Raw genomic sequence first — 111809 nt, forward strand, 5'->3', positions numbered from 1 at the left:
TGCGGCGAAGGCAGCCGCCAAGCCGGCCGCCAAAAAGCCAGCCGTCAAGGCCAAGGCTCCTGCCAAAGCCACTGCGAAAAAGAAAGCCGCACCGGCCAAGCCGGTTGCAAAGAAGGCCACGACTGAAAAGAAAGTAGCCTCTGCGAAGACCAATTGATCGTCAAGGAAACGCAGTCATGACCCAATCTCTGGCCGATATGCGGCGCGACTACACCCGTGATGGCCTGGCCGAAGCCCAGGCACCGGGTGAGCCGTTCGCCTTGTTCCACCAGTGGTTCGGCGAAGCCGTGAAAACCGAGCAGGCACCGGTTGAGGCGAACGCCATGACCCTGGCCACTGTCGATGAGCAAGGGCGTCCCCATTGCCGGGTGCTGTTGCTAAAGGGGCTCGACGAGCGTGGTTTCACCTTTTTCACCAACTACGACAGTGCCAAAGGCCAGCAACTGCTGGCCAATCCATACGCTGCCATGACGTTTTTCTGGCCGGCGCTGGAACGCCAGGTGCGTATCGAGGGGCGGGTGGAAAAGGTTACGGCCAAGGAGTCTGACGACTATTACCAGGTGCGTCCGCTGGGGAGTCGCCTGGGGGCCTGGGCTTCGCCGCAGAGCCGAGTGATTGCCGGTCGTGAGGAACTCGAAGGCCTGGTCAAGGCTACCGAGGCGCGATTCTCCGATACTCAGCCCCACTGTCCCGAGCATTGGGGGGGGTACCGCCTGCTGCCTGAGCGTATCGAGTTCTGGCAGGGGCGCGCCAGCCGGCTGCATGATCGTTTGAACTATCGATGGGTAGAGGGGCAGTGGCTGCGTGAGCGCCTGGCGCCTTAACCTGTGTAAGCGGCGGCCTGGCGTTCAAGCCAGGCTGCCAATTCCTTCCGCTTGATCTTCTGTCCCCGCGCCTGCTCCAGGCAATCAAGCATGTAGGCCCGTTTGACCGGGTCCTCGCCCGCCAGTGACAAGGCCAGGTCGCGGTCCATCCAGCGGCGCATGCGCACATACAGCCACCAATGGAAGTACAGGCCTGTAACAGTCACCACAACGACGATGAAGTAATCCATGGCTATCCTTGGTTTTCGATAGTCGAGCCCGCAATGGGGTGTGCAGGCTGTACTGCAGCTGAATAAAAGCAAATTTGTAACGTCTGTGTCGTGACAGTCATCAACGCGCGGGGTCTAATGGACACCTGACTTATGGAGAGTTTCCCATGCGTAAATCCGTTTTGCTGGTGGCGAGTTTCACCACCATGTCGCTGCTGCTCGGCGGTTGTGCTTCCAGTCTGACCGGCGACAGCTATTCCCGAGATGAGGCCCGTCGCGTACAGACCGTGCGTATGGGCACCATCGAGTCCCTGCGTCCGGTGAAAATCGAAGGCACCAAGACCCCGATCGGTGGTGGTGCAGGTGCCGTGGTCGGCGGCGTGGCGGGTAGCGCCATTGGTGGCGGTCGCGGCAGCATCGTCGCCGCCGTGATCGGTGCCGTGGCCGGTGGCCTGGCAGGCTCCGCCGCCGAAGAAGGCCTGACCCGCACCCAGGGTGTGGAAATCACCGTTCGTGAAGACGATGGCAGCATGCGTGCCTATGTGCAGCAAGTGCAGCAGAACGAAATCTTCCGTGTGGGTGAGCGCGTGCGCATCATGACCGTCGATGGCACTAGCCGTGTGACGCACTGATCGTTCTGTGGCAATGAAAAACCCCGACTCGGTTTACGCCGGTCGGGGTTTTTTAGTGCCGTAGTGTTCAGTTGATGGGCTTGCGACTGGCCATCGCAGTCATTGCGTAACCGATCAGGGCCGCGAACAGGGAGCCGGTCAGGATGCCCATGCGGTCCATGCCGGCGAACTCGCTGTCCCCAGGTACGAAGGCCAGGGAGCCGACGAACAAGCTCATGGTGAAGCCGATGCCACACAGGGTCGCAACACCCAGCACCTGCCCCCAGTTTGCGCCTGCAGGCAGCGCAGCCAGGCGCAGCTTGACCGCAAGCCAAGTCAGGCCGAACACGCCGACCGTCTTGCCCAACAACAGGCCGACGGCGATACCCATGGGAACCGGATGTGTGAAGCTGTCCAGGTTCATGCCCGCGAGAGAGACACCGGCATTGGCAAAGGCGAACAGAGGCAGGATGGCATAGGCGACCCAGGGATGCAGGGCGTGCTCCAGTCGCAGCAGTGGCGAGGAGGCGGCGTGGCGAGTGCGCAGTGGAATGCACAGGGCCAGGGCCACACCGGCCAGGGTCGCGTGGACGCCGCTCTTGAGCACGCAGACCCAGAGGATCAGGCCCACCAGCAGGTAGGGTGTCAGCTTGATCACGCCCAGCCGGTTCATCGCCAGCAGGGTCAGCAGGCAAGCACCCGCCAGCATCAGCGAAACGTTCGACAGGGTACCGGAGTAGAACAGGGCGATGATGACGATGGCGCCCAGGTCGTCGATGATCGCCAGGGTCATCAGGAACAGTTTCAGCGACACCGGTACCCGCTTGCCGAGCAGCGCCAGCACGCCCAGGGCGAACGCGATATCGGTGGCGGTGGGAATGGCCCAGCCGGCGATGGCAGCCGGGTTGTCCCGATTGATCAGCCAATAGATCAGCGCGGGCACCACCATGCCGCCAATGGCTGCGGTGGCCGGGAGGATCACCTGGGAAGGTTTGGACAACTGTCCCTCGATGACTTCGCGCTTGACCTCCAGACCGATCAGCAGGAAGAACAGCGCCATCAGGCCATCGTTGATCCATAGCAGCAGAGGCTTGGCGATCTGCAGGGCGCCGACCTGCACGGCGACCGGCACGTCGAGCAGGCCGCCATACAGATACGAAAGGGGAGAATTGTTGATGATCAGGGCAAGGACCGCCGCGGCGATCAGTAGCAGGCCACCGGCGGCCTCCAGCTGGAGAAAACGGGTAATGAGGGTACGCACGGCCTGACGGGTCTCCATGAACGGGCTCGGATGAAAAAGACGTACACCCTAGCGTGGGGGCGTGGGGTATTGGAACAAAAACGCCCTGCGCTTTTGTTATAGGTTTTTACGGCTCGATCTGCGAAGCCTAAAGGGCTTTTGCCGGACACGGTGATGGAAAAAGTCTGGCGGTGTGAGGGTTCTTTCTGATCTTTGAACTCAGTTGAGGGCTGTGCTGCAGCCCTCGTTTCCATTTGAGTCAGGCATCGAGACCGAGCATGTCCCGTGCCACGGCTTCGGCGATACGAATGCCATCGACGCCTGCGGAAAGGATGCCGCCGGCATAGCCTGCGCCTTCACCTGCCGGGAACAACCCCTTCAGGTTGAGGCTTTGGTAGTCCGCACCTCGCGTGATACGCACCGGCGAGGACGTGCGTGTCTCGATGCCGGTCAGCACGGCGTCGTGCAGGTTGTAGCCCTTGATCTGGCGATCGAACGCCGGCAGCGCTTCGCGGATGGCCTCGATGGCGAAGTCCGGCAGGCTCGGCGCCAGGTCGCCCAGGGTCACACCTGGCTTGTAGGAAGGTTCAACGCTGCCCAGTTCAGTAGAGGGACGGCCGGCGACGAAATCGCCTACCAACTGCGCAGGCGCCTGATAATTGCTGCCGCCCATCACGTAGGCATGGGACTCCAGGCGTTCCTGCAGTTCGATACCCGCCAGCGGGCCGCCCGGGTAATCGCGCTCCGGATCGATGCCGACAACGATGCCGGAGTTGGCGTTGCGCTCGTTACGCGAGTACTGGCTCATGCCGTTGGTGACCACTCGGCCCGGCTCGCTGGTGGCGGCGACCACGGTGCCGCCCGGGCACATGCAGAAGCTGTAGACCGAGCGGCCGTTCTTGGCATGGTGCACCAGCTTGTAGTCGGCAGCGCCCAGCTTCGGGTGCCCGGCATATTTACCCAGGCGCGCCTTGTCGATCAGTGACTGCGGGTGTTCGATGCGGAAGCCGACCGAGAACGGCTTGGCTTCCATGTAGATGCCTTTGGCATGGAGCATGCGGAAGGTATCGCGAGCACTGTGGCCCAAGGCCAGGACCACATGGCGCGAGTGCAGCTGTTCGCCGCTCTCCAAGACCACGCCGGTCAGTTGACCGTCATCGATCAGCAGGTCGGTGACCTTTTGCTCGAAGCGGACTTCCGCGCCCAGGGCAATCATGTCCTGACGCATCTGCTCGACCATGCCGGTCAGTCGGAAGGTGCCGATGTGCGGTTTGTTGATGTAGAGGATTTCTTCTGGCGCACCGGCCTTGACGAATTCTTCCAGGACCTTGCGGCCATGGTGGTTCGGATCCTTGATCTGGCTGTACAGCTTGCCGTCGGAGAAGGTGCCGGCGCCGCCTTCACCGAACTGGACGTTGGACTCGGGGTTGAGCACGCTCTTGCGCCACAGGCCCCAGGTATCCTTGGTGCGCTGGCGTACTTCCTTGCCACGCTCCAGGATGATCGGGCGAAAGCCCATCTGCGCCAGCAAAAGGCCTGCGAAGATGCCGCAAGGGCCGAAGCCGACCACGATCGGCCGTTCCTGCAGGTCGGTAGGTGCATGACCGACGAACTTGTAGCTGACATCGGGGGCAACGCCGATGTTGCGATCGTCAGCGAACTTGCGCAGCAGTTGCGCTTCGTTGCTCGCTTCCAGGTCGATGGTGTAGATGAACAGCATTTCGCTGTTCTTCTTGCGGGCATCGTAGCTGCGCTTGAACAGGGTGAAGCTGAGCAGTTGTTCATCGGTGATGCCCAGGCGCTCGACGATCGCGTCACGCAGGGCTTCATCGGAGTGGTCCAGGGGCAGCTTCAGTTCGGTGATTCGTAGCATGGCAGGGTCCAGTATCCCGGCCATGGGGCGGCCGGCGGCTTTACACAAACCGCCAAGTATAAGCTGTTAGCCTTCCTGACTGGAGGATAAAAGCGCCCCGGTGATCAGTTGTCGCGGGCACCGCCGTAGTAGCCGCAGCCTTGCAGTGTCTGGCCATCGATACGCAGCTCGGCGCGCAGATGGCGAACAGCTCCGGTGGCGCCATCGATGCAGCGTTGCGGGGCGACCCACAGCTCGATGCGTTGGCCATTGGCTTCGCTGGACAGGCTCAAGCCACCGCCAGGCATCTGCTCTTCCAGGTAAGGTAGAGGCAGTGGGTCCTTGCCGACACGCTCCAGCACCATGCCCTTGCCGCTGGCCTTGATCGCCCAGTCCGGCTCGTGGCCGTCGGCGCGCAGGGTCAGTTGCTTGAAGTTGGGGTCTTCGCAGGCCTGTGTGGAAGGTTCGAGGCGATACAGGCGTTGCACTTCCAGGCGGCCGTCGTTGTTGGCCTGCTTGGTGCCGGTCAGGCTGCCGCGCACATCGGCGAACAGCTTGTCGCCTGCGTCGTCGGCCAGATTGGCAGCCTCCTGCAGAATGCCGGTGCCGGCAGCATCGCTGACCACGAAACGGCGGGCTTCATTGCAGGGTTTGAACAGCAACTGGCCGCCCCCGGCGCTCAGCTCGCCCTGCATGCGGGTGGTGCCGATATTCGGATCGACCGGCTTGTCCGCCATGAGCTGACAGCCGGCGAACAGCGGCAGCAGGGTGACGAGCAGCAGGGGAGGGGTCAGACGCATGGGGCGGGCTCCGAAAACGTTGCAAAAGAGCTGGCCACGTTACTCAGGCTGGACGTCTATCACAAGCGTGGGGTTGATTGTGCCGGCTCGTTCGTGGGTAAAACGGGAGGGCATGCCCGGTGGATGAGGCGCCTGCCTTTCAGGCATGAAAAAAGGGCCCGAAGGCCCTTTTTCAATCGTAGGTCGATCAGCCGCCCAGATAGGCGTCGCGCACCTTCGGGTCGACCAGCAGCGCTTCACCGGTACCCTGCATCACTACCTTGCCGTTCTCCAGCACATAGGCGCGGTCGGCGATCTTCAACGCCTGGTTGGCGTTCTGCTCGACCAGGAACACCGTCACGCCGTCACGGCGCAGTTGTTCGATGATGTCGAAGATCTGCTGGATGATGATCGGCGCCAGGCCCAGCGAAGGCTCATCGAGCAGCAGCAGCTTGGGCTTGCTCATCAGCGCCCGGCCGATGGCCAGCATTTGCTGCTCGCCACCGGACATGGTGCCGCCTCGCTGTACGTAGCGTTCCTTCAGGCGCGGGAACAGCTGCAGAACCTTGTCCAACTGCTCCTGGTAATCGCCCTTGTTGGTGAAGAAACCGCCCATTGCCAGGTTCTCCTCCACGGTCAGGCGGGCGAACACACGGCGGCCTTCCGGGACCACCGCGATGCTCTTGCGCATGATGTGCGAGGAGGGCTGGCCGACCAGTTCCTCACCCAGGTACTTGATGCTGCCGCTGTGGGCCTGGGGCGAGCCGCAGAGGGTCATCAGCAGGGTGGATTTGCCGGCGCCGTTGGCGCCGATCAAGGTGACGATCTCGCCCTGGTTGATCTCCACGTTGACGCTGTGCAGCGCCTGGATCTTGCCGTAGAAGGTGGAAACGTTCTCGAACTTCAGCATTTACGCCTCCCCCAGGTAGGCCTTGATCACATCAGGGTTGCCGCGAATTTCTTCCGGCGTGCCATCGGCCAGGGGCGTGCCCTGGTTGATCACCACGATGTGGTCGGAAATGCTCATCACCAGTTTCATGTCGTGCTCGATCAGCAGCACGGTCACGTTATGGGATTCGCGCAGGTAGGCGATCAGGGCCTTGAGGTCCTCGGTCTCCTTGGGGTTCAGGCCGGCGGCTGGTTCGTCGAGCATGATGATCCGTGGCTGGGTCATCATGCAGCGGGCGATCTCCAGGCGGCGTTGCTGGCCGTAGGCCAGGGTGCCGGCGGTACGGTTGGCGAACTCGGTCAGGTTGACCTTCTCCAGCCAGTACTGTGCGCGCTCCATGGCCTCCTTCTCGCTGCGGCGGAAGCTCGGGGTCTTGAACAGGCCTGCGAAGAAGTTGGTGTTCAGGTGGCGGTGCTGGGCGATCAGCAGGTTTTCCAGGGCTGTCATTTCCTTGAACAGACGCACGTTCTGGAAGGTCCGTACCACGCCTTTGCGAGCGATCTCATGGCCGGCCAGGCCCTGGATCGGCTGGCCGTCGAGCAGGATGGTGCCACCGCTGGGCTTGTAGAAGCCGGTCAGGCAGTTGAAGACGGTGGTCTTGCCGGCGCCGTTCGGGCCGATCAGCGCCACCACTTGTTTCTCCTTGACGGTCAGGCCCACGCCGTTGACCGCCAACAAGCCGCCGAAGCGCATGCTCAGGCCGCTGACTTGCAGAATTTCGCGGCTCATCGACGCAGCTCCATATGGGGACGTTGCATAGGCAGAAGGCCTTGCGGACGCCAGATCATCATCAACACCATCAGGGCACCGAACATCAACATCCGGTACTCGCTGAACTCACGCATCAGCTCCGGCAGCAGGATCATCACGATGGCCGCGAGGATCACGCCCAGCTGCGAACCCATGCCGCCCAGCACGACGATGGCGAGGATGATCGCCGACTCGATGAAGGTGAACGACTCCGGTGTCACCAGACCCTGACGGGCGGCGAAGAAGCTTCCGGCGAAACCTGCGAAGCACGCGCCGAGGGTGAAGGCCGACAGCTTGATCACGGTCGGGTTCAGGCCCAGTGCACGGCAGGCGATCTCGTCCTCGCGCAACGCTTCCCAGGCGCGGCCGATCGGCATGCGCAGCAGGCGGTTGATGACGAACAGCGCCAGCAACGCCAGCAGCAGGGCCACCAGGTAGAGGAAGATGACCTTGTTGATCGAGTTGTACGGCAGGCCGAAGAACTCATGGAAGGTCTGCATTCCCTCGGCGGCGCGGCGTTCGAAGGTCAGGCCGAAGAACTCCGGCTTGGGGATGTTGCTGATGCCGTTGGGGCCGCCGGTCCAGTCGGTGAGGTTACGCAGGAACAGGCGGATGATCTCGCCGAAGCCGAGGGTCACGATCGCCAGGTAGTCACCGCGTAGGCGCAGCACCGGGAAACCGAGCAGGAAGCCGAACGTGGCGGCCATCAAGCCGGCGATCGGCAAGCATACCCAGAAGCTCCAGCCCAGATAGTGCGAGAGCATGGCGTAGCTGTAGGCGCCGACGGCGTAGAAGCCGACATAACCCAGGTCGAGCAGTCCAGCCAAGCCGACCACGATGTTCAGGCCAAGGCCCAGCAACACGTAGATCAGGATCAGTGTGGCGATGTCGACCGCGCCGCGCGAGCCGAAGAACGGCCATACGAGCGCCGCGACGATCAAACCCATGATCACATAGCGCTGGGTTTTGGGCAGGGTCAGGTAGTTGCTGACGGCCGGAGGGATCAGTTTGCGATCCGAGCGGCGGCCCATCACCGAGTTCCATTGCTTGTCGAACAACACGCGCAGGAACATCAGTACCGAGCACACGGCGATGATGCTGATGGTGAACGAGCCCTGGCTGTGCACGGCCAGGCTGATGCCGTCGATGCTCAGTTTCAGGCCCAGTACCGGGAAGGCCACCGCCCATACCAGCAAGGCGCTGAAGAACGCCTGTTTGAGATTTCTGTTCATACTTTTTCAACCTCCGGACGGCCCAGGATGCCGGTCGGCCGGAACAGCAGGACAAGAACCAACAAGCCGAACGCCACGACGTCCTTGTACTGGTCGCCGAAGATATCGGCACCAAACGCTTCGGCCACGCCCAGCACTAGCCCGCCGAGCATGGCGCCCGGGATGCTGCCGATGCCGCCCAGTACCGCCGCGGTGAAGGCTTTGAGGCCCACCAAGAAGCCGGCGTTGGGGTTGATAACTCCGTACTGCATGCTCAGCAGCACGGCCGCCACCGCCGCCAGCGCGGCGCCGATGACGAAGGTCAGGGCGATGATGTTGTTGGTGTTGATGCCCAGCAGGTTGGCCATCTTGATGTCCTCGGCGCAGGCACGGCAGGCGCGCCCCAGACGGGAACGGGAGATGAACAGGGTCAGGCAGGTCATGGCCACCAATGTGACCACGAACACCAGGATCTGCATGTAGGACACCAGGACTTCCTCCGCACCGCCCGGCCCGAACGAGAAAGCGCCCGGAATCAGGTTGGGGATGGATTTGTCCTTGGAGTCCTGGGAAAGCAGGACAGTGTTTTGCAGGAAGATCGACATACCGATGGCAGAGATCAGCGGGATCAGGCGGTTGCTGTTGCGCAGCGGCCGGTAGGCGACCCGTTCGATGCTATAGCCATAGGCACTGGTGACGAAGATCGTCGCGACGAAAGCGACGGTCATCAGGATCGGCAGCGAATGGATACCCATCATGGCCAGGCCCGCAAGGGCGATGAAGGCCACGTAGGAACCGATCATGTACACCTCGCCGTGGGCGAAGTTGATCATGCCAATGATGCCGTACACCATCGTGTAGCCGATGGCGATCAAGGCATAGGTGCTGCCGATGGTCAATCCATTAACCAGTTGTTGGAAGAAATGGTAGATCTCAGGCATTACAGCGCTCCTAAAAACCTGATTTGCATTCGCTGGCGGGTGGTGAACCCGTCCCGCATCGTGGGCTTGGCAACGATGACAGGCACGGCCAGGGAACCGCGGGTGACGGTTTTAAGATTTTCAGGTGAAACCCCCTCCCGGATCGCGGGAATCGGGCCCATGAACCTCGTAAAACAAAGCCCACTGCTCACACAGTGGGCTTTCGGTTAGCTAGTCACGCTGTTACTGGGGGGAGACTTCGGTCTTCGGCTTGCCGAAGTGCCATTCGTAAACCACGAACTTGAAGTCCTTCAGGTCGCCCTTGTCGTCGAACGACAGGTCGCCGGTTGGGGTCTTGAAGGTGCCTTTGTGGATTTCGGCCGCGACTTTCTCGGCGTCGTCGCTGGTGCCGGCGGCCTTGATGCCGTCAGCGATCACCTGGACGGCGGAGTAAGCCGGGAACACGAACGGGCCGCTCGGATCCTGGTTCTTGGCCTTGATGCCGTCGACGATGGCCTTGTTCGCAGGGTCGGCGTCGAAGGACTTGGGCAGGGTGACCAGCAGGCCTTCGGAGGCATTCTGGGCAATCTGCGAGATGGAATCGTTGCCGACGCCTTCTGGACCCATGAACTTGGCTTTCAGGCCTTTTTCCTGGGCTTGGCGCAGGATCAGGCCCAGTTCTGGGTGATAGCCACCGTAGTAGACGAAGTCGACGTTGTTCTGCTTGAGCTTCTGGATGATCGAGGAGAAGTCCTTGTCACCAGCGTTCAGGCCTTCGAAGACAGCGACCTTGACGTTCTTGCCTTCCAGGGTCTGCTTGACCGCGGTGGCGATGCCTTCGCCGTACTGCTGCTTGTCGTGCAGGACCGCGACGACCTTTGGTTTGACGTGGTCGGCAATGTAGTTGCCGGCGGCAGGGCCCTGGGCGCTGTCCAGGCCGATGGTGCGGAAGATCAGCTTGTAGCCACGGGCGGTGATTTCCGGGCTGGTGGCAGCCGGGGTGATCATGATCACGCCTTCGTCTTCGTAGATATCCGACGCAGGCTGAGTGGAGCTGGAGCACAGGTGGCCGACCACGAACTTGACGCCATCGTTGACCACTTTGTTGGCGACCGCAACGGCCTGTTTAGGGTCGCACGCGTCGTCGTATTCCTTGGCCTCGAGCATCTTGCCGTCGATACCGCCTTTGGCGTTGATGTCCTCGATGGCTTTTTTCGCGCCGATGAACTGCATGTCGCCATACTGGGTGACCGGACCGGTCTTAGGGCCGGCGATACCAATCTTGATGGTGTCGGCGGCAAACGAATGGCTGGCAACCCCGGCCAGAACCATTGCGGCGAACAGCTTGGAAATCTTGATCATAGTGCTCCACTCATTCTGTTGTAATTCTTATAGTCCTGGCGGCCAGGGCTACAGATCGGGCGGCTCCGGCATGGCCACGCCATGTCGCAAGCCTACCTTCCCCCGGAACATGTCCCGGAACTGTACCGGTACAGTGTAGAGCGCCCTTCGAGCGCTTGAAAAGCGGGCGAAAAGCGCGACTTTCTCCGGGTGTCGCCTGATCGAAACAAAGATACAGAAAAGCGCCATTACTTTGCCTGCATCCTTGGCCCCACCCCACAACTTCGGGACTGATCGACCAATTTACGTATTTGAAACCGGGTTTTTCTGCAAAAATGCCGGCCTTTTCAAATGCCACATTTCTGCCGGTAGGAACCCATGACTGATCAAGCAAGCACCCTCTATGCCAAATTGCTCGGCGAGACGGCAATCATCGAGTGGAAAGCATTGGAGCGTTTCTGGGCCAAAGGTGACCTGATTTGGGTCGACCCCAGCCTGGACCTGATCGCTGTTGCCGAGGCGATGGCCGAGAATCGCAGCGAGATCTTTGCCAAGTGGCGCAATGATGGCACTGTGGCGCCCGTCACCGCAGAGCAGGCGCTGGACCTGCAAAGCCGCGATCCAGAGATCTGGGCGGTGGTCGTTTCGCCGTTTATCGTGATCCAGGTAAAGAAACCGGAATAAGCACGGGCGTTTTTAGTGCGCGAAAACGCACAGCGCGCCACAAGGGTGCGCATTGACGCTCACGTAAGGTGGAAACAAGTAACAACGGCGCCGTGGTTCGGCGTGGCGGTAACAGTTTACGGCATGCGTAATGCACATCCCGCTTCAGCCTTGGCCAGCGCCAGTTGAATCCCTGGAGCTGGCCAAGCCTGCGATGGGCCGCGACGCGGCCCCAAGCGGTCCGTTAGTAATCTACCCGCCCGGTATGGTTGTTCAAAGAGATGACCCGAGTCTTGCCAATCCGGTGGCGGAAGATCTCGCGCAGGTATTTCACTGCTTTCTTCACGCACTCGCGTGACAGGCGGATGTCGTTGATCGAGACGAAGCGGCTCTTGTCGTTGATCAACTCGCGGTACTTCTTCTCGTACATCGGTTTGATCGCGTACCAGTTGGTGTCGAGGATCTTGGCCGGGTTTTCGAACTCGTTGAGCAGGTCGTCGATGCGTTCTTCGGCGAAGTGCTCGCTGGTGATGAATTCGAGGATGGCGTTGTCCAGCGTGTCGTCGAAGCGGTACGGGGTACGCGCGAAGCAGCGCTTGATGAAGGCCACGATCAGTGTCAGGAAGTCGTCCGACAGGCACGGACTCTTGGCGATCAGGGTGGTCAGCGACAGATTCGCCGAGGCGCCGATGACCAGCGCGTAGCGCTTGAGCGTGGTATTGGGGAACAGGCTGTTGAGGTGGGTCTTGAGCCGGTTCAGGTCCATGTACGACAGCTTGTAGTCCTTGGGCAGCGACACGATCGACACCACCGAGGAGCAGTTCTTGAAGAAGTGCAGGTCATGCAGGGCCGCGGCGTCATAGCCGGAGGCTTGGTATTGCTCGAGCGCCGCGCGGTAGCGACGCGATTCGATCGGCAGCAGGCTGATCCCTTCGATGGCTTGGGTCTGCTTGTTGAAGTGCGGCAGGTCGATGGAGCGGAAGAACAGATCGTCGATGTCCAGCCGCGGGCTTTCTTTCTCGAACACCTTGAACTTGTCCGAAGCCGGCGCAGGGCGCTCCGGCACCACCGACTCGGCATAGGCGATGGCGACCGGGCCTGCCAGGCTCATGAACAGGTCGTTGGCGTCCAGGCGAATGGTTTCGCCAATGTCGATGCCGGCGCGACGGAAGTAGTTCTGGTCGTAGTCGGTGGTCACGGCCTGGGCCGTAAGGATGTTGAAGATCTGCTGGGAGATGTACTGGTTGGCGTGCTTCTCCATGGCGTTGACGTCGATGTTCTGGATCGTGCCGTCGTCGCTTTCCTCGGCGTAGCGCATGATGTCGTTGGAGATGAGCATCATGGCATTCCAGGGGCGGATGCGCCCCATGACGCTGGCTTCGCTGCTGTCTTCGTTATCGAAGTTGTACGAGAAGTCCCATTCTTCCGACAGGTACTTGCACAACAGGCGCCCGGCATTGATGTGCAATGCCTCGGACATCTCGCTGCGGTGGTCGGAGATATTCGGCAGCACGCAGATGCCGCTGGTGAAGATCGGTTCGAAGACGAACGAGTGACCGCTCTTGCCGTCGTTCTCGTCGGCTGGCTTGGTATCGAAGGTCTTGTTCATGTACGAGTACTGCTGGGCCAGGCCGAATTCCGAGGCCATGCCCGAGCCGGTACCGCCGCCGGCGCTGAAGATGTAGAAATACAGGCGCGACTGGTTGGCTTTGATGCCGCAGGAGTCGATCAGGTACGAGTGGATCAGTTTCCAGTCGGCGCTGGAGAAACGCTGGGTGTCCTTGTTGAGGATGATCTTGGCCAGGTACTGGCCTAGGATCGGCGCGTTACCGGCCCCGCCGGCGTGGACCTCGGACAGATCCATGATTTTCATCTTGCTGTAGTCACGCAAGAATCCACCGCGCTCGCCTTGGCGGGAGAAGCGGATGCGCCCGGCAATGTCCTTGTCCAAGTCACCGAGCATCACCAGCGGCTCCACCAGAAACACCGGCTTCATGGCCTTGTTCTGTACCAGACGCAGGTTCTGGCGGATCCAGCGCGCTGGGCTGTAGCCAGTTTCGCCTTTGTGCCGATCCTCGTTGTTGAACTCGTTGAGGAAGAATGTCCGGGCGTTGTAGACCAGCTCGGCCACGTCAAGGGCGATGTTCGAGCCACAGCGGCCCAGGCCGATCAAGCACACCGAAGGGAACTGCTGCTCCAGGCGCAGCTGGTTCTCATCCTCGGCATGCAGGTTCTGCGGAAACACCAGATCGCGCAGGCCATCGAGATTATCGAGGATGCGTTGGATGTCCGGTTCGGTGTAGTACAGGTATTGCTGCGTGGGCACACTGCGCAACGGCGCGAGGTCCCGGGCGGCACCCGTGGGCAGGGGGGAGGGGATCGACGACTCGGGCACCGCATTGGCAGAAGTAGTTGTTAGGGTCATAGTGCGCCATTTGCCTTGGGTGGTGGGCCGTCGGACAAGTTATGTCATCTAGCCATCACGGGTGGGATTACGCGACTGTATCGTCTGTTTGTCATGCTTCTTTAATCGTCTGCTTGGAGTAGTTCATGAGTACTGCATTGCCTTCGCTGGGGTTCGCCGGAATCGGACTGATGGGATTGCCGATGTGCCAGCGCTTGCTAGCGGCGGGTTACCCGTTGACGGTCTGGAACCGCAACCGGCAAAAGTGCGCCGAACTGGTGGCGGCCGGTGCGCGCCAAGCCGCCAGCCCCGCCGAGTTGTGCCGCGACACGGATATCGTGCTGCTGTGTCTGGCCGATACGGCTGTGGTGCGGGAGGTGGTATTCGGCGAGCAAGGTATTGCCCAGGGCGGACGTGCCGGCCAGCTATTGGTGGATTTCTCCAGCCTGGAGCCGACCGCTACCCGTGAGATGGCGGCCGAGCTTGCCGCGCTGTGCGGCATGGCCTGGCTGGATGCGCCGGTCTCCGGCGGTACTCCGGGCGCCGAGGCCGGCACGCTGGCGATCATGGTGGGAGGCGAGGCGCAGGATCTGGAGCGCGTGCGCCCAGTGTTGTTGACCCTGGGGCAGCGGGTCACGCACATGGGCGGTGTGGGGGCAGGCCAGGTGACCAAGGCCTGCAACCAGATGATCGTGGCGTGCAACGCGCTGGTCATCGCCGAGGTTGTCGCGCTGGCCGAGCAATCGGGCGTTGACGCTCGCCTGATCGCCGAGGCCCTGGCCGGGGGCTTTGCCGACTCCAAGCCACTGCAGATCCTGGCGCCTCAAATGGCTGAGAGTCGGTTCGAGCCGATCAAGTGGCATGTGCGCACGCTACTCAAGGACCTGGATACCGCAGTGAAATTCTCGCGCGAGCAGGGTTCGGCGACACCGGTCAGTGGCCTGGCTGCGCAACTGATGCGCTTGCACGGTAGCCAGGGGTATCTGCAAAAAGATCCGGCGACACTGGTAGAGCTGTATCGCAACAAGGACTGAACGTTGGCGCTTGGCCGTCGAGGCGCTCGAGGATCGGCTGAAGTTCGGCCAGGGGCACCGGGCGGCTGAGCAGGTAGCCCTGCAGGAAATCACAACCGTGGGCGGCGAGGAAGGCATGCTGCTCGGTGGTCTCGACGCCCTCGGTGACGACCTGCAGGTGCAGGGTGTGGGCCATGATGATGATCGCCTGGACAATCTCGCGATCCTTCTGGCTCCCCGGCACGTCCTGGATAAACGACCGATCGATCTTGAGTACGTCCAGCGGCAGGCGCCTGAGGTAGGCCAGTGATGAATATCCAGTGCCGAAATCATCGATCGACAGGGCTACGCCTTGGGCGCGGATGCGCTTGAGCAGGCTGACGACCCGCTGGATATCGCCCATCAAGGCATTCTCGGTAACTTCCAGCTCCAGTTGACGAGCGGACACGCCGGCCTGGAACAGCGCCCTTTCCACTTCATTGGGCAACTCCTCGCGGCCAAGGGTCACCGCCGAGCAATTGACCGTGACCTTGAGGTTGCTATAGCCGTGGTGATTGAGCTGCGCCAGGTCATGACACGCCCGGCGCAGTACCCACAAGTCCAGGTCGGCGATCAAACCGTTGGTTTCGGCGATACCGATGAAACGGTCCGGGCTGAGCAGGCCGTGCTGGGGGTGCTGCCAGCGCACCAGGGCTTCGAGCTTTGCGACCTGGCCATTGTGCAGGTCGAAGATCGGCTGGTAGTGAACGCACAGTCCTCGCTCTTCGAGCAGGGCCACGCGCAGCTCTTCTTCCAGTTGCAACTCCAGTGTCGCGCGCGTCTTCAGGCTGCTGTTGAAGAAGTTCAGGCTGTTGCGCCCGCAACCCTTGGATTGGTACAGCGCCAGATCGGCATTCTTGAGCAGCTCTTCGGCCGTGCGTCCGTCATCAGGGAAGATGCTGATGCCGATGCTGGTGGTCATGACCATGCGCCGGCCGCCTAGGTCGATCGGGTCCTTCATTCTCTGCATGATGCGCTGGGCCAGGTGGCGTGCTTCGTCGCGGTTGTTGAGGCTGGTGACGATGCAGAACTCGTCTCCGCCAAAACGGGCTACCAGATCCTGGTTACGGGTTGCGGCCTTGATGTGGCCGGCGATGACCTTGAGCAGCTCGTCGCCTGCGGCGTGGCCAAGGCTGTCGTTGATCCGTTTGAAATGATCGATGTCCAGGAACATCACCGCCAGCCGGTTTTCGCTGTTGGCGTGTTCACACAGGCGTTCGGCGAAGACTTGGTTGAAACCGCGGCGGTTGACCAGGTTGGTAAGGGCATCGTAATGGGCGGCCTGCTGCAGGGAGGCGCGCGCCTGGTCCAATTGGCTGAGCAGGACATTGACCCGACGCAGGTCGTGCTCTTTGCTCTGCAGTTTTCTGTCGGACAAGGCGGCGCTGATGCTGCTACCGCTGATCAGAAGGGTAATCAAGGCGACGGTCAGGCCCAATTGCAGACTGTTGTCGGCCGAAGGCAGACGCAAGGCAGTGTCGACGGGAACCACCAGCGTCATGGCAGCCATGTTGATGAAATGCGTGCCGATCAGGCCGCCTGCTATCAGCAGGCTGGCGGCGTACTTGCTGGCCAGATGCAGGGTGCCGCTGCCTCGGCTGAAAAAACGTCCCATCGACAGCACCAGCAGGCTGGCGCCGAGGGTGACGGCCAGCGCCAGGAACGTCAGGACGGGTTCGTAGAATTGGTTGGCGTTGATCTTAAGGCCCGCCATCCCCGCGAAATGCATGAGCACGATGCCCAGCCCGGTCAGCAGGGCGCTTTGCACGTAATGGCCCAGACGCATTTCGTCCCGATCGAGACTGTTCATCGCGAACCAGGCGGTGAGCAGGGCGATCAGCAGTGACAAGCCGGTCATCGGCACGTCGTAGCGAATATCGACCGGTGCCTGCAAGGCCAGTGTGCTGATGAAGTGCAGCGCCCAAATGCCGGCGGCCAGACAACAGGCGCCCAGCACACGCCATTGCCGTCGGGCCATGGGGTCTTCGCTCTGGCTCTGGCGTTCGGCCATGTCCAGCGTCGCGAAACAGGCAATGCAGGCCACCCCATAGGCCAGCAGAACCAGCAGGGGGTCATGGCGGCAGTCCAGGAAGATCTGGCCGGTAGTTGGCAGCTTGGCGAACAATTGCAGTCCCAACCACTCCATTGCATGCCTCTTCGTCGAGTTCGCACTCGTCCCCAAAAAAGCCGGTGGAGACCGTTCTGCAGCAGTATAGAAATGAGTGGTTAAGCCTTCCTGATTAATGGCACTTTGATTTCAACCATTTGGATATTGGCTTAATAGCGCGCGGATTTAAGCTTGGCGGTGAGCGCCAGCGCCTACAAGTCGTCGAAACACGGTAGGCGCTGGCGAAGCCTGCGCGAGGATGCAGCTCAGCCCGCGACCAGGACGCGGATCGCCTCCAGGCGCAGGGCGGCTTTTTCCAGCATGGCCAGGCCTTCTTCGCGCTGCTTGCGCAGGGCGTCGATTTCGCTGTCGCGTACGCTCGGGTTGACGGCCTTGAGCGCGGTCAGGCGGGCCAGTTCTTCGTCAGCTTCGGCGGCCAGGCGGCGCTGCGCCTCGGCCACGCGCTCTACATGGCTAGGCATGACCTTGGCTTCGCCGCTGGCGATGCGCTTGGCCAGTACATCGCGCTGGGCTTGGACGAACTTGTTGGCGCTGGCCTTGGGCACGCTTTCCAACTGGTCATTGAGGGTTTCGAAAGCCACACGAGGGCTCAGGTCGTTGCCGTTGGCATCGAGCAGGCAGCGCAGGGCCGCCGAAGGCAGGTAACGACCCAGCTGCAGGCTGCGAGGGGCGACCACTTCACTGACATAGAGCAGCTCGAGCAGCACGGTGCCAGGCTTGAGCGCCTTGTTCTTGATCAGCGCCACCGCGGTGTTGCCCATGGAACCGGACAGCACCAGATCCATGCCGCCCTGGACCATCGGGTGTTCCCAGGTCAGGAACTGCATGTCCTCGCGCGAGAGCGCCTGGTTGCGGTCATAGGTTATGGTCACGCCTTCGTCGTCGCCCAGCGGGAAGCTGGCGTCGAGCATCTTCTCGCTCGGCTTGAGGATCAGCGCGTTTTCCGAGTGGTCTTCGCTGTCGATGCCAAAGGCGTCGAACAGGGTTTCCATATAGATCGGCAGGGCGAACTGGTCGTCCTGTTCGAGAATCGCCTCCACCAGCGCCTGACCTTCGCCCGCACCACCGGAGTTGAGCTCCAGTAGCCGGTCGCGGCCGCTGTGCAGCTCGGCTTCCAGACGCTCGCGCTCTGCACGGGCTTCATCTACCAGCGCCTCCCAGGCCTTGCTATCGCCCCCTTCGAGCAGCTGCAGCAGGCGCGGGCCGAACTGGTGCTGCAAGGCGTTACCCGTCGGGCAGGTGGCCAGGAAGGCGTTAAGGCCCCGGTGGTACCACTGGAACAGGCGCTCCTGCGGGCTGTCCTGCAGGTAGGGGATGTGCAGCTCGATGGTGTGTTTCTGGCCGATACGGTCCAGGCGGCCGATGCGCTGCTCGAGCAGATCGGGGTGGGCCGGCAGATCGAACATGACCAGGTGGTGGGCGAACTGGAAGTTGCGGCCTTCGCTGCCGATTTCCGAGCAGATCAGCACCTGGGCGCCAAACTCTTCGTCGGCGAAGTAGGCAGCGGCGCGGTCGCGCTCCAGGATACTCATACCCTCGTGGAACACCGTGGCCGGAATGCCGGAGCGCACGCGCAGGGCGTCTTCCAGGTCCATGGCGGTCTCGGCGTGGGCGCAGATCACCAACACTTTGGTGCGCTTGAGCATCTTGAGGGTGTCGATCAGCCAGTCGACCCGCGGATCGAAGCGCCACCAACGCTCGTCGTCGCTGGTTTCGCCCTGGGCCTGGAAGGCCACTTCCGGATAGAGCTCGGCACGTTCGCCGCTCGGCAGATCGTGGTATTGCGCCGGATTGGCCAATGGGTAGGGGTGCAGCTGGCGCTCCGGGAAGCCCTGGATCGCCGCGCGAGTGTTACGGAACAGCACGCGGCCGGTACCGTGGCGATCGAGCAGCTCGCGGATCAGGCGTGCGCTGGCCTGGCTGTCGCCGTCGGTGACAGCGGCCAGCAGCGCTTCGCCCTCGGCACCGAGGAAGCCTTCGATGGTGGCGTGGGCCTTGGGTGACAGACGGCCTTCGTCGAGCAGTTCCTGAACGGCTTCGGCAACCGGGCGATAGTGCTCGCTCTCGGCGCGGAAGGCGGCCAGGTCATGGAAACGGTTGGAGTCGAGCAGGCGCAGGCGGGCGAAGTGGCTGTCCTGGCCCAATTGCTCGGGAGTGGCGGTGAGCAGCAGCACGCCCGGGATGACCTGGGCCAGTTGCTCGACCAAGGCGTACTCGGGGCTTGCCTGTTCTTCGTGCCAGACCAGGTGGTGCGCTTCGTCGACGACCATCAGGTCCCAGCCAGCGGCGAACAGAGCGTCCTGGGCCTTCTCGTCTTCGACCAGCCACTCCAGCGCCACCAGCGCGAGCTGGGCGTCTTCGAACGGGTTGCTGGCGTCGCTTTCGATGAAGCGCTCCGCATCGAACAGCGCCACTTGCAGGTTGAAGCGCCGACGCATTTCCACCAGCCACTGATGCTGCAGGTTTTCCGGCACCAGGATCAGCACGCGGCTGGCGCGCCCGCAGAGCAGCTGGCGATGGATCACCAGGCCTGCTTCGATGGTCTTGCCCAGGCCTACTTCGTCGGCCAGCAGTACCCGTGGCGCAATGCGGTCAGCCACTTCACGGGCGATGTGCAACTGGTGCGCGATCGGCTGGGCGCGGCAGCCGCCCAGACCCCACAGGGTCGAGAGCATCTGTTTGCTGGTGTGCTGCAAGGTGTTGTAGCGCAGGGAGAACCACGACAGCGGGTCGATCTGCCCGGCGAACAGGCGGTCGCTGGCCAGACGGAACTGGATGAAGTTGGACAGCTGGGTCTCCGGCAGGACTCGCGCTTGGTTCTGACCGTCGAGGCCGTGGTAGACCAGAAGGCCATCGGCGTCCTCGACCTCGCGCACGGTCAGCTTCCAACCCTCGAAATGAGTGATCTGGTCGCCAGGCGAGAAGCGCACGCGGGTCAGCGGCGCATTGCGCAGGGAATACTGGCGGGTGTCGCCAGTGGCCGGGTAGAGCACGGTCAGCAGGCGGCCATCCTGCGCCAGGATGGTCCCCAGGCCGAGCTCGGCTTCGCTGTCACTGATCCAGCGTTGCCCCGGTTGATACTGCTGCGCCATACTGCCTGAACTCCCGCGATGAAAAGCCGGCTATGTTAACGGATAGGGCCGGTTAGACCAAAGAGTCTAGCTGTTCATCGACGAATACCGTTGCACAACGAGGGCCCCACGCCACCATGCTTGCCAAGCACCGCTGGTTGTATGCCTCCCTGGCCCTGAGCAGTTTGTTGCTGGCTGCCTGTGACCAGAAAAACTTCGAGACCTTGCCGCCGATTCCCGCCGAGCAGCTGGAAGTGCTGGGCGTGCAGACCCCGATCAAGAGCGTGCATTTCCGTGACCGTGACGGCGAAGGCCTGCTGGTGCTCAGCCGAACCGACGGCCAGGCCACCGACGCCGAAACCGAGCAGGAAGTCGACAAGGTGGTGCTCAAGGCCACCCTCTATGGGCGTAGCGCGCAGGCGGATGCGTTCAAGTCCCGCTGGCAGATCGAACAGGAGACCAGTTGCCCGGGGTTGGATCTGGACGTGGACTTCTACACCGATGTCAGTGATGTCAGCGACCTGAACAAAGATGGCGTCGCCGAACTGACCGTGGCCAGCCATGCCTTCTGTGGTGGCGGTATCGATCCCCATGACATCGCCATCGAGATGCGCGAAGGGCAGGCGGTCTACAGCATTACCGGCCAGTCACTGATCACGCCGGCCGGTGAGGAACCAGTCGGCGGCGAGCGCGAGGACAGCGCCTCGCTCAAGAGTGCGCCGCAGGTGTTGCGCGATCATATGGATGCGGTGTGGCAGCAGGTCTACAAGCGGCCCTGGAGCGAAACCAGTCCATCGGCCGATGAGCCGACCGAAGATGACGTCGAGGTCCAATGAAGGCGGTGTCCTATACTCCGGGCACCTGACCATGAAGGGGCTTGCGAGCGGTCGCTCAAGGCGGCCGGGCGTTGGCCGATACAAGGGTAACAGGAGACGATTTCCATGCTGCCGCCCATCATTCCGCTCAGCGCCGCACCGGTGACTTCGCAACAGGATCCGGTCAAACAGACCCCGCCCATTCCGCCGGTGGTCCCCGCGCAGCCCAGCTCGAGCGACGGCACCATCAATCTGCGTCACCAGCGCGACCCGCAGGAGCAGGCCCTGTTGTTGCGCGAAGAGCAACGCCGGCAACAACAGCAGCGTCAGCAAAAAGGTCAGGACGAGCCGTTCAGCGCCGTGCCGGATGATGAGCTTAACGCCGACAACACTGTACCGGTATCGCCGCTGGGCGAGCGACCGCGCCAGGGGCTGCTGGTGGATATCGAAGTCTGAGCTGGTCAGCATCGGCGTCAGGCTTCATCATGCAAGCCTCTGCTGTCAGTCGAGCCTGCCATGAGCCAAGACAACCTGATCGATTTCGATGCCGAGCGCAGCAAGCGCATCCATGACCTCAAGGAAAAGCGCCTGAACGAAGTGCGCCAGGCCTTCGAACAGGCCATGCCGTTGGGCAAATCCAAGAAGAAGCCCAAGGGCAAGCCGAAAAAACGCTGAAATTTGACGCATGTCAAATCTGTACACGCCTCGCGTGCCCGCCCCCGGGCACCATTGACGCCCGTCAATTTTTTCCACTCCCGCATTCGTTACCTTGCATCCATCGGACAACGGCAAACGAACGGGAGGCCGACATGTTCTTCGACAACGTGGTTATCGCCGGTGTGGTAACGGTCGGGTTGATGTTGGTGTTCTTCGCCGGTCTGGGCATTTTCATCTGGAAGGACTCGAGCAAGCGCAAGTCGCGCTGATCCTTCCCGATTCACGAGCACGCAAGGCATTTAGGGCGACTTCGGTCGCCCATTTTTTTGCCTGTGTTTTCGCTATCCGCGTAACTGCTGATGCAGATGGAGCGGGAGTGGATCCAGAATGATGCTTAGCTAGCTAATTAAACGATTCCGCTTTATCCTTGCGCCGTTGTCTATCTTTCATCCATTACCGCTGCGCAAGGCCCGATTCCGTGCCCATCACCCTCACGGCCCTTTTTGCTCCCACCCCCCTCGCTGTCAAGTTCGCCATCAAGACCTTGCTCGGTGGGGGGCTGGCGCTGTGGCTGGCCATGCGTTGCGGCCTGGAGCAGCCTTCCTGGGCGTTGATGACGGCTTTCATCGTGGCCCAGCCGCTGTCTGGCATGGTGGTGCAGAAGGGCCTGGCCCGGTTGGCCGGGACCCTGGTAGGCACGTTCATGTCGGTGGTGTTCATGGGGCTGTTCGCCCAGACACCGTGGTTGTTCCTGCTCACTTTGGCGTTGTGGTTGGCGCTGTGTACGGCGGCGTCCACCCAGTTACGTAGCGCCTGGGCTTACGCCTTCGTGCTGGCCGGCTATACCGTTGCGATCATCGCCTTGCCGGCGATCAACCATCCGCTGCAAGTGTTCGACCAGGCGGTGGCACGCTGCACGGAGATCTGCCTGGGGATCGTCTGCGCCACCGCCACCAGCGCCTTGCTCTGGCCGCTGCGGGTCGAACAGCAGCTCGCAGGCCAGGCACGCCAGGCCTGGCAGAACGGCCTGCAGGCGTGCAGTGCCATGCTCGGTGGCGAAGACGAAGCGCGTAAGGGGCTGTTGGAAATTCTGGGACGAATCGTTGCCATCGATGCCCAGCGCGAACACGCCTGGTTCGAAGGACACCGCGGCCGTCAGCGCGCCCGGGCCATTCGTGGATTGAGCCAGAAATTGATGATGCTGCTGCGTATTTCGCGATCGGTGCGGCGCCAATGGAGCCAGCTTGACGAGACCGAGGCCGGTCGGCTGGCGCCATGGCTGGAAGAGGTTCGCGCACAGTTGATCGCGCCTGAACCCGCGAACCTGCTGCTGTTGCGCCAGCGCCTCTGGGATGCAGCCCATGACGGGCAGATCAGCTCTGCCGAGCATTACTGCCTGGCGCGCCTGACTCTGTTGCTGGATTTTGCCATGGCTGCGACCCAGGCTTTGCAGGACGTGGAGCAGGGCAGGGCTCCCAAAGAAGTGTCCCAGAGCCTGGCCGCTCACCGGGATTTGCCGTTGGCGCTGTTGTTTGGGTCGCGCAGCGCCTTGGCGTTCCTGGCCATGAGCAGTTTCTGGCTGGCCACTGCATGGCCGGCGGCACCGGGTGGATTGGTGCTCACTTGTGTGGTCTGCAGTTTGTTCGCCAGCCGTGAGAACGGTGCGCAGATCGGGCTGAGTTTCCTGCGCGGGATTCTCCTGGCAATCCCAGTGGCGTTTCTGGTGGGACAGATCCTCCTGCCACAGTGGAGCAGCTTCGCGATGCTATGCCTCGGGATGGGCGTGCCGCTGTTCTTCGGTGCTTTGGGCATGGCGCACCCGCGCACAGGCGCCACGGCGACCTCTTATTGCCTGCATTTCATCGTGCTGGTGGCGCCACTGAACACCATGCATTTCGATGTGGCTGCCATGCTCAACAGCGCCCAGGCCATGTTGATCGGTGTGGGGGCGGCGGTGTTGGCGTTTCGGCTGCTGGTGCTGCGTCATCCGGCCTGGCTCGGTCGGCGTCTGCGCAAGGCGACTCAGGGCGATCTGGTGCGCCTGACCCGCCGTGACCTGCGGGGAGCCGATAGCTGGTTCGGCGGGCGCATGGCCGACCGTCTGATGCAGCTGGCGCGACACGCCAGCGAGCTGCCGGAGGCTGAGCGCAAGCGTTGGGACGATGGGTTGCACGGCCTGGATATCGGCGATGAGCTGGTGCATCTGCGCATGTGCCTTGCCGTCGCTCAGGCGCCGTTGGCTGCAGCCGAGCGTCATTACTTGCAACAGTTGGAAGCAGTGCTCGCCAGCGGCCCGGCGCCGGGCCGTGGTCAGCGCCTGGACGCGGCCAGCGAGCAATTCATCGAGGCCCTGCGTCGCCAGCCGCCAAGCGACCCGCTACACCTGGCAATTGGCGCGGTGCTGCAACTGCAAAGAAGCTGGGGCAACTGGTGCCGCCGGCAGGAGGAAATCCATGGGCTTGCGTGAGTGGGCGCTGGGCGGCGTGTTGCTCAGCCCGTTTCTGGTCTATGTGCTGATGGCCCTGGCGCTTACCGGATTGCTGCGTCTGGTGGTGCAGGCCACGCCTTTGGGGCGCTGGATCTGGCACGAAGCATTGTTCGATGCCGCATTGTTCGTTTGTGTTCTGTCCCTGGTGGTGCACCTGCTAGGGCCTTTGTAAGGAGTGAAGTCCATGCGTACAGCCGTACGTACCCTGGTCACCCTGTGTGTGGTGGCGCTGGCGGTGTTCGCCGGTTACCAGCTCTGGCAGTACTACATGCTCACCCCCTGGACGCGGGACGCACGGGTCCGCGCGGACGTGGTGGTCATCGCCCCGGACGTCTCCGGATGGGTACGCGAGCTGAAGGTCCATGATAATCAGCAGGTCAAGGCCGGCGATGTGCTAATGAACATCGACCGCGAGCGCTTCCAGGCCGCCTACGACCAAGCCAGCGCTGTGGCCGAAACCCGTGCCCAGCAATTGCGCCTGCGTGAGCGCGAGGCGGCCCGGCGCACTGCGCTCGGCCCAGAGGCCATCAGCGCTGAGCTGCGCGAGAACGCCCAGATCAACGCGGCGATCGCCCGTGGTGAACTGCACGAAGCCCAGGCACAGCTGCAGGTGGCCAAGATAAACCTGGACCGCAGCGAAGTGCGTGCGCCGCGCAGCGGGCACATCACCAACCTGCGTCTGGCCCAGGGCAACTACGTCAACACCGGGCAATCGGTGATGGCCTTGGTGGACGATTCGACTTTTTATATCCAGGCCTATTTCGAGGAGACCAAGCTGCCGCGCATTCGCGTGGGCGACCCGGTCAAAGTCTGGTTGATGGGCGCAGGTGAGTCGATCGATGGGCACGTGGAAAGCATCAGCCGCGGCATCACCGACAGCAACAGCAATCCCGACAGCCAGTTGCTGCCGGAGGTCGAGCCGACCTTCAACTGGGTGCGCCTGGCCCAACGGATCCCGGTGCGCATTCGTCTTGACCAGATCCCGGAGGGCATGAACCTGAGCGCGGGCATGACGGCCAGCGTGCAGGTTCATGAGCAGGCGCAGCGCTGAGCGCCGGCTTAGAGGAACATGCCGCCGGATACTTCCAGCCGTTGGCCGGTAATCCAGCCGTTGCCGTCTTCGAGCAGCAGGGCGATTGCCGCGCCGATGTCATCGGGCAGACCGACCCGGCCCAGGGCTGTGTTACCGGCAATGAAGTCATTGACCTGCTGGTTGTCGCGAACCACGCCACCGCCGAAGTCTGTCTCGATCGCCCCAGGGGCCAGGATGTTCACACGAATGCCCCGGGCTCCTAGCTCCTTGGCCTGGTAGCGGGTCAGCACCTCCATCGCACCTTTCATGGCCGCGTAGGCGGCATAGCCAGGCAGGGCGAAGCGGGTCAGGCCGGTGGAGATATTGACGATGCGCCCGCCATCGACCATCAGCGGCAACAGGCGCTGGGTCAGGAAGTACGGCCCTTTGAGCTGGATGTTGAGCAACTGGTCGAACTGGGCCTCGCTGGTCTCGGTGAACGGCACGTTCAGCCCGATGCCGGCATTGTTTACAAGATAGTCGAAACGCTCCCGGCCAAAGTGCTGTCGCAGGGTCTGGCCTACACGCTCGGCGAAGGTCGCGAAATTGGCGTTGTCACTCACATCCAATTGCAGCATGGCGGCTTTCACTCCGGCCTGTTCCAGGCGGCGTGCGAGCGCTTGGGCTTTGTCGGCCTTGCTGTGGAAGGTGCCGATGATGTCGATGCCTCGCGCGGCCAAGTGTTCTGCGGTGTTCTTGCCCAGGCCTCGGCTGGCGCCGGTGATCAAAGCGAGTTTGCGGGTCATGTCGGTTACCTCGTTGATGGCTGTGGGTAACAGACTATTGGTCTGCACAGGGGTGATAAATCCGGTATTTATGGAAATACTGTTCGAATGTTTTGGACAATGAGCGACGTTTCAATGAACAAGCTGGAGCTGCTGCGCACTTTCGTCAGGGTCAGTGAACTGTCCAGTTTCACCCTGGCCGGCGACAGCCTGGGGTTGCCGCGATCAACAGTGTCTGAGCAGATTCGGGCGCTAGAGCATCTGCTGGGCACCCGGCTGTTCAACCGCACCACCCGACGTGTGCAGGCCACTCAGGACGGCATGCTGTTGTATGAGCGCAGCAAGAATCTGCTGTCGGGCATGGAAGAAATCGAGGGGCTGTTTCGTGCTGACGATGTTGATCTGACGGGGCGTTTGCGCATCGATTTGCCGACCATGATGGCCAGGCAAGTGATCATTCCGGCGCTGCCTGGGTTCCTGGATCGCTACCCGCGTCTGGAGGTCGAGATCAGTTGCACGGACCGGCGGGTTGATCTACTGCGCGAAGGCTTCGACTGTGTGCTGCGAATTGGTGTGCTGAACGACCTGGACGTGGTGGCGCGACCGGTTGGCCAATTGAGCATGCGCAACTGCGTAAGCCCAGGGTACCTGGCGCGTTACGGTGAGCCGCGCAGCCTCGAGGATCTGGCTGAGCATCGCCTGGTTCATTACGTCGGCACCCTGGGCGCGCGCAGCCCAGGGTTCGAATACGAGCGCAACGGACAAGTGCATGTCCAGGCCATGACGGGTGCCGTGACCGTGAACAACGCCGAAGCCTACTCGGCGGCCTGTCTGGCAGGCCTGGGGCTGATCCAGGTGCCCGCTGTGGGCGTCGCCAACCATCTGCGCAGTGGTGCGCTGGTCTGTGTGCTGGAAGGGTTTCAGGCCCAAGCCATGCCGGTGTCGTTGCTGTACGCCCGGCAGCGGCATGTACCGCGCCGAGTCCAGGTGTTCATGAACTGGCTGGCCCAGGTGCTGGCGTCCCAGGTCGATCCACAGGCAGACGAAAACTGAACAGCGTCCCCGTCTGCGGGTTGGACACGACGTCCATACGCCCACCGTGGGCCAGAGCAATCTGGTTGGCGATGTACAGCCCAAGGCCCAGCCCTTGTTGCGGCCTGTTGGAGAGCGGCCGGGAAAACGGCTGGAACAATTGCGCCAGGGTATGCGCCGGGATCGGCTCGCCCAAGTTGTGCACGCTGAGCACGAAAGTGCCGTCACGTACGGCGGCGGTGATGGTCACCGGCCCATCGGGGGCGCCGTGGGTCAGGGCATTGGCAATCAGATTGGAAAGTAGCTGCATCACTCGTTCCCGGTCGCAATAGAGTCCGCCCAGATCGCCGATGTTCAGCACCATCTGGCGCTGCGGATGGACACGCTGCAATTCCGAGGCGACGTGGCTGAGCGCGCCATGCAGATCGTGGCAGGGCTGCACGTTAAGTGTGATGCCGGCACCGAGGCGACCACGGGCAAAGTCCAGCACATCACGCACCAACTGCGAGGCACGTTTGCCGGAGGTTAGGATGTGTCGTGCGATGACACGGTTACGCTCATCCTGCAGGCGCTGGATGAGCAGTTCGGCACCGGCGGTGATGGCGAACAGCGGATTGCGCAGATCATGACCGAGGACGGCGATGAACTGCTCGCGCACTTCGGCCATGGCCCGTTCCTTCTGAAGGGCGCGCTCGGTGCGCTGGGCGCTTTGTTCGCTTTCTATCTGGATCGCCAGCAGCCGGGCAAAGGACTCCATCATGGGCTGGATTGCGCTGCCTTTGAGCGGTGCGGGCTGTGAGTCGAAGGCGATGATGGTGCCGAAGAAACTGCCATCGGTGCGCAGCACCGGCACCGAGATGTAGCTTTCGAAGCGGTAGATCCGCGGTGCGTGATGCTGGCAGTACTGCTCGTCCAGGCTGGCTTGGTCGATCACGATGGTCTGCTGGCTGCTGCGGGTTTCCTGGCACAGGGTAGTGGTCACGTCCAGTTCATCACCAGGTCGCAGGCCCATGCCCAGGTTGTCCAGCACGGCGCAGGCGACCCAATTGTTCTCGGTGACCCGTGCTACGGCAGCAAAACGCAGGCCTGTGGTCTCGCAGATCACTTGCAGGATGGCCGGAACGGCGTTGATGCGGCCAATGATGGCGATGTCGGCACTGAGGTCGATGGCCATGACGGTCCGATGTCCGTGGCGGTAGGAAGATCAGTCTAGCGGGCCGATGGTGGGAGCATGGAAAAACTTGGCGAACGGTCTGCCACTTGCGCTAGGCTGGCCGTGCGCGTCGCCCGAGAAGAGGCGACCGCTCCCGCCCGGCGTGCGTCCTTTCGACATCAATTGCGAGGTACGTATGACCATCACATCCCTGGATATCTGCAATGCCGCCGACCAGCTCATCGGCTTCGTCGGCTACCACGGCAAGCGCGGCACCCATATCGTGCGCTTTAGCGAAGACGCCTTCGGCATGGATGTGGCCGATGAAAGCATCACACCCTGCAGCGAATTCGTCTGGCGCCCTGTGCAAGGCGCCCGCATGGCCCTGTGCCGCGAGCGCCTGGCACTGTTGTTGGCCCAGCATGTGGATGATCGGCTTAATATCGGCGAGCCGCTGCGCCTCTACCTGCGTCGTGGGGATCTTCCGGAGATCATCGCCGAGCGCCGGTTGCGTTGAATGCAAGGCTCAGAGCGCGCCACGCTGGTCGCTGCGCGCCTTGAGCAAACACTCGAAATGCTGGCGATCCAGCGGGCGGCTCAGGTAGTAGCCCTGGACTTCGTCACAGCGATCCTTGGCCAGCAGCTTGAGCTGTTGCTCGGTTTCCACTCCTTCGGCGGTCACCTCCAGGCCCATGGCCCGGCCCAGGTTGATGATTGCCTGAACCACGGCGCGATCGTTGCCGCTCGGGTTGCCTAGGCCTGCGATGAATCGCTTGTCGATCTTGATGCTGTCGAACGGGTAAGTCCGCAAGTAGCCCAGGGAAGAATAGCCGGTGCCGAAATCGTCCATGTTCAGGCGTACGCCGAGCTCCTTGAGGGCGAGCATGGTGCCTAGGGCGCCCTCGATGTCGTTGAGCATGACGTTTTCGGTGATTTCCAGCTCCAGGCGCTGGGCCGGAAAACCCGTGTCCAATAGGATTTCGCGTACATCCGCCACTACGTTGCTACGGGAAAACTGCGCCGGCGAAAGATTGACCGAAACCAGCAGGTCCTGGGGCCAGTCTCGGGCGCTTTGGCAGGCCTCGCGCAGTACCCATCGGCCGAGGGCGACAATGAGATCGCTTTGTTCGGCTAGAGGAATGAAGGTATCCGGGCCGAGCAGACCTTCCTGGGGATGCTGCCAGCGCAGGAGCGCTTCGACCGAAACGATCTGAAGGTCCCGCAGGCGATACCGGGGTTGATAGTGAAGCACGAATTCTTCGTGTTTCAGGGCGCGGCGAAGGTCGTTCTCCAATTGGCGGCGATACTGGATCTGCTGATTCATCTGCGCATCGAAGTAACGCCAAGTGTGCTTGCCTTCGCCTTTGGCCTGGTAAAGGGCGATGTCGGCGCAGCGTATCAGCTCCCCGGCATCGTAGCCTTGGGCGCGGCTCTGGGCGATGCCGAGGCTGGCGCCGATGTGCAGTGCTTGGTCTTCGAATAGGATGGGCTGCTGCAGCAGATCGATCAGTCGGGCACAGAAGCGATCGACTTCGCTGTGATTGTCCAGTCCACTGAGTACCAATACGAACTCGTCTCCGCCCAGGCGTGCTACCAGGTCACCTTCGCGGGTGGTATCGCGCAGGCGCGTGGCGACTTCCAGCAGCACGGCATCGCCAGCGGCATGGCCAAGGGCGTCGTTGATCGGCTTGAAGTTGTCCAGATCCAACAACAGCAAAGTCAGTGGCGGCGCGTCGCTGCCACGCAGCAGCGCCTGTTCCAGGTGGCGGGCGAGCTTGTTGCGATTGGCAAGGCCGGTGAGGGCATCGTGCATCGAAAGGTGCTGGATACGCGCATGGGCGTCCACTTCGTCGGTGATATCGCTGGCGGTACCGCGAAAACCGTTGTGCTTGCCCTCGAACAGGATCGGCCGAGCCGAGATCCGGCAATAACGGTTCTGGCCGTTGTGATCCCGGTAGGCGCAACGCAGGTTGGCCAGCTGCTGCGGGTCGGCCTGCGCCTGGCTGTCCAGCCAGGAGGAGAGGGGAGTGGTGTCGCAAGACAGTAGTTGGTTCAGCGGCTGGCCCAGCCAATCTTCGACGGCGTAGCCGGTGACTCGCACGAAGCGTTGGGACAGGTAGGTCAGGCGCTGTTGGCGATCGGTTTCCCAGATCCAATCGGACGCTGCCTCAGCGACGGCGCGAAAACGCTGCTCGCTGGCCTCCAAGGCCTGGTTGCTCTGCTGCAGGCGTTGCAGGCTCAGCTCGACGGCACGCGAGCCCTGCAACACCTGGCGAAACAGGTAGAGCATCACCAGCCCCAGTACCAGCAATGCCCCAGACAGAGGCGGGAGTACCGCCCAAAGCAATTGCCTGCCCGGTTGCGGGCTGCTCCAAGCCAGGCTGTAGCCGGTGTCGCCCAGCGTGATGCGAGGATGGCTGCGGGCATCGATCGCGTCCTTTTCCAGGTGCAGGTCGGTCAGGCCGGCGCCTTTACCGAGCTGGGAGAGCTTCGGTCCGGTCAGTTCATCGACGAACAGCATCACCGGTGCGTCGTCCACCTCGCTTGGCTCGACGTCTTTGTCCGGGCGTACGGCGGCGGCGCTGAGCACGGCCGGTGAACCGTCGAGCAACACAAACTGGGTCACCTGTTCCCGAGCAGGGGTCGCCGCGCGGGCCTCGGTGATAATCGCCGCCAAAGGTCCATCGATGAGGTCGCTGGCCGGCGAGTCGGTCGGATTTCCTCTGAGCAGGGCATAAGTGGTGCGCTGGTCGTCCACCACGAAGACGCCTTCGTAACCACTGGCGGTGTACAGTGAATCGCCGATGTTCTTCTCTTCGTAAGCCCAATGCCAATCGACCTGGCCGGCCAAGTGCTGGTAGGCGGCATCCCACACCGCATAACTGGACAGGAACTGACGCGAAGCCTGCAGTCGTTGTTCCAAGGCCTGGGTAGCCTGGAACGTGCTGCGTTCCTGCTCCTGTCGATCGAGAATTCGGGCAATGTTAAACAGTGCGCCTAGAGTGACCAGAGCGGCGAGTATAAACAGCAGGGAAAAACCAATGATCAGGCGACGAACCTGCAAGCGCGGAGCAGGGGTGCTGGGCGAAGAGTCGACATGCCTGTCCATGCGCGAGAGCTCCTTGATGAACTGCATCCCTGGTGCGCGGCGGCCTGGGGCAGGTTCAGTCAGGATAGGCCAGCTTGCGCGTGGCAGCGCCGTCCTGGGAGAAATTCACTTGGTCACGTTTTTCGCGCTTGGCTGCACTGTTCGGGAGACTTGGGGTCGGCTGTAAGGGGCCCAGCCCGCTACTGTTGTGTGTGGGGCACGTTTATCGCATAAGCCGCATTAATGTTGTTCAGCATCAATTCATCGATGAAAAATGGCCTCGCAGGCTATTTCACGGTTAAGCCAATCACTGTGGAGTACCATGAACGCCTTGCTTTTGGTCGGAGTGCTACTGCTCATGTTGCCCCTTGACTCTAACGCTGGTGGGGCGGCGCCCCATCGGGATGGGCGTTTTCATAACCAGGCCATCCTGCCTCAGGACGGCGCTCTGAAAAAACTGCGTATTGGCTTGAAGTACCTGTTCCTGCGCAAGCCCCCCGGAACACGCCCGACCGCATCCATCAGCCTGCAGCCGATGACCCGTCAACAAGTGCTTGATGCGCCGGACCACAGCCTCTGGCGCCTAGGGCATTCGACGGTACTGCTCAAGCTGCGCGGACGCTTCTTTATTACTGACCCGGTGTTCGCCGAGCGCGCCTCGCCCGTGCAATGGGCTGGGCCGCTACGTTTCCATGCTCCGCCCCTGAGCCTGGAGGAGCTGCCGCCGTTGACCGCAGTGATTCTTTCCCATGACCACTTCGATCACCTCGATGAACAGACGATTCGCCAGCTGGCGCCACGTACCGGGTTGTTTCTGACACCGCTTGGCGTGGGAGATCTCTTGATCAGTTGGGGGGTGCCTGCAGCCAAGGTGCGTCAGCTGGATTGGTGGGAGGAAATCGAGGTTGAAGGCATTCGCTTGGCGGCAACCCCGGCGCAGCACTTTTCAGGACGTGGTCTGTTCGACAGCAATCGCAGGTTGTGGGCGTCCTGGGTGGTAATGGATGAAGCGTTGCGTCTGTTCTTCAGTGGAGATACCGGCTATTTCGACGGCTTCCGTCGGATTGGCGAGCGCTACGGGCCGTTCGATCTGACGTTGATTGAAACCGGTGCCTACAACCTGGCCTGGCCCAACGTGCACATGCAGCCGGAGCAGAGCTTACAGGCCCACCTTGACCTGCGCGGGCGCTGGTTGCTGCCAATTCATAATGGAACCTTTGACTTGTCCATCCATGGATGGCAGGAGCCATTCGAGCGCATTGTTGCCCTGGCCTCGCAAGCGCAGGTGCGTTTGTCCACGCCACAAATGGGTGAGCGGGTCAGCCTGGATTCCCCGCATGAGGGACAGAACTGGTGGCAGCCGCGGCCGGTTCGTGAGCGGGGCAGGATGATCGAACGAGATGTTGTGACACGCTAAGGACATTGTTTTGAAGTTTTTGTGAAATAACTGTTGACGGGGTTTCGAATCCCCTTATAATGCGCCCCACTTCCGACGTAGTCGAAACGCAAAACTCCTTGATAATCAACGAGTTGAACGCTTCAGGTAGTATCGGAAGGGCTTCGGTCTTCTGATCGGCAGCGGTGAAAAAGGCAGTTGACAGCAGGTTTTGACGCTGTATGATTCGCCTCCCGCTACGAGAGATCGCAGCGAGTTAAGCGGTTGAAGTTGAACGGGTTTCTCGGAAAAAAACTTCAAAATAAACGCTTGACAGACTTAGAGGAAAGCGTAGAATGCGCGGCCTCGGTTGAGCAAAGCGCTTAACCAAATCGCTCTTTAACAATCGAATCAAGCAATTCGTGTGGGTGCTTGTGCTTCCAGGGTCTGCCGGCACGTATCTGCTGGGTGGGCCTGGGCCTGCGCGCCAAGCTGGGCCTGGCGTTCAACGAAATGGTCCGCAGCGGCGAGCTGTCGGCACCGATCGTCATCGGCCGCGACCACCTGGACTCCGGCTCGGTCTCCAGCCCGAACCGCGAAACCGAAGCCATGCGTGACGGCTCCGACGCCGTCTCCGACTGGCCACTGCTCAACGCCTTGCTCAACACCGCAGGCGGCGCCACCTGGGTTTCGCTGCACCACGGCGGTGGCGTGGGCATGGGCTTCTCCCAGCACTCGGGCATGGTCATCGTCTGTGACGGTACCGACGAAGCGGCCGCGCGTATCGCTCGCGTGCTGACCAACGACCCAGGGACTGGCGTGATGCGTCACGCCGATGCCGGCTACCAGATCGCCATCGACTGCGCCAAGGAACAGGGCCTGGACCTGCCGATGATCACGGGCTGATCGACGTTCCTTTGGTAATTGCCGAACAACGTTGATACTGAAAACAAGAAGGGGCCTGCGGGCCCCATGCGAATTGGAGTAGCGAAGTGACCGAACTGACTCTCAAGCCCGGCACCCTGACCCTGGCCCAACTACGGGCCATCCATGCAGCGCCCGTGCGCCTGCAACTGGATGCCAGCGCCGACCAGGCCATCGACGCCAGCGTTGCCTGCGTCGAGCAGATCATTGCCGAAGACCGCACCGCCTACGGCATCAACACCGGTTTCGGCCTGCTGGCTTCGACCCGCATCGCCAGCCATGACCTGGAAAACCTGCAGCGCTCGCTGGTGCTGTCCCACGCCGCCGGTATCGGCGCGCCGTTGGACGACGACCTGGTGCGTCTGATCATGGTCCTGAAGATCAACAGCCTCAGCCGCGGCTTCTCCGGCATCCGTCGCAAGGTCATCAACGCGCTGATCGCCTTGGTCAACGCCGAAGTCTATCCACACATCCCGCTCAAGGGCTCGGTCGGCGCCTCTGGCGACCTGGCACCGCTGGCGCACATGTCGCTGGTCCTGCTGGGTGAGGGCAAGGCACGTTACAAAGGTCAGTGGTTGCCTGCCACCGAGGCTCTGGCCGTCGCCGGCCTGGAGCCGCTGACCCTGGCTGCCAAAGAGGGCCTGGCCCTGCTCAACGGCACTCAGGCGTCCACCGCCTACGCCCTGCGCGGCCTGTTCCATGCCGAAGACCTGTACGCCGCAGCCATCGCCTGTGGCAGCCTGACCGTCGAAGCGGCCCTGGGCTCGCGTTCGCCGTTCGACGCACGTATTCACGAAGTCCGTGGCCAGCGCGGCCAGATCGACACCGCGGCCTGCTTCCGTGACCTGCTGGGCGACTCCAGCGAAGTGTCCCGCTCCCACGAAAACTGCGGCAAGGTCCAGGATCCGTACTCCCTGCGTTGCCAGCCGCAAGTCATGGGCGCCTGCCTGACCCAACTGCGCCAGGCCGCCGAAGTGCTGGCGATCGAGTCCAACGCTGTGTCGGACAACCCGCTGGTCTTCGCTGCCCAGGGTGACGTCATTTCCGGTGGCAACTTCCACGCAGAACCTGTGGCCATGGCCGCCGACAACATCGCCCTGGCCATTGCGGAGATCGGCGCGCTGAGTGAACGCCGCATCTCGCTGATGATGGACAAGCACATGTCCCAGCTGCCGCCGTTCCTGGTGGAAAACGGCGGCGTCAACTCCGGCTTCATGATCGCTCAGGTCACCGCGGCCGCCCTGGCCAGCGAGAACAAGGCCCTGTCGCACCCGCACAGCGTCGACAGCCTGCCGACCTCCGCCAACCAGGAAGACCATGTGTCCATGGCGCCGGCCGCCGGCAAGCGTCTGTGGGAAATGGCCGAAAACACCCGTGGCGTCCTCGCCATCGAGTGGCTGGGCGCCTGCCAGGGCCTGGACCTGCGTGAAGGCCTGAAGACCTCCGCCAAGCTGGAGCAGGCCCGTCTGGCCCTGCGCCGTGAAGTCCCGCACTACGACCGTGACCGCTTCTTCGCGCCGGACATCGAAGCCGCTGCCGAGCTGCTGGCCAAGGGTTGCCTGACCGGCCTGCTGCCAGCTGGCGTACTGCCCAGCCTGTAATACCCTCGGGGCCGCTCGCGGCCCATCGCAGGCTTCGCCAGCGCCCGCAGGATCGCAACTGCCTGGAGGCGCTGGCGAAGCCTGCGATGGGAGGCGAAGCGGCCTTTGTAGCCATCACCGGCAGAACAATAATAAGGGTGCGAAATGCAAGAAGGTCTCAAGCGCGGGCTAACGGCTCGGCACATTCGTTTCATGGCGCTCGGTTCCGCGATCGGTACCGGGCTGTTCTACGGTTCGGCATCGGCTATCCAGATGGCCGGCCCGGCAGTGCTGCTGGCCTACTTGATCGGTGGCGCGGCGGTCTTCATGGTCATGCGGGCCCTCGGCGAGATGGCCGTGCACAATCCGGTGGCCGGCTCCTTCGGTCACTACGCCAGTACCTACCTCGGCCCCATGGCGGGCTTCATCCTCGGCTGGACCTACGCCTTCGAGATGGTCATCGTAGCCATTGCCGATGTCACCGCGTTCGGGATCTACATGGGCTTCTGGTTCCCGGAAGTGGCCCGCTGGATCTGGGTGCTGGGCATCGTCTTCATCATCGGCGGCCTTAACCTGTGCAACGTCAAGGTTTTCGGTGAGATGGAGTTCTGGCTATCGCTGCTCAAGGTCGGCGCCATCGTGGCGATGATCCTGGCAGGTTTCGGCATCATGATCTTCGGCATGGGCCAGGCCAGCACTGGTGCCACTGTCGGTGTGAGCAACCTGTTCAGCCACGGCGGCTTCATGCCCAACGGCATCAGCGGTCTGATCGCCTGTTTCGCGGTGGTGATGTTCGCCTTTGGCGGCATCGAGATCATTGGCGTCACCGCCGGTGAGGCGAAAGATCCTCAACGCGTCATTCCCAAGGCGATCAACGCTGTACCGCTGCGTATCCTGCTCTTCTACGTGCTGACCCTGTTCGTACTGATGTGCCTTTACCCGTGGCCGCAGATCGGCAGCCAAGGCAGCCCGTTCGTGCAGATCTTCAGCAACCTGGGCATCGGCTCGGCGGCCGCAGTGCTGAACATCGTGGTGATTTCGGCGGCCGTCTCGGCCATCAACAGCGACATCTTCGGCGCTGGCCGCATGATGTATGGCCTGGCCCAGCAAGGCCATGCGCCTCGCAGCTTCGGCAAGCTGTCCAAGCACGGCGTGCCGTGGATGACCGTGCTGGTGATGGGCGCTGCGTTGCTGACCGGCGTGGTGCTCAACTACGTGATCCCAGAGAACGTGTTCCTGCTGATCGCCTCGATCGCCACCTTCGCCACCGTGTGGGTATGGCTGATGATCCTGATGAGTCAGGTGGCCATGCGCCGCAGCATGACACGCGAGCAGATCGCCGAGCTGAAATTCCCGGTACCGTTCTGGCCTTATGGGCCGGCAATGGCCATTGCCTTCATGTTGTTCATCTTTGGTGTGCTCGGTTACTTCCCGGACACTCAGGCCGCGTTGATCGTCGGCGTGATCTGGGTGGTGTTCCTGGTGGCCTCCTACCTGCTGTGGTGCAAGCCACGGGCAGGGCAGGGCCAACGGGTTCGCGAGCCGGCCGAGCTGCACCGCTAGTCACGGAGAACGCTTATGAGAACCCTCTGGCAGCACTGCCACGTGGCGACAATGGCCCAGGGCCTTTACTCGATCATCGAGGACGCCGCGATCGTCACCAACGCCGGGTTGATCGAGTGGATCGGCCCGCGTGGCGAGGTGCCCGTGGTCGATGCCGAGCGCACGGTGGACTTGGGCGGCGCCTGGGTCACCCCGGGCCTGATCGATTGCCATACCCATGCGGTGTTCGGCGGCAATCGCAGCGGTGAGTTCGAGCAGCGCCTGCAGGGCGTCAGCTATGCCGAGATCGCGGCCAACGGCGGCGGTATCGCCAGCACCGTACGGGCGACCCGCGCGGCCAGCGAAGACGAGCTGCTGGCCAGTGCTCGTCAGCGGGTCAAGGCGTTGATGCGCGATGGCGTGACCACCTTGGAGATAAAATCCGGCTACGGCCTGGACCTGGCCAACGAGCGCAAGATGCTCAGGGTCGCTCGGCGTCTGGGTGAGGAGCTGCCATTGACCGTGCGCAGCACCTGCCTTGCCGCCCACGCCCTGCCGCCAGAATATGCTGGCAGGGCGGATGACTACGTTGCGCATATCTGCGACGAAATGCTCCCGGCCCTGGCCGAAGAGGGCCTGGTGGACGCCGTCGATGCCTTCTGCGAACACCTGGCGTTCTCGCCGGCCCAGGTCGAAAAAGTCTTCATCAAGGCACGTGAACTGGGCCTGCCGGTCAAGCTGCATGCCGAGCAGTTGTCGTCGCTGCACGGCTCGAGCCTGGCGGCACGCTACCAGGCGCTGTCGGCCGACCACCTGGAGTTCATGACCGAGGAAGACGCCATCGCTATGGCCGAGGCCGGCACTGTCGCCGTGCTGTTGCCGGGCGCGTTCTACTTCCTGCGCGAAACCCAGTTGCCGCCGATGGATGCCTTGCGCCGCCATGGCGTGAAGATCGCCCTTGCCAGCGACCTCAATCCGGGCACCTCGCCCGGGCTGTCGTTGCGCTTGATGCTGAACATGGGTTGCACCTGCTTCCGTATGACGCCTGAAGAAGCCCTGGCGGGCGTGACCGTGCATGCGGCCACGGCCTTGGGGTTAGGCGAAAGCCATGGCTCGCTTGAGGTGGGCAAGGTCGCGGATTTCATCGCCTGGCAGATCGAGCGCCCGGCGGATCTGAGCTATTGGCTCGGCGGCGACCTGCCCAAGCGGGTGGTGCGCCTGGGTCATGAGATATCCAACTGAGTGAGGGCACATGGACAAGGTATTGAGTTTTCACCAGGGCCAGCTGCCGCTGCTGATCAGCATGCCTCACGCAGGCCTTGGCCTGACCGACGCCGTGCGTGACGGCTTGGTCGAGCAGGCGCGCAGCCTGCCAGACACCGACTGGCACATCCCACGTCTGTACGATTTCGCCAGGGACCTGGGTGCCAGCGTGGTGGCCGCCCAGTATTCGCGGTTCGTCATCGACCTGAACCGCCCGGATGACGACAAACCGTTGTACGCCGGCGCCACCACAGGCCTGTACCCGGCGACGCTGTTCGAGGGTGAGCCGTTGTTCAAGGCGGGCCAGGAACCCTCAGCCGATGAGCGCAAAGGCTACCTGGAGCACATCTGGCGTCCTTACCACGATACGATCCGCCAGGAGCTCGCGCGCCTGCGCGAGATTCACGGCTATGCCCTGTTGTGGGATGCCCACTCGATCCGCTCGGTCATCCCACACCTGTTCGACGGTAAGCTGCCGGACTTCAACCTGGGGACCTTCAGCGGCGCCAGCTGTGACCCGGTCCTGGCCGAGCGTCTGCTGGGTGTCTGCGCGCAGGCCCAGGGCTATACCTGCGTGCTCAACGGGCGCTTCAAGGGTGGGCACATCACCCGTCATTACGGCGATCCGGCGAACCACATCCATGCGGTGCAACTGGAGCTGGCGCAGAGCACCTATATGGAAGAGGTCGAGCCGTTCAAGTACCGCGAGGACCTGGCCCAGCCGACCCAAGTGGTGCTCAAGCAGTTGCTCGAGGCCGTCCTGGCCTGGGGCAGGGAGCGCTACGGGCGGTAAGTCCGCTGTCCTGTTCGCCGGTCTACCCGCTTCCACAGGTTCATCACCAGAGCCGTGGAAGCGGGGATTCCCGCGAACGGCCCTGCACACATCCACCTGTTTCACCGTGACACATGCTCAAAGCGCAATTCAGGTTTATGATGCCAGGCGGCAGATTAAATCCTCACACGGAGTGCGCAATGCAGACCCTGTACCCGCAGATCAAACCCTACGCCCGGCACGATCTGGCCGTGGAAGCACCGCATGTGCTGTATGTAGACGAAAGCGGATCGCCAGAAGGTCTGCCGGTGGTATTCATCCACGGTGGCCCCGGCGCGGGCTGCGATGCCCAGAGCCGTTGCTACTTCGACCCTACCCTCTACCGCATCATCACCTTCGACCAGCGCGGCTGTGGCCGATCGACTCCGCATGCGAGCCTGGAAAACAACACCACCTGGCACCTGGTCGAGGACCTGGAGCGCATCCGTGAGCACCTGGGCATCGACAAGTGGGTGCTGTTCGGCGGCTCTTGGGGCTCCACCCTGGCCCTGGCCTATGCCCAGACCCACCCCGAGCGGGTCCATGGCCTGATCCTGCGCGGCATCTTCCTGTGCCGCCCGCAGGAGATCCAATGGTTCTACCAGGAAGGCGCCAGCCGCCTGTTCCCCGATTATTGGCAGGACTACATCGCGCCGATTCCGCCGGAGGAGCGGGGCGACTTGGTCAAGGCCTTCCACAAGCGCCTGACCGGCAACGACCAGATTGCCCAGATGCACGCGGCCAAGGCCTGGTCGACCTGGGAAGGCCGGACCGCGACCCTGCGTCCCAACCCTCTGGTGGTCGATCGCTTCTCCGAGCCGCAGCGCGCGCTGTCCATCGCGCGTATCGAGTGCCACTACTTCATGAACAACGCCTTCCTCGAGCCGGACCAGTTGATCCGCGACTTGCCGAAGATCGCCCATTTGCCGGCAGTGATCGTCCATGGTCGCTATGATGTGATCTGCCCGCTGGATAACGCCTGGGCGTTGCACCAAGCCTGGCCCAACAGCGAGCTGAAGGTGATCCGCGACGCAGGCCACGCCGCCTCCGAGCCGGGGATCACCGACGCCTTGGTGCGCGCTGCCGACCAGATGGCCCGGCGCCTGCTCGACCTGCCTCTGGAAGAAGCATGAAAGGGCTGCTGCAGCGCGTACGCGGTGCGCGCGTCGAAGTAGAGGGCCAGATCGTCGGCTCGATCGATCAGGGCCTGCTGGTGCTGGTGGCCGTCGAGCCGGGGGATACCCGTGAGCACGCCGACAAGCTTCTGCACAAGCTGCTCAACTACCGGGTATTCAGCGACCCCCAGGGCAAGATGAACCTGTCCCTTAAGGACATCGGCGGCGGCCTGCTGCTGGTGTCCCAGTTCACCCTGGCCGCCGACACTCGCAATGGCATGCGTCCCAGCTTCTCCACCGCTGCGCCGCCTGCGCTCGGCGTCGAGATATTCGACTACCTTCTTGAGCGGGCCCGCGCCGCCCATGGCGATGTCGCCAGCGGCCGATTCGGGGCGGACATGCAGGTGCATTTGGTCAATGATGGCCCCGTAACATTTATGTTACAAATATGAGGTTAAAAAACCCCTTGTTTGAAGGAAAACAAGTGGGTTTGTACGATAAATAGTTGTTTCAGCCTGATGCGTTGTAACGCGCCCTGCTGGATAATCGCGCGCTGCGTGAGCCTACGTTCGTAGGCTCGTTTCACTCTGACTCGAGCACTGTCTGGAACCGTTTGGGGAATCATTAGGCCCTTACGGGGTCCGAACAGTGCTCGCCAACCCGGCATTGGTCGCTGGCCGTTGGTTTCATGATCTGTTTTCGGCGAGGGTTGCTCGTGATTGTTAGTCCCTGTATTGCACAAAGAATCCCCGGAAATCGGCTTCGCAAGGCCCTGGCGGCAGGCGTCGCGCTGGTTGGCCTGATGAGCGCTGGCCAGCTTTGGGCATTCAATCTTGACGATGTTGCAGCCAAGGCAAAGGATCTCGCCGGTCAGAAGTACGAAGCACCGAAGAGCAACCTGCCAGCGGTCTTCCGTGACATGAAGTTCGGGGACTACCAGAAAATCCGTTTCATCCAGGAAAAGGCCGAGTGGGCCAAGGACAAGACGCCGTTCAAACTGTCCTTCTACCATCAGGGCATGCACTTCGACACGCCGGTGAAGATCAACCAGGTCACCGCCACCAAGGTCGAAGAAATCAAGTACGACCCGAGCCGCTTCGAGTTCGGCGACGTCCCGCACGACCCCAAGACCGTCGAAAACCTCGGCTATGCCGGTTTCCGCGTGCTCTATCCGATCAACAAGGCCGACAAGCAGGACGAGATCATGACCCTGCTTGGCGCCAGCTATTTCCGCGTCGTCGGCAAGGGCCACGTGTATGGCCTGTCCGCCCGTGGCCTGGCCATCGACACCGCGCTGCCGTCGGGCGAGGAATTCCCGCGCTTCACCGAGTTCTGGGTCGAAAAGCCAAAGCCGACCGACAAGCACCTGGTGATCTACGCCCTGCTGGATTCGCCACGCTCCACCGGCGCCTACAAGCTGACCCTGCGTCCAGGCAGCGATACCCTCCTGGACGTCAAGTCCAAGGTCTTCCTGCGTGACCATGTCAGCCGCCTGGGCGTTGCCCCGCTGACCAGCATGTTCCTGTTCGGCGCCAACCAGCCGTCCAAGGTCCTCAATTACCGCCCGGCCCTGCACGACTCCGAGGGCCTGTCGATCCACGCGGGCAACGGCGAATGGCTGTGGCGCCCGCTTAACAATCCCAAGCATTTGGCCGTGAGCAGCTTCAGCGTGGAGAACCCCCGTGGTTTCGGCCTGCTGCAGCGCCAACGTGAGTTCAGCGCCTACGAAGACCTCGACGACAACTACCAGAAGCGTCCAAGCGCCTGGGTCGAGCCGCGTGGCGACTGGGGCAAGGGCACCGTCGACCTGGTCGAGATTCCGACCGCCGACGAGACCAACGACAACATCGTGGCCTTCTGGAGCCCAGAAAAGCTGCCTGAGCCTGGCAAGCCGATGGAGTTCGAGTACCGCCTGCGCTGGACCATCAACGAGTCCCAACTGCACTCGCCAGAGCTGGGCTGGGTCAAGAAGACCATGCGCTCCACTGGTGATGTGAAACAGTCCAATTTGATCCGCGAAGCCGATGGCAGCGTGGCTTTCCTGGTCGACTTCGAGGGGCCGACCCTGGCCGCCCTGCCGGAAGACACCGCCCTGCGCAGCCAGGTCAGCGTCGGCGACAACGCCGAGGTGGTCGAGAACAACCTGCGCTATAACCCTGAAACCAAGGGCTGGCGCCTGACCCTGCGACTGAAGGTCAAGGATCCGAGCAAGTCCACCGAGATGCGCGCCGCACTGGTGCGTGACGTTCCGGTGGAACCGGCCAAACCGGCCAAGGAAGGCAAGCAGGACAAGGCCGCAGCCAAGCACGCCAAGGCCGAGAAAGCCGCCAAGGCTGAACAACCTGCCGCCGATGCGGCACCCACCAACGGGGCACCGGCCACCACCGAAAAAGTGATGACCGAGACCTGGAGCTATCAGTTGCCTGCCGATGAGTAACTCAAGCGCACGGCCAGAATCGCTTGGCGAATACCTGGCCCACCTTCCCCTGAGCGATGAGCAGCGCGCGGAACTCGCCAGCTGCCAATCGTTCAGTGAGCTGCACCAACGCCTGGCGGCCCGACCGGCCGCCAACCCCGCCGAGGCCGTGCAGGCCTCGGTGGGCCCACGCCTGACCGTGGGTAGCGCCGCCGAGCTCGAGGACGCCGAAATGCTCGGCGTCGACGGCAGCGGCCGGCTGTGCCTGAAGATCGCACCGCCGATCAAGCGTACCCGCGTAATCCCCGAGCCATGGCGCACCAACATCCTGGTGCGCATGTGGCGCCGGCTCACCGGGCGCACCAATGCACCGCAACCGCCCAAGCGCGAGTTGCCACCGGCCCGCTGGCGCCGGGTCGGCTCCCTGCGCCGCTATATTCTCCTGGCCTTGATGATCGGGCAGACCCTCGTTGCCGGCTGGTACATGAAGGGCATCCTGCCGTACCAGGGCTGGTCGTTCGTTTCGCTCGACGAAATCATGGCCCAGTCGCTCTGGGAGTCGGTGGTGCAGGTCTGGCCCTATGCTTTGCAGACGAGCATCCTGATCCTGTTCGGCATCCTGTTCTGCTGGGTGTCGGCGGGCTTCTGGACCGCGCTGATGGGCTTTCTCGAATTGCTCACCGGTCGTGACAAGTACCGCATCTCCGGCAGCAGCGCCGGCAACGAGCCGATCGCGCCCCAGGCGCGTACCGCGCTGGTCATGCCGATCTGCAACGAAGACGTGCCACGGGTGTTCGCCGGCCTGCGTGCGACCTTCGAGTCGGTGGCCGCCACGGGCGACCTGGACCGGTTCGACTTCTTCGTGCTCAGCGACACCAACGACACTGACATCGCCGTGGCCGAGCAACAGGCCTGGCTGGACGTGTGCCGTGAGGCCAAGGGCTTCGGCCGTATCTTCTATCGCCGCCGCCGTCGTCGCGTGAAGCGCAAGAGCGGCAACCTGGACGACTTCTGCCGTCGTTGGGGGGGCGAGTACAAGTACATGGTCGTGCTCGACGCCGACAGCGTCATGAGCGGTGAGTGCCTGACCAGCCTGGTACGCCTGATGGAGGCCAACCCGGACGCCGGCATCATCCAGACCGCGCCCAAGGCCTCGGGCATGGATACCCTCTATGCGCGCCTGCAGCAGTTCGCCACCCGCGTCTATGGCCCGCTGTTCACCGCCGGCCTGCACTTCTGGCAACTGGGCGAATCGCACTACTGGGGCCATAACGCGATCATTCGCATGAAGCCCTTCATCGAGCATTGCGCCCTGGCGCCATTGCCGGGCAAGGGTGCGTTCGCCGGTGCGATCCTCTCCCACGACTTCGTCGAGGCCGCGCTGATGCGCCGTGCCGGCTGGGGTGTGTGGATCGCCTATGACCTGCCGGGCAGCTACGAAGAACTGCCGCCGAACCTGCTCGATGAACTCAAGCGCGACCGGCGCTGGTGCCACGGCAACTTGATGAACTTCCGACTGTTCCTGGTCAAGGGCATGCACCCGGTACACCGCGCGGTGTTCCTGACCGGTGTCATGTCGTACCTGTCGGCGCCATTGTGGTTCTTCTTCCTGGTGCTCTCGACCGCGCTGCTGGCGACCAACACGCTGATGGAGCCGCAGTACTTCATCGAGCCGTTCCAGCTCTACCCGCTGTGGCCGCAATGGCATCCGGAGAAGGCCATCGCGCTGTTCTCCACCACCGTCGTGCTGCTGTTCCTGCCCAAACTGCTCAGCGTCATCCTGATCTGGGCCAAGGGCGCCACGGAGTTCGGGGGGCGCATCAAGGTCACCGTGTCGATGCTGATCGAGATGCTGTTCTCCATGCTGCTGGCGCCGGTGCGGATGATTTTCCACACCCGCTTCGTCCTGGCCGCGTTCCTCGGCTGGGCGGCGACCTGGAATTCGCCGCAGCGTGACGACGACTCCACGCCGTGGAGCGAGGCAGTCCGTCGCCACGGTCCGCAGACGCTGCTGGGCATCGCCTGGGCGGCCTTGGTGGCTTGGCTGAACCCAAGCTTCCTGTGGTGGCTGGCGCCGATCGTGGGCTCGCTGGTGCTGTCGATTCCGGTCTCGGTGATTTCCAGCCGTACGCGCCTGGGCCTGGCGGCCAAGGACGAGAAGCTGTTCCTCATCCCCGAGGAATACGCGACGCCGCAGGAGCTGCTGGCGACCGATCAGTACACCCATGAGAACCGCTGGCATGCCCTGCACGACGGCTTCGTTCGTGCGGTGGTCGACCCACGGCAGAACGCCCTGGCGTGCGCCATGGCTACCGCACGCCATGGTCAGGCCGCGCCGATCGAGGCGTTGCGCATCGAGCGTGTGGCCAAGGCCCTGGAAGTCGGGCCCAAGGGCCTGGATGGCAACACCCGCCTGGCGCTACTGAGCGACCCGGTGGCGCTCTCGCGCCTGCATGAGCAGGTATGGGCATCGAACAACGAGGCCTGGATCGGGGTATGGCGCAGCTCCATCACCAACGATCCACACTCGCCGCTGCTGCCGTTGCACCCGGAAAACCAGGCCCAGCCTTCACTGGTCGGCGCCTGATTCCCCAAGGGCCGCTTTGCGGCCCTTTTCCCAGGCTTCGCCAGAGTCCACCGGTGTCTTCACCGAACCTGTGGAGGCTGCTGAAGCCTGTGGCCAGGGCCTGTGTCTCTATTTTGGCCAACAATGTCCCCCCCGGCTCTAGGTCCTAGGCCGCGCATGCGTTAGCATCCCTCTCGATATTGCGTATCGGTCTATCGACCTTTCCAACAATAAAATTCGCAACACTTTGCTAGGGGACTTGGTAATGATGAAGAAATACCTGTCGCGACTGCTGGTCGGTGTCACCGCACTGGTCGCCGTCACCGCCGCCCAGGCGGGCGCCATCGAAGACGCCGTCAAACGCGGTACCTTGCGGGTCGGTATGGACCCGACCTACATGCCCTTCGAAATGACCAACAAGCGTGGCGAGATCATCGGTTTCGAGGTGGACATCCTCAAAGCCATGGCCAAGTCCATGGGCGTCAAGCTGGAAACCGTCTCCACCGCCTATGACGGCATCATCCCAGCCCTGCTGACCGATAAGTTCGACATGATCGGCAGCGGCATGACTCTGACCCAGGAGCGCAACCTGCGCCTGAACTTCAGCGAACCCTTCATCGTCGTCGGCCAGACCCTGCTGATCCGCAAGGAACTCGCGGGCGAGATCAAGTCCTACAAAGACTTGAACAACGAGAAGTACCGCATCACCTCCAAGCTCGGCACCACCGGCGAGATGGTTTCCAAGAAACTCATCAGCAAGGCCAAGTATCACGGTTACGACAACGAGCAAGAGGGCGTGATGGACGTGGTCAACGGCAAGGCCGATGCTTTCGTCTACGACGCCCCGTACAACGTGGTAGCGGTCGAGAAGGCCGGTGCCGGCAAGCTGCTGTTCCTCGAAGAGCCGTTCACCTACGAGCCGCTTGCCTTCGGTCTGAAGAAGGGCGACTACGACAGCATCAACTTCATCAACAACTTCCTGCACCAGATCAAGAACGACGGGACCTACGATCGTATTCACGACAAGTGGTTCAAGAACAAAGACTGGCTGAAGGACATGGAATAAGCAGTAGCTACAAGCCGCAAGCTGCACGCTGCAAGATGAAACAGAGCCTACGCTTGGCCTGTTCTTGCCGCGTGTTGCTTGCGGCTTGCCGCTTTCTGGAGTACCCCAATTGATCAAGCACAAGAAAGCCCAGTGGCCCTGGCACGGGTTGACCGCGCTGGTCCTGGTGGGGCTGGCGTTCAGCCTCTACCTGGCCACCTCGATGATTTCCTACGAGTGGCGCTGGAACCGCGTTCCCCAATATTTCGCCTACCAGGCCGAAGAAGCGCAGCGCGCCGCTGAAAACGGCTCTGTCGAAGACATCACCCTCTCGGGCGACACCGCCCGCGTGACGCTCAAGGATGAAAGCGGCGGTCAGCAGGTCGTCACCGTCGCCAAGGACAGCCTGCTGCTGAGCCGTGGCGATGACGTCGCCGAGGGCGACCAGATCGGCGTGACCCGCCAGTGGGCCATTGGCCCCTTGACCTGGGGCCTGTGGACCACCCTATGGATCTCGGTAGTGTCCGGCGCCTTGGGCTTGGTGATCGGCCTGTTCGCCGGTTTGTGCCGGCTGTCGAACAACCCGACCCTGCGCGATCTTTCCACCGTCTATGTCGAGCTGGTACGCGGCACACCGCTGCTGGTGCAGATCTTCATTTTCTACTTTTTTATCGGCACCGTGCTCAACCTGTCCCGGGAATTCGCGGGGGTGGCGGCGTTGGCGTTGTTCACTGGCGCCTACGTAGCCGAGATCGTGCGCGCCGGTGTGCAGTCGATCGCCAAGGGGCAGAACGAAGCGGCACGCTCGCTGGGCCTGAACGCCAGCCAGTCGATGCGTCACGTGATCCTGCCCCAGGCGTTCAAGCGCGTGCTGCCACCGCTGGCCGGCCAGTTCATCAGCCTGGTCAAGGACACCTCGCTGGTCTCGGTGATCGCCATCACCGAACTGACCAAGAGCGGCCGCGAGGCTATCACCACCTCGTTCTCGACCTTCGAGATCTGGTTCTGCGTGGCAGGCCTGTACCTTCTGATCAACCTGCCGCTGTCGCACATGGCCAGCCGGCTCGAGCGGAGGCTTGCGCAAAGTGATTGAAGTCCGTGATCTGGTAAAAGTCTTCGACACCCGTGGCCAGGTGGTGCGCGCGGTGGACAACGTCTCCACTCGCGTGGCCAAGGGCGAAGTGGTGGTGGTGCTTGGGCCGTCAGGCTCGGGCAAGTCGACCTTCTTGCGTTGCCTGAACGGCCTGGAGCATTTCGACGATGGCCATGTGTCCATCGACGGCCTGCAGCTGGATGATCCGAAGACCGACATCAACGCCTACCGCCGCGAAGTCGGCATGGTGTTCCAGCATTTCAACCTGTTCCCGCACATGACGGTGCTCGAGAACCTGTGCCTGGCCCAGAAGGTGGTGCGCAAACGTGGCAAAGCCGAGCGCGAAGCCAAGGCGCGCGCGCTGCTGGAGAAGGTCGGCATTGCCCAGAAAGCCAACGAATACCCTTCGCGCCTTTCCGGTGGCCAGCAGCAGCGCGTGGCCATCGCCCGAGCCCTGGCGATGGAGCCGAAGGTGATGCTGTTCGATGAACCCACCTCGGCGCTGGACCCGGAAATGGTCGGCGAGGTACTGGATGTCATGAAGACCCTGGCCCAGGAAGGCATGACCATGGTCTGCGTGACCCACGAAATGGGCTTTGCCCGTGAAGTGGCCGATCGCGTGCTGTTCTTCGACCACGGCAAGCTCCTCGAAGACTCCCCGCCCCAGCAGTTCTTCGCGGCTCCTAAAGACCTGCGCGCCCAGGCCTTCCTGCGTCAGGTGCTGTAGAGCGGGGAGCAAGCTTCAAGCGGCATGAAAAAAGCCGAACCGAGATGGCGAACTCATCTCCGTTCGGCTTTTTCTTGTGCTTGCAGCTGCTTTACAGCCGGAAGCGTGCTACCAGCCCCTGAAGGTGTGTCCCCAGGCGCGCCAGTTCGACGCTGGAGCTCGCGGTTTCCTCACTGGCTGCCGATGTCTGGTCGGAAATGTCACGTACGTTCATCACGCTGCGGTTGATCTCCTCAGCCGTGGCGCTCTGTTGCTCGGCTGCCGTGGCGATCTGCTGGTTCATCGCCTGGATCGACGAGACGGTGCGGGTGATGGTTTCCAGAGAACCTCCGGCGCGACGGGTCAATTCGACGCTGCTGTCGGTCAGGGCGCGGCTGCCATCCATCACCCCCGCCACGCGCTGGGTGCCGCTTTGCAGGCTGGCGATCAGTTCTTCGATTTCCTCGGTCGATTGCTGGGTGCGCTGGGCGAGGCTGCGCACCTCGTCTGCGACCACGGCGAAACCACGACCGGCTTCACCTGCACGAGCGGCCTCGATGGCCGCGTTGAGCGCCAACAGGTTGGTCTGCTGGGCCACCGACTTGATGACGTCCAGCACGCTGCCGATCTTGTCGCTCTCGGCCTTGAGCTGGTTCATGGCCTCGCTGGAATTGACCACTTCGCTGGCCAGGCGCTCGATCTGGGCGATGGCTTCACCGACCACGCGATCGCCTTCACGGGCCTGCTGATCGGCCATCAGCGCCGCCTCGGAGGCCTGCTCGGCGCTGCGGGCGACCTCATGCACGGTGGCGGTCATTTGGTTCATGGCAGTGGCGACCTGATCGGTCTCGACCTTTTGATTGTTGACCCCGGCGCTAGTCTGTTCGGTCACCGCCGACAGCTCCTCGGCCGCGCTGGCGATCTGGGTGACGCCGTCACCGATGCCGCTGATCAGCGTCCGCAGGCCTTGGTTCATGCGTTTCATGCTCGCTTGCAGCTGGCCCAGCTCGTCGCGGCGCTCGATCGATTGATCGTCCTGGCTGAGGTCGCCATTGGCCACGCGCTCGGCGGCCGCGAGGATCTGGCGCAGCGGCACGATGATCTGCCGGGTGATGGTCCAGGCGGCCAGCAGACCCAGCAACAGGGCGAGGGCGGTGGCGGCGGCCAGCATACGCTTGGCTTGGCGGGTACCTTCGTCGCGTACCTTGGTTTGCGAGACTGTCATGGCCGCGCTGGACTCGAGCAGCACGTTGCCTTGCGTGGCCATGTGCTGCAGCGCCTGTTCGATTGCGGTTTGCGCGCTGTCAGGTTGTGTCGCGCGGCGCTGGTCGGCCTGCTGGAGCTGCTCGTAGCCTTGGCGGTACTGGCGCACAGCTTCCAGCTGCTGCTCTAGGCGCTGGTGATCGACAGGTTGTTCGATTTGCCCGAGCATCGCCTGCACTTGCTGCTCGAGCTTGTCCAGGGTCTTGTCCAGCTCGGTGAGCGAGGCTTGGTCGTGACGGGTCGTATAGTTCAGGCGGGCGATACGCAGCTCCTGGGTGGTCTGGTAGATCAGCGAAATGTTGCCCAGCTTGTCGCCGCGGTTGGTGACGTTGTCGATACCTGTCCAACCTGTGGCAGTGATCGCCAGGGTCAGCAGCAACACCAGGCCGAAGCCAAAGCCCAACTTGCGATTGACGCTCATGTTCCCCAGAAAATGGGCAAACCCTTGATACATGCTTCACTCCCCCGTCGGCTTGGTCGCATTTTTGTCATGCTTCCAAGGCCATCGGCTTGCCGGGGGGAAACTTGATGGGAGGTGTTTGACCCGCTCGTCAGAAAATGCGCGACAGCAATGCCGTCACGGCGGTCTCCACACGCAGGATACGATCGCCCAGCTGCACCGGCGCCAAGCCTGCTTTGCCCAGCAGATCGACCTCATAGGGGATCCACCCGCCTTCCGGGCCGATGGCCAGGGTCACAGGCGACTCCACGGCGCGTGGACAGGCCGGGTAGGGGCCTGGATGAGCGACCAAGCCAAGCGTACCGGCCGCGATGGCAGGCAGACGGTCTTCGACGAACGGCTTGAAGCGCTTCTCGACGATCACCTCGGGCAGCACGGTGTCACGGGCCTGCTCCAGGCCCAGGATGAGGTTCTCGCGGATCGTCTCGGGGTTCAGGAAGGGCGTTTGCCAGAAGCTCTTCTCGACCTTGTAGCTGTTGACAAGGATCAGCCGTGGCACCCCCAGGGTGGCGACGGTTTGGAACAGGCGACGAAGCATTTTCGGGCGTGGCACGGCCAGCACCAGGGTCAGCGGTAGCTTGGCCGGGGGCGGCTGGTCGAAGGCCACCTGCAGCTCGGCTTCATGCCCTGCCAGGCGCAGCACCGTGGCCTTGCCCATCAAGCCATTGACCTGACCGACGCGCAGGGTATCGCCCACTTCGACGCCGTGGATCTCCTGCATGTGAGTGAAGCGCCGGTCAGCCAGCACCACGCGATCGGCCGCGATGAAGTCGGCCTCTTCAAGTAACAGCAGGTTCACGGTTGGGTCGCTGGCGGCTGGTCGTTGTGGTCATCCGAGGCCGCTTCTTCGGCCTGGCTGCGCTTGCGGATCAGGCTGCCGCACAGCACGCCGACCTCGAACAGCATCCACATGGGCACGGCGAGCAGCGTCTGGGAGAAGATGTCCGGTGGGGTCAGGATCATGCCGACCACGAAGCAGCCGATGATGACGTAGGGGCGGATCTTCTTCAGGTACTGCACATCGACTACGCCGATCCACACCAGCAGCACCACTGCCACCGGGATCTCGAAGGCGACGCCGAAGGCGAAGAACAGGGTCATGACGAAGTCCAGGTAACTGGAGATGTCCGTCATCATCGACACGCCCTCGGGCGTGGCGCTGGCGAAGAAGCCGAAGATCAGCGGGAACACCAGGAAATAGGCGAACGCCATGCCGGCATAGAACAGGATGATGCTCGAGACCAGCAGCGGAATGGCGATGCGCTTTTCATGGCGGTACAGCCCCGGTGCAATGAAGCCCCAGATCTGCTGGAGGATGAACGGGATGGCCAGGAACAGCGAGACGATCATCGTAAGCTTGAACGGCGTCAGGAACGGCGAGGCCACGTCTGTGGCGATCATCGTCGCGTTGGCCGGCAAGTGTGAGCGCAGGGGCGCCGAGACCAGGGTGTAGATCTGCTGGGCGAAGGAGAACAGCCCAGCGAAGATCAGGAAGATGGCGGCTACGCAGCGCAGCAGGCGGGTACGCAGTTCGGTCAGGTGCGAAACCAGCGGCATCGGCTGGTCGTGTTCCGGTCTATCGCTCATGGGGCTCGTGGCGGCTGCGGCGGCTCAGTGGGGGCGGCAGGGGATACCGGGGCGCTGCTGCCGGGAGCGGCAGGGGTGGTCGATGGCGCCGGTGTTTCGCTGTTGCCGATGGATGGCGTGGCTGGCCTGCTCGGATCGAGGATGCGCTTGGCTTGTTCCTCCATCTGCAGGATGTGCTCATTGTGCAGTTGGCGGCGGATCTCGTCGGCACCGATCTCGCGCTCGACTTCCGTCTTGATGGCGTTGAAGCTGCGCTTGAGTCGGCCGATCCACAGGCCTGCGGTACGCGCGGCACCAGGCAGGCGCTCGGGACCGAGCACCAGCAGGGCGACCAGACCGACGAGCAGCAGCTCGCTGAAGCTGATGCCGAACATGGGTCAGTCTTTCCGCTGCGGCTCTTGGACCGGCTGGGCCTGGCCTTCGATAGTCTGGCCCTGGGGCTGCTGGGCGGTGTTCTGCACGGGGGCTGCGGGCTGGGCCGGCGGCGGGGTCTGCTCGGCCGGTTTGTTTTCTTCCTCGTTCATCGCCTTGCGAAAGCCCTTGATCGATTCGCCCAGGTCGCTGCCCAGGTTCTTCAGCTTCTTGGTGCCGAAGACCAGGATTACGACGACCAGCAGGACGATCCAGTGTTTCCAGTCAAAAATACCCATTTCGTACTCCTGAAATTTACAGGTACAGCGAATTTTTCTGACAGCGCGGCCCCTGTAGGAGCGGGTTCACCCGCGAACACCGGCCAAGCCAGTGCTCTCTACCGCGTTGCATTCTTCGCGGGGAAACCCGCTCCACAGGGACGCGCTGCGCCCCGGGAATACATCAGTTGGAAGGCTGGCGTGCGGCCTTCTCGTCATGCCCGGAGAGCCCGAAGCGGCGCTCCAGTTCATCGAGCACGGCCTGTGGGTGTTGGCCCAGCGCGCTGAGCATCACCAAGCTATGAAACCACAGGTCGGCGGTTTCGTAGATGACATCGCCGTAATCCTTGCTGATGGCGGCATCCTTGGCGGCGATGATGGTTTCGACGGACTCTTCGCCCAGTTTCTCGAGGATCTTGTTCAGACCCTTGTGGTACAGGCTGGCCACGTAGGAGCTGTCGGGCGCCGCTTGCTTGCGTTGCTCGAGTACTTCGGCAAGGCGGTTGAGGGTGTCGCTCATGTCAGTGTCCTGCGCTGTAGATGGCATCCGGATCCTTGAGGACCGGGTCGACGGTTTTCCACTGGCCGTCTTCGAAGACGCGATAGAAGCAGCTTTCGCGGCCGGTGTGGCAGGCGATATGGCCCAATTGCTCGACCATCAGGATGATCACGTCGGCGTCGCAGTCCAGGCGCATTTCGTACAGCTTCTGCACATGGCCGGACTCCTCGCCCTTGCGCCACAGTTTGCCACGTGAGCGCGACCAGTAGATGGCGCGTTGCTCGGCAGCGGTCAGGGCCAGGGATTCGCGGTTCATCCAGGCCATCATCAATACGCGTCCGGTCTTATGGTCCTGGGCGATCGCCGGCACCAGGCCATCGCTGTTCCACTTGATCTCGTCCAGCCAGTCTTTCATCGTCGACTCCAAATCCGGACCCACGCCTGTGTCGGGCCCCTTGCGCTAGTGTGCCAGCCAGCCGCGCCGCTGGCTATTGGCGCACGATCAGGTAGAGCCCGGCCGCCAGCATCAGCCAGGCTGGCCAGGCCGCCGGGGCGCTGAGGCTGGCCGCCCCGGCCGCCAGGGTGGCACCGCCGCCGAGCAGGCCGGCACCGAGCAGACGTAGAGCCCAGCGGTCGCCCTGGCGGCGGCGTTCCGGCAGTTGCGGATCGTTCAGGTGCGGCTGCGACAGACGCTCGAGCAGGTCGCGGGTCATGTCGGCCAGGTGCGGCAGTTGCTCTACCTGGCTTTGCAGGTTGCCGAACACTGCCTTGGGGCTCATGCGATCACGCATCCAGCGCTCCAGGTACGGCTTGGCGGTGCTCCACAGGTCGAGGTCGGGGTAAAGCTGGCGGCCCAGGCCTTCGATGTTGAGCAAGGTCTTCTGCAGCAGGACCAGCTGCGGCTGGACTTCCATGTTGAAGCGTCGGGCCGTCTGGAACAGGCGCATCAGGACCTGACCGAAGGAGATGTCCTTGAGCGGTTTCTCGAAGATCGGCTCGCACACGGTACGGATAGCCGCCTCGAACTCATTGACCTTGGTCTGCGCCGGTACCCACCCCGAATCGATGTGCAGTTGGGCGACGCGGCGGTAGTCGCGCTTGAAGAAGGCGATCAGGTTGCGCGCCAGGTAGTCCTGGTCTTCGGAGGTGAGGCTGCCGACGATGCCGCAGTCGATGGCGATGTACTGCGGGCTCCAGGGCTTGACCGTGCTGACGAAGATGTTGCCCGGGTGCATGTCGGCGTGGAAGAAACTGTCGCGGAACACCTGGGTGAAGAAGATCTCCACACCACGCTCGGCGAGCAGTTTCATGTCAGTGCGCTGGTCGGCCAGGGTCGCCAGGTCGGTGACTGGCACGCCGTAGATGCGCTCCATCACCAGCACCTTGGGGCGGCACCAGTCCCAATACACCTGGGGTACGTACATCAATTCCGAGCCTTCGAAGTTGCGGCGCAGCTGGCTGGCGTTGGCTGCCTCGCGCAGCAGGTCGAGCTCATCGAAGATGGTCTTTTCGTAGTCGCTGACCACTTCCACCGGGTGCAGGCGTCGGGCGTCGGCCGAGACCCGCTCGGCGCCCTTGGCGATCAGGAACAGCCAGGCCAGGTCCTGGGCGATCACCGGCTTGAGGCCAGGGCGCACCACCTTGACCACGACCTCTTCACCGCTCTTGAGGCGTGCGGCATGCACTTGGGCCACCGATGCCGAGGCCAGGGGCTCGACGTCGAAGCGGCTGAACACTTCGCCGACCTTGGCGCCCAGCTGCTCCTCGATCAGCGCCACGGCCTGCTTGGGGTCGAATGGCGGCACGCGATCCTGCAGCAGCATCAGCTCATCGGCGATGTCGGTGGGCAGCAGGTCGCGGCGGGTGGACAGCAGTTGGCCGAACTTGATGAAGATCGGCCCCAGGTCCTGCAGGGCCATGCGCAGGCGTGCACCGCGGCTGAGCTCGGACGGTTTGCGCGGGAGCCAGCGCCAGGGCAGCAAGGCGCGCAGGCTCATCAGCCACCAGGGCAGGGGAAGGTCGAACAGCAGGTCATCGAGGCGGTAGCGGATCACGACGCGCTGGATGCGCAACAGACGGCGGACGGCGAGCAGCTTCATGCGTTATCGCTGGTATCAAGGGATCGGGCGAGGCGGCGCAGGCGCGCCTCGAGGCGTTCAACGTCGACCTTCAGGGCATCGAGCTCACTGAAGGCCGCTTCGGCTTCGCGCCGGCCGACCAGGGTGCGGGACTCTTCGGCCAGGTACTCGGAGAGGTTCTGGCTGAAGCGTGAAAGGCCCTGGCGGGTCCAGCGGGCGCGCAGGCGGATATGCCCGGCGACCAGTGCAGTGGCGACCGGCCCCAGCCAGCGCGACAGCTCGTATTCCCAGTCCAGTTCCAGGTCTTGGAGCACACCGACCAGGTCCAGCAGCACGGCGCTGTCGCCATGCAATTCGACCTGAGGGCTGTGCAGCACGGCGGTCTTGTCCTTGGCGAAGGCCAGTTGGGAGAGGCTGCCGGCCGGCGCGCGCAGGCTGCAATCGACCTCGCCTTCCCAGTGAGCAGCGAGCATCAGGCCTTGTTCATCGGGCAGGATGTACAGCTGCAAGGCCGGCTGGCGGCAGTCGATCTCGATCACCTTGCCTTCGAGCGCAGCCAGGCGCGGCAAGGCCGTGCTGTCCATGCGCAGGACCCGGTTGAGCCCATGCTCGACGCTGGCGAGCAGGCCGGCCAGGAGCATCAGGGTTTGATTCCCCGGTGCACGGCGACGATGCCGCTGGTCATGTTGTGGTAGGTGACGCGGTCGAAGCCGGCCTCGACCATCATGGCCTTGAGGGTTTCCTGGTCGGGGTGCATGCGGATCGATTCGGCCAGGTAGCGGTAGCTTTCCGAGTCGTTGGTGATCAGCTTGCCGGCCAGTGGCATGAAGGCGAACGAGTAGGCGTCGTAGGCCTTGGACATGAGCTTGTTGGTGGGTTTGGAGAACTCCAGCACCAGCAGGCGACCGCCGGGCTTGAGGACGCGCAGCATCGAGCGGATGGCTTCGTCCTTGTGGGTGACGTTGCGCAGGCCGAAGGCGATGGTCACACAGTCGAAGTGGTTGTCCGGGAAAGGCAGCTTCTCGGCGTCGGCCTGGACGAACTCAATGTTGCCGGCCACGCCACGGTCGAGCAGGCGGTCACGGCCGACCTTGAGCATCGACTCGTTGATGTCGGCGAGCACCACTTGGCCGGTGGGGCCTACCAGGCGCGAAAACTTGGCGGCCAGATCGCCCGTGCCACCGGCGATGTCCAGCACCCGGTTGCCGCTGCGCACGCCCGACAGCTCGATGGTGAAGCGCTTCCACAGGCGGTGCATGCCCCCGGAAAGCACATCGTTCATCAGGTCGTACTTGGCGGCTACCGAGTGGAAAACCTCGGCGACTTTCTTCGCTTTCTGGCTCTCGGGTACGTTTTGGTAGCCGAAGTGGGTGGTGGGTTCGGCGTGGTCGCCTTTGCGCTGGTCGTTCATATCGCTTCACCGAAAAAAATTACGGCCATTCTAGGGGCAACGGGCGGATTTGTCTTGGCGGGGTGCTCCGTGGGATGGGCGCGGGCATAATGGCGTCATTGTGTTGATATCCAGGATTGCCCGCATGACCCAGATCAGCGTTGAACGCAAACACTCCCTCGGCCGCGAGGCCGCCCGCGCCAAGGCCGAGGTGCTGGTGGACCGGCTGACCCGCGAGTACGACCTCAAGGCAAGCTGGCAGGGCGACCGCGTCGACGTGTCGCGCAGCGGTGCCAATGGCAGCGTGCATATCGGCGAGGACACCATCCGCGTGGAGCTCAAGCTTGGGATGATGCTGTCGATGATGAGCGGCACCATCAAGGGCGAGATCGAGCGAGCGCTGGACAAGGCCCTGGCCTGACGGCCCTCCGAGTACCAAGCTGCAAGAAAAAGCAGAATCGCGTACGGCGGGATTTTGCTTTCTCTTGCAGCTGCGCTCTTAGGGTGAGGATTCTAATTTTCCGCCCTACCTTATGCTCAAGCCCGCGTTCCATGGGCAGTTCCTCCATTCCCTCAAGCGAGTGAGGTGCAGAGCATGGCCAAAGTGAACCTGAAGAAAAAAGACGACGCCCCAGGCAGCACCTTGGGCGAGGTGCGCGGCTACGCGCGCAAGATCTGGCTGGCGGGCCTGGGTGCCTATGCCCGTGTCGGCCAGGAAGGCTCGGACTACTTCAAGGAGTTGGTCAAGGCCGGCGAAGGCGTCGAGAAGCGTGGCAAGAAACGCGTCGACCAACAGCTCGACGCCGCCAACAACCAGATCGACGAAGCGACCGTGCAGGTAAGCCGTGTTCGGGGCAAGGTCGAGATTCAACTCGACAAGATCGAGAAAGCTTTCGATGCACGGGTCGCCCGCGCCTTGAATCGCCTCGGCATACCGTCTAAACATGACGTTGAAGCGTTGTCCATCAAACTCGAACAGCTGACCGAGTTGCTCGAGCGTGTCGCGCGCAAACCATAAGGAGAGCAGGATGGCTGGCAAGAAGAACACCGAGAAAGAAGGCAGCTCCTGGGTCGGCGGGATCGAGAAGTACTCCCGCAAGATCTGGCTGGCTGGCCTGGGTATCTATTCCAAGATCGACCAGGACGGCCCGAAGCTGTTCGAGTCGCTGGTCAAGGATGGTGAAAAGGCCGAAAAACAAGCCAAGAAGAATGTCGATGACGTGAAGCAAAGCGCCAAGTCGTCCACATCCTCTCGTGTCTCCGATGTGAAAGAGCGCGCGTTGGGCAAGTGGAGCGAGCTGGAAGAAGCCTTCGACAAGCGCCTCAATAGCGCCATCTCGCGCCTGGGCGTACCAAGCCGCAACGAGATCAAGGCCCTGCACCAGCAGGTCGATAGCCTCACCAAGCAGATCGAGAAACTCACCGGTGCATCGGTGACGCCAGTGTCCAAGGCTGCTGCCAGCAAGACCGCCGCCAAGCCTCTGGCGAAAGCGGCTGCCAAGCCTGCGGCGAAGACGGCTGCGGCGAAACCGGCCGCCAAGCCGGCTGCGAAGCCTGTAGCCAAGGCGGCTGCCAAGCCTGCGACGAAGAGCGCTGCGGCAAAACCGGCTGCCAAGGCGACTGCCGCCAAACCTGCGGCCAAACCCGCTGCGGCGAAGAAGCCCGCGGCGAAAAAAGCACCCGTCAAGCCCGCGGCAGCCAAGCCAGCCGTGCCGGCCGCCAGCGCCGCCCCCGCTGCAACCGCCGCTCCGGCACCCGCCGCTGCGCCGGCCAGCAGCACGCCATCGGCACCGGTGAACGCCGCTACCCAGGCCTAATACCGCGTCGCCCCTTTCGCGGGTAAACCCGCTCCCACAGGTTCAGCGTTGAACCTTGTGGGAGTGGGTTTACCCGCGAAAGCGTCAGGCCAGGCAACGCATCGCGTGCGCCTTACCCCTCCAGGTATCTGCCCGCCAGCTGTTCGGCAGCCCCGCGTGCAGGGCCTACCAGATGTGGCGCCACCAGCATCATCACTTGATACACCACGATGCCCTCGTCCCCTTCACGCCCAAGCACCCGCTGGTAATCGAGCGAAAACATCAGGGTCAGGGTGATCTGCTCCACCAGTTGCCCCAGCGCTTGCGTGTCGCTGCTCACAAGGCCTTGGCTCTTGAGGCTGGCGAGCAGGGCCGCCAGTGTGCGCTTGAGCGCATTGATCAGGCTGCGCATGCCACGGGCCAGCTTCGGCAGGCGTCCGGTCAGGTTCGACAGGTCTTGGAACAGAAAACGGTACTGGGCCATGTGCTCGACGATCAGGTGCAGGAACAACCAATAATCCTCGGCGTCCAGGCGCACACCCAGGGGTGGGTCCAGCAGCGGCATGAGCGCTTCCTCGAAGCGCTCGAAGAGCCCCAGCACCAACGGCTCCTTGCCATGAAAGTGGTAATAGAGGTTGCCCGGGCTGATGCCCAATTCGTTGGCGATCTCCAAGGTCGAGACGTTGGGTTCGCCCTGGCGATTGAACAAGTGCAAGGCGCATTCGAGGATACGATCACGGGTCTTCATCGTGTCAGCGTGCCCAGACATAGCTGCCCGGAGCCGGGCCCAGCGGTGGATAGCTGGCGTTGCCCAGCTCGGTCGCGGGGGCTTTCAGGCGCCCGGAGCGCTGGCCGATCCACTCCAGCCATTGGGGCCACCAGCTGCCTTCGTGGCGTGTAGCGTCGTGCACCCAGGCACGTGGGTCGCTCGACAGCGTGGGGTTCTCCAGGAAATGCGCCTTGGGGTTGCCAGGCGGGTTGATGATGCTCTGGATATGGCCGCTGTTGGCCAGCACGAAACGGCGTTTGCCACCGAGCAGCAAGGCCGAGCGGTACACCGCGTCCCACGGAGTGATGTGATCGTTGTTGCCGGCAACGGTGAAGCTGTCCAGGGTGACCTGGCTCAGGTCGATCGGTGTCCCGCACACCTGCATGCCGTTCGGGTAGGTCAAGGGGTTGAGCTTGAAGAAGTCCAGCAGCTCGCCATGAAACGCCGCGGGCAAACGCGTGTTGTCGGCGTTCCAGTAAAGGATGTCGAAAGCCGGTGGTGTCCTGCCCAGCAGGTAATTGTTGATCCAGTAGTTCCAGATCAGGTCGTTGGGCCGCATCCACGCGAAGATCCGCGCCACCTCGCCGCCATCGAGCACACCGCGCTGGTACGAGCGGCGCTTGGACGCCTCGATGGTCTGCTCGTCGGCGAACAGGCTCGCCGGGCTGTCGAATTGGCTGTCCAGCAGGCTGACCAGGTAGGTGGCGCTGCGTACCCGGCGCAATTGGCCCTTGGCCTGCAAGTGGCCCTGCAGGGCGGCCATGGTCAGGCCACCGGCGCAGGCGCCCATCAGGTTGGGGTCGCGGCTGCCGCTGATGCTGCGGCAGGCGACGAGGGCCTCTTCCAGCGCTTCCACGTAGCTGGACAACCCCCATTCGCGATGGCGTGGATCGGGGTTGCGCCAACTGACCATGAACACCTGCAGGCCGTTCTTGAGCATGTACTGCACGAAGCTGTTGGTCGGCCCAAGGTCGAAGATGTAGTACTTGTTGATCTGCGGCGGAATGACCATCAGCGGTCGGGCGTACTGTTTTTCGCTCATCGGCTTGTACTGGATCAGCTCCAGCAGCTCATTGCGAAACACCACGGCGCCAGGGGTGGCGGCGAGATTCACGCCCACCTCGAAAGCGCGCTCGTCCACCTGGCGCGGCAGGCCGTCGTTATGACGCAGGTCGTCGAGCAGGTGGGCCACGCCGCGGACCAGGCTCAGGCCGCCGGTGTTGAAGATTTCCTTGACCGCCAGAGGGTTGAGCAGCGAGTTGCTCGGAGCCAGGGCATCGTTGAGCAGGTTGAACAGAAAGTGGACACGAGCGCGGTCATCGTCGTCCAGCGTACTTTCCTCGATCCATTGGCGAGTTTGTTTCTGCCAGGCCAGGTAGGCCTGCAGCCCGCGACGGTAGAAAGGGTTCTGGCTCCAGGTCGGGTCGCTGAAGCGGTTGTCGCGCGGGTGGGGCTGGTGCGGGCTGTCGCCGAGCATCACCCGGGTCAGTTGACCGCCCAGGGCAAGCAGATGATGGGCGGTGTGCAAGGGGTTGCGCAGGCCAAGACGGCCGACATTGCGCAGTGTCGAGAACAGATCGCGCCCGCGCAGGCCGGTGATCGCGTTCTGTACATTGATGCTCGTGGCGGGGACCGGTGTCGTCCCTTTTACCGGTTTATCTGTCATCCCACACTCCGTCGTAAGGCCTCATCCACGTTCGTCTCGCGTAACCATCACCACCGGTGGGCCAGGGTTCAGCCGCCAGGGCCAGGGGCCGGGCGAGGATGCATGACCGCGCGCTGGCGCTCCTGCTGAAGGAATTTCATGATGATCGGCGCCACGGCTTCGGCCCGGGTAATCAGGAACAAATGCCCGTCGTCGATGATGTGCAGCTGTGCGTTGGGAATACGCCAGGCCAGCAGACGCATGTTGATCAGCGGAATCAACGGGTCATCGTCGCCGGCCAGTACCAGTGTCGGCTGCTGGAGCTTGTGCAGCCAGTGGATACTGGTCCAGCCAAGGCCAGCGAACAGTTGCCAGTAATAACCGGTCTTGCCGCCCGAGCGCACCTTGGCCGCGTGGTGCAGGGCCAGGTCGGGGTCGCGGCGAAAACCACCGCCATAAATCAACGGCGCGATGCGGATCACATGGGAGGGCTGCACATAGCGCCGGGGGCTGGCCATCATCATCAGCACCTTGGGCTTGCCCGGCACCATGAAGGCCCCAGCAGCGGTCGCGGCGAGGATCAGCTTCTTGCAGCGCTCGGGGTAATCGTGGGCGAACTGCTGAGCCAGGGCGCCGCCCCAGGACACGCCGATGACATTGACCTGGCCATAGTCGAGGTAGTCGAGCATGCGCGCAGTCAGCTTGGCCAGGCCTGGGAAGCGGTAAGGGCGGCTGGGCGTGGACGAGCCGCCGACACCCGGCACATCGAAGGCGATGACCTCGATGTCCGGGTCCAGCGCCTCGATGAACGGGAACACCAGCTCCAGGTTGGCGCCGATGCCATTGAAGATCAACAAAGGCGTCAGATGCGGCTTGCCGGGGCGGACCGCGGTGCGGATGGACTGGTTGTCCAGCTCGACTGTCCTGAATATGTAGGGTTGCGGCATGCACGGAACTCTAGGTCAAAAAGACGCCATGACGCGACCAAGCGGCCATGGCGACAGGTCTCATCGTTCGTGGACGTACGTCCCCGGTGCGGCTTCGCCTGCGGTGTAGGCGCGATTGCCCAGGCGGGTCGGCGCCTTTTTCAGCTCACCTGCGCGTTCACCCAGCCAGGCTTGCCAGTGTAGCCACCAGGAGTCGGCGTGCTTGATCGCGTTTTCCTGCCAGGCCACGGGATCGTCCGGGCGGTCTTCACCGGTCATGAAGCGCGCCTTGGGATTGCCGGGCGGGTTGAGGATGCTCTGGATATGACCGCTGTTGGACAGCACGAACTCGATCTTGCCGCCGAACAGGTGCGCCGAGCGGTAGCAGGACTGCCACGGGGTGATGTGGTCGGCAGTGCCGGCGACGCTGTAGATGTCGCAGAGGACCTTCTTCAGGTCGATGGCGGTACCGCACACTTCCAGGGCGTCGGCGCGGGTCAGCGGGTTGTTCTTGAACATCTCGATCAGGTCGCCGTGGAAGGCGGCGGGCAGGCGCGTGGTGTCGTTGTTCCAGAACAGGATGTCGAAAATCGGCGGCTCGTTGCCGAGCAGGTAGTTGTTGACCCAGTAGTTCCAGATCAGGTCGTTCGGGCGCATCCAGGCGAACACCTTGGCCATGTCGCTGCCTTCGAGCACGCCGGCCTGGTAGGAGTGGCGCTTGGCGGCTTCGAGGGTCTGCTCGTCGACGAACAGCGCGACCTGGGTGTCCATGGTGGTGTCCAACACACTGACCAGCAGGGTCAGGGCGTTGACTTTGTTCTCGCCCAGCGCCGCGTAGTGGCCGACCAGCGCGGTGCAGGTGATGCCGCCGGAGCAGGCACCGAGCATGTTCAGATCCTTGCTGCCGGTGATCGACAGCACCGCGTCCACGGCTTCCTTGAGTGCATCGATGTAGGTCGACAGGCCCCATTCGCGCTGAGCCGTGGTGGGGTTGCGCCAACTGATGATGAAGGTTTGCTGGTTCGAGCGCAGGCAAAAGCGCGCCAGGCTTTTTTCCGGGCTCAGGTCGAAGACATAGAACTTGTTGATTTGTGGCGGCACGATCAGCAGCGGACGGGCGTGCACCTGTTCGGTGATGGGGCTGTACTGGATCAGCTCCAACACGTCGTTGCGATACACAACGGCCCCTTCGCTGGTGCCCAGGTTCTTGCCCACTTCGAAGGCGTCCATGTTCACCTGGCTGGGCATGCCACCGTTGTTGACCAGGTCCTTCGCCAGGTTGGACAGGCCATCGAGCAGGCTCTTGCCGCCGGTCTCGAAGAAGCGCTTGACCGCTGCCGGGTTGGCCAGGGTATTGGTCGGGGCCATGGCCTCGGTCATCAGGTTGATGACGAACTGCCCGCGGCTGACATCCTGAGGGGAGAGGTCGCTGTTGCCGATCCAGTCCTGCAGCTCCTTGCGCCAGGCCAGGTAGGTCTGCAGATAGCGGCGATACAGTGGGTTCTGGCTCCAGGCCGGGTCATTGAAGCGGCGGTCATCGCCACTGGGCTGCAGGCTGGACTTGCCCAGCAGCACGTTCTTGAGTTCCAGGCCAAAGTGCGCCACGTGCTTGGCGCTGTGCAGCGGCTGGCGAACGGCCTGGCGCAAGACGGTGCGCGCCGATGTCAGCAGATCCTTGCGACGAATGCCGATGACCGGGTTCAGGCCCAGGGTGTTCTCCGAGGCCTGCCGCTGCAACTCATCGTTGTTCTTGTTACTCATCTACGACGCTCCGTTGTCCTGAGACGAGTACCGGTTGGCTGTGGCGGGTACACAGACGATTGCCCGGTACTGCTGCTCGGGTGACCAGTGATAAGAAACAGCGGTGCTGCGACCGGATGCGTCAGGCGATGAGCTGCGGGATTTTCTGCGTGTGAAGACAGCCTGCTTTCGCTCGCGACCTCTACATACCGGCCCGACCCTGCCCGCGCGTTCGACGATGCAGGGAACTTGCCAGCTCCATTGGTTACCCGACTTTCATGTAATGCGCAAGACAGCTCGTGCATGAGCTGTCTGTAGGGCATTCAAACAGATGAGATTAGAAAACGCGCTCTAAAGCGTGGAAGTCTTGCACTAGAGCATGAGTTTGACGACGGATTCGGCCGGGTCGCGGGATTTGCCGGCTTTGTGCAACTCATCGAGGTACTCGGCCCACAGCTGCTCCTGGCGTAGGCACAACTGCTCGAGGTACTCCCAGGTGAACAGGCCGCTGTCGTGGCCGTCATCGAAGATCAGTTTCAGGGCGTATTGCCCGGCAGGTTCAAGGCCCGTAAGGCCGACGTTGATCTTGCCGAACTGCAGGATGGGATTGCCGTGGCCCTGGACCTCGGCGGAGGGGGAGTGCACCCGCAGGAATTCGGCGGGCAGGTGATAGACCTCGCCGGGGGCGTAAGTGAGGCTGAGGGTCTTGGAGGCTTTGTGCAGGTTGATGGCGGTGGGCAGGCGGGCCATGGGGGAATCTCTCGGGAGCTGATAAGGCAAGCTTCCAGCTTCTTGTGGAGGGATTCAAGGGCCCATTCGCGGGTGAACCCGCTCCCACAAGGTCACTGCAATCCTTGTGGAGCGGGTTACCCGTGAAGAAGGCGACGCTGGGCTTACAGGATGTAGCGCGACAGGTCTTCGTTCTGCGCCAGCTCACCGAGGTGGCTGTTCACGTAGGACGCGTCGATGCGGATCGGCGCTTCGTCATGGGCGCTGGCCAGGTCGCCCGCGCTGAACGACACCTCTTCGAGCAGGCGCTCGAGCAGGGTGTGCAGGCGGCGGGCGCCGATGTTCTCGGTCTTTTCGTTGACCTGATAGGCGATCTCGGCCAAGCGCTTGATGCCGTCGGCGGCGAACTCGATGTTCAGGCCTTCGGTCTTGAGCAGCTCACGGTATTGCTCGGTGAGCGAGGCGTGCGGCTCCTGCAGGATGCGCTCGAAGTCTTCCGGGGTCAGCGCCTTGAGCTCAACGCGGATCGGCAGACGGCCTTGCAGCTCAGGTACCAGGTCGCTTGGCTTGCTCAGGTGGAACGCGCCGGAGGCGATGAACAGGATATGGTCGGTCTTGACCATGCCCAGCTTGGTGTTGACGGTGCAACCTTCGATCAGCGGCAGCAGGTCGCGCTGCACGCCTTCGCGGGAGACATCGGCGCCGCCGACGTTGCCGCGCTTGGCCACTTTGTCGATTTCGTCGATGAACACGATGCCGTGCTGCTCGACCGCTTCCAAGGCCTTGGCCTTGAGCTCTTCCTCGTTGACCAGGCGGCTGGCTTCCTCGTCACGTACCATCTTGAGCGCTTCCTTGACCTTGAGCTTGCGCGCCTTGCGCTTGCCCTTGCCCATGTTGGCGAACAGGCTTTGCAGCTGGTTGGTCATTTCTTCCATGCCGGGTGGCGCGGCGATCTCGACACCCATGGACTCGGCCACTTCGATCTCGATTTCCTTGTCGTCCAGCTGGCCTTCGCGCAGGCGCTTGCGGAACAGCTGGCGGGTGTTGGAGTCGCTGCTCGACTGGGAGGCTTCCTCGGCGAAGCTGCTGACCCGGGCCTGGGGCAGCAGGGCGTCGAGGATGCGGTCCTCGGCAGCGTCCTCGGCGCGGTGGCGCACGCGGATGATCTCCTGCTCGCGGAGCATCTTCAGCGCGGCATCGGCCAGGTCGCGGATGATCGATTCGACGTCACGGCCGACATAGCCCACTTCGGTGAACTTGGTGGCTTCGACCTTGAGGAATGGCGCGTTGGCCAGTTTGGCCAGGCGACGGGCGATCTCGGTCTTGCCCACGCCGGTTGGGCCGATCATCAGGATGTTCTTGGGGGTGACTTCTGCGCGCAGCTCGGCCGGCAGCTGCATGCGGCGCCAGCGGTTGCGCAGGGCAATGGCCACGGCGCGCTTGGCGTCGTCCTGGCCGATGATGTGGCGGTTGAGTTCGTGAACGATCTCGCGGGGGGTCATGGACATGATGAAAATGGTCCTTGATCAGAGTGGGTCAGCGTGGAAAAGCCCTGTCACCGGGACCGGGCGCCAAAACAGCTGATCACTCGGCCAGGTCCTGCTCCTCGATGGTCAGGTTGTGGTTGGTGAACACGCAGATGTCACCGGCGATGTTCAAGGCGGTCTCGGCGATCTCGCGAGCCGAGAGGTCGGTCTTGTTCAGCAGGGCGCGCGCAGCGGCCTGGGCGTAGGCACCGCCGGAACCCATGGCGATCAAGCCGTCTTCGGGCTCGACCACGTCACCGTTGCCGGTGATGATCAGGGAGGCATCCTTGTTGGCCACGGCGAGCATGGCTTCCAGACGGCTCAGGGAACGGTCGGTGCGCCACTCCTTGGCCAGTTCGACGGCGGCACGGATCAGGTGGCCCTGGTGTTTTTCCAGCTGGCCTTCAAAACGTTCGAACAAGGTGAAGGCATCGGCGGTAGCACCGGCGAAGCCGGCGATGACCTGGCCGTGGTACAGGCGACGGACTTTCTTCGCGTTGCCTTTCATCACGGTATTGCCGAGGGAAACCTGGCCGTCGCCGCCCATGACGACTTTGCCGTGGCGGCGGACTGAAACGATGGTAGTCAAGGGAGAGTCTCCACGCAGCGGGGCGAAAATGCCTGTTGCAGACTCATATGGGGGTGGGGGGAAGGATTTCAACCGGGGGGGATGAATGGTCGTGCCGGGCAGGGCCATCGGTGTTGCCCATTCGCGGGTAAGCCCGCTCCCACAGGCGCTAGGATCCCTGTGGAGGCGGGCTTACCCGCGAAATGGATTCGCTCAGGCCTCGTGGCAGACGTGCCCGTCGACCAAGGTATAACGCACCGCGCCCGGCAGGCAGTGGCCGATGAACGGGCAGTTCTCGCCGCGCGAGAACCATTGCTCGCCCGCGACCGTGGAAGCGTTCGGGTCGAACAGCACCAGGTCCGCCGCTGCGCCGACCTTGAGCTCGCCGGCCGGCAGACGCATGGCCGCCGCCGGGCCGCTGCTCAGGCGGGCCAGCAAGGTCGGCAGGTCGAGCAGGCCGTCTTCGACCAGCGTCATGGCCAATGGCAGCAGCAGCTCGACGCTGCTGATCCCAGGCTCCGTGGCACCGAACGGTGCCAGTTTGGCGTCACGCTCGTGGGGTTGGTGGTGGCTGGAGATCGCCTGGATCACACCCGATTTGACCGCCTCGCGCAGCCCATCGCGGTCGGCGGCGGTGCGCAGCGGCGGTTGCACGTGATAGAGGCTGGAGAAGTCGCGCAGCGCCTCGTCGGTGAGAATCAGCTGGTACAGCGCCACATCGGCGGTGACCGGCAGGCCAAGCTGCTGGGCCTGGGCGATCAGTCGTGCACCGCGGGCGCTGGTGATCTGGCTGAAGTGCGCGCGTACGCCGGTCTGTTCGACCAGCAGCAGGTTTCGCGCCAGGGCCACGGTCTCGGCAGTCTCGGGGATGCCCGGCAGGCCGAGGAAGCTCGCCATCGGGCCTTCGTGGGCCAGGCCGCTCTGGGCCAGGTCGCGGTCCTGGGAGTGGAAAACCACGGTCAGGTCGAAGGTGGCGGCATATTCCAGCGCGCGGGCCAGGGTGCGGTTGTTCGGGATTTCCTTCAGGCCGTTGCCGAAGGCCACGCAGCCGGTGTCGCGCAAGGCGACCAGCTCGGCCAGTTGCTCGCCTTCCAGGCCCTTGGTCAAGGCGCCGATCGGGTAGACCTTGCTGTTGGCCGCTTCACGGGCGCGGTCGAGGATCAGTTCGGCCACGGCCGAGGTGTCCAGCACCGGTTTGGTCTGCGGCGGGCAGCACAAACTGGTGACACCACCGGCGACCGCAGCGCGGGTCTCGCTGGCGATGTTGCCCTTGCGGCTGTATCCCGGCTCGCGCAGGGAGACGCCGAGGTCGACCAGGCCCGGGGCTGCCACCAGGCCGTCGGCCTGGATCGTGCGGTTGGCAGTGAAGCCGGCGGGCGCTGCACCGATGGCCGCGATGCGACCGCCGTCGAGGTGCAAGTCAGTGATGGTGTCCAGGCCGCTGGCAGGATCGATGACCCGGGCGCCGATAATGCTGATGGTCACTGGGCGTTCTCCTGGTCGAATTGACGTTGCGCGGTCTGGCCGCTCATGGCCATGGACAGCACGGCCATGCGCACGGCGATGCCGTAGGTCACCTGGTTGAGGATCACCGAGTGCTGACCGTCGGCTACCGCCGACTCGATCTCCACCCCACGGTTGATCGGACCGGGGTGCATGACGATGGCATCGGGCTTGGCGCCGGCCAGGCGTGCGGTGGTCAGGCCGAACAGGCGGTAGAACTCGCCCTCGCTGGGCAGCAGGCCGCCGGCCATGCGTTCGCGCTGCAGGCGCAGCATGATCACCACGTCGACATCTTTCAGGCCCTGGGCCAGGTCGGTGTAGACCTTCACCCCGTACTGCTCGATACCCACCGGGATCAGAGTCTTGGGGCCGACCACGCGGATGTCGGGGCAACCGAGGGCCTTGAGCGCCAGCATGTCGGAGCGGGCCACGCGCGAGTGCAGGATGTCGCCGACGATGGCTACCGAGAGGTTCTCGAAGCTGCCTTTGTGGCGACGGATGGTCAGCATGTCGAGCATGCCCTGGGTCGGGTGCGCATGGCGGCCGTCACCGCCGTTGATCACGGCGACTTCCGGGCAGACATGCTCGGCGATGAAGTGGGCGGCGCCCGAGTCGGAGTGGCGCACGACGAACATGTCGGCGGCCATGGCTTCGAGGTTACGCAGTGTGTCGAACAAGGTCTCGCCCTTGCTGGTCGAGGAGGTAGACACGTTCAGGCTGATCACGTCCGCCGACAGGCGCTGGGCGGCCAGCTCGAAGGTGGTGCGGGTACGGGTGGAGTTTTCGAAGAACACGTTGCAGACGGTCTTGCCGCGCAGCAGCGGAACTTTTTTCACGGCCCGGGCGCCGACTTCCAGGAAGGAGTCGGCGGTGTCGAGGATCTCGGTTAGCAGTTCGCGGGGCAAACCGTCGAGCGAGAGAAAGTGGCGCAGCTGGCCCTGGTCATTGAGCTGCAGCGGGCGCTTGGCGTCGAATGGCGTCATCGCGAGGGACTCTTAAAGGGCGGAAGCGGTGGCGAGGTCCTGGCGCTCGAGGACGAGCGGTGCCGGTCCGGTCAATTTTACCCGTTCAGTGGGCGCCAGGTGCAAGGTGGCGCCCAGCACGTTCGGGCGGATCGGCAATTCGCCGGCGTCCAGGTCCAGCAGGCAGACCAGGGTGACGCTGGCCGGGCGGCCATAATCGAACAGTTCATTGAGCGCGGCGCGGATGGTGCGACCGCTCATCAGCACGTCGTCCACCAGCACCAGGTGCTGGCCTTCGATTTCGAAGGGCAGCTCGGACGGACGCACTTGCGGGTGCAGGCCGTTCTGGCTGAAGTCGTCGCGGTAGAAGGACACGTCCAGGGTGCCCAGCGGGCTGCTGTCGCCCAGCTCCTGCTGCAGGGCCTGGGCTACCCATACGCCGCCGGTGCGGATGCCGATGAAGCGCGGCTCGGTGATAGTGCGACGGGCCAGGTGGGCGCGAAGGTCGACGGCCATCTGCCGGATCAGGTCGGCGGGATTGGGTAGGCTCATTGCGTGCTCCTCGGAAGGGGGGCGCCGGGCTGGGCCGGCGGCGAAGCGGATTTAAGTATTGGCCTCCAGCCAGCCCTGCAGGAGCAGGGCGGCGGCAATGGCATCGACCGGGTTGTCGCGGTAGCTGCCATGGCGCATGCCTCGGGCCATCTGCTCGCCCTTGGCTTCGAAGGTGGTCAGACGCTCGTCATGAGTGTGCACAGGCAGGTTGTAGCGGCCATGCAGGCGGCGGGCGAACTTCTCGGCCCGGGCGCTCATTTCGCTGGGCGTGCCGTCCATGTTCAGCGGCAGGCCAACGATGATGGCGTCGGGCTTCCATTCGGTGATGAGCTTTTCCACCTGGGCCCAGTCCGGGACGCCGTTCTGGGCTTTAAGCGTGCACAATTCGCGGGCCTGGCCGGTGACCACCTGGCCGACGGCCACGCCGATCTGTTTGCTGCCATAGTCGAAGCCCAGCAGCAGGCGCAGCTCGGCCATCAGGCGTGACCCGCTTGGCTGGTCAGCAGGCTGAGGTTGATCCCCAGGCTGGCGGCGGCTGCCTCGAGGCGCTGCTCGCTGGCCAGTCCGAAGATGATCTCGGCGTCGAAGGGGCAGTTGAGCCAGGCGTTGTCGGCAAGCTCGGCTTCCAGTTGGCCGGCTTCCCAACCGGCATAACCCAAGGTGATCAGGCTCTGCTTGGGCCCTACGCCTTCGGCGATGGCGAACAGCACGTCCTGGGAGGTCGAGAGCGACAACCCCTGCAGCTCCACCGTGGCCTGATAACTGCAGTCGCTGCTGTGCAACACGAAGCCGCGATCGGTCTGCACCGGGCCACCCTGGTAGATCGGCACCTGCAGGGTGCTGGCCGGTGGCTCCTCATCCGGGCGTAGCTGCTCCAGGATGTCGGCCAGGTTCAGCTCCTGCGGGCGGTTGATCACCAGGCCCATGGCGCCGTTGGCGTTGTGCTCGACAATATAGGTGAGGGTCTGGGCAAAGTTCGGATCGACCATGTGCGGCATGGCGATCAGGAACTGATGCTTGAGGTAGCTCGGGCTGAGGGTTTTCATGAGTGATAGTGTGGCGTCAGCTGGGCTCGGCTTCAAGCTGCAAGCTTCAAGCGGCGAGAAAAAGCACGGCTGTGCATGCCCGCGCTTTTTTCTTGCCGCTTGAGACGTGTGACGTGCGGCTAGTTACTGGACAACCGGTCCCCGCGGGCGAAGCGCCAGGTACGGATGATTTCCAGGCGGTCGAACTCCGCCAGGTCGCCTGTGAACGGTGCAAACGGCGCGGCCAGACGGACGATGCGTTGGGCCGCCTGGTCGAGCACCGGCTGACCAGAGGATTCGAGCACCAGCACTTCGTACAGCGAGCCGTCGCGGTTGATCGAGACCATCATCCGCAAGTTGCCGTAGATCTGTTGGCGTCGCGCTTCTTCGGGATAATTGAGGTTGCCCACGCGCTCCACCTTCTTGCGCCATTCTTCCTTGTACCAGGCGCCTTTGTCGCGCATGGTCGAGGCTGCGTTGAGGCGATGGATGCGCGGGCGCTTGGCATACATCTGCTGTTCGTTGGACAGCTCCGCCTCGAGGCTGGCGATCTGGCTGGAGAGCTGCGAACTGTCGAAGTCCGGCACCGCTGCCTGGGGCTTGGGCTGCGCCTTGCTTTCCTTGGGCTTGGGCTCGACCTTCTGCACCTTGGGTGCCTTGGTGGCCACCGCGGACTTCTGCGGCGAGGGCGGGGTTTCCTGACGAGCGGCTGGCGGTGGGGTGATCTTGTTGATCTTGCTGTCCTGGAAGGGCGCGACCTCGGTGGTCTTGGGTACGGCTTTCTTTTCCAGGGTGCCGCTGCCTTGCTGGTTGTCCTGGGCCTGGAAGTCGGCCTTCTCGGGCGGCTTCTCGCTCTTGAAGGTGGCCAGGGTGATGTCCATCGTGTGGCGGATTTCGCTGGGCTTGCTGATGGTGAAACCCACGCCGAGGATCAGCGCCAGGTGCACCAAGGCAGCCAGGAACAGGGTGAAGCCAAGCCGGTCCACCGGGCGGACGCGGGGTGGGAGCAGGTCGGCAGGGATGTCGGCAGGCAGCGTCATCAGGTATCCAAGGGCAGCTTCGAATCACAAGCTGCAAGCTTCAAGTAAAAGCGGCCCGGTGCAGGCCTGCCCGTACGTGCAGCTTGCAGCTTGCAGCTGCGCATCATACCCCACTGTGTGGCATTGCCACGTGTCCTCGGTCAGCGCGCCTTGAGCTTGCGATCAATGGCGTCCATCAGCTGGGCGCCGATGTGGGTGTCGTAGGCGGCGTCGATTTCGCGAATGCAGGTCGGGCTGGTGACGTTGATCTCGGTCAGGTAGTCGCCGATCACGTCCAGGCCGACGAACAGCAGGCCCTTCTCGCGCAGGGTCGGGCCAACTTGGGCGGCGATCCAGCGATCGCGCTCGGTCAGCGGGCGGGCTTCGCCTCGACCGCCAGCGGCCAGGTTGCCACGGGTCTCGCCGCTGGCCGGGATGCGCGCCAGGCAGTAGGGCACCGGTTCGCCGTCGATCATCAGGATGCGCTTGTCGCCGTCCTTGATCTGCGGCAGGTATTCCTGGGCCATGATCTGCTGGGTGCCATGCTGGGTGAGGGTCTCGAGGATCACCGACAGGTTGGGGTCGTCCTTGCGGTGGCGGAACACCGAGGCACCGCCCATGCCGTCCAGCGGCTTGAGGATCACGTCGCCACGGCTGTCGGCGAACTCACGCAGGATGTCCACGCGGCGGCTGACCAGCGTGGGCGCCATGCACTGTGGGAACTGGGTGGCGAACAGCTTCTCGTTGCAATCGCGCAGGCTCTGCGGGCGGTTGACCACCAGCACGCCTTCGCGCTCGGCCTGCTCCAGCAGGTAGGTGCTGTAGACGAACTCCATGTCGAAGGGCGGATCCTTGCGCATCAGGACCACATCCAGCTCGCTCAGGGCGCTGTCCTGCTCCTCGCCCAGTTCGAACCAGCGGGCCGGATCGGCGAACACCTTCAGGGGGCGCATCTGGGCCCGGGCCTGGCCCGCGCCCAGGTAGAGGTCGCGCTGCTCCATGTAGAACAGGCTCCAGCCACGTTCCTGGGCCGCCAGCAGCATGGCCAGCGAGCTGTCCTTTTTGTAGGAGATGGACGCGATAGGGTCCATGACAATCCCGAGGCGAACGCTCATGGGGTGGTTCCTCTTGGCGGCGCGGGGCCGCGGTGATTCGAAAGAAAAGTGGCTCAGGGTGGCGCCGGGAGCGCCGATGGTCAAGGGGTTCGGCGGATGGAATGGCTATCCGTAGTGTGCTAAAAGTGCAGCTGCAAGCCTTGAACTACAAGCCTTGAGAAAAACCAGCCATGCGTCGGCGCGCTTTTTCTCGCAGCTTGATGCTTGCAACTGCAGCTAATTCCCACTGGTAGGCAACTATGGAACAACCCCTGAAGGTGATGGTGATCGACGATTCGCGCACGATCCGCCGCACCGCACAGATGTTGCTCGGCGAGGCCGGCTGCGAGGTGATCACCGCCAGTGATGGTTTCGATGCCCTGGCCAAGATCGTCGACCACAAGCCCCAGGTCATCTTCGTCGATGTACTGATGCCTCGCCTGGATGGCTACCAGACCTGCGCGGTGATCAAGCAGAACAGCACCTTCAAGGATACCCCGGTCATCCTGCTGTCCTCGCGCGACGGCCTGTTCGACAAGGCCCGCGGTCGGGTGGTCGGCTCAGACCAGTTCCTGACCAAGCCATTCAGCAAGGAAGAACTGCTCGATGCGATTAGGGCTCATGTGCCCGGTTTCGTCGTGCAAGAACAACACGCACCCTGACACCGCCGCGCCTGGCGGCGTCTTCTTTTCCTTTAAATGGGGAAACAGCATGGCCCGAGTTTTGATCGTCGACGATTCGCCGACAGAGATGTACAGACTGACCGCCTGGCTGGAGAAGCATGGCCACCAGGTGCTCAAGGCCGACAACGGCGCCGATGGCGTGGCCCTGGCCCGTCAGGAGAAACCCGACGCGGTGCTGATGGACATCGTCATGCCGGGCATGAATGGTTTTCAGGCTACCCGTCAGCTGAGCAAGGACCCTGAGACCCGCGCCATTCCGGTGATCGTGGTCACCACCAAGGACCAGGAAACCGACCGGGTCTGGGCCACACGCCAGGGCGCGCGCGACTTCCTGACCAAGCCTGTGGAAGAGGCGGCCCTGATCAGCAAACTCAAAGAAGTGCTCGGGGCTTGACCACCCGCCCCCATGGCGCGTCGCTGACCGCCTTCGAGCTGTTGCTGGACATCGACCGGCGTTGTCGCCTGTTGGTAGCGGACCAGCCCTTGCAAGACACCCGCTTGCAGCAATGGAGCGGCATTGGGTTTCGCATTGCCGGGCAGTGGTTCGTGGCCCCCATGGGCGAAGTCGCCGAGGTCCTGCATGAGCCGCGCACTAGCCGGGTCCCCGGCGTGCAGCCCTGGGTCTGCGGTGTGGCCAATCTGCGTGGCCGGCTGCTGCCGGTTATGGACTTGAGCGCCTTCTTCGGCCTAGGCCCTGCGGCGGCGGGCAAGCAGCGGCGTGTGTTGGTGCTGGACCACGAAGAACTGTTCGCCGGCCTGTTGGTGGACGAAGTCCTGGGCCTTCAACACTTTGCCCTGAGCAGTCTGGAGCTGTCGCCACCGCAGCCCTTGCTGCGTGCCGCGGCGCCCTTCGTCCAGGGGCATTTTCCCCGTGAACGCAACTGGGCGATCTTCAGCCCGTTCGCCCTGGCCCAGGCGCCAGGCTTTCTCGACGTGGCGTTGTAGAGGATGCTTCGACCGTGAACAAACCCGCCACCCCCGTCGCTCCGGTTGCCGAAAGCCAGCGCAGCCGCAGTATTGCGCAGATCACCGCACTGTTTTTGGTGCTCATCCTGGCGATCATCCTGCTGTTCGCCAACTTCGCGTACCTCAATACCCAGTCCAACTACGACAAACAGTACATCGGCCACGCCGGCGAGTTGCGCGTGCTGTCCCAGCGCATCGCCAAGAACGCCACCGAAGCGGCGGCCGGCAAGGCCCTGGCGTTCAAGCTGCTGTCCGATGCGCGCAATGACTTCGAGCGGCGCTGGCGTTATCTGCGCGAGGGCGACAAGGCCACCGGGCTGCCGCCGGCGCCGCTGACCGTGCGGGACGAGATGGACGCGGTCCGTCAGGACTGGGACAACCTGCGCAAGAATACCGACACCATCCTGGCCAGCGAGCAGACCGTGCTGTCGCTGCACCAAGTGGCGGCAACGCTGGCCGAGACCGTGCCTCAGTTGCAGGTCGAATACGAAAAAGTAGTGGAGATCCTCCTGCAGAGCGGAGCGCCGGCGAGCCAGGTGGCGGTGGCCCAGCGTCAGTTGCTGTTGGCCGAGCGCATTCTGGGTTCGGTCAATACCGTGCTGGCCGGTGATGACACCTCGGTACAGGCCGCCGATGCCTTTGGCCGCGACGCCAGCCGTTTCGGCCAGGTGCTCGAAGGCATGCTCGGCGGCAACCCGGCGATTCACGTGACCAAGGTCGAGGACGCCGATGCTCGCGCCCGCCTCGCGGAGATCGCCGAACTGTTCCAGTTCGTCTCCGGGTCCGTGGACGAGATCCTCGAAACGTCGCCTGAACTGCTGCGCGTGCGCGAGGCGGCCGGCAATATCTTCAGTCTGTCGCAAACCTTGCTCGATGAAGCCTCGCACCTGGCCAACAGCTTCGAGAACCTGGCCAGCGGGCGCACCCTGGCTACTGTCGGTGGCTACCTGCTGGGGTTGGTGGCGCTGGCTTCGATCATCCTCATCGGCCTGGTGATGGTGCGCGCCACCCACCGCCAGTTGCGCGAGACCGCCGAGAAGAACGAGCGCAACCAGCAAGCGATCATGCGTTTGCTGGACGAGATCGAGGAGCTGGCCGATGGCGACCTCACCGTCACGGTGTCGGTCACTGAGGACTTCACCGGCGCCATTGCCGATTCGATCAACTATTCGGTCGACCAGTTGCGCGACCTGGTGGCCACCATCAACCACAGTGCCGAGCAGGTCGCCGCCGCCGTGCAGGACACCCAGAACACAGCGCGCCAGCTGGCCAAGGCCTCCGAACACCAGGCCGAGCAGATCAGCGAGGCGTCCCTGGCGGTGGGCGACATGGTCGAGTCGATCGACCGTGTGTCCTCCCACGCCTACGAATCGGCCAAGGTGGCCGAGCGTTCGGTGGCCATTGCCAACAAGGGCAACGAGGTGGTGCACAACACCATCCACGGCATGGACAACATCCGCGAGCAGATCCAAGACACCGCCAAGCGGATCAAACGCCTGGGCGAGTCTTCCCAGGAAATCGGCGATATCGTCAGCCTGATCGACGACATTGCCGACCAGACCAACATCCTTGCGCTCAATGCCGCGATCCAGGCCTCCCTCGCTGGCGAGGCCGGGCGTGGTTTTGCGGTGGTCGCCGACGAAGTACAGCGCCTGGCCGAGCGCTCCTCGTCGGCTACTCGGCAAATCGAGGCGCTGGTGCGGACCATCCAGGTCGACACCAACGAGGCGGTGATCTCCATGGAGCAAACCACCGCCGAGGTGGTGCGCGGTGCGCGCCTGGCCCAGGACGCCGGGGTGGCGCTTGCCGAGATCGAAGGCGTATCGCAGACCCTCGCCGAGCTGATCCACAGCATCTCCGACGCAGCCCAGTTGCAAACCTCCTCGGCCGGGCAGATCTCCCACACCATGGCGGTGATCCAGCAGATCACCGCCCAGACCTCGGCCGGTTCCAGCGCCACCGCCGACAGCATCCGCCACTTGGCGCGCATGGCCAGCGAGATGCGTCGTTCGGTCTCCGGTTTTACCCTGCCGGCACCCGCCGAGCGGCGTTGAGGAGCGACAGATGGCTGCTTCAGCAGTGAGCCCCGAGCGCCACGACACCGTCGCCCTGGCGTGGGTCAAGGCGCCGATCCTCGATTGCCTGGGCCAGGCCCGCCAGGCCCTGGAGCGATTCGCCAGCGAACCGGGCGATCCGGCGATGCTGGCTTTCTTCGTCGACAACCTGCATCAGGTCCAGGGTTGCCTGCGCATGCTCGAACTGCGCGGTGCAGCGCACCTGGCCGAGGAGCTGGAGCTGCTGGGCCGGGCCATGGCCGATGGTCAGGTCAGCCCCCGAGGCGATTGTCTGGGTGCGCTGTTCCGCGGGCTCGAGCAATTGCCGCCGTATCTGGAACGGCTGCGCGGCTCGCGACACGACCTGCCGTTGGTGGTGGTGCCATTGCTCAACCAACTGCGCGGCTGCCGTGGCGTCGAGCCGTTGCCCCAGGGCAGCCTGGTCGGCGGCGTGGCGCAGCGTCTGGCTGGGGCGGCGGACCTGGCGGATTTGGACCTGTCCCTGGGCAACTGGCGCGAACATTTGCAGGCCAGCCACGGACGCGACGCCCTGCGCTCGGTGGTGACGGCACTGTGCGATGACCTGATGCGCATCAAGGACCGACTCGATCAGTACATGCGCGGCGATCGTGAGCAGCGTGAGCAACTGGAGGCCCTGCTGGCGCCGTTGCGCCAGGTCGCCGATACCTTGGCGGTGCTCGCTTTCCAGCAGCCGCGCCGGGTGATCATCGACCAAGTGCTGGCGCTGCAGGCCCTGGCCCAGGGCGAGCAGGCGGTGGACGACGCCGTGCTGATGGATGTGGCCGGCGCCCTGCTGTACGTGGAGGCCACCCTTAATGGGATGGTCGGCCCGCTGGAGGAGACCGGCCAAGGCGGCCTGCCGGGCGCGGACCTAACGGAGATCCGCCAGCTGGTACTCAATGAGTCCCTGGCGGTGCTGCAACAGGCCAAGGACTTGATCGGCGATTGCCTGGAGTCGGGCTGGCCGGCAGAACGCTTGCAGCCGCTGCCGGGGCTTTTGCACCAGATCCGTGGCGCGCTGACGATGCTCATGTGGCCGGAGGCCGCCGAGGTGTTCGGTGGCTGCGCAGGTTATGTGCAGGGTTGGCTGTCGCATCTGGAGCAGCCGCCACCTGCAGACGAGCTGGCGCATCTGGCCGAAGCCTTGAGCGCTGGCGAGTGCTATGTGCAATGGCGGGTGGCCGATCCGCTGGTCGATGCCCAACCATTCATCGACAGGGCGCGGGCCAGCCTGGCGGCGCTGGGTGTGTCGTGCGGGCAGGCCGAGGCTCGCGTCGAGTTCGAAGCGGTCGATGAAGAATTGCGGGATGTCTTCCTCGAAGAGGCCGGCGAGCTGCTTCCGGAAATCGAACGCCACTGGCTGCGTTGGCGCGCCGACAATGCCTTGCGCGAGGCCCTGGTCGAGGTGCGCCGAGCCCTGCATACCCTCAAAGGCAGTGGTCGCATGGTCCATGCCGAGGCGCTGGCCGAGCTTGCCTGGGGCGCCGAGCACTTGCTCAACCGTGTACTGGAAGGGCGGATCACCCTTGGCGCCGAAGGGGTGCTGGCCCTGCAACAGGTGTTCGTCCGGCTCCCGGACTTGCTCGCCGATTTCGCGGTGGGCCATCTGCCGTCGCGGGTCGAGGTCGAGCCGTTAGCCGGCCACTTGCATCATCTGGCGGTCAATGATGTGCCGGCGCCGGCGCCGGCGCAGGTCGACGGGCTCGACCCACAATTGTTGGCGATCTTCGGCAACGAGGCCCAAGGCCATCTCGCCAGTCTGGAGACGTTCCTGCGCGATGCCGATGGCCATGGCACGCCCGTCAACGACAGCCTGCAGCGCGCACTGCATACCTTGAAGGGCAGCGCGGCGATGGCGGGCGTCATGCCGATCGCCGAGCTGGCCACCGCCTTCGATCGACTGGTGCGCGAATACAAAGGTCACGAACTGCCCTTGCAGGTGGCGGAGCTGGAATGGCTGGAGGCGGCCCGCGCCTTGTTCCACCTCGGCCTTGCGCAACTGGGTAGCACGCCGTTGGCCCCTATCCCGGGGGCGGCGCAGTTGATCGAGGAGGTCGGGCAGTCGGTGGATGTGCGCCTGGCCTTCCTGCAGCAGGACCCACAGCACAGCCATCGACCCAAACGCGATCCGCAGCGAATCGCCGCGTTCCTGACCCAGGGTATGGATATCCTGCTCGAGGCCGAGGCGCTGCTGTCGCGTTGGCAGGCGCAACCCGGCGACCGCTCGGTCTTGGAAACGCTGCTGGACGAGTTGACCACCCTCGGCCAGTCGGCGTATCTGGCCGAGTTGTGGCAGGTGGATGAAGTCTGCGAGGCGTTGCTTGACCTGTATGGCGCGGTGGAAGAGGGCAGTCTGGCCGCCAGCCCGCGATTCTTTGCCCTGGCCCAGCAGGCCCATGAGGCGCTGCTCGACATGTTCGACGAGATAGCTGCCGGCCAGGCGCTCAGCGCCCGCGTCGATTGCATCGCGGCCATGCGCGGCCTGTTGGACGACGCCCTGGACCCCGGGATCATGGGCGTGGTGGGCCAGGATGCGGTGGCACCGCTGGCGGTCTACCCGACAGCGAACGATCCTGCATTGGTGCAACTGTTCCTCGACGAGGCGGGCGATATCCTCGATGGCGCCGACCAGGCATTGGCGCAATGGGCTCAGGACCCGGACAACCACTCGGCACTGTCGACCCTGCAGCACGACCTCCAGACCCTCAAAGGCGGTGCGCAGATGGCTGGCGTGGGTGCGGTGGAGGTGTTGGCCCACGCGCTGGTCGCGCTTTACGAGGGCCTGGTGGATCGCCGCCTGGGGGCTACTGCCGAGCTGCTCGATCTGTTGCGGCGCGGCCACCAGACCCTCGGGCAGATGCTGCACGCGCTACGCGAAGGGCAGGCGCCGGCTTCGGCAACGGCGCTCCTGGGCGAGCTGCGCGAGTACCGCCATGCCCCACCTGCGCCTGCTGCCGTCGAGGCAGCGGCGGACGAAGCCCAACGCTCGAGCGATAACGAACTGCTCGAGGTCTTTCTCGAAGAAAGTTCGGATATCGTCGAAAGCGCCGCTGCGGCCCTGGCGCGCTGGCAGGCCGATCCGCGTAACAGCGTCGAGGTGGAGAACCTGCTGCGTGATCTGCATACCCTCAAGGGGGGCGCGCGGATGGTCGAGATCGCCGCTATCGGCGATCTGGCCCATGAACTGGAATTCTTGTACGAACTGCTCGCCGCCGGCCGCTTGCCGCCGAGCCCGGCGCTGTTCTCCTTGCTGCAAAACTGCCATGACCGTCTGGCACACATGCTCGACGCCGTGCGCCTCGGTCAGCCCCTGCACGCAGCCACGGCGCTGATCGACTATATCCGCAATTTCAGCAGTGCCGCGTTGACCGACAGCGCGGCCGGCCAGGTCCCGGTCGAAGCGCCGTCGCCGGAGGCGCCGGCCGCCGCGCCGGAGCGCGCGCCGGGCGACATGGTCAAGGTGGACGCCGAGCTGCTGGACGATTTGGGCAACCTGGCCAGTGAGCACTCTGTTATTCGCGGGCGCATCGAGCAGCAAGTCAACGATGCCCAATTCGCCCTCAACGAGATGGAAACAACGGTCGAGCGCATGCGCGACCAGCTGCTGCGCCTGGATATCGAGACCCAGGGACGGATGTCCAGCCGCTACCAGGCCGAGGGCGATGCGTACGAGGATTTCGACCCGCTGGAGATGGACCGCCATTCCCAGTTGCAGCAGTTGTCCCAGGCGTTGTTCGAGTCGGCTTCGGACCTGCTCGACCTCAAGGAAACCCTCGCCCAGCGTGCCCAGGAAGCCTACAGCCTGCTCCAGCAGCAGGCGCGGGTGAACAGTCAATTGCAAGAAGGTCTCACGGCCACCTTGATGGTGCCCTTCGAACGCTTGGTACCGCGCCTGCAGCGGGTGGTCCGCCAGGTGGCCAGCGAGCTGGGCAAGCAGGTCGAACTGGTGGTGGGCAACGCCGAGGGCGAGCTGGACCGCAGCGTGCTCGAGCGCATGGTGGCGCCTCTGGAGCACATGCTGCGCAACGCCGTGGACCACGGCCTGGAGTCGCGCGAAGCGCGTCTGGCGGCGGGCAAGCCGGAGCAGGGCACCATCCATCTGAACTTGCTGCACGAAGGCGCCGATATCGTCATCGAGATGAGCGACGACGGGGCCGGAGTGCCCTTGGAGGCGGTGCGCAACAAGGCCATCAAGCGTGGCCTGCTGGACCCGCAAGCATACTTGAGCGATAACGAGATCCTGCAATTCATCCTGCGTCCGGGCTTTTCTACCGCTGAGAAGATCACCCAGATCTCTGGCCGAGGCCTGGGGATGGACGTGGTGCATGAGGAGGTCAAGCAGTTGGGCGGCTCGATGAGCATCGAGTCGAGCCCGGGCAAAGGCGCGCGATTCTTGATCCGCTTGCCGTTCACCGTGTCGGTGAACCGCGCGCTGATGGTGCACCTGGGCGAGGAGCAGTACGCAATCCCGCTCAATACCATCGAAGGCATCGTGCGCGTGCCGCCCGCTGAGCTTGAGGCTTGTTACCAGCTGAGCGCACCGCGCTATGCCTATGCCGGTCACGAGTACGACCTGCGCTATCTCGGGGAGGTGCTCCAGGGCGGTGTGCCTCGGCCAAGTCTGCTGGGGCAAAGCGTGCCATTGCCTGTGTTGCTGGTGCATTCCCAGGAGCAGTCGTTCGCCATCCAGGTGGACAGCCTGTCGCCAAGCCGAGAGATCGTGGTCAAGAGCCTGGGGCCGCAGTTCGCGGCGGTGCCTGGGCTGTCCGGCGCGACCTTGCTGGGGGATGGCCGGGTAGTGCTGATTCTCGATTTGCTCGGCCAGTTGCGCGGGCAGCAGCGGCGTCTGGCGCGCCTGCCGGGTGGCTACGGGGGGCCGCGTCCGGTGTTTGGCCCGGCACCGCGTCAGCGTCTGCTGGTGATGGTGGTGGACGACTCGGTCACCGTGCGCAAAGTCACCAGTCGTCTACTGGAGCGCCACGGTATGAGTGTGCTGACGGCCAAGGACGGTGTGGATGCCATGGCCTTGCTGGAGGAGCACCGCCCCGATGTGCTGCTGCTGGACATCGAGATGCCGCGCATGGACGGCTTCGAGGTGGCCACGCGCATCCGCCGCGATGTCCGTCTGAAGGATCTGCCCATCATCATGATCACCTCGCGTACCGGCCAGAAACACCGCGACAGGGCCATGGCCATCGGCGTCAACGACTACTTGGGCAAGCCTTATCAGGAGTCGGTCCTGTTGCAGAGCATCGCCCATTGGAGCCAACCCCATGCTTGAATACATCGCCGGCCAGCGCAGCAGCCTGACCGGTCTGCTACTGCCTTTGAGCGACCGCACCCTGGTGCTGCCCAATGTGGCGGTGGCCGAGCTGATCGGCCAGCGCACCTTCGCCTGCCAGGCGGGCGACCCGGCCTGGCACCTGGGCTGGATCGACTGGCGTCAGCAGCGCTTGCCGCTGATCGGCCTGGAGGCCGCCTGTGGCGGCGAGACCGTTTGTGGCGAACGGGCACGGGTGGTGGTGCTCAACGCGCTGGGCGATACCGGCCTGCGCTACCTGGCGTTGCTACTGCAGGACATCCCACGCTCCTGCAAGCTGGACAGCCAGCTCAACTATGTGGATGTCCCCTTGGCGAGCCTGGAGCTGGCGGCGGTGCAGGTCGGCGAGCAGGTGGCGCGGGTACCTGACCTGGCGGCGCTGGAGCGCATGGTGCGTGACGCGGATCTTCACTAGCTTCAAGTTGTAAGCTTCAAGCGGCAAGCTAGCTGTGTCGGGGGCGTCCCCGTGCTTTGCTTGAGGCTTACAGCTTGAAACTTGAAGCTGTCAGGGAGGTCAGTGTTTGCATGTATTACGGTGAACGCTTCAACGCCTGGACGCACCTGGTCGGTGCCGTGCTGGCCTGTATCGGTGCCATCTGGCTGATCGTCGTGGCCGGATTGCAGGGCGATCCGTGGAAGATCGTCAGCTTTTCCATCTACGGCAGCACTCTACTGCTGCTCTACAGCATCTCAACGCTCTACCACAGCACCCGTGGGCGGGCGAAGGTGATCATGCGCAAGCTCGATCACTTGTCGATCTACCTGCTCATCGCCGGCAGCTACACGCCGTTCTGTCTGGTCAGCCTGCGCGGCCCCTGGGGCTGGAGCCTGTTCGGCGTGGTCTGGGGCCTGGCCTTGATCGGCATGCTCCAGGAGATCAAGCCGCGCTCCGAGGCGCGGGTGCTGTCGATCATCATCTATGCGGTGATGGGGTGGATCGTCCTGGTGGCGGTCAAGCCGTTGCTGCAGAGCCTGGGCGGCGCCGGCTTCGCCTGGCTGGCGGCCGGCGGTGCGTTCTACACCATCGGCATCCTGTTCTTCGCATTCGACAGCCGCTTTCGCCATTGGCATGGCATCTGGCACCTGTTCGTCATCGCCGGCAGTCTCATGCACTTCGTCGCGGTGTTCTTCTACGTGCGTTAGAAGTCGCCCCACAGCTGCTGGGCCACCGACAGCGCCACGACCGGCGCGGTCTCGGTGCGCAGTACTCGTGGGCCAAGGCGTGCGGCGTGGAAGCCGGCGGCCTTGGCCTGGTCGACTTCGGCGTCGCTCAAGCCGCCTTCGGGGCCGATCAGGAATGCCAGGCGGCCGGGGTGTGCATGGCTGGTCAGCGGTTCAGCGACCGGGTGCAGCACCAGCTTGAGATCGGCCTCGGTATCCTTGAGCCATTCGGCCAGGGTCACTGGCGGGTGGATCACCGGCAGCGTCGAGCGGCCGCACTGTTCGCACGCGCTGATCGCCACTTGCCGCCAATGGGCCAGGCGCTTGTCGGCGCGTTCGTCCTTCAGGCGCACTTCGCAGCGTTCGCTGACGATTGGCGTGATCGCGTTGGCGCCAAGCTCGGTGGCCTTCTGGATCGCCCAGTCCATCCGCTCGCCGCGGGACAGGCCCTGGCCCAGGTGGACATGCAATGGGGACTCGGCCTGGCCGGGCAAGGCCTGGTCCAGGGTGACGCGCACGGATTTCTTGCCGACGTCGAGCAACTGGCCACGAAACTCCTGGCCACTGCCGTCGAACAGTTGCACAGCGTCTCCGGGCGCCATGCGCAGCACGCGGCCAATGTAGTGGGCCTGGGCTTCGGGCAACTCGTGCTCGCCGAGGCTCAGGGGGGCGTCGATGAAGAAGCGGGACAGTCTCATGGCTTTGCTCAGGAAATGAAATGGACATCGTCCCCGTGGAAGTGGCGTTGGGCCGCTGCGATTTACTGGCGAATGCGAGGGGAAATCCTCGATCCGCATTCGCAGATGAACCCGCTTCCACAGGGGGCGAGGCGAGCCTCAGGGTTAGCCCGGATCGCGGAAGTCGGGGTGGAAGTTGGCCGGCACCGCCACGCTGACGCTGTCGCGGGTGGCGATGTCGATGCCTTCGCTGGCCACTTCGGCGAGGAAGTCGATCTGCTCCGGGGTGATCACGTAGGGCGGCAGGAAATACACCACGCTGCCCAGCGGTCGCAGCAGCGCGCCGCGGGTCAGGGCGTGTTCGAAGACCTTCAGGCCGCGCCGCTCCTGCCAGGGGTAGGCAGTCTTGCTGGTTTTGTCCTGGACCATCTCGATGGCCAGGGCCATACCGGTCTGGCGGATCTCGGCGACATGGGCGTGGTCGGCCAGGTGCGCAGTGGCGCTGGCCATGCGTGCCGACAGGGCCTTGTTGGCCTCGATCACGTTGTCTTGCTCGAAGATGTCCAGCGTCGCCAGGGCCGCGGCGCAGGCCAGCGGGTTGCCCGTGTAGCTGTGCGAATGGAGGAACGCCCGCAGGGTCGGGTAATCGTCGTAGAACGCTTGGTAGACATCATCGGTGGTCAGGCAAGCGGCCAGCGGCAGGTATCCGCCGGTCAGGGCCTTGGATAGGCACAGGAAGTCCGGGCGGATCCCGGCCTGTTCGCAGGCGAACATCGTCCCTGTGCGGCCGAAGCCTACGGCGATTTCGTCGTGGATCAGGTGCACACCATAGCGGTCGCAGGCCTCGCGCAGCAGCTTGAGGTATACCGGGTGGTACATGCGCATTCCGCCAGCGCCCTGGATCAGCGGTTCGACGATCACAGCGGCGATGCTGGCGTGGTGCTCGGCCAGGGTCTGTTCCATGAGCGCGAACATGTTGCGTGAGTGCTCTTCCCAGCCCATGCCTTCGGGGCGCAGGTAGCCGTCCGGGCTCGGCACCTTGATGGTGTCGAGCAGCAACGCCTTGTAGGTCTCGGTGAACAGCGGCACGTCGCCCACCGACATGGCGGCGATGGTTTCTCCGTGATAGCTGTTGGTCAGGGTGACGAAGCGCTTCTTGTTCACCTGGCCTTTGTTCTGCCAGTAGTGGAAGCTCATCTTCAGCGCCACTTCGATGCACGACGAGCCGTTGTCGGCATAAAACACCCGGTCCAGCCCCGCCGGTGTCATGGCCACCAGGCGTTCGGACAGCTCGATTACCGGCTGGTGGCTGAAGCCGGCCAGGATCACGTGCTCGAGCTGATCGACCTGGTCCTTGATGCGCTGGTTGATGCGCGGATTGGCGTGGCCGAACACATTGACCCACCAAGAACTCACGGCGTCCAGGTAGCGCTTGCCTTCGAAGTCCTCCAGCCACACGCCTTCACCACGGCGGATCGGAATCAGCGGCAGCTGCTCGTGGTCTTTCATCTGGGTGCAGGGGTGCCAGAGGACCTTTAGGTCACGTTGCATCCACTGTTGGTTGAGGCCCATGGGCAGATCTCCTGGCGGGGCGTGCTGAGGCCGACAAGCCTAAGCAATGGGGCCGCGCAGGACAACCGACGCGCAGCGCATGATTGCGCCGAAAATTAAATTTCCTGTGCTGGCAAGCACTTGATGTCACTACGCTGGCAGGGTCTGGAGACCTGACGTATTCTTAACGCATCTCGTCCCAGGGGCACTCTCCCCCTCTTTTCTGTCACTTCTGATCCGGAGTTCGCCAACATGGCTGCTGCTTGGGTGCGCCTGTGCGCGTTGGTATTGATTGGTGTCTCCAGCGGTGCCGCGCTGGCCAAGGACACGAGCCCCACGGCGATCGTCGTGGGTGGGGGCCTGGCAGGCCTGACCGCGGCCTATGAACTGCAGAACAAAGGCTGGCAGGTCACGCTGCTGGAGGCCAAGTCCGGCATGGGCGGCCGTTCGGGCCTGGCCACCAGCGAGTGGATCGGCAACGGCAAGAGCCAGCCGGTGCTCAACCAGTACCTGGACCGTTTCAAGCTTGAAACACTGCCCGCGCCTGAATTCGTACGCACCCCCGGCTACCTGATCGACGGCGAGTATTTCAGCGCCAGCGATCTGGTCACCAAGCAACCGGCCACCGCCGATGCGCTCAAGCGTTACGAGAAGACCCTCGATGATCTGGCCCGTTCGATCGAGGACCCGCTGAACCCGGCCGCCACCAGCACCTTGTTTGCCCTCGACCAGATGAACGTCTCCACCTGGCTGGACAAACTGCAACTGCCTGCCACGGCACGGCAATTGATCAACCAGCAGATCCGCACCCGTTACGACGAGCCGTCGCGTCTGTCGCTGCTCTATTTCGCCCAGCAGAACCGGGTCTACCGCGGTATCAGTGATCGTGACCTGCGCGCTGCCCGCCTGCCAGGCGGCAGCCCGGTGCTGGCGCAGGCCTTCGTCAAGCAACTCAAGACCATCAAGACCAGCTCGCCGGTCACCTCGATCGTCCAGGACAGCAAAGGCGTGACGGTCAAGGTCGGCAGCGTCGGCTACCAGGCCGATTATTTGGTCATGGCCGTGCCGCTGCGCGCCCTGGCGAAGATCCAGATGACTCCGGGGCTGGACAGCCAGCACCTGGCGGCCTTGAAAGGCACCAACTACGGTTGGCGCGACCAGATGATGCTCAAGTTCAAGAAACCCGTCTGGGAAAGCCGTGCGCGCATGTCCGGCGAAATCTTCAGCAATGCCGGCCTTGGCATGTTGTGGATCGAGCCGGCGCTCAAAGGCGGCGCGAATGTGGTGATCAACCTCTCGGGGGACAATGCCCGACTGCTGCAGGCCTTTGGCGACAAGCAGATGGTCGATCAGGTGCTGATTCGACTGCACGCGTTCTATCCGCAGGCCCGGGGCGCGTTCACCGGCTACGAAGTGCGCCGCTACAGCACCGACGCCGGTACTGGCGGCGCCTATCTGGCCTATGGCCCAGGCCAGATCAGCAAGTACTGGCGTCTGTGGGAGCGTCCGGTGCAACGCATAGCCTTCGCCGGCGAGCACACCGATGCACTCTACCCTGGCACCCTGGAAGGCGCGCTGCGCAGCGGCCAGCGTGCTGCCAGCCAGGTGCAGGACCTGGCGGCCGGCAAGTCGTTCGATCCGGCCAAGGCTGCACCGGTCGCCGCCGCCGCCGCAGCGGGCGCGGTTGCCGCCAAGGACAAAGGTGGATTCTTCTCCAACCTGTTCGGCGGATCGTCCGGCAAGGCACCTGCCAAGGCGGACGCGGTGAAGGCAGAGGAAGCCAAGCAGGACAAGCCAGGCTTCTTCTCGCGCCTGTTCGGTGGCGGCGACAAGCCCCAGGCCAAAGCTGCACCGATCGCCAAGGCTGACGAGGTCGCACCGGTGGTAGCGCCGGAACCTGAGCCTGCCCCAGCGCCAGTGGCCAAGGAGGAGCCCGTCAAGCCAGCGGCGAGCAAGGTTGCACCTGCCAAGCCCGCCCAGGCCCACAAGCCGTCCGCCAAACAGGCCCACAAGCCCGCGCCGGTGAAAAAGACCACGGCCAAATCCGAGCCTGTGAAAAAACCACTGGCCAATACCCAGGCCAAGGCTGGCTGAGGACTCGGGCCCCTCGCGGTGAGCCGCTTCTTTTCGGGTAAACCCGCTCCCATTCGGATTGCGTTGTTTTAGGACATTGCAACCGATTGCGAGCGGGTTTACACCGCACTACGACAACCCGCCGCTGAACATCTATCGTTAATGTTTTCTTAATAGGAAACTTCCAAAATACCTATCGTATTTGTCGATAATCCCAAGCGAATTTTTCCGCTTTCTTTCGATACGTTACGCGTTAGTCTGTGCACAGCTTTCACGGAGAATCACGCCAACATGCAACTGCGCAACTCTGCTTCTCGCTACGGCCTGGTCAGTATCGTCATGCATTGGGGCGTGGCCCTGGCGGTCTTCGGGTTGTTCGGCCTCGGCCTGTGGATGGTCGGCCTGGACTACTACAGCCCCTGGCGCAAGTCCGCGCCCGATCTGCACAAGAGCATCGGCCTGGTGCTGTTGGCGGTGATGGTGCTGCGTGTACTTTGGCGTTTCGTCAGCCCGCCACCGCCGGCACCTGCCAACCATGGCGCATTCACCCGCCTGGCCGCGAAGCTTGGCCATGCGGTGCTGTACCTTGGGCTGTTCGCCGTGATGATTGCCGGGTACCTGATTTCCACCGCTGATGGGGTGGGCATCCCGGTATTCGACTGGTTCGAGGTTCCGGCGCTGGTCAGTGACCTGCCCGATCAGGCGGATACCGCCGGAGCCATTCACCTCTACCTGGCCTGGGGGCTGGTGATTTTTGCCATCCTGCATGCCTTGGCAGCTCTGAAACACCATTTCATCGACCGTGACGCGACCCTGAGCCGTATGCTGGGCCGCAAAGCTTGACTCTCTACCTCAATTGCATAGGAAGGAAGTAAGGATGTTCAAAAAGACTTTTGCCGCACTGGCGCTCGGTACCGCACTGCTCTCCGCCGGCCAGGCCATGGCTGCCGAGTACAAGATCGACAAGGAAGGCCAGCACGCGTTCGTCGACTGGAAGATCAGCCACCTGGGTTACAGCTTCATCCACGGTACCTTCAAGGACTTCGACGGCAACTTCACTTGGGACAGCGCCAAGCCTGAGGCCAGCAAAATCGCCGTCAATCTGAAGACCGCGAGCCTGTGGTCGAACCACGCCGAGCGTGACAAGCACATCGCCAGCGCTGACTTCCTGGACGTTAAGAAGTACCCGGAAGCCAAGTTCGTCTCCACCAGCGTCAAGTCGACCGGTGAAAAGACCGCTGACGTGACCGGCGATCTGACCATGCACGGCGTGACCAAACCTGTCACCTTCAAGGCAACCTTCAATGGCGAAGGCAAGGATCCATGGGGCGGCGAGCGTGCCGGCTTCAACGCCACCACCACGCTGAACCTGAACGACTTCGGCATCAAAGGCCCAGGCCCGTCCTCCCAGACCCTGGACCTGGACATCAGCGTCGAAGGCGTGAAGCAGAAGTAATTCGCTTTGCCCTGACGAAAAACGCCGCCCATTGGGCGGCGTTTTCGTTTGCGCGGTGCTGGGCTCAGCCCTTGCGGGTCAGCAAAGCAGGACGCTCACCGCGTGGGCGGCTCGGCAAGTCATCGAGTTGCTCCGGTGTCGGATAGCGATCGAGCTTGGACTCCTTGCGGATGATCACCGGCTGATGGGTTTCACGCGGGCTGCGAACGGCTGGCTCTTGGCGGGAGAAGTCGTCACGGCTCGAGGAGCGGTTGCGGCCGCCGCCATTATTGTCGCGGCGTGCACCGCCGTTGTTGTTGCGGGTGCGTTTCTCGCCGGAACCTTGCCCCTGGCTCTGACCTTGGCCTTTGCGCTGGCCGCCGCCATTGTTGCGTGGCTGGCCGCTGCCGTTGCGTTGGCCCTGCCCTTGGCCTTGACCCTGGCCGCCGCCTGGACGACGGTTACGGCCTTGGTTCTTGGCGTTTTGGTAGGGGCTGACGTAGTCGGCGCGGTTGCCGAAGTTGTCGATGTCGTCGTCCAGGAATTCTTCTGGATCACGGTCCACCGGAACCGACGGCATGCCGCTCTGGCCCTGGGCCGCTTGCTGCTGGCGGGGTTTCTTGTTGCGCGACTTGCGCTGTTGCTGGGATTTCTCGCCGGACTTTTCCTGCTCGGCTGGCTTCTCGGCGGCGTGCTGCTTGGCCTTGCCTTTATCCTTGCCTTTGTCCTTGCGACCGCCGCTGCCGTCCTTGCTGCCTTCGGCGCGCTGCTGATTGCGGCCACCACGACCGTTGTTCTGCGGACGTTCGCGCACTTCCGGCTTCTCGGCTTCCACCTGGCTTGGGTCGAAGCCCATCAGGTCGCCGTCCGGGATCTTCTGCTTGGTGACCCGCTCGATGCTCTTGAGCAGTTTTTCTTCATCCGGCGCGACCATGGAGATGGCTTCGCCCGAACGGCCCGCTCGACCGGTACGGCCGATGCGGTGGACGTAGTCTTCCTCGACATTAGGCAGCTCGAAGTTGACCACGTGAGGCAGTTGGTCGATATCCAGGCCGCGGGCGGCGATATCGGTGGCGACCAGCACGCGCACGGTGTTGGCCTTGAAGTCGGCCAGGGCCTTGGTGCGGGCGTTCTGGCTCTTGTTGCCGTGAATCGCGGCAGCGCTCAGGCCGTGCTTTTCCAGGTACTCGGCCAGGCGGTTGGCGCCATGCTTGGTACGGGTGAATACCAGCACCTGCTCCCAGGCGCCGAGGGTGATCAGGTGGGCCAGCAGGGCACGCTTGTGGCTAGCCGGCAGGCGATAGACACGTTGCTCGATACGCTCGACCGTGGTGTTCGGCGGCGTGACTTCGATGCGCTCGGGGTTGTGCAGCAGCTTGTCGGCAAGGTCAGTGATGTCCTTGGAGAAGGTCGCCGAGAACAGCAGGTTCTGACGTTTGGCCGGCAGGCGGGAAAGGACTTTCTTGACGTCATGGATGAAGCCCATGTCGAGCATGCGGTCGGCTTCGTCGAGCACCAGGATTTCCACATGGGACAGGTCCACGCTGCCTTGGCCGGCCAGATCGAGCAGGCGGCCCGGGCAGGCGACCAGGACATCGACGCCCTTGGCCATGGCCTGGATCTGCGGATTCATGCCGACGCCGCCAAAGATGCAGGCGCTGATCAGGTTCAGATCACGGGCATAAACCTTGAAGCTGTCGTGTACCTGAGCTGCCAGCTCGCGGGTCGGGGTCAGCACCAGTACGCGAGGCTGACGCGGGCCGTGGCGCTGGGACTTGTCAGGGTGGCCACCGGGAAACAGACGCTCGAGGATCGGCAGTGCAAAACCGCCGGTTTTACCAGTACCTGTCTGGGCAGCGACCATCAGGTCGCGACCTTGCAACACGGCGGGAATGGCCCGCTGTTGCACCGGAGTGGGCTGGGTATAGCCCGCAGCCTCGATAGCGCGGACAAGAGCCTCGGAGAGACCGAGGGAAGCAAAGGACATGGGCAATCCTGTTCTCGTGGGGGCTGGGCCCGATGGGATGATCTGCCTGGCGCGAGGGGCATCGGCGAGATGCGATCGCGTCCGGTCCAGCTGGGCATTCACTGCGCATCCGGGAGGCGGCGGGCGGCACTGGGTGCGTTGCCGACGGGTCGAGATGCCTGTTGCGAGGCCGAGCGTCCGGGCGTGAGCCGGGCGGGAAGGCCCGAGTATAACAGAGCTATCGCGCTCTGCTGTGTTCGTGCTGCTCAACGGCGTCAGGAATATTGCCGAGGTCGCTGTCGTAACGGGCATTGATGGCCGCATACGCAGGGTCTTGCTTGAAGCGTCGCAGCTCGTCGGCGAACGCCTGTGCCAAGCGTTCCCTTCCGGGTTTGTTCGCAAGTCCCAGGTATTGAGGGTGTCGGCTGATTACCAAGGGTAGCTCCTGAACCTGTCCCTTGAGCCCCAATTGCCGCCGCAACAGGCGCCCCGCACGGCGGTCTGTCACCAGTAGATCGATGCGCCCGAGCATCAACTTGCCGAAATTCGCCTCATGGGTGGGCGCCGGCTCTCGACGAAACAGGAAGGACTCGCTGAACGCCCGGCTGTAGGTGTAGCCCGGCGAGGTCCCTACGGTAAGGCCCGCAAGGTCTTTCAGACGTTCGATGGCGTGAGGCCTGGCGTCGGCCTGGAACAGCACGAACTCAACCTCCGAGAGTGCCTCGTCCGGGTAGACCATGAACGGTTTGCGCGAATCGACCTGGAAGATGTCCAGCACACCGTCGGCCGCACCTTGCTCCACCATGGCGAGACAGCGTTTCCAGGGCAGCAGTTGCCAGTCGACATCGATGCCGAGTCGCTTGAGCACTTCGTTGGCGACTTCGTAGTCGATGCCTTTGGGCTGGCCTTCGTGCCAGTAGATATAGGGCGCCCAGTCATCGCTAACCAAGCGCAGGCGCTCCGCCTTGGCAAACGGGCTCAGGCAGACGAGCAGCAGGGCGCAAAGAAGGGGGGTTAAGTCAGGCATGGCGGCAGCGTACGTCCAATGTGTGTCCGAGGCCAGTGAAGCCTGTCGTCAGCCTTTGTCAGGCTTGAGCAGATGATCCCGCACGTCCTGATACTTGCTCCCCAAAGACAGACGTAAGCCAGGGTGGTGCAACAATTGGTGCAGTTGTTCGCTGTTCAGGCGCCCTTGGCGTTGCTGAAGATTTTCCAGTGCCTTGTCCCACCAGGCGAAGGTACAGGCCCGATCGAATTCGTTGGCATAGGGGTAGCAGCCGTACAGCAACTCCCGAGCAAATTGGCGTTGGTGGCGGGGCAGTGTCAGGCTCAGGGCCTTGTATCCCAGGCGATGCAAGGTGGGCGGTTTTGGCAGGCGGTCGTTGACCAGGGCTACGTCGGCCAGGGCGGCCTCGCCCAGAGGGTCATCCCCGTGCTTGTGCAACCAGGCCTGGATCTTGGCGCGGAACAGGTCCTTGCGGCTCCAGTAGTGGTGGATGACGTCGGTGCAGTCGGTCAGCGTCAGCGTGCGATAGGCCGCCACGGCCAGACAGAACTCTTCGAGGGTATAGGCGTTGGGGACGATGGGGTGGAACTCGTCCATCAGCGCGATCGATTGGTCGAGTGCTCCTGAATCCTCTGCCGCAAGGCCGATGACGCCGGAGTTGACCAGGTTCATGTGGTCATCCGCCAGGCCGCGCGCGTGCAGGATGTTGCGCAGGCCTTGGTACAGGTCGGTGTTCGGGTTTTCGCCATAGCGTGCGCAGATGGCGTTGCACAGCAGATGGCCGGGCTTGACGCGACGCAGCAGTTCCATCGGCGATTGGCGGAAGAACGTGTCGGTGTCGATCAGCACCGCCTGGGAATGCTGCTCGAGGGCCTGGCGTAACAGAACATGCTTGCTGCGAAAATGGTAGCCATGGGGTTGGGCCCAGGCCGCGCGCGTGGCATCGCAGATAAGGTGAACGGTGACCGGGAGTTTCGCGTAGGGCGCGGGGTCGTCGGTATGGACCTGGATGTCCAGGGCTTGGCTGCCGGACTCTTTCAGCTGGGCGAGGGCGCTGATGATGCTGAAGCAAGCTTCCTGATGGTAGGTCTTTGCACCGAACGCTAGATAGATGAGCTGAGGTGCCGAGGAAGGCAAAGGCTGCATGGGCGGCTCGCTAACAGGTCTAAGGCTGGATGAAAGGTTTTAGCCTAATACCTAAGCCTTAAAGCTGCCTTAAGGACCTGTTAGCGAAATATGTCAGCGCGGCAGCTTCAGGTTGTTCCAGATCGCCAGGCTCGGCTCGGCCTGGTTCAACGTGTAGAAGTGCAGGCCCGGTGCGCCGCCTTGGAGCAACTGCTCGCACATGCGGGTGATCACCTCTTCGCCGAACGCCTGGATGCTGGCGGTGTCGTCGCCATAGGCTTCCAGCTGCTTACGAATCCAGCGGGGGATCTCAGCACCGCAGGCGTCGGAGAAGCGCGCCAGCTTGCTGTAGTTGGTGATCGGCATGATGCCGGGCACGACCGGGATGTCCACACCCATCTTCTGCACGCGCTCTACGAAATAGAAGTAGCTCTCGGCATTGAAGAAGTACTGGGTGATGGCGCTGTTTGCACCGGCCTTGACCTTGTGCACGAAGTTGGTGAGATCGGACTCGAAATTGCGCGCCTGAGGGTGCATCTCCGGGTAGGCCGCGACTTCCAGATGGAAGTGATCGCCGCTTTCCTGGCGGATGAACTCGACCAGGTCGCTGGCATAGCGCAGCTCGCCATAGGCCATGCCCATGCCCGACGGGAGGTCGCCGCGCAGGGCAACGATGCGCTTGATGCCTGCTGCCTTGTACTGGGCGATCAGGGCGCGCAGCTCTTCCTTGCTGTCACCGACGCAAGACAAGTGTGGCGCGGCAGGAATCTTCACTTCGCTTTCCAGCTGCAGCACCGTGTTCAGGGTGCGATCGCGGGTGGAACCACCGGCACCGTAGGTGCAGGAGAAGAAATCGGGGTTGTAGCCCGCCAGCTGGCGAGCGACCGCCATCAGCTTTTCATGGCCGGCATCGGTCTTGGTGGGAAAAAACTCGAAACTGTAGCGGCGTTCTTGTGACATCACTCGTTCCTCGTGCAGCCCGCCTCACGCGGCAAGCTGCAAGTAAAAGCCAGATCGGTGATGGCCGATCTGGCTTGGCATCGTTCAAGATTCCGTAGCCTGGGCTTCAAGCGGCATCGGCGCGCTCTGCCGCTGCTTGCCGCTTGAAGCTTGCCGCTTAGTAGCGGTAGGTGTCCGGCTTGAACGGGCCTTCGACGGTCACGCCGATATATTCGGCCTGCTGCGGGGTCAGCTGGGTGACCACGCCGCCGAAGCCGCGGACCATTTCCAGGGCCACTTCTTCGTCGAGTTTCTTGGGCAGTACTTCCACGGTCAAGCGCTCGGCCTTTTGTGCGGCAGGCAGTTGGGCGAACTTCTGCTCGAACAGGAAGATCTGGGCCAGCACCTGGTTGGCAAACGAGCCGTCCATGATGCGGCTTGGGTGGCCAGTGGCGTTGCCCAGGTTCACCAGGCGGCCCTCGGCCAGCAGGATCAGGTAGTCGTCGTTCTGCGGATCGAAGGTGCCAGCGCCGGTACGGTGGATCTTGTGAACCTGCGGCTTGACCTCTTCCCATGCCCAGTTCTTGCGCATGAAGGCGGTGTCGATCTCGTTGTCGAAGTGACCGATGTTGCAGACAACGGCGCGCTTCTTCAGGGCCTTGAGCATGTTGGCGTCGCAGACGTTGACGTTACCGGTGGTGGTGACGATCAGGTCGATGCGGCCCAGCAGGTCCTTGTTGATGCCGGCCTCGGTGCCGGTGTTGATACCGTCCTTGAACGGCGAGACGACTTCGAAGCCGTCCATGCAGGCCTGCATGGCACAGATCGGGTCGACTTCGGTGACCTTGACGATCATGCCTTCCTGACGCAGGGACTGGGCCGAGCCCTTGCCCACGTCTCCGTAGCCGATCACCAGGGCTTGCTTGCCCGACAGCAGGTGGTCGGTACCACGCTTGATGGCGTCGTTGAGGCTGTGACGGCAACCGTATTTGTTGTCGTTCTTGCTCTTGGTGACCGAGTCGTTGACGTTGATCGCCGGAACTTTCAGCTCGCCCTTGGCCAGCATGTCCAGCAGACGGTGCACGCCAGTGGTAGTTTCTTCGGTGATGCCGTGGATCTTCTCCAGCATCGCCGGGTACTTCTTGTGCAGGATTTCGGTCAGGTCACCGCCGTCGTCCAGAACCATGTTGGCGTCCCATGGCTGACCGTCCTTGAGGATGGTCTGCTCGATGCACCATTCGTACTCCTGCTCGGTCTCGCCCTTCCAGGCGAAAACCGGAATGCCGGCGGCGGCGATGGCGGCAGCGGCCTGGTCCTGGGTCGAGAAGATGTTGCACGACGACCAGCGCACCTCGGCACCCAGGGCGACCAGGGTCTCGATCAGCACGGCGGTCTGGATGGTCATGTGGATGCAGCCCAGGATCTTGGCGCCTTTGAGCGGTTGCTCAGCCTGGTACTTGCGACGCAGGCCCATCAGCGCGGGCATTTCCGATTCGGCGATGATGACTTCCTTGCGGCCCCAGTCGGCCAGGGAAATGTCGGCGACCTTGAAGTCGGAAAAACCTGCAGGCGTGTTTACAGCGCTCATCGAGAGCCTCCATTCGTAGTGTGCGAATGGGCGCCGTTGTGCGTTAGGCGTCCGCAGTGCGGACAACGCCCCAACCGAGCCTGACAGGCCGAGCCTGCTGCAGCGCCCCTCGGATGGGTGGCGGGATGGCCCCCGCGGCGGGTGGCCATGTGAATCGGCAGGGATTATAGCCGTGGCGTCGTGCCACGCCCAAGGTTTTCTGTCGCTTAATCGAGACGATAGTCGATGTTCAATGGAGAGGTGCCAAAGGCTCTGCCATCATTACCCTACGTTAGCCAAGCAGGTCAGGAGTACCGATGAATTTCCACACCCGCAAATGGGTAAAACCCGAAGACCTCAATCCCAACGGCACCCTGTTCGGTGGCAGCTTGCTGCGCTGGATCGACGAAGAGGCGGCGATCTACGCCATCGTCCAGTTGGGCAACCAGCGCGTGGTCACCAAGTACATGTCGGAAATCAACTTTGTCAGTGCCTCGCGTCAGGGCGACATCATCGAGCTGGGCATTACCGCCACCGAGTTCGGCCGTACGTCCATCACTCTCAAGTGTGAAGTGCGCAACAAGATCACCCGTAAAAGCATCCTGACCGTCGACAAGATGGTCTTCGTCAACCTGGGCGAGGACGGCCTGCCGGCCCCCCATGGGCGAACCGAGATCAAGTACATCCAGGACCAGTTCCCCGATACCGCGGTGGAATGACATCGGGGGCCGCGAAAGCAGCCCCAAAAGCCTCAAGGCTGTGCAGTAACCCCGCGCACCACCCGCCCGATGCTCAACCCCTGCACCAGGATCGAAGACAGCACCACGATGTAGGTGATCGACAGCAGCAGGTCACGCTCGGCGCCAGCGGGCAGCGACAGCGCCAGGGCCACCGACACTCCGCCGCGCAAACCTCCCCAGGTCAGTACGCGGACAGTCCCCTTGGGCACGCTGCGCCAGCGGCGCAGCAATACGATCGCAGGCGCCACGGTCAGCAGGCGCGACAGCAGCACTGCCACGGCCAGCACGCTCCCGGCGGCCAGGTGCAGCCAGTTGAACGGCAGTAGTAACAATTCCAGGCCGATCAGGGCGAACAGCAGGGCATTGAGCATGTCGTCGATCAATTCCCAGAAACCGTCCATGTAGCGACGGGTCATGTCGTTCATCGCTAGGTTGCGCCCCAGGTTGCCGATGATCAGGCCGGCCACCACCATTGCGATCGGCGCCGACACATGCAGCTCGTAGCACATGGCCGAGCCGCCGATCACCAATGCCAGGGTCAGCATCACCTCGACCTGGTACTGCTCGACGCTCTTGATCATGCGATAGGTGGCGTAACCAATCACACCGCCAAAGGCGATCCCGCCAATGGCTTCTCGGGCGAACAGCAAGGCGGTGTCGGCAAAGCTTGGCGCCTCGCCGAGCTGGACGATGCCCAGCAGGACGGTGAATACCACCACCGCCGTGCCGTCATTGAACAGCGACTCGCCCACGATCGTAGTCTTGAGTGGCTTGGAGGCATTGGCGGTACGCAGTGCGCCGAGTACGGCGATCGGGTCGGTGGGGGAGATCAGCGCGCCGAACAGCAGGCAGTAGATCAGCGGCACGTTCCAACCGAACATCGAGAAAACCCAATGGGCCAGATAGCCGATGACCAGCGTGGCGATCAGTACTCCGAAGGTGGCCAGCAGGCCGATCGGCCAGCGGTAGCTGCGCAAATCGGCAAGGTTGACGTGCAGCGCGCCGGCGAACAGCAGGAACGACAGCATCCAGTGCATCAACAGGTCGTTGAAATCGATCTGGTTCATCAGCCCCTCGACGCGCGCTTCCAGGCCGGGGAAGCCGATCAGGCTCAGGCCTTGCAGGATCAAGGAGAACAGCAGGGCGGTGACCATCACGCCGATGGCCGGCGGCAGGCCGATGAAGCGGTAATTGACGTAGGTGAGGAGGGTGGTCAGGCAGATAAAAGCGGCAACAAGTTCAAGCATCCGAAATCCTGTGACAGTGGCTTCCAAGTCGTTACCCGAAATGCTCGGGCAGTTCTTTGATGGCCTGGTGAGCGTTTCGGGACACACCTTATGACCCGATCCGAAAGATTCGTTCCGCCGGACAGGGCGCTGATTCCTACATTAGGGCTGGAAATCGATATAGTGTCGGACAATCAGGCCAACGAGGGCCTGGACTCTGTGCAAGGACCCTCCCGTGTTGGCAACTTCGCTGGTTTTGGTCGCGGCCCTGCTCCACGCGACTTGGAATACCCTGATCAAATTCAGTGGCGAGCGTTTGCTGGTGATTGCCAGCATGGACCTGGTAGCCCTCGCCTTCGCCGTGGCGGCGGTGGCGTTCGTAGACATTCCTCCGGCGCACATCTGGCCTTGGTTGCTCGCATCGGCGCTGGCCGAGCAGCTGTACCGCTTTTTGTTGATCCAGGCGTATCGGGTTGGCGATCTGGGGCTGGTCTATCCTCTGATGCGCGGCCTGTCGCCCTTGGTGGTGCTGGGGCTGACGCTGGCCTTTGCCGGAGAATCGCTCAGCGACAAGCAGATCATTGGCATCCTGCTGATTCCGTGCGGCATGGCCTGCCTGCTCTGGCAGGGCGGCGGCGGGGATCGGCTGCCGTGGTCGATGCTGCCAGTGGTCGCGCTGATCGGTCTGTGCATCGGTTGCTACACCTGGTTCGACGGCAGGGCCGTGCAAATCTGGGGCAAGCCGTTGGATTACCTGGTGTGGTTGACCTTGCTCAGTGCTTGGCCGTTTCCGTTGCTGGCAAGCGTGGCGCGGCGGGCGCCGTTCGTGTTGTTCTGGCGCACCCAGTGGCGCCTGGGGTTGGCGGTGGGGTTGTGCGTGTTGTTGAGCTATGCCCTGGTGCTATGGGCCATGCACCTGGGGTCGGTTGCCGAAGCGGCGGCATTGCGGGAGCTGAGCGTGATCCTCGTGGTGCTGCTGGGCATGCGCTACCTCAAAGAACCTTTTGGCGGGCCAAGACTCCTAGCTTGCGGGCTGGTCCTGGCTGGCATGCTGGTGATGAAGCTCTGAAACCGATCATTTGAACAAGGAGTCCTTTCCATGACCGTTGCCCTGTGGTGCATCCTGATTGCCATGATCCTGCCGCCGCTGTGTGGGTTGACGGCGAAACTGAGCAGTGGCCGTTTCGGCTTGCGTGAAAACCACGATCCGCGCGCCTTCCTCGATACCTTGTCGGGCCTGCCACGCCGTGCCCATGCCGCCCAGCAGAACGGCTTCGAGGCCTTTCCCGCTTTTGCTGCCGCGGTGCTCGTTGCCGATATCGTCGGTAACGCGGAGCAGGTGACGCAGGATGTACTGGCGGTGCTGTACATCACCAGTCGCCTACTCTTCATCATCTGCTACCTGGCCGACCTGGCCATCCTGCGTTCACTGGTGTGGTTTGCCGGGCTGGCGCTGATCATTGCGTTTTTCGTGGTTTCCATCTGAAAGCGTGTCGCGCTCTTCGCGGTTAAACCCGCTCCCCCATGGCACTGTGGGTCTTGAGGTCTGTGCAGGCTTGTGGGAGCGGGTTCCGCCGCGAAGCATCCAACCCTGATCAAGGGACTTTCGGCACCTCAGGCAGCGCCGCGCCCTTGGGCCACAGCATCCAGATCTGCCCTGGCTGCTTCATGTTCCCTGCCAGTTCGCCGGCCTGCGGGCCAGTTCCCCAGAACAGGTCTGCGCGGACCTCGCCGGTGATGGCGCCGCCGGTGTCCTGGGCGCCCACCGGACGCACCACCGGGCTACCATCCGGACGGGTAGTGGACAGCCACAGCAGGCTGCCCAGGGGGATCACCTTGCGATCGATGGCGACGCTGTAACCGGCGGTCAACGGCACGTTCAACGAGCCGCGCGGGCCTTCATTGCTGTCTGGACGGGTGCCAAAGAATACGTAGCTGGGGTTGCTGGCCAGCAGCTCGGGAACCCGCTGCGGGTTGGCCTGGGCCCAGGCGTGAATGCTGCCCATGGTCACGTCTTCTTTCTTCAACTGGCCTTGCTCCACCAGCCAGCGACCGATGGGACGGTAGGGATGGCCGTTCTGGTCGGCGTAGCCCAGGCGCAGTTGGCGTCCGTCTGCTAGCTGAATGCGCCCGGAGCCCTGAATCTGCAGGAATTGCAGGTCCATCGGATCGGTCAGCCAGGCCAGTACCGGCGCTTTCACGCCGTCGCGGTTGATCACTTCAGCGGTGTCGTAGGGCTTGAGCACGCGGCCATCGAGGCGCCCGCGCAGGCGTTTGCCTTTTAGTTCCGGGTAGATGCTGGCCAAGTCGACCACGATCATGTCTTCGGGAATACCGTACACCGGCACGTGGGCGGTCTCGGTACGGCTGAGGCTTCCGGGGTAGACCGGTTCGTAGTAACCGGTGATCAGGCCGTGGGCGTTGTTCTGCGCTGAACGCAGGCCGTAGACCGATAGGTTCTGCTGTAGGAAGGCACGGATCTGGGCGGCGTCTTCAGGCATGCGGGCCGCGGCCTCGCAGGTAGCGGCCCAGACCGGGTCACGCTTGAGCTTTTCGCATCCGTTGCGCCAGGCCTGGAAACCGGCCAACAGGTCGTCGTCGCTGACGCTTGGCAGGTCTTGCCAGGTGGCCGGGGCGTAGGTCGCCACGGCGTGGGGTTCGGGTTTGGCATTCTCGCCGCCGTTGCAACCGGCCAGCAGGGCCAGGGTGGGAAGCGCCCAGGCAAGGTGGCGCAGAGCAGATCTCATGGTTGAATCCTTGAATGGGCGGCCTGTACGGCTGCCCATGTTTTTCGTGGGGGTATTGGTCTTTGTCGAGCAGGCGAGGATACTGTCGGCCCTTTCCCTCTGCCAATGTGACCGTGATGTTGAAATGTTTCACCGTTCTGCTGTTGGTCGGCCTGTCCCTGGCGGCCTGTGACCGTGTCGATCCTAACTCACCACTGGGTCAGCGCAAGGCGATCTTCAAGCAAATGCTCAAGACCAGCGAGGATATGGGCGGCATGCTGCGGGGACGATTACCGTTTGACGGCGCCCGGTTCGCCGAGGGTGCGGTGAAGCTCGATGGTCTGTCCCGCGAGCCGTGGCAGCATTTTCCGCAGGTCAAGGATGAAGGTGACAGCAGCGCGCGGCCTGAGGTGTGGGAGCGTCAGGCGCGTTTCCAGGATTTGGCTCGGCAATTGGAAGGGGTGACGGGCGAGCTCGTCAGCGTGACCCGTGACCAGCCACTGGAGGCGGCAAGCCTGAAGGCGCCAATGGACAAGGTCGAGGCCGCATGCAAGGCCTGCCACACGGAATTTCGCAATCATTGATTGCCCGCATGGCCGGGCTTGAGGCTGCTTCCCGCAATGCCTGCGGGAAACTGCGAAGGGCCGCGCAACGGCCCCGATATGCAGGGGCACAACTACCGTGCATTGCCCCTCTCAGCGGTAGCCCAGGGAGCCGATGTCACTTGTCCAGCTCCAGCTCGGCCTGCTTGAGTTCAGCCTGGGACTCTGCAAGCTTGCGCTCGCGCTTGGCGATCTTGTCCTTGTCGCCCTTGGCATGAGCCTCGGCGAGGTCTCCCTTGCGTTCGGCCACTTCCGCCTTGGCCTCGGCGACCTTGGCTTCACGCTCGTGTTTCAGGCCGGCATCGGTGCAGTGGGCGGCGTTTTCCTTCAAGGCTTTTTCCAGGCCACGGATCTGACCCCAATTGTTGTGCTTGCGGGCGTATTCGAGCTGGTTCTCGATGGCGCTGCGTTTGGCCGCGCAACCGGTCAGGCCTGGGGCGGGCTGCGCTGCCTGCGCAGTGCCAGCGGCCAGGCCGAGGATGGCCAGAATTGTCAGGGCGGAACGGGCTTTCATGAACACTTCCTTCAATAGCAACAAAATTTGTAGGGGATAGTGCCTACAACCGTTTGCCGAGTGAACCCTGGAAACGGGTGCTACATCGCTTTCAGAAAAACCCTACTCCGGCGTGACTGACTCAGCGCTCCAGTCCATCGACGGCTTCTTGCAGCTCCTTCTTGGCCTCGGCGAGCTTTTCCTTGCGCTTGTTGATCTTCTCCGGGTCGCCTTTCTTCATGGCCTTGTCCAGGTCCTTGGTGCGCTGGTTCACTTCGTGGCGGGCCTCGAGGACCTTCTGCTCACGCTCCTTGCGCAGGCTGGAATCGGTGCAGTGTTCGGTGACTTCGGCCAGGGCCTTTTCCAGGCCGGCCTGCTGCTCGCTGTTGCCATGGCTGCGCGCTTGTACGAGCTGTTCGCTGATAGCCTGGCGCTTGGCCGCGCAGCCTGTCAGCCCAGGCTGCTCTTCGGCGGCCAGCAGAGGGCTGGCGGCGATGCTGAGCAAAGCGGACAGTGCAAGAGACGAAAGCAATTTCATCGGGGACTCCATTCGAAGGCAGGACAGCGGAAAACGAAATGCTGCCCTGATCTGACGAAATTAGAAACCCTGGATTGCGTGTGCGCGCAATTGCATGGCCAGCAGGGCCAGCGTTTCATCCGTGAAGAACGCCTCCAGTTGCGCGGCGCGTCCAGGGCCGATACCGGGCTCGGCCAGCCATTGTTCACGGCGCTTGGCCGCGAGGGTCTGCCAATCCGGTCCCAGTGGGAGGTTGCGCGGAGCCGGGACACCGAGGGCCCGCAACCAGCGCTCGAACGGTTGCTGCCGAGCATTGGCAAAGGCTTGCAGCAACTGCTCTGCACGCGCCGTGCCGATGCCCGATATGCGCTGCAGGTCGTCGCGCTCCAAGGCCAGCCAGTCATGCAGGCTGCTCACGGCCCCGCTTTCCACCAGGCGCGCCCAGGTGGCGGAGCCAAGGTTGGGCATCTGCAAACCCTGGCGGCCGCTCAACCAGGCCAGGCGGGCGAGGAACTGCTCCTTGCAGGTGTCGTCGGGCCGCCAGCAACTGAGTGGATGGTGCTGTGTGGCGTCCGGCGGCGTCACGGGCTCCCGGTGCGTCGAGCGGTGCACCACGCTTTCCAGTCGCGGCACGGTCAGCCCGGCCAGGGTGATCGCCACTTGGTCACCAGGGCGTATGTCCAGCCGCTGCCAGCGGGCCAGCGAACCGAGGCTGACCAGGCTGATGCGGCGGTCATCCAATACGACCGGGTGCAGGTGCAGCATGGGCGTGATGCGACCGGTCCGTCCTACCCGAAAGCGCACCTCGCGCACCTCGGCCAGGGCTTGTTGGAATGGGTACTTCCAGGCCGCTATCCAGGAGGGCGGCTTGGCCCGCCAGCGTTTGGCCGGCGGCCGACTGTCCTGGCGCAGAATCACGCCATCGGTCGCGAAGGGCAGGGCTGAGCGGTACCAATGCTGGCGCCAGTGCGAGGCTTGGTCGAAGGTCTCGATGGCGACGCTGTAGCGCTGGCTATCGGCAAAGCCGAGCTGCGCCAGCCGTGACAGGCGGTCGGCCTGACGGGGCGGCCCATCGGGCCAATCCCAAACGAACAGACCGATGCCGCCACCTTGGGCATCATCCAGGCTCTTGCGCGCCAGGAGGCCTGCCACCGTACCGCGGGCGTTGGCGCTGCCGGCCAGAGCTTGCGTGTGATTGTCCCGACGCCAGTAGAGTTCGCCCTGCAGCACGAGGTCGATCGGCTCCGGCAGTTGCCGAGTGATGCCGCTCAGGTGGGGAATATGGCGACTCCAATCATGTCCCAGAAGGCCATCACCGCGGCTGAGCAACTGCACCAAGCGCCCTTCGCGGTACACCAACGACGCTGCGACGCCATCCACCTTCGGTTGTATCCAGACATCGCGCTTGCCTTGCAGCCAAGCTACCACTGCCTGTTCATCGGCCAGTTTGATCACGCCGGTGTGAGGTATCGGGTGAGGTAGGGCGCCGCGGGCGCTGGCCAGCGGATCATCGCTGCCTGGCAGGTCGAAGCAGATTTGCAACGCGTGCAGGCGCTGCCGGCTCTGGTCGTAGAGTTCGTCCGCCACGGGTGAATGGCCTTGGCGGTGGTACTGGTCGTCCCAGGTGGCCAGGGTTTCGCGCAGTCGGGTGATTTCCTCGTGGGCACGGGCCGGGGGCCAGGATGGACAGACGTCGGCTTGACTGACGATCGGCAGAAGTATGAGCAATGCAGCGATGAGCATTGGGGGCATGGCCAGCATCCTTGCTTGGCAGGAGGGAATGCTCAGCCTAGGCAATCGCAGGCCAGGGCGGCGGGCGGAGTTGTCAGTCGATATGTCACGAAAAAGCCCCTGCCGATCACTCGGCAGGGGCTTTTCCTTGCAACCTGTGGCGTGCGGCCTGCAATCAGCCGCTTACCCTTACAGGCCGGCTGCGGCGCGCAGGGCGTCGACGCGGTCGGTGCGTTCCCAGGTGAAGGTGGTGAAGGTGTCGTTGCCGACGGTCTTCTGCTGTGGGATACGGCCGAAGTGACCATAGGCAGCGGTTTCCTGGTACATCGGGTGCAGCAGGTCGAGCATGGTGGTGATGGCGTACGGGCGCAGGTCGAAGCACTCGCGGACCAATTGTACGATCTTGTCGTCGGCGATCTTGCCGGTGCCGAAGGTGTTGATCGAAATGGAGGTCGGCTGGGCCACGCCGATGGCGTAGGACACCTGGATCTCGCAACGGTCGGCCAGGCCTGCGGCAACGATGTTCTTGGCCACGTAGCGGCCGGCGTAGGCTGCCGAGCGGTCGACTTTGGACGGGTCCTTTCCGGAGAACGCGCCGCCACCGTGACGCGCCATGCCGCCGTAGGAGTCGACGATGATCTTGCGACCGGTCAGGCCGCAGTCGCCCACTGGGCCACCAATGATGAAGTTACCGGTCGGGTTGATGTGGAACTGGGTGTCCTTGTGCAGCAGCTCGGCAGGCAGGGTGTGCTTGACGATCAGCTCCATGACGGCTTCACGCAGATCTTTGTAGGAGACTTCCGGGTTGTGCTGTGTCGACAGGACCACGGCATCGATACCCACGACCTTGCCGTTTTCGTAACGGCAGGTGACCTGAGACTTGGCGTCCGGACGCAGCCACGGCAGCAGGCCGGACTTGCGCGCTTCGGCCTGGCGCTCGACCAGGCGATGGGAGAAGCAGATCGGGGCAGGCATCAGGACGTCGGTTTCGTTGCTGGCGTAGCCGAACATCAGGCCCTGGTCGCCCGCACCCTGGTCTTCCGGCTTGGAGCGGTCGACGCCCTGGGCGATGTCCACCGACTGTTTGCCGATGATGTTCATCACGGCGCAGGTCGCGCCGTCGAAGCCGACGTCGGAGCTGTTGTAGCCGATGTCGATGATGACTTTGCGCACCAACTCCTCCAGGTCGACCCAGGCGGAGGTGGTCACTTCACCGGCAATGATGGCGACACCGGTCTTGACCAGGGTTTCGCAAGCAACGCGGGCGTATTTGTCCTGGGCGATGATTGCATCAAGGACCGCGTCCGAAATCTGGTCGGCGATCTTGTCCGGATGCCCTTCGGACACGGACTCGGAAGTGAAAAGGGAGTATTCGCTCATCTCGACGGGTTCCTAAAAATTTACCGATGGTGAGTGTCGCCAGTCGTCCGCTGGAAATGGCGGACCTGAATCTGGAAACCGTTACGCAAGCCCACATAGAGGCTGTCCCCGGGTACTAGCCCCGCTACCCGGGCCCAACGGGCCAGGTCTTCCTGCTCGAAGCCCAACCAGAGATCGCCGCAGGCTTCCCGCGCCCAGCTCTGATCATGGCTGCACAGCTCGGTGACCAGCAGGCTGCCGCCCGCTTTCACCCGTTTGGCCAGCAGGCGCAGGGCCAGGGCCGGGTCGCTGAAATGGTGCAACACCATGTTCAGCACTACGCAGTCGGCTTCCACATCCGTTGCACCCAGTGCATCGGCCAACTGCAGGTTTACATTATCCAGCCCTTCGCTCTCGCAGACCTGGCGGGCCAATTCGAGCATGGTCGAGCTGTTGTCCAGGGCCGTGACCTGATTGAAGCGCCGTGCCAGGTCCGGCAGGAAGCCGCCATCGCCTGGACCGACTTCCAGCGCGCTGGCCTCGGGGCCGAAACTCAGGTTGTCGAGCAGAGCCAGCAGGCTGTCGCGGTACTGCGGCAGGCCGGCGATCAGGTCTTGCTGGGCGCGAAACTTTTCTTCCACGCGCAGGAAAAAGTCCTGGCTGGTGGCGGCGCGGCGTTGTTGCACCTGGGCGATACGGGCCTGCACGTCCTGCGTCAGGGCCAGGCCGTCCACCTCTTCGAGCAGGGCTGCGTGCAGGCGACCGCCCAAGCGCAGGCTGTCGGGCAAGGCGCGGCGGTAGAAGATCGCATTGCCCTCGCGGCGCGTGGCCACCAGTTCAGCCTGGGCCAGTACCTTGAGGTGATGGCTCATGCCCGATTGGCCGATGTCGAAAATCTGTGCGAGCTCCAGCACGCCAAACGAGTCGCTGGCCAGCGCGCGCAGCACGTTCAGGCGCAGCGGGTCGCCGCCGGCCTTGCACAGGGCGGCCAGCTCGTCGCTGCGTTGAGGGGTGATGGGCGCGCTTTGGTTCATGAGGCGGCAGTCTAGACAGGGGATGCTGTCGTAGCAATAGCAATATCAAAAAGTTTTGATATTGGCGATGAGCTGCGGTCTGCAGGGGGCAAGCTGCAAGGTTGGAGCAGATCGGGCGCCGATCTACCTCTGCTTGCAGTGTCGAGCTTGTCGCCTGTGGCTGGAAAAGTTTGCCCCCGGCCCCGCCTGTGGGCGAAAATGGCGGCCTTTTTCGTTTCACTACCTTTTCAATCCCCAGGAGACTCAGCGATGCCCAGCCGTCGTGAACGTGCCAACGCCATTCGTGCCCTCAGCATGGATGCCGTGCAAAAGGCCAACAGCGGCCACCCAGGTGCCCCCATGGGCATGGCGGATATCGCCGAAGTGCTTTGGCGCGATTACCTGAAGCACAACCCGAGCAATCCGAAATTCGCCGACCGCGACCGCTTTGTGCTGTCCAATGGCCACGGCTCGATGCTCATCTACTCGCTGCTGCACCTGACCGGCTACGACCTGTCGATCGACGACCTCAAGGCCTTCCGTCAACTGCACAGTCGCACGCCGGGTCACCCGGAGTACGGCTACACCGCAGGCGTCGAGACCACCACCGGCCCGCTGGGCCAGGGTATCGCCAACGCCGTGGGCTTCGCCCTGGCGGAAAAAGTCCTGGCGGCCCAATTCAACCGTGAAGGCCACACCATCGTCGACCACCACACCTACGTGTTCCTGGGCGACGGCTGCATGATGGAAGGTATCTCCCACGAAGTCGCGTCCCTGGCCGGCACCTTGGGCCTGAACAAGCTGATCGCCTTCTACGACGACAACGGCATCTCCATCGACGGCGAAGTGCACGGCTGGTTCACCGACAACACCCCGGCGCGCTTCGAGGCGTACAACTGGCAGGTGATCCGCAACGTCGATGGCCATGACGCCGACGAGATCAAGACTGCCATCGAGACCGCCCGCAAGAGCGATCGCCCGACCCTGATCTGCTGCAAGACCATCATCGGCTTCGGTTCGCCCAACAAGCAGGGCAAGGAAGACTGCCACGGCGCGCCGTTGGGCAACGATGAAATCGCCCTGGCCCGCAAGGAACTGAACTGGAACCACGGTCCGTTCGAGATTCCGGCCGACATCTACGCAGAATGGGACGCCAAAGCCGCCGGCGCCAAGCTCGAAGCCGACTGGAACCAGCGCTTCGACGCCTATGCCAAGGCCTACCCTGAGCTGGCCGCCGAGTTCAAGCGCCGTGAACGCGGCGAGCTGCCGGCCGACTTCGCCGAGAAGGCCCAGGCCTACATCAACGAAGTCGCCGCCAAGGGTGAAAGCATCGCCAGCCGCAAGGCCAGCCAGAACGCCCTGAATGCCTTCGGCCCGCTGCTGCCTGAGTTCCTCGGCGGCTCGGCTGACCTGGCCGGCTCCAACCTGACCCTGTGGAAAGGCTGCAAAGGCGTCAGCGCCGATGACGCCAGCGGCAACTACGTGTTCTACGGTGTGCGCGAGTTCGGCATGACCGCCATCATGAACGGCGTCGCCCTGCACGGCGGCCTGGTGCCTTATGGCGCGACCTTCCTGATGTTCATGGAATACGCCCGCAACGCGGTACGCATGTCCGCCCTGATGAAGCAGCGCGTCATCCATGTCTATACCCACGACTCCATCGGCTTGGGCGAAGACGGCCCGACCCACCAGCCGATCGAGCAGCTGACCAGCCTGCGCAGCACGCCGAACCTGGACACTTGGCGTCCAGCCGACGCGGTGGAATCCGCCGTGTCCTGGAAGCAGGCCCTGGAGCGCAAGGACGGCCCATCGGCGTTGATCTTCTCCCGTCAGAACCTGCAGCACCAGGAGCGCGATGCCCAGCAGATCGCCAACATCAGCCGCGGCGGCTACATCCTCAAGGATTGCGCCGGCGAGCCTGAGCTGCTGCTGATCGCCACCGGTTCCGAAGTGGGGCTGGCGGTCCAGGCGCATGCCAAGCTGACCGAGCAGGGCCGCAAGGTGCGTGTGGTTTCCATGCCGTGCACCAGCGTGTTCGACGCCCAGGACGCCGCCTACAAGCAGTCCGTTCTGCCGCTGGAAGTCGGTGCGCGTATCGCCATCGAGGCTGCCCACGCGGACTTCTGGTACAAGTACGTGGGCCTGGAAGGCCGCGTCATCGGTATGACCACCTACGGTGAGTCGGCGCCGGCCTCCGCACTGTTCGAGGAATTCGGCTTCACCCTGGAGAACATTCTGGGTACCGCTGAAGAGCTGCTGGAAGACTGATGTAAGGATCTGCGGGCGGTGTCGCCCCGATTCGCGGGCAAGCCCGCTCCCACGGTGGTCGTGTATCCCTGTGGGAGCGGGCTTGCCTGCGAATGCCACACCGCAATCCCGCAGGCTGCTGACAATAGATCTGTTCCGTGAGTATCGAATGCCCCATCCGCGTCCCTACAAAGTTGCACTCAACGGTTACGGCCGTATCGGTCGTTGTGTCTTGCGCGCACTGTTCGAGCGAGGAGCGGACGCCGGCTTCGAGATCGTCGCGCTGAACGACCTGGCCGATCAGGCCAGCCTCGAATACTTGACCCGTTTCGACTCCACCCACGGGCGATTCCCTGGCGAGGTGAGGGTTGACGGCGACTGCCTGCACATCAATGGCGACTGTGTGAAGGTCCTGCGCAGCGCCACCCCGGAGGGCATCGACTGGGCGGCGCTGGGCGTCGATCTGGTGCTGGAGTGCTCCGGGGCCTACAACACTCGTGCCGATGCCCAGCGCTTTCTCGATGCCGGCGCGCCGCGGGTGCTGTTCTCCCAGCCGATGTCCAGTGAAGCGGATGTCGACGCCACGGTGGTCTATGGCATTAACCAGGACTGCCTGAGCGGCGAGGAGCGCCTGGTGTCCAACGCCTCCTGTACCACCAACTGCGGCGTGCCGCTGTTGCGCGTGCTGGACCAGGCGTTTGGCATCGAGTATGTGTCGATCACCACCATTCACTCGGCGATGAACGACCAGCCGGTGATCGATGCCTATCACCATGAGGACCTGCGCCGCACCCGTTCGGCATTCCAGTCGGTGATCCCGGTGTCCACTGGTCTGGCGCGCGGCATCGAGCGCCTGCTTCCGGAACTTGCCGGTCGAATCCAGGCCAAAGCCGTACGCGTGCCGACCGTCAACGTCTCGTGCCTGGACATCACCCTGCAGACCGCCCGTGATACCAGCGCGGCAGAGGTCAACCGGGTGTTGCGCGAGGCTGCGCTGAACGGCCCGCTGAAAGGGCTGCTGGCCTATACCGAGCTGCCCCACGCCAGTTGTGATTTCAACCATGACCCGCATTCGGCCATCGTCGATGCCAGCCAGACCCGTGTTTCCGGCCCCCGCCTGGTGAACCTGCTGGCCTGGTTCGACAACGAATGGGGGTTCGCCAACCGTATGCTCGACGTTGCCGGTCATTTCCTGCACGTCGTCCACCAAACCCGCACCAAACAGCCCTGAAGGACTGCATTCATGACCGTGTTGAAGATGACCGACCTCGACCTGCAAGGTAAGCGCGTACTGATCCGCGAAGACCTCAACGTCCCTGTGAAAGACGGTGTGGTAGCCAGCGATGCGCGTATCCTGGCCGCGCTGCCGACCATCAAGCTGGCCCTTGAGAAGGGCGCTGCCGTCATGGTCTGCTCGCACCTGGGTCGCCCCACCGAAGGCGAGTTCTCCGCCGAGAACAGCCTCAAGCCGGTGGCTGATTACCTGAGCAAGGCCCTGGGCCGCGACGTGCCGCTGGTCGCTGACTACCTGGACGGTGTCGAGGTCAAGGCCGGTGATCTGGTGCTGTTCGAGAACGTGCGCTTCAACAAGGGCGAGAAGAAGAACGCCGACGAGCTGGCGCAAAAGTACGCCGCCCTGTGCGACGTATTCGTCATGGATGCCTTCGGTACCGCCCACCGCGCCGAGGGTTCGACCCACGGGGTTGCCAAGTTCGCCAAGGTGGCGGCTGCAGGCCCGCTGCTGGCGGCCGAACTCGATGCCCTGGGCAAGGCCCTGAAAGCCCCGGCCAAACCAATGGCCGCCATCGTCGCCGGCTCCAAGGTCTCCACCAAGCTGGATGTGCTCAACAGCCTGAGCACGGTCTGCGATCAACTGATCGTCGGTGGCGGCATCGCCAACACCTTCCTCGCCGCGGCGGGCCACAAGGTCGGCAAGTCGCTGTACGAACCTGACCTGGTCGACACCGCCAAGGCGATCGCCGCCAAGGTCAGCGTGCCGCTGCCGGTGGACGTAGTGGTTGCCAAGGAGTTCGCCGAGAGCGCCGAAGCCACCGTCAAGTCCATCGCCGATGTGGCCGATGACGACATGATCCTGGATATCGGCCCGAAGACTGCCGAACAGTTCGCCGAGCTGCTCAAGTCGTCCAAGACCATTCTGTGGAACGGCCCGGTCGGCGTGTTCGAGTTCGACCAGTTCGGCAACGGCACCAAAGTGCTGGCCAAGGCCATCGCCGACAGCGCCGCCTTCTCCATCGCCGGTGGCGGTGACACCCTGGCGGCCATCGACAAATATGGCGTAGGCGCTGATATCTCCTACATTTCTACCGGTGGCGGCGCGTTCCTCGAATTCGTCGAAGGCAAGGTCCTGCCCGCCGTGGCTATCCTGGAAGAGCGGGCCAAGGCCTGAGTATGGCGGCGCCTGGCAAAGGGAGCGACCTGATGGTCAAGCAATTGCCTGTGATGATCCTGGCCCTGTTGCTGGGCGCCTGCTCCAGCAAGTCTGCCGATACCGAGCCGTCGCAGCCGCCCAAGGGCGGCTGCTACCAGTCTCAGTGGCAGGCGGAAACCGCGCCGGTCATCAACAAGCGCATGGGCCCGGAGGGCCTGGAAAAGTACGACGACGAACACCAGCGCCAGGCGCCGGGCTGCCCTTGATCGGGCGCCAGGCAACCAAGGTTGGGTTTTGTGGTCTTGGATTAGGGGCCGCGTAGCGGATCCACGACGAGGTTTTTGGATGAAAGCGCTTCTGGCCGCATTGGCCCTGGCGACCCTGGCAGGATGCTCGCTGCTGCAACCGGCCCCATCCGCTCCGGCGGACAACTGGACCCGCTGGGTCTGCGACAGCCAGGCCGAAGTGCTCTGGCGATTCGCCGATTCGAGCCAGGATGCGGTCGACGTACGCCTAGGCGGCGGCGACCAGGTCTACCGGCTCAAGTCCGAGCCGGGCGCCTCGGGCGCGCTGTACAGCGACGGGGTACTTGCCTTCCACACCAAGGGCGACGAAGGCCTGGTGTATTGGGTGGCGACCAACGATCTGATTGGGCGGGGCTGCAAGGCACCGTGACTGGCCGGGCCGCGACGGTGGCCCACACTACTTGAACAGCAACCGCCCCTGCGGCAGGCTTGCACGAAACAACGACGCTTGTCGGGAGAGAGATACACAATGGCACTCATTAGCATGCGCCAGATGCTGGACCACGCCGCCGAGTTCGGCTACGGCGTTCCGGCTTTCAACGTCAACAACCTCGAGCAGATGCGCGCCATCATGGAAGCTGCGGATGCCACCGACTCCCCGGTCATCGTCCAGGCCTCGGCCGGCGCCCGCAAGTACGCTGGTGCCCCGTTCCTGCGTCACCTGATCCTGGCGGCGATCGAAGAGTTCCCGCACATCCCGGTGTGCATGCACCAGGATCACGGCACCAGCCCTGACGTCTGCCAGCGTTCCATCCAGCTGGGCTTCAGCTCGGTGATGATGGACGGCTCGCTCAAGGAAGACGGCAAGACCCCGTCCGACTACGAGTACAACGTTCGCGTCACTCAGCAGACCGTGGCATTCGCCCACGCCTGCGGCGTGTCCGTCGAAGGCGAACTGGGTTGCCTGGGCAGCCTGGAAACCGGCCAAGCCGGTGAAGAAGATGGTATCGGCGCCGAAGGCACTCTGGATCACAGCCAGATGCTGACCGACCCGGAAGAAGCCGCCGACTTCGTCAAGAAGACCCAGGTCGACGCCCTGGCCATCGCCATCGGCACCAGCCACGGCGCCTACAAGTTCACCAAGCCGCCAACCGGTGACATCCTGGCCATCGACCGGATCAAGGAAATCCACAAGCGCATTCCCAACACCCACCTGGTCATGCACGGTTCTTCCTCGGTGCCGCAGGAATGGCTGAAGGTCATCAACGAATACGGCGGTGATATCAAGGAAACCTACGGCGTGCCGGTCGAAGAAATCGTCGAAGGCATCAAGTACGGCGTGCGCAAGGTCAACATCGATACCGACCTGCGCCTGGCCTCCACGGGTGCCATCCGTCGCTACATGGCTCAGCACCCGAGCGAGTTCGACCCACGCAAGTTCTTCGCCGAGACCGTGAAGGCCATGCGTGATGTCTGCATCGCCCGTTACGAAGCCTTCGGTACCGCCGGCAACGCATCCAAGATCAAGCCGATCTCCCTGGAGGGCATGTTCCAGCGTTACGCCAAAGGTGAGCTGGCCGCCAAGGTCAACTGATCCTGCCATGAACGAGGGGCCGTTTCGCGCCGGCGAAACGGCCCCTCGTTCATATTGGATGCGGATCGGATACACTCGCGGTTCTTCTCGCTGAACGCCGTGCAATGACCGCATTACGCTACCTGCAAGCCTACCCGCCTCACCTGCAAGAGCAGGTCCGCCAGATGATCGCCTCCGATCGCCTGGGCGATTACCTGCGCCAGCGCTACCCGGATCGACACGACGTACAGAGCGACAAAGCGCTGTACAGCTATGCCCAGGACTTGAAACAGCAATACCTGCGCAGTGCGCCGAATCTGGACAAGGTGCTGTTCGACAACCGCCTGGATCTGACCCATCGCGCCTTGGGCCTGAACACTGCTGTCTCCCGTGTGCAGGGCGGCAAACTCAAGGCCAAGAAGGAAATCCGCATCGCCTCGCTGTTCAAGGACGCGGCGCCCCAGTTTCTACGCATGATCGTGGTGCACGAGTTGGCGCACCTGCGCGAGCGGGACCACAACAAGGCGTTCTACCAGCTCTGTCAGCACATGGAGCCGGACTATCATCAATTGGAATTCGACCTGCGCGTCTACCTGACCTACCAGGAGCTGCCGGGCACCACCTGAGGATCGAGCAGCATGGATGTGAGCAAGACCAAGAGCAGTTTCTACCGGCGTCTCTATGTGGCCTGGTTGATCGACAGCCAGACCGCAACCAGTGTTCCGGCGCTGATGGAGGCTACCGGTATGCCTCGTCGCACTGCACAGGACACCATCGCCGCACTGGCCGACCTGGATATCGTTTGTGAATTCGAGCAGCAGGCCGGGGCGCGTAATCACGCCGGGCACTACCGCATCCACGATTGGGGTGCCATCGACAAGCAGTGGATCATCCAGCACCTGCGCAAGATCAGGGACGTGCTGGGGTATCCATGACCTGAGCGCCCCAGCCGCTCGATGCCCTCTCGCCTCAAGCCTTGCGCATACCGATATGCGCAATGCCATCCTCCAGGTACTGCTCTCCCGCCACCTCGAATCCATGCCGCGCATAGTAGGCCTGCAGATGTGCCTGGGCCGACAGGTAGATCGGTGTCCCAGGCCAGCAGTGCTCGGCGCACTCCAGCCCCTTGAGCAACAGCTGATGGCCCAGGCCGCCACCGCGCGCGGCGGGGGCG

At 63.2% G+C, this 111809-nt stretch carries 105 protein-coding genes, 1 pseudogene and 1 riboswitch (2 of these 107 only partly in view); of the genes and pseudogenes, 52 read left to right on the forward strand and 54 right to left on the reverse strand.

Annotated features, from left to right (window positions below):
• Window positions 1-157: the end of an OmpA family protein gene (locus tag R6G97_RS09045; RefSeq protein WP_090345071.1), read on the forward strand. The gene continues 821 nt to the left of window position 1, outside the view; the window shows 157 of its 978 coding nt (coding positions 822-978); the start codon falls outside the window, past its left edge; its stop codon occupies window positions 155-157.
• A 19-nt stretch (window positions 158-176) separates the two neighbouring features.
• On the forward strand, window positions 177-824 hold the full coding sequence (gene pdxH / locus R6G97_RS09050; RefSeq protein WP_043213110.1) for a pyridoxamine 5'-phosphate oxidase: 648 nt from the start codon (window positions 177-179) through the stop codon (window positions 822-824).
• Here pdxH and R6G97_RS09055 read toward each other — a convergent pair.
• The gene (locus tag R6G97_RS09055; protein ID WP_043213111.1) at window positions 821-1054 is read right to left on the reverse strand and encodes a hypothetical protein; all 234 of its coding nucleotides are present in this window, start codon (window positions 1052-1054) and stop codon (window positions 821-823) included. The genes pdxH and R6G97_RS09055 overlap by 4 nt on opposite strands.
• A gap of 146 nt (window positions 1055-1200) precedes the next feature.
• Between R6G97_RS09055 and R6G97_RS09060 the strand changes: the two genes are divergently transcribed.
• Window positions 1201-1665: a glycine zipper 2TM domain-containing protein gene (locus R6G97_RS09060; protein WP_043213112.1), complete on the forward strand. Its 465-nt coding sequence runs from the start codon at window positions 1201-1203 to the stop codon at window positions 1663-1665.
• A 67-nt stretch (window positions 1666-1732) separates the two neighbouring features.
• On the opposite strand, the gene nhaA is transcribed toward R6G97_RS09060, so the two are convergent.
• The 8 genes from nhaA to R6G97_RS09100 form a co-directional block, all read right to left on the reverse strand.
• The gene (gene nhaA, locus R6G97_RS09065; RefSeq protein ID WP_043213114.1) at window positions 1733-2923 is read right to left on the reverse strand and encodes a Na+/H+ antiporter NhaA; all 1191 of its coding nucleotides are present in this window, start codon (window positions 2921-2923) and stop codon (window positions 1733-1735) included.
• Window positions 2924-3143: 220 nt separating this feature from the next.
• Window positions 3144-4757 carry an NAD(P)/FAD-dependent oxidoreductase gene (locus tag R6G97_RS09070; protein WP_043213115.1) on the reverse strand — a complete coding sequence of 538 codons (1614 nt, stop codon included), beginning with the start codon at window positions 4755-4757 and terminating at the stop codon, window positions 3144-3146.
• A gap of 104 nt (window positions 4758-4861) precedes the next feature.
• Entirely contained in the window at window positions 4862-5536 is a 675-nt protein-coding gene (locus R6G97_RS09075; RefSeq protein WP_102081845.1) for a COG3650 family protein, read from the reverse strand.
• A 187-nt stretch (window positions 5537-5723) separates the two neighbouring features.
• A complete protein-coding gene (locus R6G97_RS09080; protein ID WP_043215137.1) occupies window positions 5724-6425 on the reverse strand; it encodes an ABC transporter ATP-binding protein in 702 nt (233 codons plus the stop codon).
• Window positions 6426-7193 (reverse strand): high-affinity branched-chain amino acid ABC transporter ATP-binding protein LivG, encoded by a 768-nt coding sequence (gene livG, locus R6G97_RS09085; RefSeq protein ID WP_043215134.1) that lies wholly within the window; start codon window positions 7191-7193, stop codon window positions 6426-6428.
• Window positions 7190-8446, reverse strand: a complete 1257-nt coding sequence (locus R6G97_RS09090) for a high-affinity branched-chain amino acid ABC transporter permease LivM (RefSeq protein ID WP_043215133.1) — start codon at window positions 8444-8446, stop codon at window positions 7190-7192. Before R6G97_RS09090 ends, livG begins: the two co-directional genes overlap by 4 nt.
• Window positions 8443-9366 (reverse strand): high-affinity branched-chain amino acid ABC transporter permease LivH, encoded by a 924-nt coding sequence (gene livH, locus R6G97_RS09095; protein WP_043215131.1) that lies wholly within the window; start codon window positions 9364-9366, stop codon window positions 8443-8445. Before livH ends, R6G97_RS09090 begins: the two co-directional genes overlap by 4 nt.
• Window positions 9367-9588: 222 nt before the next feature.
• The gene (locus R6G97_RS09100; protein ID WP_043215128.1) at window positions 9589-10707 is read right to left on the reverse strand and encodes a branched-chain amino acid ABC transporter substrate-binding protein; all 1119 of its coding nucleotides are present in this window, start codon (window positions 10705-10707) and stop codon (window positions 9589-9591) included.
• 357 nt (window positions 10708-11064) lie between these two features.
• Here R6G97_RS09100 and R6G97_RS09105 point away from each other — a divergent pair, with 357 nt between their 5' ends.
• Entirely contained in the window at window positions 11065-11370 is a 306-nt protein-coding gene (locus R6G97_RS09105; protein WP_043215123.1) for a DUF2288 domain-containing protein, read from the forward strand.
• 223 nt (window positions 11371-11593) lie between these two features.
• Here the strand turns inward: R6G97_RS09105 and R6G97_RS09110 are convergent, their stop codons facing one another.
• Window positions 11594-13774 (reverse strand): hypothetical protein, encoded by a 2181-nt coding sequence (locus R6G97_RS09110; RefSeq protein ID WP_043215121.1) that lies wholly within the window; start codon window positions 13772-13774, stop codon window positions 11594-11596.
• Between the two features lie 125 nt (window positions 13775-13899).
• On the opposite strand from R6G97_RS09110, the gene R6G97_RS09115 reads away from it, so the two are divergent.
• A complete protein-coding gene (locus R6G97_RS09115; RefSeq protein WP_043215117.1) occupies window positions 13900-14787 on the forward strand; it encodes an NAD(P)-dependent oxidoreductase in 888 nt (295 codons plus the stop codon).
• Here R6G97_RS09115 and R6G97_RS09120 read toward each other — a convergent pair.
• Both R6G97_RS09120 and rapA read right to left on the reverse strand, forming a co-directional pair.
• Window positions 14687-16951 carry a putative bifunctional diguanylate cyclase/phosphodiesterase gene (locus tag R6G97_RS09120; protein WP_102081847.1) on the reverse strand — a complete coding sequence of 755 codons (2265 nt, stop codon included), beginning with the start codon at window positions 16949-16951 and terminating at the stop codon, window positions 14687-14689. The genes R6G97_RS09115 and R6G97_RS09120 overlap by 101 nt on opposite strands.
• A gap of 227 nt (window positions 16952-17178) precedes the next feature.
• Window positions 17179-20025, reverse strand: a complete 2847-nt coding sequence (gene rapA, locus R6G97_RS09125; RefSeq protein WP_317848008.1) for an RNA polymerase-associated protein RapA — start codon at window positions 20023-20025, stop codon at window positions 17179-17181.
• Between the two features lie 116 nt (window positions 20026-20141).
• On the opposite strand from rapA, the gene R6G97_RS09130 reads away from it, so the two are divergent.
• From R6G97_RS09130 to R6G97_RS09160, 7 genes are all read left to right on the forward strand, one after another.
• Window positions 20142-20840, forward strand: coding sequence for a M949_RS01915 family surface polysaccharide biosynthesis protein (locus R6G97_RS09130; protein ID WP_090345079.1), 699 nt, complete (start codon window positions 20142-20144; stop codon window positions 20838-20840).
• 105 nt (window positions 20841-20945) lie between these two features.
• A complete protein-coding gene (locus R6G97_RS09135; RefSeq protein WP_317848009.1) occupies window positions 20946-21275 on the forward strand; it encodes an aspartate-semialdehyde dehydrogenase in 330 nt (109 codons plus the stop codon).
• 60 nt (window positions 21276-21335) lie between these two features.
• Window positions 21336-21494 (forward strand): hypothetical protein, encoded by a 159-nt coding sequence (locus R6G97_RS09140; RefSeq protein WP_090345081.1) that lies wholly within the window; start codon window positions 21336-21338, stop codon window positions 21492-21494.
• A gap of 134 nt (window positions 21495-21628) precedes the next feature.
• Complete coding sequence (gene ccoM / locus R6G97_RS09145) at window positions 21629-21745, forward strand: cytochrome c oxidase subunit CcoM (RefSeq protein WP_043215106.1); 117 nt, start codon at window positions 21629-21631, stop codon at window positions 21743-21745.
• Window positions 21746-21954: 209 nt separating this feature from the next.
• Window positions 21955-23943 carry an FUSC family protein gene (locus R6G97_RS09150; protein WP_317848010.1) on the forward strand — a complete coding sequence of 663 codons (1989 nt, stop codon included), beginning with the start codon at window positions 21955-21957 and terminating at the stop codon, window positions 23941-23943.
• Window positions 23930-24136: a DUF1656 domain-containing protein gene (locus R6G97_RS09155; RefSeq protein WP_043215762.1), complete on the forward strand. Its 207-nt coding sequence runs from the start codon at window positions 23930-23932 to the stop codon at window positions 24134-24136. Before R6G97_RS09150 ends, R6G97_RS09155 begins: the two co-directional genes overlap by 14 nt.
• A 12-nt stretch (window positions 24137-24148) precedes the next feature.
• Window positions 24149-25015, forward strand: coding sequence for an efflux RND transporter periplasmic adaptor subunit (locus tag R6G97_RS09160; protein WP_070575119.1), 867 nt, complete (start codon window positions 24149-24151; stop codon window positions 25013-25015).
• A gap of 8 nt (window positions 25016-25023) precedes the next feature.
• Here R6G97_RS09160 and R6G97_RS09165 read toward each other — a convergent pair whose 3' ends face one another.
• Window positions 25024-25782 (reverse strand): SDR family NAD(P)-dependent oxidoreductase, encoded by a 759-nt coding sequence (locus R6G97_RS09165; RefSeq protein ID WP_317848011.1) that lies wholly within the window; start codon window positions 25780-25782, stop codon window positions 25024-25026.
• Window positions 25783-25896: 114 nt separating this feature from the next.
• Between R6G97_RS09165 and R6G97_RS09170 the strand changes: the two genes are divergently transcribed.
• A complete protein-coding gene (locus R6G97_RS09170) occupies window positions 25897-26814 on the forward strand; it encodes a LysR family transcriptional regulator (protein WP_102081851.1) in 918 nt (305 codons plus the stop codon).
• Here the strand turns inward: R6G97_RS09170 and R6G97_RS09175 are convergent.
• Window positions 26753-27967: a GAF domain-containing sensor histidine kinase gene (locus R6G97_RS09175; RefSeq protein WP_090345093.1), complete on the reverse strand. Its 1215-nt coding sequence runs from the start codon at window positions 27965-27967 to the stop codon at window positions 26753-26755. The genes R6G97_RS09170 and R6G97_RS09175 overlap by 62 nt on opposite strands.
• A gap of 175 nt (window positions 27968-28142) precedes the next feature.
• Here R6G97_RS09175 and R6G97_RS09180 point away from each other — a divergent pair, with 175 nt between their 5' ends.
• A complete protein-coding gene (locus R6G97_RS09180) occupies window positions 28143-28463 on the forward strand; it encodes a DUF2025 family protein (protein WP_043215770.1) in 321 nt (106 codons plus the stop codon).
• A gap of 9 nt (window positions 28464-28472) precedes the next feature.
• Here R6G97_RS09180 and R6G97_RS09185 read toward each other — a convergent pair whose 3' ends face one another.
• Complete coding sequence (locus R6G97_RS09185; RefSeq protein WP_317848012.1) at window positions 28473-31055, reverse strand: bifunctional diguanylate cyclase/phosphodiesterase; 2583 nt, start codon at window positions 31053-31055, stop codon at window positions 28473-28475.
• 301 nt (window positions 31056-31356) lie between these two features.
• On the opposite strand from R6G97_RS09185, the gene R6G97_RS09190 reads away from it, so the two are divergent.
• The 13 genes and pseudogenes from R6G97_RS09190 to R6G97_RS09250 all read left to right on the forward strand — a co-directional run bounded on the left by R6G97_RS09190 (window position 31357) and on the right by R6G97_RS09250 (window position 47491).
• Complete coding sequence (locus R6G97_RS09190; protein ID WP_182942414.1) at window positions 31357-32451, forward strand: MBL fold metallo-hydrolase; 1095 nt, start codon at window positions 31357-31359, stop codon at window positions 32449-32451.
• A 390-nt stretch (window positions 32452-32841) separates the two neighbouring features.
• Window positions 32842-33315 (forward strand): annotated as a pseudogene (locus R6G97_RS09195) (urocanate hydratase); the annotation flags it as partial.
• A gap of 86 nt (window positions 33316-33401) precedes the next feature.
• Complete coding sequence (hutH, locus tag R6G97_RS09200; protein WP_043207115.1) at window positions 33402-34934, forward strand: histidine ammonia-lyase; 1533 nt, start codon at window positions 33402-33404, stop codon at window positions 34932-34934.
• A gap of 144 nt (window positions 34935-35078) precedes the next feature.
• Window positions 35079-36476, forward strand: a complete 1398-nt coding sequence (locus R6G97_RS09205; RefSeq protein ID WP_317848013.1) for an amino acid permease — start codon at window positions 35079-35081, stop codon at window positions 36474-36476.
• A 15-nt stretch (window positions 36477-36491) separates the two neighbouring features.
• Window positions 36492-37697 (forward strand): imidazolonepropionase, encoded by a 1206-nt coding sequence (hutI, locus tag R6G97_RS09210; protein WP_317848014.1) that lies wholly within the window; start codon window positions 36492-36494, stop codon window positions 37695-37697.
• Between the two features lie 10 nt (window positions 37698-37707).
• Window positions 37708-38511, forward strand: coding sequence for an N-formylglutamate deformylase (hutG, locus tag R6G97_RS09215; RefSeq protein WP_317848015.1), 804 nt, complete (start codon window positions 37708-37710; stop codon window positions 38509-38511).
• A gap of 179 nt (window positions 38512-38690) precedes the next feature.
• Complete coding sequence (gene pip, locus R6G97_RS09220; RefSeq protein ID WP_043207123.1) at window positions 38691-39662, forward strand: prolyl aminopeptidase; 972 nt, start codon at window positions 38691-38693, stop codon at window positions 39660-39662.
• Window positions 39659-40096, forward strand: a complete 438-nt coding sequence (gene dtd, locus R6G97_RS09225; RefSeq protein ID WP_043207126.1) for a D-aminoacyl-tRNA deacylase — start codon at window positions 39659-39661, stop codon at window positions 40094-40096. The genes pip and dtd overlap by 4 nt, the downstream gene beginning before the upstream one ends.
• Before the next feature lie 263 nt (window positions 40097-40359).
• A complete protein-coding gene (locus tag R6G97_RS09230) occupies window positions 40360-42081 on the forward strand; it encodes a glucan biosynthesis protein G (protein WP_043207342.1) in 1722 nt (573 codons plus the stop codon).
• A complete protein-coding gene (gene mdoH / locus R6G97_RS09235) occupies window positions 42074-44647 on the forward strand; it encodes a glucans biosynthesis glucosyltransferase MdoH (RefSeq protein WP_043207128.1) in 2574 nt (857 codons plus the stop codon). Before R6G97_RS09230 ends, mdoH begins: the two co-directional genes overlap by 8 nt.
• A gap of 247 nt (window positions 44648-44894) precedes the next feature.
• Window positions 44895-45692, forward strand: a complete 798-nt coding sequence (locus tag R6G97_RS09240) for a transporter substrate-binding domain-containing protein (protein WP_043207344.1) — start codon at window positions 44895-44897, stop codon at window positions 45690-45692.
• 109 nt (window positions 45693-45801) lie between these two features.
• Complete coding sequence (locus tag R6G97_RS09245; RefSeq protein ID WP_070571066.1) at window positions 45802-46764, forward strand: amino acid ABC transporter permease; 963 nt, start codon at window positions 45802-45804, stop codon at window positions 46762-46764.
• Window positions 46757-47491 (forward strand): amino acid ABC transporter ATP-binding protein, encoded by a 735-nt coding sequence (locus tag R6G97_RS09250; RefSeq protein ID WP_043207132.1) that lies wholly within the window; start codon window positions 46757-46759, stop codon window positions 47489-47491. Before R6G97_RS09245 ends, R6G97_RS09250 begins: the two co-directional genes overlap by 8 nt.
• A 91-nt stretch (window positions 47492-47582) precedes the next feature.
• Here the strand turns inward: R6G97_RS09250 and R6G97_RS09255 are convergent, their stop codons facing one another.
• From R6G97_RS09255 to ubiE, 10 genes are all read right to left on the reverse strand, one after another.
• Window positions 47583-49187 carry a methyl-accepting chemotaxis protein gene (locus tag R6G97_RS09255; protein WP_043207133.1) on the reverse strand — a complete coding sequence of 535 codons (1605 nt, stop codon included), beginning with the start codon at window positions 49185-49187 and terminating at the stop codon, window positions 47583-47585.
• A 97-nt stretch (window positions 49188-49284) separates the two neighbouring features.
• Window positions 49285-49992 (reverse strand): 16S rRNA (uracil(1498)-N(3))-methyltransferase, encoded by a 708-nt coding sequence (locus tag R6G97_RS09260; protein ID WP_043207137.1) that lies wholly within the window; start codon window positions 49990-49992, stop codon window positions 49285-49287.
• A complete protein-coding gene (gene tatC, locus R6G97_RS09265; protein WP_043207138.1) occupies window positions 49989-50780 on the reverse strand; it encodes a twin-arginine translocase subunit TatC in 792 nt (263 codons plus the stop codon). The genes R6G97_RS09260 and tatC overlap by 4 nt, the downstream gene beginning before the upstream one ends.
• On the reverse strand, window positions 50777-51154 hold the full coding sequence (gene tatB, locus R6G97_RS09270; protein WP_043207140.1) for a Sec-independent protein translocase protein TatB: 378 nt from the start codon (window positions 51152-51154) through the stop codon (window positions 50777-50779). The genes tatC and tatB overlap by 4 nt, the downstream gene beginning before the upstream one ends.
• A gap of 3 nt (window positions 51155-51157) precedes the next feature.
• On the reverse strand, window positions 51158-51430 hold the full coding sequence (locus R6G97_RS09275) for a twin-arginine translocase TatA/TatE family subunit (RefSeq protein ID WP_043207142.1): 273 nt from the start codon (window positions 51428-51430) through the stop codon (window positions 51158-51160).
• A gap of 163 nt (window positions 51431-51593) precedes the next feature.
• Complete coding sequence (locus R6G97_RS09280) at window positions 51594-51929, reverse strand: phosphoribosyl-ATP diphosphatase (protein WP_043207145.1); 336 nt, start codon at window positions 51927-51929, stop codon at window positions 51594-51596.
• Between the two features lies 1 nt (window position 51930).
• Window positions 51931-52323: a phosphoribosyl-AMP cyclohydrolase gene (gene hisI / locus R6G97_RS09285; RefSeq protein ID WP_317848016.1), complete on the reverse strand. Its 393-nt coding sequence runs from the start codon at window positions 52321-52323 to the stop codon at window positions 51931-51933.
• A 73-nt stretch (window positions 52324-52396) separates the two neighbouring features.
• Complete coding sequence (ubiB, locus tag R6G97_RS09290) at window positions 52397-54007, reverse strand: ubiquinone biosynthesis regulatory protein kinase UbiB (RefSeq protein ID WP_043207148.1); 1611 nt, start codon at window positions 54005-54007, stop codon at window positions 52397-52399.
• Window positions 54004-54627 (reverse strand): ubiquinone biosynthesis accessory factor UbiJ, encoded by a 624-nt coding sequence (locus R6G97_RS09295; RefSeq protein WP_317848017.1) that lies wholly within the window; start codon window positions 54625-54627, stop codon window positions 54004-54006. The genes ubiB and R6G97_RS09295 overlap by 4 nt, the downstream gene beginning before the upstream one ends.
• Window positions 54627-55397, reverse strand: coding sequence for a bifunctional demethylmenaquinone methyltransferase/2-methoxy-6-polyprenyl-1,4-benzoquinol methylase UbiE (ubiE, locus tag R6G97_RS09300; RefSeq protein ID WP_043207154.1), 771 nt, complete (start codon window positions 55395-55397; stop codon window positions 54627-54629). Before ubiE ends, R6G97_RS09295 begins: the two co-directional genes overlap by 1 nt.
• A 124-nt stretch (window positions 55398-55521) precedes the next feature.
• On the opposite strand from ubiE, the gene R6G97_RS09305 reads away from it, so the two are divergent.
• The 3 genes from R6G97_RS09305 (at window position 55522) to R6G97_RS09315 (ending at window position 57193) form a co-directional block, all read left to right on the forward strand.
• Window positions 55522-55797 carry a polyhydroxyalkanoic acid system family protein gene (locus R6G97_RS09305; protein ID WP_043207157.1) on the forward strand — a complete coding sequence of 92 codons (276 nt, stop codon included), beginning with the start codon at window positions 55522-55524 and terminating at the stop codon, window positions 55795-55797.
• 174 nt (window positions 55798-55971) lie between these two features.
• Window positions 55972-56394, forward strand: a complete 423-nt coding sequence (locus R6G97_RS09310) for a phasin family protein (protein ID WP_043207160.1) — start codon at window positions 55972-55974, stop codon at window positions 56392-56394.
• 10 nt (window positions 56395-56404) lie between these two features.
• Window positions 56405-57193, forward strand: a complete 789-nt coding sequence (locus R6G97_RS09315; protein WP_043207162.1) for a phasin family protein — start codon at window positions 56405-56407, stop codon at window positions 57191-57193.
• Window positions 57194-57305: 112 nt separating this feature from the next.
• Here the strand turns inward: R6G97_RS09315 and R6G97_RS09320 are convergent, their stop codons facing one another.
• The 14 genes from R6G97_RS09320 to gshB form a co-directional block, all read right to left on the reverse strand.
• Window positions 57306-57920, reverse strand: coding sequence for a TetR/AcrR family transcriptional regulator (locus R6G97_RS09320; RefSeq protein ID WP_317848018.1), 615 nt, complete (start codon window positions 57918-57920; stop codon window positions 57306-57308).
• Window positions 57921-57924: 4 nt separating this feature from the next.
• The gene (gene phaC / locus R6G97_RS09325) at window positions 57925-59607 is read right to left on the reverse strand and encodes a class II poly(R)-hydroxyalkanoic acid synthase (RefSeq protein WP_317848019.1); all 1683 of its coding nucleotides are present in this window, start codon (window positions 59605-59607) and stop codon (window positions 57925-57927) included.
• Window positions 59608-59675: 68 nt separating this feature from the next.
• Window positions 59676-60533: a poly(3-hydroxyalkanoate) depolymerase gene (gene phaZ / locus R6G97_RS09330; protein WP_043207169.1), complete on the reverse strand. Its 858-nt coding sequence runs from the start codon at window positions 60531-60533 to the stop codon at window positions 59676-59678.
• A gap of 60 nt (window positions 60534-60593) precedes the next feature.
• On the reverse strand, window positions 60594-62273 hold the full coding sequence (gene phaC, locus R6G97_RS09335; RefSeq protein WP_317848020.1) for a class II poly(R)-hydroxyalkanoic acid synthase: 1680 nt from the start codon (window positions 62271-62273) through the stop codon (window positions 60594-60596).
• Between the two features lie 351 nt (window positions 62274-62624).
• A complete protein-coding gene (locus R6G97_RS09340; RefSeq protein ID WP_070571077.1) occupies window positions 62625-63002 on the reverse strand; it encodes a gamma-butyrobetaine hydroxylase-like domain-containing protein in 378 nt (125 codons plus the stop codon).
• Between the two features lie 143 nt (window positions 63003-63145).
• Entirely contained in the window at window positions 63146-64489 is a 1344-nt protein-coding gene (gene hslU / locus R6G97_RS09345) for an ATP-dependent protease ATPase subunit HslU (protein ID WP_043207178.1), read from the reverse strand.
• Between the two features lie 76 nt (window positions 64490-64565).
• Window positions 64566-65096: an ATP-dependent protease subunit HslV gene (gene hslV, locus R6G97_RS09350; RefSeq protein ID WP_043207181.1), complete on the reverse strand. Its 531-nt coding sequence runs from the start codon at window positions 65094-65096 to the stop codon at window positions 64566-64568.
• Between the two features lie 192 nt (window positions 65097-65288).
• Entirely contained in the window at window positions 65289-66560 is a 1272-nt protein-coding gene (locus R6G97_RS09355) for a dihydroorotase (protein ID WP_317848021.1), read from the reverse strand.
• Window positions 66557-67561 carry an aspartate carbamoyltransferase catalytic subunit gene (locus tag R6G97_RS09360; protein ID WP_043207186.1) on the reverse strand — a complete coding sequence of 335 codons (1005 nt, stop codon included), beginning with the start codon at window positions 67559-67561 and terminating at the stop codon, window positions 66557-66559. Before R6G97_RS09360 ends, R6G97_RS09355 begins: the two co-directional genes overlap by 4 nt.
• Window positions 67562-67573: 12 nt before the next feature.
• Entirely contained in the window at window positions 67574-68092 is a 519-nt protein-coding gene (gene pyrR, locus R6G97_RS09365) for a bifunctional pyr operon transcriptional regulator/uracil phosphoribosyltransferase PyrR (protein ID WP_317848022.1), read from the reverse strand.
• Between the two features lie 51 nt (window positions 68093-68143).
• On the reverse strand, window positions 68144-68569 hold the full coding sequence (gene ruvX, locus R6G97_RS09370) for a Holliday junction resolvase RuvX (RefSeq protein WP_182817036.1): 426 nt from the start codon (window positions 68567-68569) through the stop codon (window positions 68144-68146).
• Entirely contained in the window at window positions 68569-69138 is a 570-nt protein-coding gene (locus R6G97_RS09375) for a YqgE/AlgH family protein (protein ID WP_043207193.1), read from the reverse strand. The genes ruvX and R6G97_RS09375 overlap by 1 nt, the downstream gene beginning before the upstream one ends.
• A gap of 119 nt (window positions 69139-69257) precedes the next feature.
• Window positions 69258-70157, reverse strand: a complete 900-nt coding sequence (locus tag R6G97_RS09380; RefSeq protein WP_317848023.1) for an energy transducer TonB — start codon at window positions 70155-70157, stop codon at window positions 69258-69260.
• A 140-nt stretch (window positions 70158-70297) separates the two neighbouring features.
• On the reverse strand, window positions 70298-71251 hold the full coding sequence (gene gshB / locus R6G97_RS09385; protein WP_043207196.1) for a glutathione synthase: 954 nt from the start codon (window positions 71249-71251) through the stop codon (window positions 70298-70300).
• A 239-nt stretch (window positions 71252-71490) separates the two neighbouring features.
• Here gshB and R6G97_RS09390 point away from each other — a divergent pair, with 239 nt between their 5' ends.
• From R6G97_RS09390 to trhA, 7 genes are all read left to right on the forward strand, one after another.
• Window positions 71491-71892, forward strand: a complete 402-nt coding sequence (locus R6G97_RS09390) for a response regulator (RefSeq protein WP_043207200.1) — start codon at window positions 71491-71493, stop codon at window positions 71890-71892.
• Between the two features lie 49 nt (window positions 71893-71941).
• Complete coding sequence (gene pilH, locus R6G97_RS09395; protein WP_043207202.1) at window positions 71942-72307, forward strand: twitching motility response regulator PilH; 366 nt, start codon at window positions 71942-71944, stop codon at window positions 72305-72307.
• On the forward strand, window positions 72304-72858 hold the full coding sequence (locus tag R6G97_RS09400) for a chemotaxis protein CheW (RefSeq protein ID WP_043207204.1): 555 nt from the start codon (window positions 72304-72306) through the stop codon (window positions 72856-72858). Before pilH ends, R6G97_RS09400 begins: the two co-directional genes overlap by 4 nt.
• A gap of 71 nt (window positions 72859-72929) precedes the next feature.
• The gene (locus tag R6G97_RS09405; protein ID WP_232092099.1) at window positions 72930-74933 is read left to right on the forward strand and encodes a methyl-accepting chemotaxis protein; all 2004 of its coding nucleotides are present in this window, start codon (window positions 72930-72932) and stop codon (window positions 74931-74933) included.
• 10 nt (window positions 74934-74943) lie between these two features.
• The gene (locus R6G97_RS09410) at window positions 74944-80235 is read left to right on the forward strand and encodes an Hpt domain-containing protein (protein ID WP_317848024.1); all 5292 of its coding nucleotides are present in this window, start codon (window positions 74944-74946) and stop codon (window positions 80233-80235) included.
• The gene (locus R6G97_RS09415; RefSeq protein WP_043207211.1) at window positions 80228-80689 is read left to right on the forward strand and encodes a chemotaxis protein CheW; all 462 of its coding nucleotides are present in this window, start codon (window positions 80228-80230) and stop codon (window positions 80687-80689) included. The genes R6G97_RS09410 and R6G97_RS09415 overlap by 8 nt, the downstream gene beginning before the upstream one ends.
• Before the next feature lie 110 nt (window positions 80690-80799).
• Window positions 80800-81417, forward strand: a complete 618-nt coding sequence (gene trhA / locus R6G97_RS09420; RefSeq protein WP_043207212.1) for a PAQR family membrane homeostasis protein TrhA — start codon at window positions 80800-80802, stop codon at window positions 81415-81417.
• On the opposite strand, the gene R6G97_RS09425 is transcribed toward trhA, so the two are convergent.
• Entirely contained in the window at window positions 81414-82133 is a 720-nt protein-coding gene (locus R6G97_RS09425) for a 16S rRNA (uracil(1498)-N(3))-methyltransferase (protein WP_090343258.1), read from the reverse strand. The two genes, trhA and R6G97_RS09425, sit on opposite strands and share 4 nt — an antisense overlap.
• A gap of 144 nt (window positions 82134-82277) precedes the next feature.
• Window positions 82278-83684, reverse strand: coding sequence for an adenosylmethionine--8-amino-7-oxononanoate transaminase (locus R6G97_RS09430; protein WP_317848025.1), 1407 nt, complete (start codon window positions 83682-83684; stop codon window positions 82278-82280).
• A 231-nt stretch (window positions 83685-83915) separates the two neighbouring features.
• On the opposite strand from R6G97_RS09430, the gene R6G97_RS09435 reads away from it, so the two are divergent.
• From R6G97_RS09435 to R6G97_RS09445, 3 genes are all read left to right on the forward strand, one after another.
• Window positions 83916-85757 (forward strand): flavin monoamine oxidase family protein, encoded by a 1842-nt coding sequence (locus tag R6G97_RS09435; protein WP_317848026.1) that lies wholly within the window; start codon window positions 83916-83918, stop codon window positions 85755-85757.
• A 270-nt stretch (window positions 85758-86027) separates the two neighbouring features.
• Window positions 86028-86579, forward strand: coding sequence for a cytochrome b (locus tag R6G97_RS09440; RefSeq protein ID WP_043207219.1), 552 nt, complete (start codon window positions 86028-86030; stop codon window positions 86577-86579).
• Between the two features lie 34 nt (window positions 86580-86613).
• Complete coding sequence (locus R6G97_RS09445) at window positions 86614-87192, forward strand: YceI family protein (RefSeq protein ID WP_043207221.1); 579 nt, start codon at window positions 86614-86616, stop codon at window positions 87190-87192.
• A gap of 64 nt (window positions 87193-87256) precedes the next feature.
• Here the strand turns inward: R6G97_RS09445 and R6G97_RS09450 are convergent, their stop codons facing one another.
• The 5 genes from R6G97_RS09450 to ahcY form a co-directional block, all read right to left on the reverse strand.
• The gene (locus R6G97_RS09450; protein ID WP_317848027.1) at window positions 87257-89158 is read right to left on the reverse strand and encodes a DEAD/DEAH box helicase; all 1902 of its coding nucleotides are present in this window, start codon (window positions 89156-89158) and stop codon (window positions 87257-87259) included.
• Window positions 89159-89375: 217 nt separating this feature from the next.
• A complete protein-coding gene (locus R6G97_RS09455; protein ID WP_317848028.1) occupies window positions 89376-90164 on the reverse strand; it encodes a substrate-binding periplasmic protein in 789 nt (262 codons plus the stop codon).
• A gap of 48 nt (window positions 90165-90212) precedes the next feature.
• Window positions 90213-91289, reverse strand: a complete 1077-nt coding sequence (locus R6G97_RS09460) for a hypothetical protein (RefSeq protein WP_090343250.1) — start codon at window positions 91287-91289, stop codon at window positions 90213-90215.
• A 93-nt stretch (window positions 91290-91382) separates the two neighbouring features.
• Window positions 91383-92228, reverse strand: a complete 846-nt coding sequence (metF, locus tag R6G97_RS09465; protein WP_043207230.1) for a methylenetetrahydrofolate reductase [NAD(P)H] — start codon at window positions 92226-92228, stop codon at window positions 91383-91385.
• A gap of 157 nt (window positions 92229-92385) precedes the next feature.
• The gene (gene ahcY / locus R6G97_RS09470; RefSeq protein ID WP_043207233.1) at window positions 92386-93795 is read right to left on the reverse strand and encodes an adenosylhomocysteinase; all 1410 of its coding nucleotides are present in this window, start codon (window positions 93793-93795) and stop codon (window positions 92386-92388) included.
• Window positions 93796-93816: 21 nt separating this feature from the next.
• Window positions 93817-93912, reverse strand: a riboswitch (S-adenosyl-L-homocysteine riboswitch).
• Window positions 93913-94091: 179 nt separating this feature from the next.
• Here ahcY and R6G97_RS09475 point away from each other — a divergent pair.
• Window positions 94092-94493 carry an acyl-CoA thioesterase gene (locus tag R6G97_RS09475; protein ID WP_043207235.1) on the forward strand — a complete coding sequence of 134 codons (402 nt, stop codon included), beginning with the start codon at window positions 94092-94094 and terminating at the stop codon, window positions 94491-94493.
• A 32-nt stretch (window positions 94494-94525) separates the two neighbouring features.
• On the opposite strand, the gene R6G97_RS09480 is transcribed toward R6G97_RS09475, so the two are convergent.
• Window positions 94526-95761 (reverse strand): cation:proton antiporter, encoded by a 1236-nt coding sequence (locus R6G97_RS09480; protein ID WP_043207237.1) that lies wholly within the window; start codon window positions 95759-95761, stop codon window positions 94526-94528.
• Window positions 95762-95975: 214 nt separating this feature from the next.
• Here R6G97_RS09480 and R6G97_RS09485 point away from each other — a divergent pair, with 214 nt between their 5' ends.
• Both R6G97_RS09485 and R6G97_RS09490 read left to right on the forward strand, forming a co-directional pair.
• Window positions 95976-96809, forward strand: a complete 834-nt coding sequence (locus R6G97_RS09485) for an EamA family transporter (protein WP_043207239.1) — start codon at window positions 95976-95978, stop codon at window positions 96807-96809.
• A 30-nt stretch (window positions 96810-96839) separates the two neighbouring features.
• On the forward strand, window positions 96840-97226 hold the full coding sequence (locus R6G97_RS09490; protein ID WP_043207241.1) for an MAPEG family protein: 387 nt from the start codon (window positions 96840-96842) through the stop codon (window positions 97224-97226).
• Window positions 97227-97335: 109 nt separating this feature from the next.
• Here the strand turns inward: R6G97_RS09490 and mltA are convergent, their stop codons facing one another.
• A complete protein-coding gene (gene mltA, locus R6G97_RS09495) occupies window positions 97336-98487 on the reverse strand; it encodes a murein transglycosylase A (protein WP_102081302.1) in 1152 nt (383 codons plus the stop codon).
• A 116-nt stretch (window positions 98488-98603) separates the two neighbouring features.
• Here mltA and R6G97_RS09500 point away from each other — a divergent pair, with 116 nt between their 5' ends.
• Entirely contained in the window at window positions 98604-99050 is a 447-nt protein-coding gene (locus R6G97_RS09500; protein WP_070571090.1) for a c-type cytochrome, read from the forward strand.
• 136 nt (window positions 99051-99186) lie between these two features.
• Here the strand turns inward: R6G97_RS09500 and R6G97_RS09505 are convergent, their stop codons facing one another.
• The 5 genes from R6G97_RS09505 to R6G97_RS09525 form a co-directional block, all read right to left on the reverse strand.
• Window positions 99187-99582: a DUF1090 domain-containing protein gene (locus R6G97_RS09505; RefSeq protein ID WP_102081301.1), complete on the reverse strand. Its 396-nt coding sequence runs from the start codon at window positions 99580-99582 to the stop codon at window positions 99187-99189.
• Between the two features lie 121 nt (window positions 99583-99703).
• Window positions 99704-100099, reverse strand: a complete 396-nt coding sequence (locus R6G97_RS09510; RefSeq protein ID WP_317848029.1) for a DUF1090 domain-containing protein — start codon at window positions 100097-100099, stop codon at window positions 99704-99706.
• A 60-nt stretch (window positions 100100-100159) separates the two neighbouring features.
• On the reverse strand, window positions 100160-101830 hold the full coding sequence (gene ligB / locus R6G97_RS09515) for an NAD-dependent DNA ligase LigB (RefSeq protein WP_102081300.1): 1671 nt from the start codon (window positions 101828-101830) through the stop codon (window positions 100160-100162).
• Window positions 101831-101998: 168 nt separating this feature from the next.
• Window positions 101999-103189 carry a methionine adenosyltransferase gene (gene metK, locus R6G97_RS09520; protein ID WP_043207253.1) on the reverse strand — a complete coding sequence of 397 codons (1191 nt, stop codon included), beginning with the start codon at window positions 103187-103189 and terminating at the stop codon, window positions 101999-102001.
• 20 nt (window positions 103190-103209) lie between these two features.
• Window positions 103210-104202: an ArsR/SmtB family transcription factor gene (locus R6G97_RS09525; protein ID WP_317848030.1), complete on the reverse strand. Its 993-nt coding sequence runs from the start codon at window positions 104200-104202 to the stop codon at window positions 103210-103212.
• Window positions 104203-104451: 249 nt separating this feature from the next.
• Between R6G97_RS09525 and tkt the strand changes: the two genes are divergently transcribed.
• The 8 genes from tkt (at window position 104452) to R6G97_RS09565 (ending at window position 111570) form a co-directional block, all read left to right on the forward strand.
• Window positions 104452-106449: a transketolase gene (gene tkt / locus R6G97_RS09530; RefSeq protein ID WP_317848031.1), complete on the forward strand. Its 1998-nt coding sequence runs from the start codon at window positions 104452-104454 to the stop codon at window positions 106447-106449.
• 148 nt (window positions 106450-106597) lie between these two features.
• Window positions 106598-107659 carry an erythrose-4-phosphate dehydrogenase gene (gene epd / locus R6G97_RS09535; protein WP_070571095.1) on the forward strand — a complete coding sequence of 354 codons (1062 nt, stop codon included), beginning with the start codon at window positions 106598-106600 and terminating at the stop codon, window positions 107657-107659.
• A gap of 12 nt (window positions 107660-107671) precedes the next feature.
• Window positions 107672-108835: a phosphoglycerate kinase gene (locus R6G97_RS09540; protein ID WP_043207267.1), complete on the forward strand. Its 1164-nt coding sequence runs from the start codon at window positions 107672-107674 to the stop codon at window positions 108833-108835.
• A gap of 32 nt (window positions 108836-108867) precedes the next feature.
• A complete protein-coding gene (locus tag R6G97_RS09545; protein WP_043207346.1) occupies window positions 108868-109083 on the forward strand; it encodes a hypothetical protein in 216 nt (71 codons plus the stop codon).
• A 79-nt stretch (window positions 109084-109162) separates the two neighbouring features.
• On the forward strand, window positions 109163-109492 hold the full coding sequence (locus R6G97_RS09550; RefSeq protein ID WP_317848032.1) for an MliC family protein: 330 nt from the start codon (window positions 109163-109165) through the stop codon (window positions 109490-109492).
• Window positions 109493-109591: 99 nt separating this feature from the next.
• Window positions 109592-110656 carry a class II fructose-bisphosphate aldolase gene (gene fba, locus R6G97_RS09555; protein ID WP_043207275.1) on the forward strand — a complete coding sequence of 355 codons (1065 nt, stop codon included), beginning with the start codon at window positions 109592-109594 and terminating at the stop codon, window positions 110654-110656.
• Window positions 110657-110760: 104 nt separating this feature from the next.
• Window positions 110761-111261 (forward strand): M48 metallopeptidase family protein, encoded by a 501-nt coding sequence (locus R6G97_RS09560; protein WP_070571097.1) that lies wholly within the window; start codon window positions 110761-110763, stop codon window positions 111259-111261.
• Window positions 111262-111273: 12 nt separating this feature from the next.
• Window positions 111274-111570 carry a winged helix-turn-helix domain-containing protein gene (locus tag R6G97_RS09565; RefSeq protein WP_043207283.1) on the forward strand — a complete coding sequence of 99 codons (297 nt, stop codon included), beginning with the start codon at window positions 111274-111276 and terminating at the stop codon, window positions 111568-111570.
• A 34-nt stretch (window positions 111571-111604) separates the two neighbouring features.
• Here the strand turns inward: R6G97_RS09565 and R6G97_RS09570 are convergent, their stop codons facing one another.
• Window positions 111605-111809: the 3' end of a GNAT family N-acetyltransferase gene (locus R6G97_RS09570; protein WP_043207347.1), read on the reverse strand. The gene runs 248 nt beyond the window's last position; the window shows 205 of its 453 coding nt (coding positions 249-453); its start codon lies beyond the right edge, outside the window; its stop codon occupies window positions 111605-111607.

It is taken from the genome of Pseudomonas sp. HTZ2 (genome assembly GCF_033173945.1).
GTDB lineage: Bacteria > Pseudomonadota > Gammaproteobacteria > Pseudomonadales > Pseudomonadaceae > Aquipseudomonas > Aquipseudomonas guariconensis.

What these genes read in the sequence shown, in the direction of transcription:
- pdxH (WP_043213110.1), top strand. Translation starts at nt 177, where the DNA reads ATGACCCAATCTCTGGCCGATATGCGGCGCGACTACACCCGTGATGGC.
- R6G97_RS09055 (WP_043213111.1), bottom strand. Translation starts at nt 1,054, where the DNA reads ATGGATTACTTCATCGTCGTTGTGGTGACTGTTACAGGCCTGTACTTC.
- R6G97_RS09060 (WP_043213112.1), top strand. Translation starts at nt 1,201, where the DNA reads ATGCGTAAATCCGTTTTGCTGGTGGCGAGTTTCACCACCATGTCGCTG.
- nhaA (WP_043213114.1), bottom strand. Translation starts at nt 2,923, where the DNA reads ATGGAGACCCGTCAGGCCGTGCGTACCCTCATTACCCGTTTTCTCCAG.
- R6G97_RS09070 (WP_043213115.1), bottom strand. Translation starts at nt 4,757, where the DNA reads ATGCTACGAATCACCGAACTGAAGCTGCCCCTGGACCACTCCGATGAA.
- R6G97_RS09075 (WP_102081845.1), bottom strand. Translation starts at nt 5,536, where the DNA reads ATGCGTCTGACCCCTCCCCTGCTGCTCGTCACCCTGCTGCCGCTGTTC.
- R6G97_RS09080 (WP_043215137.1), bottom strand. Translation starts at nt 6,425, where the DNA reads ATGCTGAAGTTCGAGAACGTTTCCACCTTCTACGGCAAGATCCAGGCG.
- livG (WP_043215134.1), bottom strand. Translation starts at nt 7,193, where the DNA reads ATGAGCCGCGAAATTCTGCAAGTCAGCGGCCTGAGCATGCGCTTCGGC.
- R6G97_RS09090 (WP_043215133.1), bottom strand. Translation starts at nt 8,446, where the DNA reads ATGAACAGAAATCTCAAACAGGCGTTCTTCAGCGCCTTGCTGGTATGG.
- livH (WP_043215131.1), bottom strand. Translation starts at nt 9,366, where the DNA reads ATGCCTGAGATCTACCATTTCTTCCAACAACTGGTTAATGGATTGACC.
- R6G97_RS09100 (WP_043215128.1), bottom strand. Translation starts at nt 10,707, where the DNA reads ATGATCAAGATTTCCAAGCTGTTCGCCGCAATGGTTCTGGCCGGGGTT.
- R6G97_RS09105 (WP_043215123.1), top strand. Translation starts at nt 11,065, where the DNA reads ATGACTGATCAAGCAAGCACCCTCTATGCCAAATTGCTCGGCGAGACG.
- R6G97_RS09110 (WP_043215121.1), bottom strand. Translation starts at nt 13,774, where the DNA reads ATGACCCTAACAACTACTTCTGCCAATGCGGTGCCCGAGTCGTCGATC.
- R6G97_RS09115 (WP_043215117.1), top strand. Translation starts at nt 13,900, where the DNA reads ATGAGTACTGCATTGCCTTCGCTGGGGTTCGCCGGAATCGGACTGATG.
- R6G97_RS09120 (WP_102081847.1), bottom strand. Translation starts at nt 16,951, where the DNA reads ATGGAGTGGTTGGGACTGCAATTGTTCGCCAAGCTGCCAACTACCGGC.
- rapA (WP_317848008.1), bottom strand. Translation starts at nt 20,025, where the DNA reads ATGGCGCAGCAGTATCAACCGGGGCAACGCTGGATCAGTGACAGCGAA.
- R6G97_RS09130 (WP_090345079.1), top strand. Translation starts at nt 20,142, where the DNA reads ATGCTTGCCAAGCACCGCTGGTTGTATGCCTCCCTGGCCCTGAGCAGT.
- R6G97_RS09135 (WP_317848009.1), top strand. Translation starts at nt 20,946, where the DNA reads ATGCTGCCGCCCATCATTCCGCTCAGCGCCGCACCGGTGACTTCGCAA.
- R6G97_RS09140 (WP_090345081.1), top strand. Translation starts at nt 21,336, where the DNA reads ATGAGCCAAGACAACCTGATCGATTTCGATGCCGAGCGCAGCAAGCGC.
- ccoM (WP_043215106.1), top strand. Translation starts at nt 21,629, where the DNA reads ATGTTCTTCGACAACGTGGTTATCGCCGGTGTGGTAACGGTCGGGTTG.
- R6G97_RS09155 (WP_043215762.1), top strand. Translation starts at nt 23,930, where the DNA reads ATGGGCTTGCGTGAGTGGGCGCTGGGCGGCGTGTTGCTCAGCCCGTTT.
- R6G97_RS09160 (WP_070575119.1), top strand. Translation starts at nt 24,149, where the DNA reads ATGCGTACAGCCGTACGTACCCTGGTCACCCTGTGTGTGGTGGCGCTG.
- R6G97_RS09165 (WP_317848011.1), bottom strand. Translation starts at nt 25,782, where the DNA reads ATGACCCGCAAACTCGCTTTGATCACCGGCGCCAGCCGAGGCCTGGGC.
- R6G97_RS09170 (WP_102081851.1), top strand. Translation starts at nt 25,897, where the DNA reads ATGAACAAGCTGGAGCTGCTGCGCACTTTCGTCAGGGTCAGTGAACTG.
- R6G97_RS09175 (WP_090345093.1), bottom strand. Translation starts at nt 27,967, where the DNA reads ATGGCCATCGACCTCAGTGCCGACATCGCCATCATTGGCCGCATCAAC.
- R6G97_RS09180 (WP_043215770.1), top strand. Translation starts at nt 28,143, where the DNA reads ATGACCATCACATCCCTGGATATCTGCAATGCCGCCGACCAGCTCATC.
- R6G97_RS09185 (WP_317848012.1), bottom strand. Translation starts at nt 31,055, where the DNA reads ATGGACAGGCATGTCGACTCTTCGCCCAGCACCCCTGCTCCGCGCTTG.
- R6G97_RS09190 (WP_182942414.1), top strand. Translation starts at nt 31,357, where the DNA reads ATGAACGCCTTGCTTTTGGTCGGAGTGCTACTGCTCATGTTGCCCCTT.
- R6G97_RS09205 (WP_317848013.1), top strand. Translation starts at nt 35,079, where the DNA reads ATGCAAGAAGGTCTCAAGCGCGGGCTAACGGCTCGGCACATTCGTTTC.
- hutI (WP_317848014.1), top strand. Translation starts at nt 36,492, where the DNA reads ATGAGAACCCTCTGGCAGCACTGCCACGTGGCGACAATGGCCCAGGGC.
- hutG (WP_317848015.1), top strand. Translation starts at nt 37,708, where the DNA reads ATGGACAAGGTATTGAGTTTTCACCAGGGCCAGCTGCCGCTGCTGATC.
- pip (WP_043207123.1), top strand. Translation starts at nt 38,691, where the DNA reads ATGCAGACCCTGTACCCGCAGATCAAACCCTACGCCCGGCACGATCTG.
- dtd (WP_043207126.1), top strand. Translation starts at nt 39,659, where the DNA reads ATGAAAGGGCTGCTGCAGCGCGTACGCGGTGCGCGCGTCGAAGTAGAG.
- mdoH (WP_043207128.1), top strand. Translation starts at nt 42,074, where the DNA reads ATGAGTAACTCAAGCGCACGGCCAGAATCGCTTGGCGAATACCTGGCC.
- R6G97_RS09240 (WP_043207344.1), top strand. Translation starts at nt 44,895, where the DNA reads ATGAAGAAATACCTGTCGCGACTGCTGGTCGGTGTCACCGCACTGGTC.
- R6G97_RS09255 (WP_043207133.1), bottom strand. Translation starts at nt 49,187, where the DNA reads ATGTATCAAGGGTTTGCCCATTTTCTGGGGAACATGAGCGTCAATCGC.
- tatC (WP_043207138.1), bottom strand. Translation starts at nt 50,780, where the DNA reads ATGAGCGATAGACCGGAACACGACCAGCCGATGCCGCTGGTTTCGCAC.
- tatB (WP_043207140.1), bottom strand. Translation starts at nt 51,154, where the DNA reads ATGTTCGGCATCAGCTTCAGCGAGCTGCTGCTCGTCGGTCTGGTCGCC.
- R6G97_RS09275 (WP_043207142.1), bottom strand. Translation starts at nt 51,430, where the DNA reads ATGGGTATTTTTGACTGGAAACACTGGATCGTCCTGCTGGTCGTCGTA.
- R6G97_RS09280 (WP_043207145.1), bottom strand. Translation starts at nt 51,929, where the DNA reads ATGAGCGACACCCTCAACCGCCTTGCCGAAGTACTCGAGCAACGCAAG.
- hisI (WP_317848016.1), bottom strand. Translation starts at nt 52,323, where the DNA reads ATGAAAGACTGGCTGGACGAGATCAAGTGGAACAGCGATGGCCTGGTG.
- ubiB (WP_043207148.1), bottom strand. Translation starts at nt 54,007, where the DNA reads ATGAAGCTGCTCGCCGTCCGCCGTCTGTTGCGCATCCAGCGCGTCGTG.
- R6G97_RS09295 (WP_317848017.1), bottom strand. Translation starts at nt 54,627, where the DNA reads ATGCTCCTGGCCGGCCTGCTCGCCAGCGTCGAGCATGGGCTCAACCGG.
- ubiE (WP_043207154.1), bottom strand. Translation starts at nt 55,397, where the DNA reads ATGAACGACCAGCGCAAAGGCGACCACGCCGAACCCACCACCCACTTC.
- R6G97_RS09305 (WP_043207157.1), top strand. Translation starts at nt 55,522, where the DNA reads ATGACCCAGATCAGCGTTGAACGCAAACACTCCCTCGGCCGCGAGGCC.
- R6G97_RS09310 (WP_043207160.1), top strand. Translation starts at nt 55,972, where the DNA reads ATGGCCAAAGTGAACCTGAAGAAAAAAGACGACGCCCCAGGCAGCACC.
- R6G97_RS09315 (WP_043207162.1), top strand. Translation starts at nt 56,405, where the DNA reads ATGGCTGGCAAGAAGAACACCGAGAAAGAAGGCAGCTCCTGGGTCGGC.
- R6G97_RS09320 (WP_317848018.1), bottom strand. Translation starts at nt 57,920, where the DNA reads ATGAAGACCCGTGATCGTATCCTCGAATGCGCCTTGCACTTGTTCAAT.
- phaC (WP_317848019.1), bottom strand. Translation starts at nt 59,607, where the DNA reads ATGACAGATAAACCGGTAAAAGGGACGACACCGGTCCCCGCCACGAGC.
- phaZ (WP_043207169.1), bottom strand. Translation starts at nt 60,533, where the DNA reads ATGCCGCAACCCTACATATTCAGGACAGTCGAGCTGGACAACCAGTCC.
- phaC (WP_317848020.1), bottom strand. Translation starts at nt 62,273, where the DNA reads ATGAGTAACAAGAACAACGATGAGTTGCAGCGGCAGGCCTCGGAGAAC.
- R6G97_RS09340 (WP_070571077.1), bottom strand. Translation starts at nt 63,002, where the DNA reads ATGGCCCGCCTGCCCACCGCCATCAACCTGCACAAAGCCTCCAAGACC.
- hslU (WP_043207178.1), bottom strand. Translation starts at nt 64,489, where the DNA reads ATGTCCATGACCCCCCGCGAGATCGTTCACGAACTCAACCGCCACATC.
- R6G97_RS09360 (WP_043207186.1), bottom strand. Translation starts at nt 67,561, where the DNA reads ATGACGCCATTCGACGCCAAGCGCCCGCTGCAGCTCAATGACCAGGGC.
- pyrR (WP_317848022.1), bottom strand. Translation starts at nt 68,092, where the DNA reads ATGAGCCTACCCAATCCCGCCGACCTGATCCGGCAGATGGCCGTCGAC.
- ruvX (WP_182817036.1), bottom strand. Translation starts at nt 68,569, where the DNA reads ATGGCCGAGCTGCGCCTGCTGCTGGGCTTCGACTATGGCAGCAAACAG.
- R6G97_RS09375 (WP_043207193.1), bottom strand. Translation starts at nt 69,138, where the DNA reads ATGAAAACCCTCAGCCCGAGCTACCTCAAGCATCAGTTCCTGATCGCC.
- R6G97_RS09380 (WP_317848023.1), bottom strand. Translation starts at nt 70,157, where the DNA reads ATGACGCTGCCTGCCGACATCCCTGCCGACCTGCTCCCACCCCGCGTC.
- gshB (WP_043207196.1), bottom strand. Translation starts at nt 71,251, where the DNA reads ATGAGCGTTCGCCTCGGGATTGTCATGGACCCTATCGCGTCCATCTCC.
- R6G97_RS09390 (WP_043207200.1), top strand. Translation starts at nt 71,491, where the DNA reads ATGGAACAACCCCTGAAGGTGATGGTGATCGACGATTCGCGCACGATC.
- pilH (WP_043207202.1), top strand. Translation starts at nt 71,942, where the DNA reads ATGGCCCGAGTTTTGATCGTCGACGATTCGCCGACAGAGATGTACAGA.
- R6G97_RS09410 (WP_317848024.1), top strand. Translation starts at nt 74,944, where the DNA reads ATGGCTGCTTCAGCAGTGAGCCCCGAGCGCCACGACACCGTCGCCCTG.
- R6G97_RS09415 (WP_043207211.1), top strand. Translation starts at nt 80,228, where the DNA reads ATGCTTGAATACATCGCCGGCCAGCGCAGCAGCCTGACCGGTCTGCTA.
- trhA (WP_043207212.1), top strand. Translation starts at nt 80,800, where the DNA reads ATGTATTACGGTGAACGCTTCAACGCCTGGACGCACCTGGTCGGTGCC.
- R6G97_RS09425 (WP_090343258.1), bottom strand. Translation starts at nt 82,133, where the DNA reads ATGAGACTGTCCCGCTTCTTCATCGACGCCCCCCTGAGCCTCGGCGAG.
- R6G97_RS09430 (WP_317848025.1), bottom strand. Translation starts at nt 83,684, where the DNA reads ATGGGCCTCAACCAACAGTGGATGCAACGTGACCTAAAGGTCCTCTGG.
- R6G97_RS09435 (WP_317848026.1), top strand. Translation starts at nt 83,916, where the DNA reads ATGGCTGCTGCTTGGGTGCGCCTGTGCGCGTTGGTATTGATTGGTGTC.
- R6G97_RS09440 (WP_043207219.1), top strand. Translation starts at nt 86,028, where the DNA reads ATGCAACTGCGCAACTCTGCTTCTCGCTACGGCCTGGTCAGTATCGTC.
- R6G97_RS09445 (WP_043207221.1), top strand. Translation starts at nt 86,614, where the DNA reads ATGTTCAAAAAGACTTTTGCCGCACTGGCGCTCGGTACCGCACTGCTC.
- R6G97_RS09450 (WP_317848027.1), bottom strand. Translation starts at nt 89,158, where the DNA reads ATGTCCTTTGCTTCCCTCGGTCTCTCCGAGGCTCTTGTCCGCGCTATC.
- R6G97_RS09455 (WP_317848028.1), bottom strand. Translation starts at nt 90,164, where the DNA reads ATGCCTGACTTAACCCCCCTTCTTTGCGCCCTGCTGCTCGTCTGCCTG.
- R6G97_RS09460 (WP_090343250.1), bottom strand. Translation starts at nt 91,289, where the DNA reads ATGCAGCCTTTGCCTTCCTCGGCACCTCAGCTCATCTATCTAGCGTTC.
- metF (WP_043207230.1), bottom strand. Translation starts at nt 92,228, where the DNA reads ATGTCACAAGAACGCCGCTACAGTTTCGAGTTTTTTCCCACCAAGACC.
- ahcY (WP_043207233.1), bottom strand. Translation starts at nt 93,795, where the DNA reads ATGAGCGCTGTAAACACGCCTGCAGGTTTTTCCGACTTCAAGGTCGCC.
- R6G97_RS09475 (WP_043207235.1), top strand. Translation starts at nt 94,092, where the DNA reads ATGAATTTCCACACCCGCAAATGGGTAAAACCCGAAGACCTCAATCCC.
- R6G97_RS09480 (WP_043207237.1), bottom strand. Translation starts at nt 95,761, where the DNA reads ATGCTTGAACTTGTTGCCGCTTTTATCTGCCTGACCACCCTCCTCACC.
- R6G97_RS09490 (WP_043207241.1), top strand. Translation starts at nt 96,840, where the DNA reads ATGACCGTTGCCCTGTGGTGCATCCTGATTGCCATGATCCTGCCGCCG.
- mltA (WP_102081302.1), bottom strand. Translation starts at nt 98,487, where the DNA reads ATGAGATCTGCTCTGCGCCACCTTGCCTGGGCGCTTCCCACCCTGGCC.
- R6G97_RS09500 (WP_070571090.1), top strand. Translation starts at nt 98,604, where the DNA reads ATGTTGAAATGTTTCACCGTTCTGCTGTTGGTCGGCCTGTCCCTGGCG.
- R6G97_RS09505 (WP_102081301.1), bottom strand. Translation starts at nt 99,582, where the DNA reads ATGAAAGCCCGTTCCGCCCTGACAATTCTGGCCATCCTCGGCCTGGCC.
- R6G97_RS09510 (WP_317848029.1), bottom strand. Translation starts at nt 100,099, where the DNA reads ATGAAATTGCTTTCGTCTCTTGCACTGTCCGCTTTGCTCAGCATCGCC.
- ligB (WP_102081300.1), bottom strand. Translation starts at nt 101,830, where the DNA reads ATGCCCCCAATGCTCATCGCTGCATTGCTCATACTTCTGCCGATCGTC.
- metK (WP_043207253.1), bottom strand. Translation starts at nt 103,189, where the DNA reads ATGAGCGAATACTCCCTTTTCACTTCCGAGTCCGTGTCCGAAGGGCAT.
- R6G97_RS09525 (WP_317848030.1), bottom strand. Translation starts at nt 104,202, where the DNA reads ATGAACCAAAGCGCGCCCATCACCCCTCAACGCAGCGACGAGCTGGCC.
- tkt (WP_317848031.1), top strand. Translation starts at nt 104,452, where the DNA reads ATGCCCAGCCGTCGTGAACGTGCCAACGCCATTCGTGCCCTCAGCATG.
- epd (WP_070571095.1), top strand. Translation starts at nt 106,598, where the DNA reads ATGCCCCATCCGCGTCCCTACAAAGTTGCACTCAACGGTTACGGCCGT.
- R6G97_RS09540 (WP_043207267.1), top strand. Translation starts at nt 107,672, where the DNA reads ATGACCGTGTTGAAGATGACCGACCTCGACCTGCAAGGTAAGCGCGTA.
- R6G97_RS09545 (WP_043207346.1), top strand. Translation starts at nt 108,868, where the DNA reads ATGGTCAAGCAATTGCCTGTGATGATCCTGGCCCTGTTGCTGGGCGCC.
- R6G97_RS09550 (WP_317848032.1), top strand. Translation starts at nt 109,163, where the DNA reads ATGAAAGCGCTTCTGGCCGCATTGGCCCTGGCGACCCTGGCAGGATGC.
- fba (WP_043207275.1), top strand. Translation starts at nt 109,592, where the DNA reads ATGGCACTCATTAGCATGCGCCAGATGCTGGACCACGCCGCCGAGTTC.
- R6G97_RS09560 (WP_070571097.1), top strand. Translation starts at nt 110,761, where the DNA reads ATGACCGCATTACGCTACCTGCAAGCCTACCCGCCTCACCTGCAAGAG.
- R6G97_RS09565 (WP_043207283.1), top strand. Translation starts at nt 111,274, where the DNA reads ATGGATGTGAGCAAGACCAAGAGCAGTTTCTACCGGCGTCTCTATGTG.